Consider the following 115,343-nt stretch of genomic DNA (forward strand, 5'->3'; position numbering starts at 1 on the left):
AGTATAGTGACAGTCCACCAAATAGTTCAGGTATTCCGTCGTCAGCGATTTATCTGCCAGCGTAAAACCATGCTCCACGCATTTCGTATAGGGGTTATGCATCGACATCGTCAGCACGAGCGAAAAGAAAGGCTGTTCTGCCGTTGTTTCCACCTGTGATGCCATTTGGAATATTTGCTCGTCGTTCAAATCTTCGTAACCAGTCATATCCTTGTCATAGTCGAACTTCGAGTACATCTTTTCAATTCCATAACGCAAGTTCATCTTGTCCTGTTCCCAAAACGTCGGCGACGTGGGTACAATAACGTGCGAATGTTTTAGTCGGCCAGCATTTATCAAAGCTGCCGGCAAACCATAGAGCATCTTGTCCTTAACAATATTGACAGTTATCTCCGACTTCAGCGGCAACAGGCCCGTCATATAGATAAATTGCCCATCAGACGACTCGCCCATCTCAATATTAGGACACATATGTCCATTATAAAACACCATACTATCGCGTTTCAAGCTATTCAGGAAGGGTGTAATTTCCTTGCCATCCACTTTCAGGTCTGACGTTACCGACAGGTACGATTCAACAATAATGAATATCAAATTCTTGGTCCCCATGACAGTGGGTTTTGTCGTTCGTTGCCCATAGTCAGTAAATTCCTGTTCAATATCCGCCTTCTGACTTTCGTCCAACTCCCAATCCCTCTGTATAAAATCATCGTTACACACCAACGCACGCCTCAGGAAACCGCTGCGATACAGCATATTGTTGGGTGCCTGCGCATATTGCTGCTTGGTTGGCGAGAAACGAATAAAAGATGTTTTCAAGTCATGATCATGTAGCAAGTCCAACATCAGGATGGAGATCAAGACACCTGCCAGCATCGTACCCCACAACAATCCTATCGTCTTCAGCCACAGCCTCTTCAAGTCCTCCTTATTGTAGCGTTTATACAACCAACCGAAGAGGATAGCCCAAAGGATATAGAATAAGTCATGCCAACGAAAGCCTGTCAGTGTGCTATCTATTACGTCGCTGTCATTCAAGTTGCCCACCTGTAGAATTACCAGATTGGGCAGATAGTAGCCAAAAAAGCGCGAATAGAGCACGTTGCAGAAGGAGAGCAATGCCGTTAAAATGAATGTCATCAACAATGCCCTCTTTACCCTACCCCTCATCAGTAGCATACTCAGCAGGAAGAAGGACGTTGCATCAATCAGACACGAAAAAACATTGCTCATTATAGCATCCACCTTAAACGGATACTCATATTCCACCGTCAATACCATCTGTCCATGCATAGACAAGAGATTGACCACCGACAAACCAAACAACAATAAAAACTTCCTATTCCAGGTTACTTTTTGTAAATATGTTGACAACATATCAATCCGTTATAATCATTTTTTGATACCTTTACACAAACTGTGCTTTAATCCCGAACCAATAACAGGAACAGCAACACCAACAACCAGGTAGCCAATCCACCAACCTTGAGTATTATAAGGCCTCAATACCGGGAATTCTGCCAATTGCTCAATCGGGAGACCATAATAGGCAATTATGATCAAACTAACTATTTTGAAGGACAAGAAATGCCATGTCAATATTTCTATCGTCTTATTACCGATATTTGAAATAAAGCTAGAAAGACGGTGTGTTTTTCCAGTCAGATATTTGGAAACCATCATCACAACGATAGAGCCAGCTATTGCTGAGATAAAATAGGGAATGGTATGAGTCCATATCATATCTAGCATATCGCCACGCCAGTACACACTTCCCAACAGCAATAATAAAGCACAGCCAAGGAGAACAAGCCTACTGTACTTGTCAACGATTTCTTCTATCGAATATGACTTATAGAGGTAACCTGCCATCATACATGATACAGCAAAGAGCTCCTTCGGACCACAGTAGATATTGACAACAGGAATCCCCTTAAAATATAGCAAGACACTTAGCAGCAAGGTAACGACTCCTCCGATAATGGGAATTTTCAGTTTTAGTAGTCCATAGAAAATGAAAGAGGCAAAAAACATCGTATGCAAGAACCAGTAGCCGCCCAACAATTGTTCGTTACCACTGAGGCAAAAGAATATAAAGAATGTCTTTTTCAGATAATCAGACACACTATATAACTGAGAGACTTCTCCCTCGAAACCAAAAGTATCATTATAGATATTTAAATGAAAAAAGATGTTATGCAATAAAAGGAATATCAAGCTCCACTTAACAAATGGGACATATATTCTACTGACACGTTTTTGGGCATAATTCCTAAAATTCTCCAAATGACTCACTCTGAAACAATAGCCAGAGAGAAAGAAAAACAAAGGCATATGGAACATATAGATTACTGTATAGCCATAAACGGAAAAGAATGTATGTCCCAAAACCATCAACATAATGCCGATGCCTTTAGCAAAAGACACAGAATTATAAAATTGTATATTATTCATCGAATTTACATTATTATGCAAAGGTACGAAGTATTTCTGTACAATCTGTTGCACCCACGTTAATTATATTTAAATTCTTATCTGCAATGAGCATATTCTTTGCTGCAATAAAGAGAATTTTATACTTTTGCATAACTATGACTGTATCTATCATCATTGTCAATTACAATACGCTGCATGTTCTAAAACCGTGTCTGGATAGCATTATAGAACATACCATCGGTATCGATTACGAGATTATTGTCGTTGACAATGGTTCCACTGATGGCTCTATCGAGGTCTTATCTCAAGATAATCGCATAACCCTTATTCAAACAGGCGAAAATCTAGGTTTTGGCAAAGCCAACAACAAGGGACTAGAACAAGCGAAAGGAAAATATATCCTCTTTCTCAACTCTGACACACTGCTCAGAAACAATGCCATTAAGATATTCTATGATTTCGCCGAACAGTTTCAGGGCAAGCTTGGTGCATTAGGATGTATATTAGAAGACAGACAGGGAAATTGGATCCATTCCTATGGACAGTTTCCGAAAATGAAAGACGATTTCCAAAAATTCCTTTGGATTCCCATTCTAAAAGGATTGCATCTGTATAATTCTCCAGTTATTAAGTATCCCAAGCAATGGCTGATTGTTGACTACGTAACAGGTGCTGACCTATTTGTCCGTCGAGAGGTTTTGGATGAGTGTGGTGCTTTTCATCCAGCTTTTTTCATGTATTGCGAGGAGTCCGAGATGGAGCATCGATTCAATCTACATGACTACGATAATGTACTACTCAATGGCCCTAGAATCATCCACCTCGAAGGCGAAGGCGGCAAAGACGGAAAGAGTAGCAGATTTATACGAGATACCTATAGACAACAAAAAAGTGAATACATTTATTTCAAGCTTACAGAGCCTCGTTGGAAATACTTTCTCTATCGTACTATCCACCCGGTGTTAAGACTAACTGTATGGCTCAATCCTAATGTATCATTTGCAGACAAATGGAAATTCACTAAGCAATTATACGTTTCGATAAAACTTTAATAATATGAGCATTCTCATTGACGGTCGAATATGGTCCCTTTTCTCTGCTGGTGTTGGGACGTTCTTTACCTGTGCCATCATGGAATGGGCGAAGCAGAGAAAAAACGACATATTTTATATTATACTACCCAAAGGACTTGATACAAGATACGAGCTATCATCAATCCCAGACAATATAAAACTGCTTGATTATTCAAAGCAGTTTCCCAAAAGACTGCCGAACATCATCATTCTGCAACTATTAGTGCCCTACCTTTGTAGGAAACTACACATCAACATGTATTATTCACCAGTGCCTCACCTACCCTACTTCATTCCCTCAAAGGTAAAGACAATGGTGACCATTCATGATGTTGTCAATATTGAGATGGCTCAGACTATGTCATGGACTAACCGACTGGCTACCAGTATCTTTTTCGGACAAGCAATCAAAAAAGCGAACTTCCTATGGACCAACTCCTATTATACGAAATCAAAAGTGGAAGCATATTACCCCTCACGCCACTGCAAGGAGATATTTACAGGCGATGCTGCCGACAGGAATATATTTTTTCGCAGGACGCTGTCTGAAGACAAAAAGCTGCAAATAAAACAAGCATTCGGCATCAAGCATCCATTCATTCTATTTGTCGGCTCTCTGGAACCGAGAAAGAATCTTAAGTTCTTATTAAACATCATACCCAATCTCTACAAGGAGCATGGCATTCAATTGGTGGTGGTAGGCGGAAAAGGTTGGAAGAACACGGATCTTAAAGACATCATAGAATCACCGTCTTTTCCAAAAGAGTCAACCATTTTCTGTGGTTATGTTAGCAATGAAGACTTAGTTATGCTATATCATACTGCCGCTTGTTTTGTATCTTGTGCACTAATGGAAGGATTTGGAATGCCTCAATTGGAAGCTTTATTATGCGGATGCCCTGTTGTTACTGCTCATAACACGGCCATGATAGAAGTGGCCAAAGGGAAAGACGGTGCTGTTACAGTAGAAGGATACGACAAAGAAAAATGGATACATGCAATCGTAAAGATGCTACAAGAACGACCTAATGTCAATTTGCAGCAATTATCTGACTATCATTGGGGTAACATTATCGACAGATTAACTTCTTATCTTTCGCACACTACATCTCATACATAGGTTCAATTTCTACAAACTACTTAATACAAAAATAACACAATAAAAAAAACATTGTAACGTTATATCATTATAAAACAACTCAGCTGCACATGCAAAAAACCATACTCCATATTTCCAAATATTACCATCCCTATATTGGGGGCATCGAAACCTTGGTCAAGTCTATGGCCGAGGGGTTAACGGAATATCGTAATATTGTCATCTGCTTTGCCACTGACGGAAAAGATACCGTAGATATCATTAATGGTGTCACAGTATATCGTGTCAAAGTCAATTTCTCCATAATGAGTCAAGACGTAGCCATAGGGTATTACCGGACATTAAAGAAATTGATAGCAGAATACAAGCCGCAATATGCTCATGTCCACTGCCCTAACCCCTACGTCTACCCATTAGTGCTCAAAGCCATCCACCCTGATACAAAACTAATTCTGCATTGGCATTCGGATATTCTATCTAAAGGCATTGTTTATAGACTTGTCAAACCGTTCGAGAGTGCTATATTGAAACGTGCTGATCTCATCGTCACCACCAGTCCGAACTACATTCATCCATCAAGTCCCATCTATCAATACAAAGGAAAGACGAGCGTAGTTCAAAGCGGTATTGTATTGGACAATTTCAATTTAAAAGATGGGGATGAAAGACGCATAACTGAGATAAAAACACAATACGGGAACAAACCAATTGTGTTTCTCTTTGGCCGCCACATTCCTTATAAAGGCATCGACTGGTTAATGAAGATTGAAAAGCAGGTCAAAAGCGACTGTCAGTTTATCATTGCCGGTAGCGGTCCGCTAACCAAAGAGTTAATGAAAAAAAACACATCGTCCCGTATCACCTTTACAGGTAAACTAAGTACGGATGACCTACGCTGTTATATCCATGCAGCGGATATCTTTTCCTTCACCTCTAACACTAAAGCAGAAGCATTAGGATTGGCGTTGGCTGAAGCAATGTACTGCCGTTGTACCCCTATTGTTTTCCATCTAGAAGGTTCTGGTGTGAATTGGGTCTCCATCAAAGATCAAACAGGACTGGAAATACCTTTAGGCGACATTTCTGGTTATGCTAAGGCTATCGACAATCTATTAAATAACCATTCATTAAGAGAAAGACTTGCCGAGGCTGCGCATCAACGTGTCATAGATATGTTCACAGAGCAGAAATCTGTTAGCATCATGAAAGCCATTTACGAACAATTGTAAGAAGCGAAAGACTATGAGTCGGATTTATGTCAACGGACGATTTCTCACACGACCCATAACAGGAGTGGAGCGTTATGCATATATGATATGTAAAACGCTGGTAGAGATGGGCACAGATTTCACGATTATTTGTCCTAACTCTCCCCTTATGTCATGCTATGATGTCGGCAATCTTCCTATCGTTCATTACGGATTCGGCCGGTCTCATTTATGGGAGCAATTTGTACTACCCTTCTATTTCATCGGAAAGAAAGACTACTTCATGTTTTCTTTTACGGGATTAGGGAGTATTCTCCTCCGTAACAAGATAATGACTATACACGACCTTTCGTTCCTTGATAATCCCCAATGGTTTTCCAAAGGTTATTATTGGTGGTACAAACTGATGACCCCCTTGGCTGTCAGAACTTCAAAACATATCATCACGGTTAGTGAGTTCTCAAAAAAAGAGATTCTTCGTTTCTATCCTTTTATCAAGGAAGAGAACATCAGTATCGCCTATAATGCTGCTGATGAGAAGTTCTTTCACTTTCAGTTACAAGATAGCGTTCCCACCAAACCTTTTGCCCTGACCGTTTCATCTCTCGACCCTCGCAAGAACTTTGGCCGTCTTATTGAAGCATTCAAAGATATCAAGGGATGTTCTCTGTTTATAGTTGGTTCTCACAATCGAATTTTCACACAGGAAGGCAGTATGACTGCCATAAAAGACACCATCCATTTTCTTGGCAGGGTCTCTGATGAAGAATTAGTCCGACTTTATAATCAGGCAATCTGTTTCATTTTTCCTTCCTTATATGAGGGATTTGGTCTACCTGTCATTGAGGCTATGAAGTGCGGTTGTCCTGTACTCGTATCTGATATTCCCGTATTGAGAGAGGTCTGTGGAGAAGCTGCTATATATTTTAACCCACACCATATTGAAGATATAAGGAATACAATAGAGCAGTTTCTGAAAAAGAATGACACTCTTCGCCCCACCGTCATTGCAAAAGGATATGAAAATGCCAATAGATTTTCATGGGAGAAAACCGCAAAAAAAATCATTCTATTGGCTCAACATTATAAATAACGAACTATGATTATACGCAGTAAAGCACCATTAAGATTAGGACTTGCAGGAGGAGGATCAGATGTAGCCCCCTATTGTGATATCTATGGAGGTTTAGTACTCAATGCCACCATCAATCTCTATGCCTATTGTACCATAGAAGAGACAAATGACGCACAGATTACCATCCATTCCTTTGATGCAGATGTCCACAAGTCATATCCATTATCCAACTCATTAGAGATTGATGGACAAGCCAGCCTCATCAAGGGGGTATACAACAGGGTTTACCGTGATTTCCATCTACAACCGCAAGCATTCAAGATCACCACCTACAATGATGCACCAGCAGGCTCTGGATTAGGAACCTCATCAACTATGGTTGTTTGCATTCTAAAAGCTTTTGTGGAATGGAAAGGATTGCCGTTGGGTGATTATGAGATAGCCAAGTTGGCATACGAAATAGAACGGAAAGACCTAATGCTGAGTGGTGGGAAACAAGATCAATATGCCGCCTCCTTCGGAGGATTCAATTATATTGAGTTTATGAAGGATGATATCGCCATCGTCAATCCACTGAAAATCAAGCGTTGGATAATTGATGAGTTGGAAGCCTCCATGCTTCTTTACTTCACAGGACGCTCTCGTTCATCAGCTGCCATTATCGACGAACAGAAGAAAAACACTGAGGGAGGTAATAGCAATGCCATTGAAGCAATGCACCGTATCAAACAGAGTGCCATTGACACCAAGCTTGCTCTTTTGAAAGGTGATATTGATGCTTTTGCCGATATTCTGCGTGAGGCATGGGAAAACAAGAAGAAGATGGCAAACAACATTTCGAACCCCATCATTCAAGAAGCGATGGATGTTGCCCTTCAGGCTGGTGCCAAAGCAGGAAAGGTATCTGGAGCCGGTGGCGGTGGATTCATCATGTTCGTAGTAGAGCCTACGCGAAAGAAGGAAGTAGAACAGGCCCTATCAAAATTGGATGGATTTGTCATGCCTTTTAACTTCAGCGATGGTGGTGCACACGGCTGGAAGATTTACGATACAGACAATGTTAAAGCATTCTAAATATATATGGAGGAAAATATCAACAAACATATTGACAATCTGATAGACCGTTATCCAAAACTGATAGTCTGTCGCAATTCTATTCAAGAAGCTTACAACACCCTGAAGCAAGCCTACACAGATGGTCGCAAGCTATTGGTCTGTGGCAATGGGGGTTCAGCATCTGATAGCGAGCATATTGTTGGTGAATTGATGAAAGAGTTCAAGCTCAAGAGGGAAGTGTTCAAAGACCAAGCTGAAGCCCTGAGAACTATCGACCCTGAGTTGGGCGAAATTCTGGCTAAACACCTGCAGGGAGCGCTTCCTGCCATAGCTTTAACTGGTCATTCTTCGCTGACCACAGCATTTATGAACGATAGTAATCCTGAACTCATCTTTGCACAGCAAGTCAATGGCTATGGCAAACCCCACGATGTATTCTTAGGCATATCTACATCAGGAAATAGCCGTAACGTGCTCTTTGCTGCTGTAGCTGCAAAATCAAAAGGGTTACACGTTATCGGACTGACTGGCCAGCGTGACAGCAAGCTGAAAGAGCTGGCAGACATCTGCATCCAGGTGCCGGAGACTGAAACCTATAAAATACAGGAACTGCACCTTCCTGTCTATCATTGTCTCTGCTTAATGTTAGAAGAGCATTTCTTCGGTAAATAACAAATAAAGGAAGGAATTATGAAAGTCGTCATTATGGCCGGTGGCAAGGGAACGCGCATTGCTTCTATCAAAAGCGATGTGCCTAAGCCCATGATTGAAATTTGCGGAAAACCGATATTGCTATGGCAGATTGAGAATTTAAAAGCCTGTGGACTGACGGACATTACTTTGGTAACAGGTTATCTGGGCGAGGTCATTCGCAACTATTTCATGGATGGCAGCAATTTTGACGTTCATATCAGCTATTATGAGGAAGACCATCCGTTGGGAACAGCAGGAGCTTTATTCAAGCTGAATCTTCAGGACGACTTTTTGCTGATGTGCGGTGACGTCATTGTGGATGTAGATTTCAACCGTTTCATCCAATTTCATCACGAACATCATGCCTGGGCCAGTTTGATGTCTCATCCCAACGGACATCCTTACGACAGTTCATTGCTGGTGACAGAGATACTTCCTCCACAAGAAAAAGGCGGATTACCTATCGACACCCATCGGGTAATGAAATGGATGAATAAGGAAGATGAACGACTCTATTACAAGAACAGGGTGAATGCTGGCATTGAAATCATATCACCAGAACTGCTACATGAAACCATGAAGTCTTATATTCCTCGTCATCCTGAGACTCCAGACAAAATTGATTTGGATCGTGACGTACTGAAACCCAATATCGCATCAGGAAGAATCTTTGCTTATGATACCTCTGAGTATATCAAGGATATGGGAACACCAGACCGTTACCATGAGGCTGAAAAGGACATCCTTTCTGGAAAGGTGAAGGCCAGGAATCTCTCACAGAAACAAAAAGCCATATTCCTGGACAGGGATGGCACAATCAACAAATACGTTGGTTTCCTGACCAAACCAGAAGAGTTCGATTTACTACCAGGAGTTGCTGAAGCTATTAGGCAGATTAACCACTCTGGATATCTTTGCATCGTTGTCAGCAACCAACCTGTCATTGCACGTGGCGACTGTACCTTCGAGCAGTTGCAAGAAATTCACGACAAGATGGAGACGTTGCTTGGACAGGAGGGTGCTTTCGTTGACGCTATCTATTATTGTCCTCACCACCCCGACAAAGGTTTTGAGGGTGAACGCCCAGCATATAAAATTGACTGCAATTGTCGAAAGCCAAAGCCTGGTTTGCTACTACAAGCCGCCAAAGACTGGAACATCGACTTATCGCAATCGTATATGATTGGCGACAGTGAAAGGGATGTTGAGGCTGGGAATGCCGCTGGCTGTAAACAATCTTTTTTCATTAAGACAAATGAGCCAGATGCGTTACTCTCTATTGTCAACAAAATAATATGAGAAGGCTACATCTATTATTCCTGAATATAGTCATATTCTCCATTCTCCCAGTTCAGGCCAAGATACCCATCGTGGCCTATTATGGTATTCCTTTGGAATATTCTAACGCTAGTCGTTTCAAGGAATTCAAGGAGGCAGGATTTGATGTGTCAATCTGTTTCTACGACGATACGCCCGTTGACACCCTTCTCAGAATATTGGACGATGCCCAAGAGAGTGGCATCCAATTGTTGATTAGCAGCGGATGGATATCTGTTCAGCCCCATGTCGGGATTCCAAGACTCAAGAATCATCCAGCGCTCTACGGGTACTTTCTGCAAGACGAGCCTTGGCCAAAGGATATCCAGGAGACTATACGACGCTATCGGGCAATGGCGAAACAGGACACAAAAAAACCTACATACGTTAATCTATTGCCAGACTATGGTGATGGATTACCTAGAGAAATCCAGATGCCACCATACAAGCAATATCTCAAACAGGCATCAGCCATCGGACTGCCGTTTATCTCCTTTGATTTCTATCCTATTAGGGATTTTGGTATTCGCGAAACATGGTATTCTTGTTTGGAGGATGTTCGCCATGAAAGCCTACGTACGGGTAAGCCTTTCTGGGCTTTTGCCCTTTGCACGCCCCATTGTGACTACCCACAGCCCACAATAGAGTCACTACGGCTGCAAATATACTCCAATCTGGCATACGGTGCTCAAGCCATAGAATATTTCACCTACTGGACCCCCAAGCCTACGGATGAATGGAATTTCCACGATGCCCCCATTAGTATTGACGGACGTCGCACCAAGAACTATCCATTGGTAAAACGAATGAATCAGGAACTGCGTGGCCTGCTTCCCTTGTTTGACAAGGCAGAGATCCAAACAGTAAACCACATGGTGAAAATACCGGAGGGCACCACGAAATTAAAACGCATTCCGACAAACATCAAGAAACTGAAGATTACAGGTCGTCAAGGGGCCATCATCTCAACCTTCAAGAAAAACGGACATCTGTACATGGCAGTGGTCAACAAAGATTATCAAAGCGATATGGAACTCTATATTTCTGCCAAAAGAAATGTGACAATGCTGACTAAGCAACTGAAAGAGACCACAATCAGGACCAATTACAAGATAGGAGGCGGAGATATGCTCATATTTAAGCTGAAATAAAACACAAAAGGCATAGAATAAAATTTCCTGAATAGCATACAATAATAGCAAAAATTCTTAGTTATTATAATAAATAATAATGAAGAATTGTTTATGATCATATATATACTAAGCGCTTTTTTATTGAGTTTAATATGCGGGGTGGTTATTACACCTCTCATTCTTGATTTCTGTAAGCGCAAAAGGCTTTACGATATTCCGAATGAGCGTAAGGTACACAAGAACGCAACACCAAGACTGGGTGGCATTAGTTTCCTGCCCAGTATGTTGCTGGCATCTCTTGTTACCATTATAGCCTATAACCACAACATTCATGAACAGCAAGTACAAGTCAGTACATGGACATTAGGATTCTTTTTTAGCTTACTTCTGATTTATGGAGTTGGACTCATTGACGATCTAGTGGGGTTGGGCGCAAAGACAAAATTCACAGTTCAGATTGTGGCTGCAACGATATTACCTATATGCGGACTATACATTAACAACTTGTATGGTTTCTGTGGTATCCACGAGATTCCTTTTAGTATAGGAAGCGTGCTCACGGTTTTCGTCATCGTGTTTGTTAGCAATGCACTCAATCTGATAGACGGTATTGACGGACTTTCTGCAGGTATATCATTGATTGCGTTATTAGGGTTCCTTGTATGTTTTATACGTGAGGACATCATCGCATATTGCATTCTCATATCTGGACTGATTGGCATCTTGATTCCCTTCCTATATTATAATATACTGGGGAAAGCAGAGGATAACCGCAAGATATTCATGGGAGATTCGGGATCACTCACCTTAGGTTTCATCCTAGGCTTCCTGTTTGTGAAATTCACGATGGATAATCCCAATGTAAAGCACTTCAGACTGGAATCAATGATGCTGGCTTACTCTCTATTGATAGTCCCCTCATTCGACGTCGTGCGTGTTTCGCTGGTAAGACTATTCCACAAAGCCCATATTTTCCAGGCTGACAAGAATCATATCCATCATAAACTGATGCGCACAGGCATGAATCAGCATCAGGCATTAATTACAATATTAGCAATTACATTAGTATTCATCTTAATCAACTTAACTCTATGGTACCTGATAAAAATCAATATGAGTTGTGTAGTAATAATAGATATTGTTATATGGATGCTTCTACACTGGTGTATCAACAAAGCCATTACGAAGAAGAATTTACCTGTCTATATGCCAAATCAGGAGGTAGCATGAATAAGCGTTTGTTCGATATCGCACTCTCGTTGGTTGGACTCATTCTTGGTTCGCCATTGTTCCTCATTATATATATAGGTATAAAATGTAGCTGCAAGGGGTCTATCATTTTCAAGCAGGAACGTATTGGCTTGCATGGTAAGCCCTTTAATATCTATAAGTTCCGCACTATGGTTGTCAACAACGAGCAGAACGGCTTGCCAATGTTAGCTGAGCCAGACGACCAGCGCCTCACTAAGATAGGTAAGTTCCTAAGAGCTCATCATCTGGATGAACTGCCACAGTTATGGAATGTTCTGAAAGGTGACATGTCTTTCATTGGTTATCGCCCTGAACGTAAATACTTTATCGACCAGATTATGGAGCATGACCCCCGTTATGAACAGCTCTACTGCATGCGACCAGGCATCACCTCGTATGCCACGCTTTACAACGGCTATACAGACACCATGGAAAAAATGCTCAGAAGACTTGAATTGGATCTGTATTATATGGAGCACCAGTCCTGTATGCTAGATTTAAGCATCATCTATAAGACTTTTACAAAAATAGCATTTGGGAAAATATTCTAAACCATCTGCACAATGAATTACAAGCCAATATTACTACTTATCGGATGCTGCATATATCCTGCACTAGGACATGCGCAAGACTCTCTAAAAACAACTATCTCTTACGATATCACGTCAGAGGCAGCTGTCGGAACAGGCGACTTCACAGCCTATCAGTTAGCAACTAATCGCCATCACGTTTTGGGCACGCGCTCTAACACCGCCTACATACGCGGAGCCGTGCAGATTAGCCATGACCTGTCACGTGACTGGAAATTATCGGGCGGTATTGATGCCATTGGCTCTGTCCATGCCGACCATCAGGCATATCTGCAGCAATGCTATGCAAACCTGTCTTATCAGAAATTCTTCTTGGAGGTTGGAGAGCGAGAGCAGCACCAAGTTCTTCGCGATGAGGACTTATCTATCGGATCATTTATCAAGGGAACCAATGCCAAACCTATGGTTCAGGTTCATATCGGAACCGACGGTTTCTGGAGTGTTCCCTTCACGAAAGGAATACTGGAACTGAACTTTGACGGAGGATACGGCACTTACCTGGACGGTAACTATCGCGAAAGGAAATTTAATGAGGCACCTATTGTTAATGGACAAAACATCAACAGATGCTATGCCACAGATATATTATACCACCAGAAACATTTCTATTTCCGCCTTAATTTCAATGAACATCTATTCTTCATTGGAGGTATGGAACATATAGTACAGTTTGGCGGAACCACACACGCCTATAATAGGAATGGTGAATTTGTAACGAAAAAGAGTTCGACAAACCTAAAATCATTATTAGAGGTTGTACTGCCATTTGGTGATAGCAACTATGCAGAACACGATGCCATGGAAGACTGGATATTTGGCAACCACTTAGGTGAGATGACAGTACAACTGGGATGGAATATCAACAAGAATCATACCGTCCAGGCCTATCTGGATGATATATTCGAAGATGGTTCTGGAATGAGAAAAAGCAATGGAGCTGACGGAACATGGGGACTGCAATATAACAATAAGACCCCTGGCACACAGTATATCAGAGGGGCAGTGCTAGAATACTTTCAAAGTACCAACCAGTCGGGACCATTACATTGGGATCCCAATGACTACGCCGAACCTATACGGAGCCAGATAACAGACTATGTTGTTGGCAGCGACAACTATTATAATCACTTCACCTATAATAGTTATTCCGTCTATGGCATGACACCCGGCATTGCTTTGATAACCTCGCCTATTTACAATAAGGATGGCTACACAGCTTTTAAAGATAACCGTGTCAAAGCCTGGCACGTAGGTGTCAATGGCGAAATCAGCAATCATTTGAGCTATCTCGTAAAAGGTTCCTATCGTGAGGGATGGGGTACATACAGCAGACCTTTAGCAAACAAGCACCACTCTTTCGATGCGATGATCCAAGGCAAGTATCACAAAGGGCCTTGGCAGTTCAGCGCATCATATGCCTTTGACAAAGGAAACATCTATGGCGACAATTCTACGTTTGACATAAAAATTGGATATCATGGCAAGATTCTGTAAATACATCATCCTACTGTTTGCTTTAATCTGCCCTATCTGCTCTTGTCAGGAAGGCAGGGAGGCAGGCGACTTGCTTGGACAGTGGCGTCTAAAAGGATCAGACACACAATATGTCAGTTTCTCTGGTTCTGTAGCTCTCTTTAGAATGACTGACGATACAGAGATATATGCAAACTTCCAACACAATGGTGACAGTCTGTTCATACAATGCATCTCCATCAACGCATCTGCAGCCGACACTGCTATTATAGAAAACAGCTTTGGTTTCAAGCCCTTCAACGACATTCGTCTGAAAATCAACGCACTCAACGATGATGATTTAGTGCTCAGCAAAGATGGCCAGACCTGGAGTTTCTATAAGTATTGAAATGATCCACTACTTATCAAGCATAGGGATTTTCCTCTAACCATTTAGGGAAAATCCCTTTTTTTGTCCATATTTTCGCCTTATCTTTGCACCAAGAAAAAGAAATTGATTGTAGAACGATTAAAAAGATACGATTATGAAAAAGATGTTGTTTACCCTGGTTTCCATGCTGACGATAGCAGCAGCGGCAAACGCCATGTCATACGAGCAGGCTCGCAACGAGGCTCTATTCCTGACGGACAAGATGGCCTACGAACTGAATCTGAATGACGCGCAGTATGAGGCAGCCTACGAGATTAACCTCGACTACCTGATGGGGGTTACTTCATATGATAATGTATACGGTCCCTACTGGGAGCGACGCAACCTTGATCTGAGTTATATCCTCTATTCATGGCAGTGGGATTTGTTCCGTGCAGCCACTTATTTCTACCGTCCGCTTTATTGGGAGGCAGGTCACTGGCACTTCGGAGTTTACATTCACTACCCACGTCGTGACTACTTCTACTTCGGTCGTCCTCACTTCTATGCTACCTATCGCGGTGGACACAGCTGGCGCCATAATGGAGGCAGAAGCTGGTACGAAGGACGCCATAGCCATTATCGTCCAGTAACTCACCGGGATCATCACGTAGGAATGCGAAACAGTTGGGATCGCGGTGACTACCGAAACAACGGAGGACGCAGTTCAACACGTGTTACCGAGAGAAACGGCCGTACACCAGACGTAAATCGTAGAGTTGACGGGAACAGGAGTACGAATGACAATCGTGACCTGAACAACAATCGCAGTATCGATAACAACCGCGAATTCGGAGGCCATCGCAGCACTGGCGGTAACCGTGACCTCAATCGTACCAACACGACCATCGGCACCCGTGAGTCCGGCAATAGCAGAACAAGCGTTGGTAATCGTGACTTTGACCGCAGCAGATCAACCTCAGGCAGCAATCACAACATTGGCAGCAGTAGCAGCAACAGAAGTCATAGCAGCGGAAGCTTCAGTGGCAGCATGTCAAGAGGTTCATCTGATCGCGGCACCAGAGGTACCAGCAGCGGTAGCAGCCCCCGTGGAGGAAGAAGATAAATTAAGGTAAAAGGAAAAGTGAAGGATAATTGTTAAATGTCGAGGATTCGCACCTCGGCATTTTTCATTTTCTCTATCTCGTGCATTTCCTTTCCCCAGTACACAGATTGGATAGCCTTATTAATAATACCATGTCCCACTGCCAATACCTGAGACTCAGGATAATTCTTACGGATAAAATCAAGGAAACGCCCTGCCCTATCCTTCATTGCAGGGAGAGATTCTATATCATCAGGCCATGGTTTTATGTCTTTTAAATCCGGGATAAAACGCCCTGTAAAACTACCCCAGTCACGTTCCCGGAACAGGGGCGTGGTAACAACAGACAGTTGATGAGGCTCTGCCAGGATTTGTGCCGTCTGAATAGCTCGCCATAAATCACTGGCTACAATAGCATCAAAATGAACATCCGCCAACTGAAGACTTAAAGCCTCTGCCTGACGGATGCCTGTTGCATTCAGTTCGCCCGGCGTCTGTCCTTGCATAATCTGACGTTCATTATCGAACGTCTCGCCATGGCGAACAAGATATAACTTTGTCATACCCCTGGAACTACAATACCTTCAATATAAGTTTTCAGGATATGAATACCCGTACGGTTCTCGCCACCCCAGGGAATAATCAAATCAGCAAATTTCTTAGTGGGCTCGATAAACTGCTCGTGCATAGGTTTAAGCACCTTCTCGTAACGATCAAGCACCATCTCAACCGTACGGCCACGCTCAACGACGTCACGACGGATATTTCTAATCAGGCGTACGTCATTATCTGTATCGACAAAGATCTTCAAATCCATAGCATCACGCAGTTTCTTATTATGAAGAGCCATGATGCCCTCAATAATAATCACAGGTTTTGGTTCCACATGAATGGTTTCCTTCTGACGATTGCTCTCGATGTAGGAATACGTGGGTTGTTCCACAGCCTCTCCATTCTTCAGCTTTTTCACATGCTCCGTCAGCAGTTTCCAGTCGAAAGCATCAGGATGGTCGAAATTGATAGCCTTGCGTTCCTCTGGCGTCATACCCGTAGTATCGTTATAATACGAGTCAATAGGTACTACAGCCACACAATGAGGAGGCAGCGACTGGGCAATTTTTCTTACTACGGTGGTCTTGCCTGAACCTGTACCGCCTGCTATTCCGATAATTGTCATACCTGTTACTTTACTTCTTTTACGACATACACCACTGTGGGCAGGTGATCACTATAACCGTTGAGCCACACACCGCCGGCATGAGTACGTAGGGTATTTCCCTTATATTTGCCCTCTTTCTGGAACAGATAGTCACGACGGAAAATCTGGTGAGCAAAATATTTCAGGGTACGATAGTCTTTTTTCTTATTCTGGTCGAGTAATGACTGAGACAGGATAATCTGATCAAACAGGTTCCACTTTCCATCATACATCAGCGTACCTGTGCCATTGGCCAGAGTATCCCACCAAGGATTCCAAAGGCCGCCCTTCTCTACATCCTTCATCTTACGCTGTGCACCCAAGGACACTGCCATAGACTTATCCTGAGGATCATCATTCATATCGCCCATGATAATAATCTTGAAATCAGGATCAACACGAAGCAGGGAATCCTTCACCAAACGAATCTGTCGGCCACCCTCCTCACGATAGAAAGAACCTGCACCACGAGAAGGCAAGTGGTTGACAATAACTGCCACATGCTCACCAGCCAACTTACCACTCACCGTGAGGAATCCACGGGTATGGCGCATACTGTCTTCAGGCAAGATATAGGTATAGGGCATCAATGTCACGTTCTCAACAGAAAAAAGACGAGGATTGTAAATCATGGCACAGTCAACACCACGATAGTCAGGTCCCTCAACATGTACGAACTTGTAGCCACGCTTCTTCAAGGGTTCCTGATTACACAAGTCTTCCATACATTTGGCATTCTCAACCTCAGAGACACCAATGATGGCACAACCTATACCAGGCAACTTGTCTGTGCCGAGCTCTGCAAGCACACGGGCCATATTCTTCAGTTTATTAGAGTACTTCAGTCCCGTCCACTTATATTGTCCATCGGGCAAGAACTGATAGTCGTTATGACCTTCATCATGACACGTATCAAACAGATTCTCCAAATTATAGAATCCGATGCCATACAACGAGAACTTTTTCTCTTGAGCAAACGTGGTACCAGTTCCCATCAGGAAAAGCAGTGCCAATAAAAACATTGTCTTTTTCATATTCAGATCAGTCTAATTAGGCTTAATAAATAGTTCTTGTGTGCAAAGTTACAAAAAATTCTGATAAACAATACAATTTCACCACATATTTTGTAATTGAGAAAACTTTTTTATAAAATACTTTGTTGTTACATAATTTTAATGTATCTTTGCACACAACTATAATTAATTTAATCTTAAAAAAGTTCTATGAATAAAAAGCTGAAATTCGTGATGATGGCGCTTTGTGTCGCTCCCGTTGCAATGGCTCAGACAGAGATTGACTCTCTGGGCGTGCAGGACGAGCAAGCATTCACCTTCACGGAAGCACAGTTGGGCGAGGACGACGATATGTCGCAGAACGTGACTATCACAGGTTCAAACTCAAACATTTACGCCTCACAAGTAGGCTATCTGTTCAGCCCTATGCGCTTCCGCTACCGTGCTTTGAACCAAAAGTACAATGACATCTACATCAATGGTGTGCAGATGAATGACATGGAGACAGGTCAGTTCCGTTATTCTATCGTTGGTGGTCTGAACCAGCAGACACGTGGCGTGGAAAACTCACTGCCCTTCGAAGACAACAACTTCTCTATGAGTGGCATGGCCGGTTCTAACAACTACAACTTCCGTCCCTCTGCCTTTGCTACAGGGCACCGTTTCACGCTGTCAGGTGCTAACCGCAACTACACCCTTCGTGGCATGTACACCTACAACAGCGGCGTCAAGGAAAACGGCTGGGCTTACTCTGCCAACCTGACTTACCGTTGGGCAAACATGAGCACGTCTTATGTTGAAGGAACATTCTACAACGCACTGAGCTACTTCTTCGGCGCAGAGAAATTCATCAACGACCAGCACCACATTTCACTGGTAACTTGGGGCAACCCCACAGAGCGTGCCTCTCAGGGTGCAGCCACTGACGAAATGTATTGGTTGGCTAACAACCGTTTTTACAACCCTAACTGGGGTTTCCAGAACGGCAAGAAGCGCAACTCCCGTGTAGTTAATGATTTCGCTCCCACAGCCATGTTTACTTGGGACTGGCAGATCAACGACCAGATGAAATTGGTGACCACATTGACCGGACGCTATTCTATGTACAAGAGCACCAAGCTCAACTACAACAATTCAGACAACCCACACCCCAACTACTGGAAGAACCTGCCAAGTAGTTATTTCGACGTATGGGATGAGAGCGATGTCAACAACCGTACAGAGCAGTGTGCCAGCGACTGGCTGCGTGCCAAGAACCTGATGTCAGGTTACCAGCGCGACCGTCAGATTGACTTCGACAAGTTGTACCTGGCCAACCGCAACGCTGCCTTGCAGGGTGCAGACGCCATGTACTTCATTCAGGCTAAGCACAATGACAACCTGAATGTTGCCCTTGCATCAAACCTGAACTTTGACTTGAACAAAGACCAGCGTCTGAACATGGGATTCCAGCTGGCTACCAACAAGGGTATGCACTACCAGACAATGGACGACCTGCTGGGTGCCAGTGTTTATCACAACATCAACACCTACGCTATCGGCAACTATTCAGCACTGGATCCTGAGGTTCAGTATGACGCAAACCATCCTAATGCCGTTGTTCGCGAAGGCGACAGATTTGGCTACGACTACAATATCTTTGTCAACAAGGCCAACGTTTGGATGACCTATGCCGCTGACATTGCAGGCAACACCCACGCTTTCGTTAGCGGTCGCATTGGCGGTGTCGAGATGCAGCGTGAAGGCAAGATGCGCAACGGTATGTTCCTCAACAACTCTTACGGCAAGAGCAAGACTGCCCACTTCCTAGAAGGTGGCGGTAAGGCAGGCGCCGTTATCAATCTCGGACATGGTCACTCTATCAATGGTGGTGTCGGCGTAGAGGTTCGTGCTCCACAGGCACAGTCTGCCTTCGTTTCACCTGAGATGAACAATGACTTCGTGGTTGACCTGAAGAACGAGAAGAACTACTCTGCCGAGATTGGCTACCAGATGCAGAACTCATGGTTGAAAGCTAACATCATGGCATATGGTGCTATCGTTGAAGACGCTACTGAGTGGCAGAACTTCTACTTTGACGATATCAACTCATTCTCTTATGTTTCAATGACAGGCATCTCAAAAGAGTACTACGGCGTAGAATGGGGTCTGAACTTCAAGCTCACCGACGCTATCAACCTGAAGACGCTCGGTACTATCAGCGAGGCTCGCAACACTAACAATGCCCAGGTTTGGTACATGAGCAGCACAAAGGGTACCTTCAATGATGCTAACGACAACAAGCCAGAGGTAGTATATAATAAAAACATGCGCGAATCTGGTACTCCCCTCACAGCACTGAGTCTGGTTCTGAGCTACCACAAAGGCGGTTGGTTCATTGACCTGAACGGTAATTACTACGATCGTATTTACCTTGGCTACTCACCCTCTTACCGTTACTCTTCAACATTGGCAGCTCGCGAGAAGATTGAGCACAATGTGTACGATGCTAATGGCAACGTGATGGAGAGCGCCGTAGAACAGGCCAAGGGTCACGGTGGTTTCATGCTTGACGCCTCTATCGGCAAGAGCATCAACCTGAAGAGAGGTCGCTCTATGAGCATCAACCTGTCGGTTACTAACCTGCTGAACAACCAGAACATTGTAACTGGCGGTTACGAGCAGAGCCGTTCCGACTACACTGCTAGCGGAAACGTACGTGCCTATAAGTTCTCAAAGAACCCCATGAAGTTCTATGCTTACGGCATCAACGGTATGCTCAACATTGCATATAAGTTCTAATAGATAGTCACGATTTAAGCATTAAGAAAGTATGAAAAAGATACATTATTTATTATTAGCACTTGTATGCGGTGTGTTTACAGGATGTATGGACGGCGATTGGGACGAGCCTGCAGCCAAGGACACCATTTACGGTAATTCCGACATCAAGGAGGCTAATGTCATCACCGTCAAGGATCTGAAGACAAAATACAAGAACGAGATATCAACACTGGGTGTCTACAAGCAGATTGATGAAGACCTGCAGCTCAAGGTTGTAGTAACAGCCAATGATATCGAGGGAAATATGTACAATGAAATCTGCGTGCAGGATAAAACCGGTGGTATTTTCATCGGCATCTCTCAGGGCGGCATCTTTGGTTACCTCCCCGTGGGTACCGAGATTCTGATTGACCTGAAAGGACTCTGCATTGGTAACTACCGTCGCTCTGCTACAATTGGTACACCTTACACAAGTAAGGATGGCGAAGTTAGCGTCAGCCGTATGCCCCGTGCATTGTGGCAGCAGCACTTCACCTACACTGGCTATCGTGAGCACGTAACTCCAGAACTTTTTGCCGATGGTAGCACTCCTACCACTTGGGACTTGACGATGGATGCAGGCAAACTGGGTACCATCAAGAATGTCACCATTAAGCAGGCAGGTTACTTCAATTCTGAAGAAGGAGAAAACGGCACTTATCACGACGGTATCAAGTTTGTTCCTGGTGAATCAGCTTTTGTTATCCCAGGTTTCTCAACCTCTTGGTATTTCAATGAGCAGATCTCTGACACAAATGATGGTGTTGCTGTACAGATCTACACCAGCAGCTACGCAGATTTCGCAGCAATGAAGCTGCCTACTGGTAAAGTCAATGTTACTGGTGTCTTGAAGCACTATTGCAACAAGAAAGGCCAGCGCGACCAGTGGGAGCTCATCATGCGTTCGCTGAGCGACATTGAAGAAGTGAAGTAAAACCTATTTTGTTAACAGAAAAAAAGAATAAAACTATGAATAAGATTTTCAAATCAATGATGGCTATGACCATCGCAGCATTCACCTTCACTGCATGTGAAGATGTGCCCGAGCCATACAACAATCCGTATGACTCATTCAACTCAGGAGAAGAGGTTACCATCGACCCCGCAGGTAGTGGTACCGTTGAGGACCCATACAATGTGGCAGCCGCGTTGAAACTTATCAACGAACTTGGCGCAGACGTCAACTCTGACAAGATTTACGTAAAAGGATATATTTCTGACCTCGGCAAAGGAATTGACGCAACTTATCTGAATGCACAATTTACTATTGCTGATGACAAAAACGGAACCAACTCACTTTTGGTTTACCGTTCAAATTATCTGAACGATCAGAAGTTCACCTCTACAGACCAGCTCAAGGCAGGTGACGAAGTGATTATGTGTGGTTCAGTTGTAAATTACAAAGGAGATACTCCTGAGTTTACCACTGGCACATACATTTATTCACATAATGGAACCACAAGTGATAGCGGCAACACATCCGGTGACAATGGCGACGGTAAGGGTACTATCGATTCTCCATATAATGTAACAGCAGCTCTTGCAGCTGGCAGTGGCACTGGCGTGTTCGTGAAAGGATACATCGTTGGTAGTATTGATGGTAAGGCAACAACAGACGCTAAGTTTAGTGCAGAAACCGCTACTGTATCAAACATTCTGGTTGCTGCTTCTGCTGATGAGACCGACATTACCAAGTGTATGCCTGTACAACTGCCTACTGGCGATGTACGCAGCTCACTTAACCTCGTGGATAATGCAGGAAACTACAAAAAGGAAGTAACCCTCTACGGTAACATTGAAAAGTATTTCAGCGTGACTGGTATCAAGAGTGTGACTTACGCAATTCTTAATGGCACTGAGATTGGCACTAAGCCAGAAAGCGGAAACACCCCAAGCGGAGAAGCAAAGGGTAGCGGTACACAAGCTGACCCCTGGAATGTTGTTGCAGCCATCAACGCCATCAATTCAGGAGCACTGCCAGACGAGGCTTTCGTTAAGGGTATTATTGTTCAGCTGGACAAATTCAATAGCACTTATGGCTCTATCACATACTGGATTTCTGACAGCAAGGATGGTAGCACCAAATTGCAGGTATACAGCGGACTTAACCTTAACAAGGAGCAGTTTACTGCACTTGAAAATCTTGCCATAGGCGACGAAGTTGTCGTTGCAGGAAAACTGAAGGACTACAACGGAACACCTGAGTTCGACAAGAACAACTACCTTGTATCTCATAGCAATGGTAGCAATAGTGGTAACACAAATACCACAGGAACACTCGATAATCCTCTGACTGCATCTCAGGCATACGACGCCGTAGCAGCCATGGAAAAAGGAGTGACATCTGAAGCCGACTACTATGTTAAGGGAAAAATTTCCAGCATCAAATTCACTTTCAGTGCTCAGTATGGAACTGCTACCTTTAACATCTCTGACGATGGTGCTACGGGTGGCAAGGAGTTTATCGCATACAGCTGCTATTACTTCGGCAATCAACCCTGGGTTGAAGGCAACACACAGGTTCAAGTAGGCGACGAAGTAATTGTTTGCGGCAAGGTAGTGAACTACAATGGTAACACTCCCGAATTTGCCAGCAAGAAGAACTACTTAGTGAAGCTCAACTCTCAGACAGCTGCCAGCCGTCGCAAATAAGAGTTTCTCTATTTATCATACGGGCTGTATCCACAACGGATGCAGCCCGTTTATTTTTCCTTAACATAGAAAAAGAAGCCAAAAGTTTGCAGGAATCAAAAAAAGTTCGTACCTTTGCACCCTGATTGGCGCATTGTGCGCACAGAATTATTATTTATCATCAATTATACAAAAAGAAATGAAACAAGGAATTCATCCCGAAAACTATCGCCCCGTCGTGTTCAAGGACATGTCCAACGGCGATATGTTCCTTACGAAGTCTACTGCTAAGACTAACGACACTGTAGAGTTCGAAGGCGAAACTTACCCCGTGGTAAAAGTTGAAATCTCAAGCAGCTCTCACCCCTTCTACACTGGTAAGAGCAAGCTCGTCGACACCGCTGGTCGCGTCGATAAGTTCATGAGCCGCTACGGTAAGGCTTCGAAGAAGTAAGATATTTCTAGGAAATGACACTTACGCGAAGGTGCGTCCAGGGTAGTTGCATATGCCTTGTACGCACCTTCATTGACTAATCACAAAAACGAAAAGATGACGACTCTCAAGACCCTTAGTCTGAAACTAACCTTATTCCTATCGGTATGCCTGATAGCAACATCGTGTAGTGATGATGACGACTCCAAGGTTTACGACTTAACAAACAGCAACCAAAACGCCACAAACATTGTCAAGGAAGCATCTCGTTTGGAGATGCCTCACCTAAAGAATGGCTGTATCGTATTGGTTCATTCTACCACACACAAAGAAGGCGTGAACTTCATCGTTGAATGGGATGCAGACAAAAAAGCCCAGCGATGGACAGCCTATCGTATCCATAAAGGCCAGACGGGCTCTGCAGGATATGATGGCAGATTTGAAGAAGATCCAGACCTGCCCACATCTTACAGAGTTTCAGACACATATAGTTACTATAAAGGTTCTGGCTTTACTCGTGGACACATTTGTGCATCGGCTGACAGACAATATTCAAAGACTGCCAATCACCAGACGTTCTACTACACGAATATGCAGCCCCAGTATTACATGTTTAATGCTGGCAATGAAGACAAATACGACAGTCCTTGGTGCAGATTGGAAAGCAAAGTACGCAACTGGGGACGCAGTAGCGGATGCGACACATTATATATTGTAAAAGGTGGAACCATCGAAGAAGATATGCTACTAAAGAATAGTCGTTATCCACAAGGTAAGATTAAGGGACAACTACCTATTCCTAAGTATTTCTTCGTTGCTCTGCTGATGAAAACCAAGACCACCTATCAGGCCATTGGCTTCTGGCTTGAGCACGACAACATAGACCATTCAGGTGACGAGCTCAGCAAATATGCCATGAGCATAGATAACCTGGAGGCACTTACCGGCATTGACTTCTTCTGTAACCTGCCCGACGCCACAGAGAACGAGGTCGAGAAGTCGTTTGCCACAATCAAATGGGGACTATAAACAATCATTTAAATTAATACAACTCACAAAACAATGAAAACTGTTTATGATTTTACTGTCAAAGACAGAAAAGGCAAGGACGTTTCGCTGAAAGAGTACGCCAACGAAGTGCTGCTCATCGTAAACACTGCCACAAAGTGCGGTTTTACACCTCAGTATGAAGAACTGGAGAAACTGTACGAACAGTACCATAGTCAGGGCTTCGAGATCCTGGACTTTCCCTGCAACCAGTTTGGCCAGCAGGCTCCCGGAACCGACGAGAGCATTCACGAGTTCTGCAAGCTGAACTTCGGAACAGAATTTCCACGCTTTAAGAAAGTTAAAGTAAACGGCGACGATGCCGAACCACTGTATAAGTTCCTGCAAGAACAAAAGGGTTTTGCCGGTTGGGATATGACCCACCCCATTGCCCATATTCTCGACGATATGTTGTCAAAGGCAGATCCCAACTACAAAGAATCTGCCGACATCAAATGGAATTTCACTAAATTCCTTATCAACAAGAAAGGTCAGGTTATCGCCCGCTTCGAGCCAACTGAGAAAATTGAAAACATTGCCAAGCAGATTGAAGAACTGCTGAAATAATTCATAGTTCATAGTTATGAAGACGAAATGCTTGATTATTGGTAGCGGTCCTGCAGGCTATACAGCAGCAATCTATGCATCCAGAGCCAATCTGAATCCCATAGAATATAGCGGTATGCAGCCTGGCGGTCAGCTCACACAGACTACCGAGGTAGAGAATTTCCCTGGCTATCCCAACGGCGTGGATGGCAATCAGATGATGATGGACCTGCGCGAACAGGCAGAACGCTTTGGCACAGATATCCGTGATGGTGTAATCACAAAGGTTGATTTCTCTAAGGCTCCCTATAAAGCATGGGACGACTCTAACAACGAGATTGAAGCCGACACAGTGATTATCGCCACTGGAGCATCAGCCAAATACCTGGGACTCGACGATGAGCGCAAATACAACGGCATGGGTGTAAGCGCTTGCGCCACCTGCGACGGATTCTTCTATCGCAAGAAGACCGTAGCAGTAGTAGGTGGTGGCGACACCGCATGTGAAGACTCCCTCTATCTGAGCGGTCTATGCAAAAAAGTATACCTGATTGTACGCAAGAACTATCTGCGCGCTTCAAAAGTCATGCAGCAACGCGTTATGGAACGCGAGAACATTGAGATCCTGTTCGAGCATAACACTATCGGACTCTTTGGAGAAGACGGTGTAGAAGGTGCCCATCTGGTAAAGCGCAAGGGCGAGCCCGACGAACAATTTGTAGACATTGCCATTGACGGATTCTTCCTGGCTATCGGACACAAACCCAATACAGACATATTCAAGGAATGGCTTGAAACCGACGAGGTAGGCTACCTGAAAAAGATAGACGGTACACCCAAAACAAAGATTCCTGGAATATTCGTAGCAGGCGATTGCGCTGACCCCACCTATCGCCAGGCAATCAGTGCGGCAGGTACAGGTTGTCAGGCTGCAATAGAAGCAGAAAGATACTTATTAGCATAAAACGCAAAAAAGCCTCGTTTCACAACGAGGCTTTTTCATAACTAAATTAATCAACCATAAACCTTAACCATTAAAAATCTTTTTACGTTGCAAAGATAACAATTTCATTGGAAAGATAGGTTGAAGTTTTGTTAATTATAGTTTAAAAATTACTTTTTATCGATTTTTCCACCCAAATTAACGAAAAATAAACCTTAATAAGCACTTTTTGAAAAGAAAACTTGCACTTTTTGAAAAATATTCGTAATTTCGCTGTCGAAATTTAAACTTAAAACTACCAACCCATGAACAACGAAATTATTATGGTCATCATTATTATGACGATTCTACTAGTCGTCATCGGTTGGCTCGTATATAGAAGAAGTGTCAAGATACATCATCGGCTACAGATGAACGAGGTATTTACCAACATTTCCCATGAATTACTGACACCACTCACCGTGATTTCTGCATCCATAGAAAAATTACGCGCTCAGGAACCTCAACACACAAAGGACTATGCTTTGATGGAACTCAATATTGAACGTATGACGCGCCTGCTCCAGGAGATTCTTGAAACGAGCAAGTCGCAAGCGGGAGAGCTAAGACTTCGCGTATCACAAGGAGATGTCATAGCCTATATTCGTGAGACAGCCCTAAGCATTGAACCATTGATGTATAAAAAAGGACTTACTTTCGATATACAATGCAACCCACAGTCCATGATGGGATGGATTGATACCGACAAAGTAGACAAGATTATCTATAACCTCCTGTCAAACGCCGCAAAATTCACAAATGCCCAAGGCATTGTAACCCTCAAGGTATGGACCAACAAAGACTTCAATCAAGTCACCATTGAGGTGAGCGATAATGGAATCGGCATCCCAGCTAACAGGCTCAAACATCTGTTTCATCGCTTCTATGATGGCGATTACCGTTGGATGAGAGTCAACGGCACTGGTCTCGGACTGGCACTCACACGCGAGTTGGTCTTTCTGCACAATGGCACCATCCATTGCAAGAGCGAAGAAGGCAAGGGCACCACTTTCACAGTAACTCTTCCTATCGGCAAAGATGCATTTACGCCCTCACAGATTGACGAACAACACGACTTCGATCCTACCAAACCACGCAAAACCATTATCGATATTCGTGCACTGGAAGACATACCAGAGCAACTTGTGACACCTACTGCCTACGAAGAAAAAGAAGAATTCTATAATATCCTGCTCGTAGAGGACAACGAGGAACTGCTTATGCTGATGAAAACACTCATGAGCAGCAAATATAATATCCAAACAGCCACAAACGGTCAACAGGCTCTGGAGATTATAAAGACCCGGGATCTCGACATGATTATTTCTGACGTGACAATGCCAGAAATGGATGGTAACGAACTGACTCGACTCATCAAGAGTAATGAAGATATGCATCACTTGCCCGTCATCCTTATATCAGCTAAGACCAGTGATGAAGCACGCAAGGAATCAATGCTCATAGGTGCCGATGACTTTATCACCAAACCATTCCGTTTGGGCGACCTCGAACTACGTATCAACAACATTATCGAGAACCGCAAGCGAATTGTAGGAGAAAGAGCTGCTACTGAAGAGGAAAACAAAGACCGTCCACTTACCGCTGACGAGGAATTCATTCTGAAAGCCAAGGAATGCGTGATGAAACATCTGGACGACAGTGAATTCGACCGTGACACCTTTGCTGCAGAAATGGGAGCCTCAGGTTCTACGCTCTATAATAAACTTCGTGCACTGACGGGCATGAATATCAATAACTATATTCGCACCATACGCATGAACGAAGCCAAGCGATTAGCAGAGAGCCAACCCGATATCCGGGTGAGCGACCTCGCCTACATGGTGGGGTTCAAGGATCCCAAATACTTTGCCACCTGCTTCAAGAAGGACTTTGGCATTCAGCCGAGCGAGATAATAGCCAAAGCCCAAGAAAAGTCAGCAGCCCGTTGACCATCAGTAATTCGTATCCGAAATGGTATCCCCAAAGTATCTGTGCCATACTGTCGATAGCATAACAGAAGCATGGTGATATTACACAGACAACGGGCGTCCACCTATCGTTTACCAAGCGTTTTGTAAAGAGTCCAAAGACAAAGAGTCCCAACAAAGGACCATAAGTATACGATACGATCGTATAAATTGCATCTATCAGCGACTTATTGTTCAGCAAATGAAACACGATAATCATTACTGCAAACAACAAGCAAATTATCAAATGCGACCGTTTTCTGAGCTGCTCATCATGAGCCCTTCCCTTGATATCCACGCAATAGCTGGTCGTGAGCGATGTCAGCGCCGAGTCGGCACTGGAGAAGGAAGCCGACACGATGCCGAGCACAAAGAGGTAGGAGGTTATATGGAAGAAAGAAGAAGTATGCTCAACATATAGAGGAAGTAATTCATCTCCCTTTGCAGGTAACGCTACGTCCTGACTCTCAAAGAGCTGTGCCAGTAATACGCCCAATGTCAGGAAGAGCAGGTTTACAGGCACAAAGGCAACACCGTAGGAACACATATCCTTCTGCGCTTCACGCAATGACCGGCAAGTCAGGTTTTTCTGCATCATATCCTGATCCAGTCCAGTCATCACAACCACGATAAAAGCACCACTCAGGAACTGTTTCCAGAAATAGCGCGGGGATGTCCAGTCATCAAACTCAAACACTCTACTGCGTTCATCCGTGTATAACGCTCCCAACACATCAGTGAGCGAGAAATCCATCTGAAGCATCACCATATATATAATAAGGAGTAAGGCAACAAAAAGACACGATGTCTGAAACACGTCTGTAAACACAAGCGTACGCACCCCACCCTTTCGTGTATACAGCCAAATCAACAGTACAAGAACCAATACGCTCACCATAAAAGGCACGCCCAATGCTTCAAAGACGAACTGCTGCAATACCATGCATACCACATAGAATTTGATGGTCGCTCCCACCATCTTCGACAATAAAAAGAACCATGCGCCTGTTTGATAGGATTGCCGGCCAAGCCGTTGTCCCAGATACATATAGATAGACGTCAGATTCAATTTATAATAGACAGGCAACAGCACAAACGCCACAACGAGATAGCCTACGATAAAACCCAGGCACACTTGCAGATATGTCATCTGCGACGAGAGCACCATACCAGGAACACTGACAAACGTTACACCTGATATCGACGCCCCTACCATGCCAAAAGCCACCATGTACCATGGCGAACGACGCTCAGCCCGGAAAAAAGTCTGATTATCTGCACGTCTCTGAGTCAACCTGCTGATGAACATCAAAGCAGCAAAATAGATGCATATAATTACAATTATCCACATAACAGTCGGCAAAGTTACAAAATAATTGATAATTGTTAATTGATAATTGATAATTATTTTATAACTTTGCATCGCAAAATACTAAACCAATAATAAAAACGTATGAGCAAACAAAAGAAATTTATCCTTCAGGAAAGTGAGATTCCCACACAGTGGTATAACATCCAGGCCGACATGCCCAACAAGCCTCTGCCTCCTATCCATCCTGCTACCAAGCAGCCCCTTGGCGTTGACGACTTAGCACACATCTTCCCCCGTGAGTGCTGTGTGCAGGAACTCGATACCGAACATCGCTGGATAGATATTCCTGAAGACGTACTGGAGAAGTACAAGTATTACCGCTCTACCCCGCTGGTTCGTGCCTATGCACTTGAAGAGGCACTTGGCACACCCGCCCACATATATTTTAAGAATGAATCTACCAACCCTCTGGGTTCGCACAAAATCAATTCAGCCCTTCCCCAGTGCTACTACGCCAAGCAGGAAGGTACCACAAACGTTACCACAGAGACTGGTGCCGGTCAGTGGGGAGCAGCCTTAAGCTATGCCGCTAAGATCTACGGTTTGGATTGCGCTGTCTATCAGGTAAAGATTACCATGCAGCAGAAGCCATATCGCTCAAGCATCATGCGTACATTTGGTGCTGTTGTCGAGGGTTCACCCTCTATGTCAACCCGTGCTGGTAAGGATATCCTGACCAAGGATCCTACCCACAGCGGATCTTTGGGTACTGCTATCTCTGAAGCCGTGGAACTGGCAACAACAACTCCCAATTGCAAATATACACTCGGTTCTGTGCTCAATCATGTTGGTCTGCACCAGACCATCATCGGTTTGGAGGCCGAGAAGCAGATGCAGATGGCAGGAGAATATCCTGATATCGTGATTGGCTGCTTCGGTGGCGGTAGTAACTTCGGTGGTATCTCTTTCCCCTTTATGCGCCACAACCTGAGCGGTGAGCGTCACACAGAATTCATTGCCGCCGAGCCCGACAGCTGTCCTAAGTTGACCCGCGGTCAGTTCCGCTACGACTTTGGCGACGAGGCAGGCTACACACCTCTGCTCCCCATGTTCACACTGGGTCATAACTTCAAGCCAAGCAACATCCACGCTGGCGGTCTGCGCTATCATGGTGCCGGCATGATTATCTCGCAGTTGATTAAGGACGGTCTAATGCACGGTGTAGATATTCCTCAGCTCGAGACCTTCGAGGCAGGTATGCTCTTTGCCCGCACGGAGGGTATTATCCCTGCTCCCGAGAGCACTCATGCCATCGCCGCAACCATCCGCGAGGCCAAGAAGTGCATTGAGACCGGCGAAGAGAAGGTTATCCTGTTCAACCTCTCTGGTCACGGACTCATCGATATGCCCAGCTACGAGGCCTATATCAAGGGTGATTTGCAGAACTACACTGTAACCGACGAGATGATTGCCGAAAACCTGGCAGAACTTGACAACCAGAAATAAGACAACTGATATAAATAAAAGAAAGTTTCGTTCCAATTCTGAAACGAAACTTTTTTTTATTTTTTTACGAAGGGCAGTGAAGCCACTTGTTCGTACAACATATCCGCTAGCATCTCATTGCTATCATGTGTGCCGTTAATCGTGTCATAGAACCATCTCAGACCTACACGACCACGCCCGGTCTTCAGGATATGAACAAGACAGAGGTTCTGTAATCCGATACTCTCAGCCAGGATATCCAAATCTGTGATAGCCAGTTGCGACACAGCCAACTGATAAGCCTCCTCACCATTACTATCTATAAAGCGCTGCAAATCACCCAGGGTCTCTAATCCAAAGCCCTCGAGTATGGGCAGATACGGCATCAAAGACGCTGGAAATATCTCAGCCTGATTCACAGCTGCAATACGCTGGTTCAGCTTATTGAAAGGATGCATCTGCAGATAGCTACTAAAGGAATCAGTGCTTAGCAACACCTCATCCAACTTACCCGATTTCACCAAAGCCTGCACCTGTCGGCGGTAGTCAGTCATGGTGGTACGCAACCTGCTGAACTCATCATCTGCCAGTTCCAGCATACCTGCCAATCTACTGAACTGACGACGGTATTCCGGTGGCAGCTTCACAGCACCCTTGTATCCTATATCATGTTCAATCGCTGACCACACATGCTGTAAGGCTGTACGCATCTGAATCTCGAAAGGAGCACTCCCCTCTTTTAGTCGACAGATATAATGCAATGAGTTATAACCGAAACTCGTCAGTTCATGTGCCTTACGCTTATCAATAGAGTTGGACCAGTCTACATCATACAACTGCTGTACGATAGCAGCCACCTTGTCAACATCATCCGTATAGAAAGTGATGATGCGTAATCCCACCAAATCGGTGATATCCTCTAAAGACGCATATTTGTCGCCTTTACGCTCCAGTTTCCCAGCCAACGACTGTTCCGTCTTCACACGATATTCTATGGCACTCAGTTCCACAGACTGCTCATGCAACACCTGTCTCAACTGGTCGTAGACCGTTTTTGACAACTGTTCCAAAGCAGGCACCTGTTCCCTGAACTGTTGCAGGAGTGCCTCTCCGTGAGGATTCAGCTTAGGTATCATTTAAACTCAAACAGATTGGTAAAGCCTGTCATGGCAAATACCGTACGCAAATCATCATTGATACCAGTGATAAACACACGGCTACCCTTAGGTTTGGCATTCTTCAGTACGCCAAGCAGCAAACGCAAGCCACTTGAAGAGATATACTCCAGTTTATTACAATCGAACACGATGTTATGGCCTGTGCAATCATACAGAGGCTTCAGAGCCTGCTCAGTCTCTACTGCTGCTGCAGTGTCCAAACGTCCCTCAAACACAGCGACCAACTCGCCATCCTTCTCCAAAATTGTAGTTTTCATAATTTTAAGTCGTTTTATGATTATTCGAATTTATTTTCTATTTTATCTTCACGAGTGTCAGTCTGTTCTTACCATCTTTATATTCATAACTGACGGTATCCATCAACTGGCGCACCAGGAAGATACCCAGTCCACCAATAGGACGTTCCTCTGCCGATAGCGTCGTATCAGCGTCAGCCTCAGCTGTTGGATCAAATGGCGTGCCACCATCAATAATAACAAATCGCACACGATCACCCATCTCCTCTGCTTCAATGACTATATCACCCTGCACACCTTTTGGATAAGCATAGTTCATCACGTTGACCACAGCCTCTTCCATAGCCAGGTTCATCTGCATGGTAACTGAGGCATTAAAGCCTGCGGTCTCGCAGACCTCATCTATGAATGCAGCCAGCAGCGGCACATCCTGAATATCATTTCTTAGAGTTAAAGTCATATCGTCAGGTTTTATGGTTATCATTTACACATGTAGATTCAGTACGAAGCGCGTACCCTTGGTAAATGCGGGATCAATATCCAGATCGGCATTCATCTTCAAAGCCATCTGTTTACAGATAGGCAATCCAAGTCCGTCACCTTCAGTCAGGTCCTTTATCTCAAGGAAAGGCTTGAACACGTCTTCACGTTTCTCCTGAGGAATCACAGAACCCGTATTCGTAATCAGGAACTGATAGGTATGAGGACTGCGCTTTTTGAACTCCAATGTGATTTTTCCCTCTGCTGGCGTATATACTGCCGCATTTTTCAGCAAATGACGTAAGACATAAGTGATATACTCTTTGTGGAGTTTCACCTCCATCTTGGGCACCGTCATAGTCAGTGACACGTTATCCTTCACCTTTGGCTGTATCTCCTCTATCAGGCTCTCGCACAGAGGCTGTACCTGCGTATCCTGGAAATCATCCGTATCGGCCGACTTATTCTCAACGTCCGATAACGTCTGGATATGTTCTGAGAATCTCAGCAGTGCCTTCACCTCTGGTTTCGAATCATCCAGTTTATTCAGCGTAGGCTCCAGCTGCGATGAGATATTGCTGATAAACTTCGCCTTCAGGGCATTGCTCTCGTTAGCCAGTTCTATGGTTTTCTTCTGCTTACGGGTGGTCACCATATAGCGCATCAGCACCATAGCTCCCAATACCAGCACTACCGCCAGCACCACAGCCAGCACAATAAGTCCTGAGATGGTCAACTGACGTGCCGACAACGAATCGTCCTTATCAGCTATAATCTGCTCATTGTTAGCAATCACCTGTTTCAGGCTATCGCGTTCTGCTGCCGTCTTAATCGCTGTCACAGAGTCTTTCCATACCATATAACTGCTATATGCCTGATTCAGCATACCAGCGTTATTACTCTGACGTCCGCTGGCCAACAAAGTCTGATAAACCTTATCTACCTTGTCGTAATCACCTTCAGCGGTCAGTTTTGCAGCCATTTCCTTAAATACAGCATTACCCTGTGACGTCTGTCCGAAGGTATAGTAATAAATGGCCTTATGATAAAGCAGGTCGTTTTTCAGGCTCTCATCATTCGCCTGGTTCACGTTTGCCTCCATCGCAGCCAACTGTTCCTTCACACGATCACTCTTGCGCATCTTCATATACATCTGCATGCGCTCTTTAGAAGTCTGATAACGCAAGGCTGCCTTACTGCTGGCCATGCCATGACCTGCAGCAATAGACTGATCGACACGACGTAGCAAGTCAAAAGCCTCTTTCCAGAAATTTTCCTGATAATATAGCACCGTAGCTTTCACGCCACATGTCACACCATCCTCCATCTGACCTTTAGCCACATAACCTTCAAAAGCACGGATATACAAAGAACGGGCGCTGGCAACATGATGACTGGCAGCTTCAGCCTCTGCACGCTGATGCAGTTCGCTTTTCTCAGCCATCAGGCTCACACAACCAAAGAATACACTTATGAATAATACAAATAATCTTCTGTTTTCCATCCTTCAAATTTTTAGTCACGATAATTCACTTGCAAAAGTAACAATAAATTCCTTTTCAACCAAGAAAAACGACAAAAAAAGCAGAAAAAACGTAAAAAGGCAGCTGCATTTATTTGCAGCTGCCTTTCATCCTTCATTCAGACAAGTACGTGTCCGCTTATCCTATCTCAATCTGGCGGCTCAGTTTCACCTTTTCCTCCACCTGCTTTGGCAATTCTACCGTCAGCACGCCGTTTTCCACATGAGCCTTGATATCCTCTCGTTTCACATCGTCTGGCAACAACAGTGTCTGTTCAAACTTTGAATATGAAAACTCGCGGCGCAGATAGCGGGCACTCTTGTCTTCCTCCTTATTTTCGTTTTTCTTTTCCATCTTAACGATCAGGTTGCCCTCATCATTGATATGCACGTTGAAATCCTCTTTCTTCATACCCGGAGCAGCCAGTTCTACAACGTAGGCCTTGTCAGTCTCTTTTACGTTAATGGCCGGGGCTGTGCAGTTTGCACGCGGCATAAAGTCGGTATCAAAGAAATCATTGAATACTGTTGGAATCCAATTGTTTGTTCTCATCATTGGTGTCATAATTTTGTCCTCCTAATGTTTTTTTATTGGTTTTACAATGTTGTTTCTATTGTTTTGAGCATCTTGCTCGATTACAATAAGGCAACATCAATGCCAACGCAAAAAGTTAAGTCAAAATGACACATAACACAGACAAAATGTCGCACCAATTATTCTCCATCCAACGGCCAGCACTCGGAAGGCTGATGCATACGACGCATCTCCTCGTCGAAACGCTTCACCATCTCAGGGTATTCATCAGCCAGGTTATGCCGTTCCTCAGGATCATCCTTCAGGTTATAGAGCTCCAACGGTGCATTCTTCTTAATGGTAACGCATTTCCAGTCGCCCAGACGGGCTGCACGTTGTTTACCCGTGAACTCCCAATAGAGCATACGGTGGTCGGTATCTACGGGTTGTCCGTAGAAAAGCGGCAAGATATTGATGCCGTTGATTCCCTGAGGTAAACTATTTTCCGAACCCGTGAGGGCAGCCAACGTTGGCATCACATCAGGGAAATAAATGAGGTTCTGCAGTTTCTGTACAGGCACACGACCAGGCTGATTCACAATCATAGGCACACGGATACCACCCTCATAGAGTTGTCCCTTACGTCCATGAAAGCCTGCATTGCAATTAAGTTCTGCAATCGGAGCCTGTACGGCAGCACCATTGTCAGAGGCAAAGATCACAAGCGTGTTCTCACGTAACCCCTCCCGGTCAAGATAAGCCAGCAACCGTCCGATGGCACGATCCATATGAGTAATCAGCGAAGCATAGCGTTTGGTATTCATTGACCAGTCCTGCTGTCCGTCATACCATGAAGTCTCATCGATGATATAAGGTTCGTGAGGCGCATCATAAGCCAGATAAAGGAAAAACGGGCGTTCTTTGTTACGTCCGATGAAAGCAATCGCATCATCAGTAGAGATATCAGTATTATGACGCACATGAGCATCATGAGCATTCTCCTCGATGGTAGTCAGCGAATCTCCAACAAAGCGATAGTAGGGGTAATAATATGGAGAATTTGAGTGGACCGTAGAAATGGTCCAGCCATAGAACTCATCGAAACCCCTATGATTGGGCGAAGCCGTAGGGTCGTAACCATCAAGATGCCATTTATTCACCAAACAGGTACGATAGCCTGCCGTACCCAGGACGGTAGCAATGGTCGTATCTGAAGGCATCAGATTGGTACGACGGATATAGGTCGTATCACCATTCGCATTAATCTTCACACCCTGAATACCACCAACAGGACATTGGTTATCCCGGATACGGGTGTTACCAGTATGCTTGCCTGTCATCAGTGAACAGCGCGAAGGACTCGATATGCCACTACCTGCATAACACTGCGTAAAAGTAGTACCTGTCTCTGAAAGGCGGTCGATATTTGGCGTCTTCACATGCTTCGAACCAAAGCACGACAAATCACCATAGCCCATATCGTCGGCCAGGATAAAGATAATGTTCGGACGCTCGGGAGTTGCTTTCTGTGCCTCAGCCTCAGCAGCCGCCACAGCACCCGTCAAGGCCAGGAATAATCGATAGTTCATGGGCACATTCAAATTTGTTTCAATACTTTCACAGCCTCACCTACAGTAGGCACATCGGTAATCACCATAGAGCGTTTTCCATTTTGCTCACGCAGATTACAGCGACGCACATTCGTGGTGGCATAGGTTATGATACGTCCGAAAGCCTCACTCTGATAGAACGGACTGCGGGCATTACTTACGAAATAAAGGAACATACGTCCCTGTTTAAGCATAATCTTCTCACATCCCAGGGCCTTGCCGTACCGGCGCAAAGCAACCACATGCAGCAGTTCCTCTGCCTGTGGGGGCAAAGGACCGAAACGGTCTATGAGGCGTTTGCAATAAGCCTCAACCTCCTCATCATTACGTGTATTGTCCAGTTCACGATAGAGCAGCATACGTTCAGAGTCAGAAGGCACATACTGGTCGGGGAAATACATCTCAAGATCAGTCTCAAGGTTACAGTCGGAGACAAAAGGCCCATCTCCCGGCAGCCCCTCCCCAGTCCCCTCCCTGCGAGGGAGGGACGAAGGCAGTCCCTGCTCTTGAGCCTGACTTCCCCCTTCCATCTCTGAGAGGGGTTGGGGATTAGTCTGCTCCTCATTCCTCAATTCCACCATAGCCTCATTCAGAATCTTCTGATAGGTCTCATAACCCAAATCAGAGATAAAACCACTCTGTTCAGCACCCAGCAGGTTACCTGCGCCACGGATATCAAGGTCCTGCATGGCGATATTGATGCCACTGCCTAAGTCAGAGAAATTCTCCAGAGCTTCCAGTCGGCGACGACTATCTACAGGCAGAGCCGACAATGGCGGTGCCAACAAGTAGCAGAAAGCCTTACGATTTCCACGACCTACACGACCACGCATCTGGTGCAGGTCGCTAAGACCAAAGTACTGTGCACTATTGATAATAATAGTATTGGCATTGGGGATATCGATACCATTCTCCACGATGGTGGTAGACAGAAGCACATCGTAGTCGTAGTTAGAGAAGTCGAGAATAATCTTCTCCAGTTCCTCGGGTTTCATCTGACCATGACCGATGGCCACACGACAATCGGGGATATACTTATGAATCATCTCCTCAATATGCGTCAGGTCACTGATACGGTTATTCACGAAATAGACCTGTCCATTACGACTCATCTCAAAGTTGATGGCATCGGTGATAATCTCGGCAGAGAAAGTGTGTATCTCCGTCTGAATAGGATAACGATTAGGAGGAGGCGTCTGGATGACGCTGAGGTCACGGGCCCCGACAAGTGAGAACTGTAAGGTACGCGGAATTGGCGTAGCACTCATTGTGAGGGTATCCACATTCGTCTTCATCTGACGCAGTTTTTCCTTTGTGGACACGCCGAATTTCTGTTCCTCATCGATAATCAGAAGTCCCAGATCCTTGAACTTCACGCTCTTACTAATAAGTTTATGCGTACCGATAAGGATATCCACCTTACCCTCTTCCAGGTCTTTCAGCAGCGCGGTGGTCTGTTTCGCAGTACGAGCACGGGTAAGATAATCCACCCGGACAGGCATATCCTTCAGTCGGCCCTGGAAGGTACGGTAATGCTGATAGGCCAACACCGTGGTAGGCACCATCACAGCCACCTGTTTTCCATCAACAGCAGCCTTGAAGGCAGCACGTACGGCCACCTCAGTCTTACCAAAGCCCACATCGCCGCAAACCAGTCGGTCCATCGGCTTCTGCATCTCCATATCAGCCTTTACGTCCTGTGTAGCCTTGAGCTGGTCGGGGGTATCCTCGTAGAGGAACGAAGCCTCGAGTTCATGCTGTAAGTAGGTATCGTGACTGAAGGCGAATCCCTTCTGATGACGACGGGCTGCATAGAGTTTGATAAGGTCGCGGGCAATATCCTTGATATGTTTCTTGGTACGTTCCTTAAGACGTTCCCACTGACCAGTACCCAATGTCGACATGCGGGGCTGCTGACCATCTTCTTGCGACTTGTATTTCGATACCTTGTATAAAGAATGAATACTGACATAGATCGCATCACCACGCTGATAGATAATTTTAATCATCTCCTGAAAACCGCCGTTCTGCAAAGGCATTCTGACCAGTCCGCCGAATTTTCCGATACCATGGTCCACATGTACCACATAGTCACCAATCTCGAATTGCTGAATCTCTTTCAGTGTAAGTGCCACCTTACCACTACGGGCCTTGTCACTCTTAAGGTTATATTTATGGAAGCGGTCGAATATCTGGTGGTCGGTGAACAGGCACAGGCGTCCGTCAGCATCAACAAATCCCTCGTGCAGGGTCTTATCCACGGGAATAAACTCTACACCTTGTTTCATCTCTGCAAAGATATCTTTCAGACGTTCCTGCTGCTTGGCACTGTCAGCCAGGATATAGAGCTTGAAACCCTGCAGCAGATAGTCCTCCAAAGTCTGCGTCAACAGTTCAAAGTTCTTATGGAAAAGCGGTTGGGGCTTGATATTGAAGCGTATAACGGCAGAACTTTTCTCATCTTTCAACAGAATCTTGCGGAACGGCTCAGCATCCAGAGCGAACTGCGAGCCGGTAATAATCTGACTGTCACGCCGCATCTCTTTTTCAATCTGGCGCTGTTCCATCTCCGTTGCCTCTGCCATACGTTCCTGCATGGCCTGTTGCGAGAAGCCCTCCTGATAGGTGCGTTCTATGGACTCACGGACAAACTGCAGGTCTTTCGTAACCAGCAAAGTATCATCTGGAAGGAACTTCAAGATTGACTCTTTCTCCTCCTCAGCTGTCAGTTCTGGTACAATATCCACATGATCACATCGCTCTTTCGACAATTGGTTTTCTACCTCGAAGGTACGGATCGAGTCAATATCATCGCCAAAGAAATCGATACGGAAAGGGAACTCATGACTATACGAATAAACGTCAAGGATAGAACCACGCAGGGCAAACTGTCCCGGCTCATAGACATAGTCAACCTCACGGAAGCCGAACTCACGCAATGTCTTACAGATAACATCCACACTCATCGACTGATCCTGTTCCAGGGTCAACCGGCGGGCGTCCAACTGTTTTCGCGTCACCACCATCTCGGCAAGTGCCTCGGGATAAGTCACGATATACAACAGGTTATGATGCGTCGCCTGGGAGAGCACCTCCGTGCGAAGAATCTCGCTGGCAGGGTCTTTCTGACCGTATTTAATGGCACGCTTATAACTGGAAGGAAAGAAGAGTACTTGCTTGTCGCCCATCACCTGACAAAGGTCGTGATAGAAATAACCGGCCTCCTCGGCGTCCTGCATAACAAAAAGCAGGCGTGACTCTATCTTCAGCGACAGGGCACTAAAGGCCAACGGCGCGGAAGAAGCCAGGAGGCCATCAAGGGAAATCGACTTTAACGAAGATTTTCCTATGGCTTTTGACAAGGCTACCACCTGAGGATGATTGGCGTATAGTTTTTGTAGTTCCTGAATATTCATTTTCGATATTTTCTGCAAAATTAGGAAAAAAATTTGGGATTCTCGAATATTCTACGTATTTTTGCATCAAATCATCCTATGGTTACGAAGAAGAAAGAGGACATCAGACAGAATCTGAAAGCCAATCCGCGACTGAAGCGATGGATTGACTATCTGATAATGAACCAGCGTGACGCAAGACCACGATGGTACATCCGCCTGTTGGCTCCTCTCTATCAAGAACGTGGACGCGGTTCAAAAATATACTGGTCCGTACGGATGGACACCCCACCCTACAGACTTTTTTCACTTGGTCAGAACAGCGTGGTTGAGTCGTATTCATGCATCAACAACGCCGTAGGTGATGTCATCATTGGCGACCATACCCGTATAGGTATCCACAACACGATTATCGGTCCCGTGACTATTGGCAGTCACGTTAACCTGGCACAAGGTATCACGGTGACAGCACTGAACCATAATTTCAGTGACACGACAAGACGTATCGACGAGCAAGGCATCTCAACAAATCCTGTCACGATAGAGGATGATGTTTGGATTGGCGCCAACGCCGTTATCCTGCCAGGTGTCACGATAGGTCAACACGCAGTAGTTGCAGCAGGTGCCGTGGTAACGGCAGACGTTCCAACGAACACCGTTGTGGGTGGTGTTCCAGCAAGAATCATCAAGAAAATAAATACGGGAGACGACTAATCCTAGTCAAACAGACTGAGTGAGAGATCCTGTTTGGGCTTCTCTTCCTCAACTTCCTCCATTTCTATCTCTTCCTCACGAAATTCAAGCATCAGCTGACGGGCATCGGCATTATTCTGGGTATTCAGCCGGTAATAGCCACGACGGCCGGTACTTTCAATCAATGAGAGGGAAGATTTTGAATTTTTCAACAGGTATTGCTGCACAAACTGCTTTACCTCCTGAAGGTCGGGCTGGGAAAACAAAGTGCAGTTAAGGTTATACACATGTTTTGCCAGCAATGACACACTGATGCCACGCTCACCTACTTCTGACAATATATGCAATATCTGTTGTTCGTATGTCATTTTCACTAAAAAAGGTCGGTAATACAGTGCTTACCGACCTTTTCTTATTGTTTCGTTTGCCCGTCTCTTAGGCCAGAACAATCTTGTTGTCATCTGTGCTCAGGAGCTTACCCTCCTTGAACAACCAACCGAGACCGAGCAGAGTCTCTTCTTCTGTAATCTTTGCAGCCTTGGCAATCTCCTTTACATTGAGTGCCTTCTGCGCTGCTGCCAGAGCCTGATAAACATCTCCTGCCTTGAAACCAATGTTCTCAGCGTTAACAGCTGTAACTTCAGCCTTTACTGCGGCCTTCTTTGTTGCAGTTGCCTTCTTAGCTGCGGGAGCCTTAGCTTCCTTCGTTTCAGCAGCCTTCTTTGTAGTAGCTTTTTTTTCTGCCATAATAGTTATAAAATTAAGTCTTTGTGAATTTGATTTGTCAATTCGACAGCAAAATTAAGCCTTTTTGTTAAGAAAACTAACTAAAACACCGAAGTTTCTAGCAATATGTTAACTATTCTTGACTCAGGTCAACTTTAAGCTGAAGTTCCTCCAACTGTTTGGGGTCGAGTTCGCCTGGAGCATCAAGCATCACGTCGCGTCCGGAATTATTCTTCGGGAAGGCAATACAGTCACGAATACTATCGAGGCCAGCCATCAACGACACGAAGCGATCAAGACCGAAGGCCAGACCTGCATGAGGAGGTGCACCGTACTTAAAGGCATTAATGAGGAAGCCGAACTGAGCCATGGCACGCTCAGGCGTGAAGCCCAGAATCTGGAACATTTTCTCCTGCAGCTTGCCATCATGGATACGCAGTGAGCCACCGCCTACCTCTACGCCATTACATACGAAGTCGTAAGCCACGGCACGCACCTTGGCAGGATCGGTATCGAGCAAGGGGATATCATCGGGGTTAGGCATCGTAAACGGATGGTGGGTAGCCATCAGGCGCTGCTCCTCGTCACTCCACTCGAACAGGGGGAAGTCAACAATCCACAAGCACACAAACTTATCCTTGTCACGCAGCCCCAGACGATCACCCATCTCCAGACGCAGTGTGCAGAGCTGTACGCGAGTCTTGTTGGCATTATCGCCAGAGAGAATCAGCACGAGGTCGCCATCCTTGGCGCCCATAGCCTCTTTCACCTTCTGCCATACCTCAGGCTCATAGAACTTATCTATAGATGACTTCACAGTGCCATCAGCATTGAACTTCACATAAACCAAGCCCTTTGCACCTACCTGAGGACGCTTCACGAACTCAGTCAGTTGGTCGAGCTGCTTACGGGTATAATCAGCAGCACCAGGTACACAGATACCACCGATATAGTTAGCTTCGTTGAACACGGGGAAAGAACCTGTACCCTTCAGAACGTCCATCAACTCCACGAACTCCATACCGAAACGGAGGTCGGGCTTGTCAGAACCGAAACGACGCATTGCCTCATGCCAGGTCATGCGCTGCAGGGCAGGCAACTCGATGCCACGAATCTCCTTGAAGAGATGACGGGCCAAATCCTCGAAAATCTGAAGCACATCCTCCTGCTCTACGAAAGACATCTCACAGTCAATCTGCGTAAACTCAGGCTGACGGTCAGCACGTAAATCCTCATCACGGAAACACTTGGCAATCTGGAAATAACGGTCGAAGCCGGAAACCATCAGCAACTGCTTCAAGGTCTGAGGACTCTGAGGCAATGCATAGAACTGACCAGGATTCATACGACTGGGCACCACGAAGTCGCGGGCACCTTCAGGAGTAGAACCAATCAGGATAGGTGTCTCAACCTCAATGAAGTTCTGTGCATCAAGGAAGTTACGGATCAGGATGGTCATCTTGTGACGCAATTCCAAGTTCTTACGTACAGCAGAACGACGCAAGTCCAGATAGCGGTACTTCATGCGGATATCATCACCACCATCGGTCTGGTCTTCAATCGTAAACGGAGGTGTCAGGCTCTCGCTCAACACGTTCAACTCAGAAGCCAGTATCTCAATATCACCCGTAGGCATCTTGGGGTTCTTTGACTGACGCTCGCTCACGACACCAACCACCTGGATACAGAATTCACGACCCAGTTTATTGGCACGCTCACAAAGAGCTGCATCCTTTGACTCGTCAAACACCAACTGTGTGATTCCATAACGGTCGCGCAGGTCAACGAAGGTCATACCACCCATCTTACGTGTGCGCTGAACCCATCCGGCGAGCTTCACCTCATTGCCGGCATCGGTGAGTCTTAACTCACCACAAGTCTTAGTCCTATACATCTTATATATTATGTTTTTACTTTCGGGATGCAAAGGTACGAATAAGATAGCGAAATGCAAAAAGAAATTTGTTTTCTTTTCATAATTTATTTGTTTTTTCTCACACTTATTCGTATCTTTGCACCCAAAAACGAGACAAAAAGACTACAATGAAAAGACTATCTACAATGATGCTGGCTACCATTATGACACTGGGAGCCATGGCACAAACAACAGCCAACGACGTGCTGAGCGTAGCACGTAAGGCCAATGACTACTTCATGGCAAAGTATGCCGACCCGACATTGCCCACCAACGTCAAGAAGGTAAGACCGTCTAATCTGTGGACGCGTGCCGTCTATTACGAAGGACTCATGGCCTTGCAACAGATAGACCCACAGCAGCGTTACATAGACTATGCAATGACATGGGCCGATTTCCACAAATGGAGCCCCAGAAACGGCATGAATACATGTGATGCCGACGACCAATGCTGTGGACAGACCTACATAGAGCTGTTGCCCTACAGCAATAAGGACAAGGAAGAGCAGATAAGGAATATCCGCGAGAACCTTGACTACCAGATGCATACGGCCAACAAGAAGAATCAGAGTCTCTATGGCTGGTGGACATGGATTGACGCCATCCAGATGGCAATGCCACTGTATGTGCAGATGTATAAAGAGACCGGCTACAAGAAATACCTGGACCACGGTATGAAGATGTACCGCTGGAGCAGGAATGAATGTGGCGGTGGACTGTTTAATGTGAAAGACGGACTGTGGTGGCGTGATGCCGACTACGTACCTCCCTACAAGGAGCCCGACGACAAGGACTGCTACTGGAGCCGTGGTAACGGTTGGGTATATGCCGCGCTGGTGCGTTGCATGAACCTGCTGCCCGAGAAGTCAAAAGAATACAAAGAACTGAAGAAGGACTTTCTCCTGATGAGTGAGGGTCTGCGCAAATGTCAGCGTGAGGATGGTTTCTGGAATCCCAGTTTGGTATCAACCAACTACGAGATGCCTGAGACAAGTGGTACGGCCCTGTTCCTCTATGGCATGGCATGGGGCATTCAGAAAGGCTACCTGAAAGCAAAGGTCTATAGTCCTGTGTGCGACAAAGCCTGGACGGCTATGGTACGCGATGCAGTTCATCAGGACGGTTTCCTGGGCTGGATGCAGGGCACAGGCAAAGACCCCTCTGCCGGTCAGCCCCTGAGTTACACCAAGGTTCCCGACTTCGAGGATTACGGCACTGGCTGTTTCCTGTTGGGCGCTACGGAATATTTTAAACTATTACAGAAGAACAACGTCAAATAAATAACTAAAGACGATCGACTTATGAAAAAAGTATTGCTTATCACGATGATGCTCATTTGCGGAATGACTTTCGCAATGGCACAGAAGAAGGCTGAGATCAAGTTTGACAAGCTAACCCACAACTTCGGAAAATTCTCGGAGAAGGATCCTATCGTCACTTGCACCTTTGCCTTCCAGAACATCGGCGAGACGCCGTTAGTAATTAACCAAGCTATTGCTTCTTGCGGATGCACGGTGCCCGAATACACCAAGAAACCCATCCAGCCAGGTGAAAAGGGTGAGATTACAGTAACCTACAATGGCACAGGTAAGTTCCCCGGACACTTCAAGAAGTCTATCACCGTACGCACCAACGGCGTCACAGAAATGACCCGACTCTATATCGAAGGTGATATGGAAGAAGCGAAATAAAGGTAAAAAGTAAAAGTGAAAAGTAAAAAATTTGCTACCGCTGTCCTGAAAGCAGGCGCGCGGTAGCAAATTTTTCACTTTTAGTTTATCCCTATTCCCTTACTTAGCGTAAGCTACAGATCTTGTCTCGCGAATCACGGTAATCTTCACCTGACCGGGATAGGTCATCTCATTCTGAATCTTTGTAGCAATCTCGCCGCTCAGTGCCTCTGTCTCGGCATCATCCATCTTGTCTGCACCGACAATCACACGAAGCTCACGACCAGCCTGAATAGCGTAGGTCTTGGTAACGCCAGGATAGCTCATGGCAATAGCCTCAAGATCATTCAGACGCTTGATGTAAGCCTCTACGATCTCACGACGTGCACCAGGACGAGCACCACTGATAGCATCGCAAACCTGAACGATAGGAGCCAGCAGTGTCTGCATCTCCATCTCATCGTGGTGAGCACCAATAGCATTGCAGATATCGGGTTTCTCCTTGTATTTCTCGGCAATCTTAGCGCCATACAGTGCGTGAGGCATCTCACTCTCCTCATCGGGCACCTTACCAATATCGTGGAGCAAACCGGCACGCTTTGCCTTCTTGGGATTCAAGCCAAGCTCTGAAGCCATCACAGCACAGAGGTTTGCGGTCTCACGTGCATGCTGCAACAGGTTCTGTCCATAACTTGAGCGATACTTCATCTTACCGATGATACGTACCAGTTCAGGATGCAGGCCGTGGATACCCAAGTCGATAGCTGTACGCTTACCAGTCTCAATAATCTCGTTGTCAAGCTGTTTCTTAACCTTTGCCACAACCTCTTCAATACGAGCGGGGTGGATACGGCCATCGCTAACCAACTGATGGAGAGCCAGACGACATACCTCACGACGAACGGGGTCAAAACCACTGATAACGATAGCCTCAGGTGTATCGTCAACAACGATTTCTACACCACAGGCGGCCTCCAGTGCACGGATATTTCTACCCTCACGACCAATCACACGGCCTTTTACGTCATCATTATCAATATGGAATACAGATACACTGTTCTCAATGGCGGTTTCAGTAGCTACTCGCTGGATGGTCTGAATCACAATTTTCTTTGCCTGTGCATTCGCATTCAGCTTGGCCTCGTCCATAATCTCATTCACATAAGCTGCAGCATCGGTACGGGCCTCGTCCTTCATGGCCTCTACCAGGCGGTTCTTAGCTTCCTCTGCGCTCAGTCCAGAGAGTTCCTCCAGCTTCTCGCGCTCTTTCTGCTGCATCTTACCCAGTTCATCCTGCTTCAATGCCAATGCCTTTTTCTCATTGTCAATGCGCTGCTGCTGGTTGTCAAGATCGTTCTTACGACGTCCCAGCTCCTCCTGGCGTTGGTTCAGTGAAATCTCACGTTGTTTCAGGCGATTCTCACTCTGCTGGATGTGCTGGTTACGCTGCTGTACCTCTTTCTCGAGCTCACTCTTTTTGTTGAGGAACTTCTCCTTAACTTCCAACAGCTTTTTCTCTTTGATGACCTCAGCCTCCTTATTAGCCGAATCGACCATCGTGTTGTATTTTCCCTTGAGGACCTTAAGGAAAACAAAATATCCGCACAATCCTCCAATAATGAAGGTTGCTACGGCTATTAATACCACAAAAATTAAATCCACCATAGTTAATTATAATACATATATATTTAGATTGTTAATATTCTCTCTCCAAGCGAAAGCACATCATTACTTTTCACTTTTCAACGCTTCTTCAACTTCCGAAGTCAACTGAGCGAGAATATTATCATAAGGTGCTGTATCATTTTTGCCCAACTCCTTTTCATAGCGCAATGCAATCTCGATGAGTGTCATCAACGCGATAGTATGATCACTCTTGCGCCCTTTGTAAACCTGTGCATAGGCTCCATAGCGCTCGGTGATGAGTTTGGCTGCTGCACGATAGTACTCCTCGTCTTCACGATTATGAAGTACCATTGGAATGTCTTCGTCATAGACGTGCAACGTTATATTGAGTTTGTTTCCCTCTGCCATTTTCTTCTCGTCAGTTACTCGTTCTCGTCGCTCAATACGGCAATACATTTATTCACATCCCTAATCAACTTGGCAACACGCTCCTTAGCGCCATCCAAGTCACCATCAGTGATTTCCATCATGCGGGCCATCTTCAGCGACTGGTAGTCACGCTCCTGCTGAGCCAGTTTCTCCTCGAGCTGCTTGACACGCTGCTCTCCATCCTCAACCATTGCATAAAGGTCGGCATTTTCCTTCTTCAGTTCCTGGAACCGAAGAATCATCTGCCGCATGCGGGTTTGGAAGTTGGCTAAAACTTTTTCATTCTGGGCCATAACTACTCTTTTATCCCACAAAAGTAGACAAAATTAGTTAATTTGCCTACCATTTTGAAAGATATTTAATATTTATTAATTATTTAGCGTCAGTTTGAGGCTGCTTTTCCTTCTTTGCAAGCATCACTACACGATAAACGAAGTCGGTAGTCCATTTCTCAGAGAAACCGAGGCGCTTGTCGAGCTCACGTACAGAGACCACCGTTTTCAGTACGCTGGCATCCTTGTAGTCATTCTTCGTAAAGATGTCATGAACGGTCTTTTCCGTTGCAGTACGGATTGCACCCTTAAAGAAACTGGGAAGACGAAGCTTGAACTTCATCAGGTTACCAGACAGCATCATCACATCCTGTACATAAGTCTGGAACTGCAGCAGATAAGTCTGCACATCCTGAATCTTCTTACAGCGGTGACGGATACTCTGGTCAATCTCCTTAAAGAAGTCATCATCCATCTCATAGAGTTCCTTCAACATTTTCTTACAACGTGCCTTTTCACCAAGTCCAAGTTTTCCACCTTGTGTTGGTACACGCAAAGTCACTTTAAACACGCGCAAATCGGGCAGTGCATTCAGATTAGTGATACCAAGATCTGAGGCGATCACAGCCTGAAAATATACTCGGATAAGGGTCATAAAATCCTCCATGCCACCCACTTTTTGTTCGGTATCGGCCGACTTGCGACCGAAAAGATTTGAAAATATTCCCATAATTAAGTCTTAAATCGGCTGCAAAGTTACACTTTTTTATCGACAAAGTCGTATTTTTCCTAGCAAAAAGATGCTTATGAAGAAAAAAATGCTTACCTTTGCAGCCGTATAACGTTATATTTATGAAAGGAATTGTATTAGCAGGTGGAAGTGGAACACGCCTCTACCCCATCACAAAAGGCATCAGCAAACAACTGATTCCAATTTTTGACAAACCGATGATTTACTATCCCATATCAGCACTTATGCTAGCTGGGATACGCGATATTCTAATCATTTCGACACCGCACGACCTTCCCGGTTTCCGCCGGCTTCTTGGCGACGGCAGCGAGATTGGCGTACATTTCGAATATGCCGAGCAACCATCTCCCGACGGTTTGGCACAGGCTTTCATCATCGGTAAGGAGTTTATTGGAGACGACTGTGTCTGTCTTGTCCTCGGTGACAACATCTTCTATGGTTCAGGTTTCAGCGGTCTGCTTCGCCAGAGTGTTGAAAATGCAGAGAAGAACGGCCTCGCTACTGTCTTTGGCTACTATGTCAACGACCCCGAGCGCTATGGTGTTGCAGAATTCGACAAAGAAGGCAACTGCCTGAGCATTGAAGAGAAGCCTGAGCATCCTAAGTCAAACTACGCCGTTGTTGGTTTGTATTTCTACCCCAACAGCGTGGTTGATATTGCACAGAACATCAAGCCCAGCGCACGCGGAGAACTGGAAATCACCACAGTGAACCAGGAGTACCTGGCCCAGAAGAAACTGAAGGTACAGACACTGCAGCGCGGATTCGCATGGCTGGATACCGGTACACACGACTCCCTGGCTGAAGCCAGCACGTTTATCGAGGTCATCGAGAAGCGACAGGGACTGAAAGTTGCCTGTCTGGAAGAGATTGCCTACAAGCGCGGATGGATCAATAAGGAGCAGCTCAAGAAACTGGCCCAGCCTATGATAAAGAACGGCTATGGACAGTATTTGCTCCAATTGGCACAGAATTAAATATCAATAACCTAGTATACATATAATATAATCGGTAAAAGAAATGGAAGAAAATAAAACCATTGAATCACCTTTAGAAAACGGACTACAAGAAGAAGAGTCTTCATTTGACATTAAGACTATCTTTACCCTGCTGGTATTAAACTGGCAATGGTTTTTGGTGTCACTCATCATCTTTATTGCCGGCGCATACCTCTACCTGCGCTATCAGCCTGCTGTATATGAAGTATCCGCAAAAATGCTGATTAAGGATGAGACAAACAACCGACGCAGCAACGGCCAGATGCTGGCCAACATGCAAGACCTCGGTTTCATCACCAACTCAGCAGGTATCGACAATGAGATTGAGATTCTGAAATCACGCATTCTGGCCCTTGAAGTCGTCAAGGACCTCCACCTTTATGTAGAATACCGCACTGAAGGCCGTATTACTAACCCATTGGTATATAAGAACCAGCCTATCAACGTGGACATGCCGACTGACGATTTGGATGATCTTGACAACACATTGAAGAGAGCATTCAGCTTCCGTCTTATCAAAGAAGGCAAGACCTACAAGGTTCAGGGACTCAAGGAAGCCAAATTCGAAGGCTCGTTCAAGTCACTGCCCGCCAGCGTTGAGACACCTTACGGTACACTGACCTTTACAGAGAACCTGGAGTTGGAGCAGTTAAGCAAACGCGCCAAGAGAGCCATGAAGGGAGAAGCAAAAGAGGCTGAAGAAAAGACCACATCCTGGATTGTCACCGTGAGATCACCCAAGAGCATGGCTGCTTCATACGCCAAGATCATCAACATTGCGCCTACCTCCAAGCAGACCTCTATAGCACAGTTGACCATCAGAGACCAAAGCGCAGAGCGTGCCCTGGACTACCTGAAGCACCTGGCTGTTGTCTATAACCGTCAGGCCAATGCCGACAAGAACGAGATTGCCTACAAGACTGAGGAATTCATCAATTCCCGTCTTGAGAAGATTTCCGAGGAGTTGGGTACTACGGAAAGCAAACTGGAGGTCTACAAGCGCAACAACAATCTGGTGCAGATGAGACTGGATGCTACGCAGACCATGACACAGGTTAACCAGTATTATGGCGAACTGTCAAAGGCTAATACACAGATTATGATTCTGGACGATCTGAGCAAGTATGTCCAGAACCCCAACAACAAATACCAGATCATCCCCTCTAATGTTGGTATGGAGGATGCGGCATCCAATGCGCTTATCTCACAGTACAACAAGACCGTATTAGACCGCAACCATCTGCTGGCTTCTGCATCAGGGATTTCGCCAAAGGTAGAGCCCTTGACTAAATTACTGGATGAACTGGGTGAGAGTATCAAGGAAGCCCTCCGACAGGCACGTCGCACAGCCGACATTGCTCGTCAGGGCGTCGAGAAGCAATACAACGAATACCAGACGAAGATTGTCAATGCACCTGAGCAGGAGCGTATCCTGACCGAGATTGGCCGTCAGCAGGATGTGATGTCAGGCCTTTACCTGATGTTGCTCCAGAAGCGTGAGGAGAATTCTATCTCACTGGCTGCTACTGCAGACAAAGGCCGCCTTATCGACGAACCCGCTTTCGGTGGCAAGGTAAGTCCTAAGGATGCCATCATTCTTCTTGTTGCAATCGTATTAGGCTTGGCCCTTCCTCTGCTCATCACCTACCTGTTGCAGTTCCTGCGCTATAAGATTGAAGGTCATGAGGACGTGATGCGCCTGACAGACATTCCCATCGTGGCCGACGTGGCTATTGCCAATGAGGATGCAAAGACAGCTGCAGGTATCGTGGTACACGAGAACAAGAACAACCAGACCGACGAGATATTCCGTAGCATGCGTACGAATATCCAGTTCCTGATGAAGGAGAACGACAAGGCTATCCTGTTCACCTCGTCAACCTCTGGTGAGGGTAAGACCTTCAACGCAGCCAACCTGGCCGTCAGTTTCGCACTGCTCGGAAAGAAGACCATTCTGCTTGGTCTCGATATCCGTAAGCCAGCCCTGGGCCGCCTGTTTGACATCAAGGACCGTACCATCGGTATCACCTCACTGCTTGTGAAGGACAAGATTGACGAAGAAGACCTGAAGTCACAGATCAGATCATCAGGCGTCAATGCCAACCTTGACCTGTTGCTGGCTGGTCCTACGCCTCCAAACCCCACAGAGTTGCTGGCACGCGACAACATGAGACAGATCATGGATATGCTCCGCAAACAGTACGACTATATCATCCTCGATACCGCACCTGTTGGTCTGGTAACCGATACCTTCCAGATTGGCCATTATGCAGACGTCACCGTATACGTTTGCCGTGCCGACTACACACCAAAGTCAAGCTTCGGCATGATCAACACCCTGAAGAAGGAAGAGAAGTTGCCTAACATGTGCCTTGTCATCAACGGTATCGACATGTCAAAGAAGAAGTACGGCTACTACTACGGCTATGGTAAGTATGGTAAGTACGGACGCTATGCATACGGTTATGGCTATGGCCGCTACGGACGCTACGGCTACGGCAGTTCATACGGAAGCTATGGCAACTATGGCAACTACAACGAGAGCCATTACGGCAACAAGGACGATAACTCTATCAAGAAATAAGTAAGAAGTAAATATGATTATTGCTGTTGATTTTGACGGTACCATCGTCGAGCACAGATATCCTGAGATTGGCAAGGAGATTCCCTTTGCCATTGACACACTGAAGATGCTCATCAAGGACCACCACAGAGTCATTCTGTGGTCGGTTCGCGAGGGCAAGCTATTGGAAGACGCTGTTAACTGGTGTAAGGAGCGTGGCGTGGAGTTCTACGCCGTCAATCGCGACTACCCTGAGGAAAGCACAGAAAACAACCAGCATTTCTCACGTAAGCTGAAGGCCGACGTATGGATTGACGACCGCAATCTTGGCGGTCTCCCCGACTGGGGCACCATCTATCGTATGATATCCAGACACAAGACGTGGAACGATATTATCGACGAGGAGGTAAGCCATTACAGGATGGACGCCTACGAAGACAGGCACTCCAAGAAAAAGAAGAGCTGGTGGCCGTTCTAAACGGCCTCAGCGGTTTCTCTACCGCTTAAGACAGACAAGCCAATACACTTAGGAATAAAAAAAATAACCGTCGGCAATGCCGGCGGTTATCTTTTTTCTTGCTTCAAATGCAATTTACTTCACCTTTGCAACGATAGCCTTGAAAGCCTCGGGGTTGTTCAGGGCGAGGTCAGCGAGCACCTTACGGTTGATCTCGATACCAGCCTTTGACAGAGCACCCATCAGCTTAGAATAGCTCATACCCTCCAGGCGAGCGGCAGCGTTGATACGCTGGATCCACAGTGCGCGGAAGTTGCGCTTCTTATTACGACGATCGCGATAAGCGTAGGTCAGACCCTTCTCCCAGGTGTTCTTCGCTACTGTCCAAACATTCTTGCGGGCACCGAAGTAACCGCGAGTAAGTTTCAGGATTCTCTTACGTTTTGCACGTGATGCAACGTGATTTACTGATCTTGGCATAGTTTCTTTACTTTAAATGTTAGACAATAGGGTTAATTAGCGGAGACACAACAGGTCACGAACCTGCTTCATGTTGGTCTGATCAACGATTGTTGAACCTACCAAGTTACGCTTCTGTTTCTTGGTCTTCTTAGTCAGAATGTGACTGTGGTAAGCGTGATGTCTCTTAACCTTACCTGTACCAGTGAATGAGAATCTCTTCTTAGCACCGGAATTTGTCTTTACTTTTGGCATTGTTTTTTAATTTTAAAATTGTTATTAATAATCGGCAGCTACGCATATACCGGGCGCGCCACCCTTTCTTTCTAATTGATAATTGACAATTGAGAATGGATAATTAATCCTCTGTCTCTGTCAACTTCTTCAGCGCATCAGCACTGATTTTTGCGTTGGCAAACAGGCCTCCGTTTGCAGGAGCCTCTGCGTCAATCTCTGCAGCCTGCTGTCTCTGAGCCTCTTTCAGCTCAGCCTCAGCATTCTCACGGTCGCGAGCCTGCTGACTCTTCTTGGCTACGCCGGCTTTCTTAGGAGCCAGATAGAGGAACATCTTCTTTCCTTCGAGGCTTGGCATTGACTCTACCTTACCTACTTCCTCCAGATCGTTGGCAAAACGCAGCAACAGCACCTCACCTTGCTCCTTGAACAGGATGCTTCGGCCGCGGAAGAATACGTATGCTCGTACCTTATTACCTTCCTCGAGGAATTCCCTGGCGTGCTTCAGCTTAAACTGATAGTCATGCTCATCGGTCTGAGGTCCGAAACGGATTTCCTTCACCTCCACCTTCACCTGCTTGGCTTTCATCTCCTTAGCACGCTTCTTCTGTTGGTAGAGGAACTTAGAATAGTCAATGAGACGACACACAGGAGGATTAGCATTGGGCGAAATCTCAACAAGGTCTACACCCTGCTGACGTGCCATATCAAGCGCTTCTCTAGTAGGCATCACCGTGGATCCGCTCTCGCCTACTATGCGGACCTCTCGTACACGAATCTGTTCGTTGACGCGGTATTGGTTCTGTTTTTTGTCAGGTTTCATTAAGCTATTTTAAGCAAATCGGCTGCAAAGGTACACAAATTCAGCGAATTAGCAAAATATTTTCCCTTCTTTTTTCATTTTTCTAGTCATTCTTCCTCCCAACGCAACACAGAACCATTCCTTCGAGCCGGATCCGGACCTGCGAAGTCCATGCTGTAAGGACTGCCTGTTGTAGGACTTTTTCCCAGATATTTATGATTCGTCAGCGACAGAAGCATGAAGTCATGATCCAGGTAATCCTGCCACAGGAACATCTCTGCCTCCTTCGGATCGGTAGTGAAACGCACATCGCCGGGCAGACCGTCGCCATAGACCTTCACATAGCGTCCGTCAGCACACTGCAAGGCTACGCGACCCAGATTGCGGTCAATCACCTTAAACTTCGTCAAGTCGCTCTTATCGCCCGCATGGGTATCATACAGCATACCGTGTTTCAAGGCAATAGCCGGACGGTTGGTAGCCTTGTTGATGATACGGATGGTCTTGCCATAGGGAATATTCTTTGAGCGGTCGGCCATAGGCTCTTCCACGGTGAAGTTATCAAACTCGGCATAGCCACCCCTCTGTCCATTCACATTGAAAGAGAACAGTGCATGACGAGAGCCCTGGAACGTGATCAGCTGATAGGTCAGCGGCATCATGCGACCCAGCGTCTTAAACTCCTTGCCATCAGTAGAATAGGCATACTGCATCTGGTTGTTGTCATAGTCGCCGATGCAGCGAAGCCATATCTTACCGTCACGAGGAATGGCAGGCAGGATAATGTCGGGGGTAGAGGGAGAGTCTGAGGCTGTCTGGTCGAAGGCACGCAGCATGAGAGGCTGTCCCTGCTGCTTCATGACACCAATCCATGAGCAGGGGATATTGATATTACCCAGACCGGCCACGTCGCCATCCTTCATGCCCTTCACATAAAGCTCTACGGTAGCGATACTCTTAGGACCTATCACACGCTGTGTCAGCGTGTTGCGTGCCCACATCAGCTGTTCGGCAGGCTGCGACTGAATACGCAGTCGGCCACCCTTCAGGCTCCACATCTTGTCATCGGGATTATGGTTCCACTGCCACACGCGTCCCAACTGTTTTCCATTGAAGTTCTCATTCCTGTCATAGGGAGCACGGATAGGCTGAGCCTCCTCGCCGATACCATAGCATCCCTCCACAGTATCGGGCTTATACCATGTACGGGGAGCACGACCCAGATTACCCTTCAGACCAATCATAGGCCAGCCGTCTTCCCATGTTATCGGCATCAGACACACCGTACGACCGATAGAGTGGAAGTCCTGCATCAGCAGTGCCCACCACGAACCGTTCTTGGCCTGCACGATACCACCCTGATGGGCATTATCACAACCCGTGGCATCAGGACTGGCAGGACTCACGCCAAACTTCGTCCCGTCCTCACCGATACGGTATTTCGTACCACGGGGCACCACAGTACGGCCTACGCCACTGTAGCCATAAGTCTCATCGGCACTGATCACACGCGTCTCGTACGGTCCCCAGATACTCTTAGAGCGTGAGCAGAGCGTGCGCCCGTTGGGTGAATAGTCGGTAGATATCAGGTAATACATACCGTTTATCTTATACATGTGATGACCTTCACCCACGCCATTACCTTCAGGGATAATCACACGGTCAGAACCCTCCACGGGACCACTCATGTCAGGCTTCAGTTCCGTGCAGTGCACCTCACCATACTTATGAATGGCATAAATCTTGCCGTCATCATCGAAGAGCACACTGAGGTCATAGATATTACCCTGCATATTATGGTGCGTCCAGGGACCGCGGATATCCTTTGCCGTGTAGCACTGCAGCCCCTTGCCGTTGATGTTCGAGAACACATAGAACTGTCCGTTGGCATAACGGATAGCAGGTGCCCAGATACCCTGCCCGTAAATCTCCTGATGATTCTTCAGCGAGAACTTATCATCGGTGAAGTCAAAACGGTCGAAGCAGTAGCTCACGTTCTCCCAGTTCACCAAGTCCTTGGAGTGCAGGATAACCAGGCCCGGCACCGTATGCATGGTGGTACCAGCCAGATAGTAGTCATCACCCACACGGATGATATCCGGGTCAGAAAACTCATCATAAAACAAAGGATTCGTAAATGTGCCGTTGCCATTATCGGCTGTCCACGACTGTTGGGCATTCGCATTCAGAGCCATGCAAGCCATCAGGCAAACGCCCCATAATTTTGTCATTTTCATTCTTTTTTCGTTATTGATATAGTAATAATTCGTAATATTTGCGTGCAAAGTTACACTTTTTTTTCAAACAATCGGCAAAAAATTTTGCAGATTAAACAATTTCCCTTACTTTTGCAACGATATGGAGAAGCAGAAAGTCATTATCAGCGAGCAATTGGAACAGGTGCTCGCCACAGAAATAGCAGAATGTAAGGCAGACCGTATATTTATACTCACCGACGAGACCACCCATCGGCTTTGCCTGCCCGTGGTCCAGGATTACGAATGTATCAGGGGAGCCCAGGAAATAACGATTCCTGCCGGCGACACCAACAAGACCCTGGAGTCTGTGACCCACGTATGGAGCGAGCTCCAGCGTATGGGAGCCACCCGCCATTCACTGCTCATCAACCTGGGTGGTGGCATGGTGACCGACCTGGGTGCTTTTGCTGCCTCGACTTTCAAGCGCGGCATTTCCATTATCAATATCCCCACCACCCTGCTCTCCATGGTCGATGCCTCTGTTGGCGGCAAGACGGGCTTTAATTTCGGTGGACTGAAAAACGAGATTGGCGTATTCAATAATGCCAACTGCGTGATATTGGATACGGCATTCCTCAAGACCATGGACGAGGAGAATATCCTTTCCGGCTATGCCGAGATGCTGAAACACGGTCTTATCTCCACGGAAGAGCACTGGGCCGAACTGATGAATTTCGACATCGACAAGCCCGACCTCAAGGCTTTGGGGTTGCTAGTGGCAAAGAGCGTCAAGGTGAAAGAGCGCATCGTGATGGAAGACCCCACGGAGAAGGGTATCCGCAAAGCCCTGAACCTGGGCCATACCGTAGGCCATGCCTTCGAGTCACTGGCACTCCAGCGCCAGCCCGTACTCCACGGCTATGCCGTAGCATGGGGCCTGGTATGCGAACTGTACCTGAGCGTGGCCAAGACCGGTTTCCCTGTAGAGAAGATGCGCCAGATGACCCGTTTCATCTTCGAGCACTACGGACGCATGCCTATCACCTGCGATGACTACCCCACCCTGCTGGAACTGATGACCCACGACAAGAAGAACACCGGTCGTGACATCAATTTCACCTTGCTGGGCGGCATCGGTGACATCCGCATCAATCAGACAGCCACAAAAGAAGAGATTGAGGAAGCCCTGGACTTCTACCGCGAAGGCTAATCTTTAATGTTTAATCTTTAATGTTTAATGCATATCCCTCCGCCTCCTTGCGTGCCGGCTTTCCCGTCTCCGTCATCGGCAAGGCGTCAATATGCGCGTAGCTACGTGGTTGCCAGAATTTAGGCAGCACCTGCTGACAGATTTCCCTGACACGATCCATATCCGTTGATTCGGTGAGCAATACCACTTGTTCACCGAATTTCCTGTCAGGCCGTTTCGTAATCATAAACGGCGCCGGCAGATGTGGCTTCAGCATTCGCTCCACCTCCTCTGTCTGTATCTTGATACCGCCCGAACATATCACGTTATCCTTGCGTCCCAGGATACGGAAGCCCTTGTCCGACAGCTCCACGATATCGTTGGTCACCAGCGGACCGTCGTGCACGGCAGGCGCATCAATCACCAGGCAGCCCTCATCCGTCTGCGACAGACTGACGCCCTCGAAAGGTGTGTACCAGTCGCTGGCCTCAGCACCGTTCAATCGTCTCAGTGCAATATGCGACAGCGTCTCCGTCATCCCGTACGTGCTCCATACGTGGTTGGGGAAACCTGCCAGTTCCCTAGCCAGCGCATCGTCTACAGCACCGCCACCGATAATCAGGTGTTTCACGGCCATCAGCTTCTCCCGCTCCTCAGGCACCTGCAACGTGTTATACACCTGCATCGGCACCATCGCCGCAAAATCCACGGGTTCCGTCACCGCACTCAGCGGATGGCCACTGGGCGCAACAGAGAGGAGCCTCAGCCCCCAGGTCTGCGCCCTCACCACCATCATCTTACCGGCGATATAGTCGAGCGACATACACAGCAGTGCCGTATCCCCCTGTTTCAGTCCCAGGAACTGACATGTGATACGAGCCGAAGCCTCCATACGTCGTTTCTCCACATACATCGGCTTTGGCTTACCCGTCGACCCACTGGTATGTACCAGCACCGTTGGGCTCCCGCTGTGCCATTCGGCTAAGAATTCTTCGAGATCCATAGTTTATCCCCACGTATTTCCAATGGCATCGGTATATTATCCGTGAAGAGCTGACCAGTACCCAGCCCCTGCGGCATCTTGATATTCTCGCCATACACCTCACTGCAGAACTGTGCGATAGCGTTCAACCCGATGTTACTCTCCAGTGCCGACGTGATCCATGAGCCGATGCCCTCGTCCTTGGCTATCTCTATCCATTCCCTGCACCCCATCATACCGCCGTGAAGCGATGGCTTCAGGACAATATAGCGCGGTTTGATGATACGCAGCATCTGACGCTTCGCATCCGGGTCGCTGATACCTATCAGTTCCTCATCAAGGGCAATGGGAAGTGGCGACTCTCTGCAGAGCTCAGCCATCATCGCCCACTGCTTCTGCTTGATAGGCTGTTCGATGCTGTGGATGGCATATTGCGACAGCAGTTCCAGCTTATAGAGTGCCTCGTCAGGACGGAACCCGCCATTGGCATCCAGTCGCAGTTCCACCTCATGATACGAGAACCGCTCGCGGATACGCTTCACCAGATCCAGTTCCTGGTCAAAGTCGATAGCCCCCACTTTCAGTTTCACGCAACGGAAGCCCAGTTTCAGCTTCTCCTCCATGCGCTGCAACATCTCCTCGTGGTTTCCCATCCACACCAGTCCGTTGATCGTGATGCCCTGTTCACCGCGGGCAAAAGGGGTATCGAAGAGCACACCTCTGCCGTCTGCCTTTCTACTTCTTACTTCTTTCATCGCCGTTTCCAGTCCGAAGAGCATTGATGGATAGTCGCGCATCTCCTCATAGGGTATCTCGCCCGTCTGCTCCACCTGGTCACAGAAGCCCCTCAGCACCTTATTATATACTGCAGGCTCCATGGCGTCGCAACTCAAATCGAGCAGCGGTGCACACTCACCGCGTCCGATGGTTCTTCCATCGGAAATAGACACCAACCATATCCGTCGCTCCGTATATACCCCGCGACTGGTTCCTGCCGGCTGCTTGAAATGGAGCACCCGCTCCTCAATATCTATTTTCATGGTATCTTAGGATATTTATCGAAATCAGGTTTACGTTTCTCCAGGAACGCTTTGCCGCCCTCCTGTGCCTCGTCCAGGAAGTAATACAGCATGGTGCAGTCGCCAGCCAACTGCTGGATACCAGCCTGTCCGTCCAGCTCTGCATTCAGTCCGGCCTTAATCATTCGCAGGGCGATGGGCGAACGCTCCATCATCGTCTCGGCCCAACTAACGCACTCATCTTCAAGTTGTTCGATGGGTACCACCTTGTTCACCATACCCATCTCCTCGGCCTCCTTAGCCGAATACTGACGACACATGAACCAAATTTCGCGCGCCTTCTTCTGCCCCACGATACGAGCCAAGTAAGAAGAGCCGAATCCAGCATCAAACGAGCCCACCTTCGGACCCGTCTGTCCGAAGATAGCATTCTCCGACGCTATTGTCAGGTCGCACACCAGATGCAGCACATGACCACCACCGATGGCATAACCATTCACCATGGCGATTACAGGCTTGGGCAGTCTGCGAATCTGCATCTGCACATCCAGCACACTCAGGCGGGGCACACCCTCATCATCGATATAGCCACCACGACCCTTCACATGCATATCGCCACCACTGCAGAACGCGTGCTTCACGTCGCCCAGCGTCTTTCCCTCGGGCACCTCACTCATCGCACCCGTGAGCAACACCACGCGGATGCGCTGCAGCTCCCTGCACTGTGCGAACGCCTGACTCAGCTCCAGCGTTGTCTTTGGTGTAAACGCATTACGGTAGCGCGGACGGTTTATCGTAATCTTCGCAATGCCGTTATACTCTTCGAAGAGAATCTCCTCGAATTTCTTAATCTCTTTCCATTCTCTTTTTGCCATATCTCGTTTCGTTAGTTATTTGCATGCAAAGGTACGAATAAGCGAGCGAAATGCAAAAGGAATGCCAGCATTTCTTTTCATTTCCGAGCGCAAGTACCTTCTTGCGTCCCGTTGGTAGCAAGCGTCACCCGTTGGGATGCCGAGCGCGACGTCAGTCAAAGGTACGAATAAGCGAGCGAAATGCAAAAGGAAAACGAAAAAAAATACGGGTCACTTATTTTTTTTATTGTCTTGCGTTACAGTTGTTACAGATTACAGTTAAATCTCAACTACATACACCCCCAAAAATGGTCAAAAAAAATGTAAATACTATTTACTATTATATAATATATATATATTATATATAATAGTACCTTCAATTTAGCCAAATTTATAGCTTTAAAACCTAACTGTAATCTGTAACACTGTAACGCGCTTAGTCATGATAAGCACACATATAACCTTTTCTTGTTTTTTGACAAAGATTACTCTTCTATCTCATTTTTTATGAGTACCTTTGCATCGTCAATGAGGGATAAATATTGCGCCCTAACTAGCGAGAAAAATTTTCCTAGTGCACGAGGAAGTTTGGAAGCACGAAGGCACTCTAGAGCCCCGAAATTGACAAGGGTAAAAAGATTAAACATAATACGTGACCAGGCACGCCACAAAGATACAACTTATTTTTAAATCGACAACAAAAATTTGCGTAAATTACTCTTTTTCGTTATCTTTGCACCGAAATAACCAAAATACTATGCTTCAAATCCGCTGCAAGAACAATAATGTAACGAAGAGTTTCCCAGAAGGAACATCCCTGCTCGACGTCTATCAGGAGTTTGCTGATGAAATTAAACTGCCCTACCCCGTGGTGTCGGCAAAAGTGAATAATGCCTCACAGGGACTGAAATTCCGTCTGTACCAGAATCGTGACGTGGAGTTTCTGGATGCTCGCGAGGGCAGCGGACACCGCGTGTATGTGCGCTCGCTGAGTTTTGTGCTCTACAAAGCCACGCAGGACGTGTTTCCCGCCTCGAAACTATTCATTGAGCACTCGCTCTGCAGGGGCTACTACTGCAACTTCAAGAAGAAGGACGGCAGTGTGCTGACCGACGAGGACGTGGTGCAGATCAAGCAGCGGATGCAGGAAATCATCGACATGGACATGCCCTTCCGTCGCACGGAGGCCACCACCGAGGAGGCTATCCGCGTGTTCCAGGATCGCGGGTTCTCAGACAAGGTAAAGCTGCTGGAGACGAGCGGACAGATCTATTCAGACTACTACACGCTGGGCGATACGGTGGATTACTACTACGGTCCGCTGGTGCCCTCGGCCGGATACCTGAAGGTGTGGGACCTGGAGCGATATGAGGAGGGACTGCTGCTGCGCGTGCCCGACTGGAACAACCCCAACCAGGTGGCAGAGAAGGTGGCGCAGCCCAAGACCTTCGAGATGTTTGCCGAGAAGACCCGCTGGGACATCATCATGCGACTAAGCAATGCGGGCGATGTGAACAAGGCAATTATGCGCGGACATGCCTCTGAACTGATCCAGGTCAGCGAGGCCTTGCAGGAGAAGAAGATTGTACAAATTGCAGAGGAGATAGAACGAAGGTTCCATCGCGAGAAAGACCCTGTAAAACTAGTGCTGATCACGGGTCCGTCGTCGTCAGGAAAGACCACGTTCTGCAAGCGTCTGAGCGTACAACTGCTGGCCTGCGGACTGCGTCCTGTGTCGTTCTCGACCGACGATTATTTCGTGAACCGCGTAGACACACCAAAGTTACCCAATGGCGACTATGACTTCGACAATATCGAGACGGTGGAGTATTCACTGCTGGAGGACCACCTGCTGCGACTGATGCAGGGCGAGCGCGTGGAGATACCGGAGTATAACTTCGTGACGGGTAAGCGCGAGTGGAACGGTAAGAAGCTGAAGCTGTCGAATGACACGGTGCTGATCATCGAGGGCATCCACGCCCTGAACCCGCTGCTCACGAAGAAGATTCCCGACGCGCTGAAATACAAGATCTATATCTCGGCCCTGACGAGCATCTCGCTGGATGACCACAACTGGATTCCGGTGCGCGACAACCGACTGCTGCGCCGCATCATACGCGACTACAACAAGGGGGCGTTCACGGCTCAGGAGACGATAGCACAGTGGAAGAACGTGTGCGAGGCTGAGGACAAATGGATATTCCCCTTCCAGGAGAGTGCCGACGTGATGTTTAACTCGGCGCTGAACATTGAGTTTGCCGTGCTGCGCATCCATGCCGAACTGATTTTAGCTTCCGTACCAAAGAACTGTCCTGAATATGCCGAGGCCCACCGCCTGATGAAATTCATCCACTTCTTCCTGCCAGTGAGCGACAAGGAAATACCACCCACAAGTATCATGCGAGAGTTCGTGGGTGGGTCAAGCTTCAAATACTAGACAACATGTATTCTAACAAGGAGAACGTTAATATACTGACGAGTTTACTGGTGGCTCACGGCATACATCATGCTGTGGTATGTCCAGGCAGTAGGAATGCGGCTATCGTACACAACCTGAACGAGTGCCCCGATATCCAGTGCTATCCTGTGACGGATGAGCGCTCGGCAGGCTTCTATGCGCTGGGCATGACGCAGGCATTAAAGGAGCCCGTGGTGGTATGCGTCACCAGTGGCACGGCACTGCTCAACCTGGCACCTGCCGTAGCAGAAGCCTATTATCAGCATCAGCCAGTAGTGGTCATCAGTGCCGACCGTCCGCAGCAGTGGATAGACCAGCTCGACGGTCAGACCCTGCCTCAGCCTGATGCCTTGGGACGCTTCGTCAAGAAAGCCGTATCGCTGCCAGAACCTCACGACGAGGACACCCGCTGGTACTGCAACCGACTGGTTAACGAGGCACTGATAGAGAAACATGCACCCGTACATATCAACGTGCCCATTACGGAACCTCTGTTCCGGTTTGACACGCCAGCACTCCCCCAGGAGCGTAAGATAGACTTCACCCCTGCCGATGCCACGAATATCACGCTGACACACGTCTGCAGGATGTTCCTGCAGGCCAAGCGTCCCATGCTGATTGCCGGTCAGCCGATGAACCCGCTGATGGACGAGGCCGTGATGCAGATAGGTGACAACGAGGAGTACGTGCCCGACTTCGTGGTTTACGCGGGCGGCTCTATCGTGAGCAAACGTCTGAAGCATTTCCTGCGTAAGGCAAAGGAGACATGGGTGGTGAACCGCGAGGGCGAGGTGACGGATACGTTTATGAACCTGACGCACGTCGTCCAGGCAGACCCTGAGGTGGTAGCCGACCTGATTCGTTTCAACCTGGAAGAGATGCCCCACCCCTTCGTACAGAAATGGGAGGCACTGCTGACACAGATTCGTCAGCAGACAGAGGCCACCGAACCACCATACTCACAGGCGGCCGTCGTGAAATACTTTGAGCAACAGCGGGGAGGCAATATCGTGCATTATGCCAACAGCATGGCTATCCGACTGGCAAATACCTACGCCAAGACACGCGTCTATTGTAACCGTGGCGTGAATGGCATCGAGGGCTCACTGTCAACAGCGGCAGGTTTCTCTTGTGTCACGGATGGCAAGGTGTTCTGTGTAATAGGCGACCTGAGTTTCTTCTATGACCAGAATGCGCTGTGGAATCAGAACCTGCGAGGCAATCTGCGCATACTCCTGATGAACAATGGCAAGGGTGTCATCTTCAACATGCTGCCAGGGTTGGAACAGAGTCCTGCACGCGACAAATACGTGGCTGCGGAGCATCACGCCAACGCAGAAGGTATCTGCCAGCAGAACGCTGTCACCTATCGTCAGGCAAAGGATATGCAACAGATGCAGGAGGGCATCGACTGGCTCACCGCAACAGAGAGCGAACGCCCATTGCTACTGGAGGTCTTTTTGTAGGACGCCCTACTGTGTCTTTAAAACACGGCGCATCGTTTCCATCTTTGCCTCTGTCTCCATCCATTCCTGTTCCTCGACACTGTCCTTCAGCAGTCCACCGCCGGCATACAGACGATACTGTGTGTCAGTGACTTGCATGCAGCGCAGGGATACGTAGAGGTGGGTCTGAAGTCTGAGGGCTGAGGTCTGAGGACTGATGTCTGAGGGCTGATGTCTGAGGTTGAGAGGTCCCATGAAGCCACTATAATAGAGGCGGGGCGTATGCTCGTTACTGAGGATGAAGTCGTAGGCATCCTGCTTAGGCAGTCCGCAGACGGCGGGCGTTGGATGCAGCAGCTGGAGCACATCGCCCACACGCTCATTGTCAGACAAGGTGAAGGTGAAGTCGCTGCGCAGATGCACCAGGTTGGCCGCACGCACGGTGCGCGGTCCCTCCTCATGGATATCGTCGGCCACACGCTCCAGACAGTTCATCAAGTAGGTGGCCACATAGCGCTGCTCCTGGATATTCTTCGTGCTCCACGTCATGTGCTCGCCCTCGCCCAACAGGTCGTCGCCTTCCAGTTTCATGGTGCCGGCCAGCGCAATGGTGCGCCACTGGTTGCCGATTCCCTCCAGCAGGATCTCGGGCGTTGCCGTGAGCCACATGCCACTCCGGGGCGTACAGACCAGTGAGATAAACATACGGGGATACATCTCGCAAGCCCGCTGGAAAAGGGTCAGGGGCTGGGCATCCTCTTCGGCCTGCACCTCCGCACACCGGCTCAACACCAGCTTACTGAAACGTCCGTCGGACAGTCCGGCAAAGAAGCGGCGGAAGTCATCGGCGTAAGTATCACGATTAAGACTCGTCATTTCCCCACTGGAGAGAGGTCGCCCCACGGCCTGCGAGAGGCCGGCGCCCACGAAGACACACTCACGATACGAGGGAAACGTCTGGACGACGTCCGGACGGATGAGCACCAGGGGACAGCTGGGACTGATGGAAAAAGGAGCCACCACGAAACCTGTCTGCCCGTTGAGCGCTGCGATAGAAGGCAGTTCCAGGGGTTCGCCCTCCTTCTGTGCCACAAGCGTCACCTGCCCTTCATAAGGCAATCTATACAGAGCGAATCCCGTCATTTCTGCTTCATCACATAGTTAGTGACACGGACATTGGAAATCAGGTCGCCTGCCGTGTCCTTGATATCTACATTCCATACGTGGAGCGTGGTGCCCTGATGCAACAGACGGGCATAAGCCGTCACGGTGTCGCCCTCGACGACTGCCTTCACATGACTGCCACTGACCTCGATGCCCACGCAGGCGCACCCGGGACAGAGGGCCGACGAGCCGACACCGGCCACATTCTCGGCCAGTGCCAGCGAAGCACCACCACTCAGAAAACCAAAAGGCTGACGATTACGCTCATCAACCTTCATGCGTGCCATACACGTATCGCCCTCGGGTGTGGAGATAAACTCCATCCCGAGGGCGGTACTTAGATTTGGCTTTGAATCAATAATAGCTTTTATCTTATCTACGTTCATTCAATATACATTATACGAACAGCGAATATTCCTTCACGTCCCAAGCCAAGGCACTGGCACCCAGCACATCACGCTCGCCCTGATCCAGGTTCGAGGACAACAGTTTGACCTTGCCTCTGACATTATGGAACACATGCTCTTCAAACGAATCATTTACAGCATCCAGCAACCAATGACCAGCGTGAGAGATGCCACCCGCCAGGATGATACCCTCCGGATTCAGGATAGAGGCATAGTTGGCCAGACCGATACCCAGCTGATGGCCTGCACGGCGGTACACCTCCTGTGCCAGCACATCGCCCTCGTCGGCAAAAGCCGTGATATCTGCTGGCGTCATATCCCTTCTGTCGCGCATCAACGACGGACGGGGGTCGCTGTCCAGTATTTCCTGAGCCGTCTGCAAGATGCCCTTAGCACCTACATAAGCCTCCAGACAGCCATGATTGCCGCATCCGCAGAGGCGTCCGTTGTGCTCTATGCAGGAGTGGCCTATCTCGCCGGCAAAACCCTCGGAGCCCAGGTGCGCCTTACCCTTTGTGAAGATGCAGCTGCCTACACCATGGCCCAGATTGACCACAATGAAGTCCTTCATACCATGGGCACTGCCAAAGACATACTCGCCCAGAGCCCTTACATGGGCATCGTTGCCCAATGCCACTGCCAAGCCCAGACGGTCCTGCAGCATGGCAGCCAGAGGAATCTGTCCCTTCCAGGGCAGATTGGGGGCATTCTCAATGCATCCCGTCAGGAAATTGGCACTGGGGGAGCTGACTCCCACCGAACGGATGCACTCATAGCCACCGTTGTTCTCTATCATTTCTACGACCTTCTCACTCAGGTAAGTGACGAAATCGTTGACATTGACAAAATCGGTCGTTGCAAAGGTATCCTTGGCAATAATGTTACCTCTGACATCGACAATAGCATAAACCGTTTCATCTATGCTCAGTCCTATTCCCACCACCCGGGTTTTAACTGTACGCTGTATCATAGTTATTGGTTTTTGATGCGACAAAAATAGTAAAAAAAAACATAAAGCCAAAGGATTATCTGATTTTTTTTGCACATATCCGAAGAATTTCATAATTTTGCCGAAGAAAAGAATGATATTTAATCCATAATATATACAATTTCATATGAAAAAGATTTTTTTTGTAGCCGTAGCTGCCCTGACTCTGGGTCTGGCTTCGTGCAGTGAAAATGCGAAAACTGACAACACCGATGCTACCATCGAGGAACTGAAAGCACAGATTGAAGCCGGCGACTCAGCAGGTGTGCAGAACGCTCTTGAGGGTGCTCAGGCAAAGATTGCCGAACTGGCAGCAAATGACCCTGAAGCCGCAAAGACCTATGTGGCTCAAGTTCAGGAGTTTGTTAACGCAAACAAGGAGCAGATCCTGGCTATCGTCGGCGAGGATGCCGCTGCCCAGACACTGGTAAGCACACTGGTTGACGCTCCTGCAGAGGCTGTTATCAACGTGCTGACAGCCGGTCAGAGCGTGGTGGATACCGCAGAAAACCTGAAGGACTCTGTGGAGCAGGCTATCAACAACAAAGCCGAGGAGGTGAAGCAGGGTGCCGAGGATGCCGTGAAGGAAGCCGTGGACGCACAGGTTGACGCTGCCAAGAAGCAGGCTGCCAGCAAGGTGAACGAGGCTACCCAGAAGGCTAACGAGAAGGTGAACGAGGCTGCCGAGAAGACCAACAAGGAGATGAAGGACGCAGCCAACAAGGCTCTGAAATCTATCGGTCTTTAACCGGTTTACTGAAAGAATCGGGGCATTCGTTGAACGAATTAACCCCGATTCATCTTTTTTAACTATCTTTGCACCATCAAAAACACACTGAAGATGAAAGGAAGTACAAAGAAGCATAAGAAAGAACTACTAGTTTACCTGGCACTATGGCTCATCTTGTTTGTTGCGCCCCTGCTAAACACGTACATCGGATATGCCCACTCCGAGGACAATATGACGTTTCCCTGGAACGACCTGTGGCATATCTGGAGACAGTATTTCATTCTGTTTGCGGCCTTCCTGATTCATAATTTCCTGTTGGCACCGCTCATTATTTACCGTCATAAGCGTGCACTCTACTCTATCGGGCTCACCCTGTTGCTCTCGGCTTTTATCACCATATTATATATAGAAAAGCCCGACCTCAGGCACCGCCATCCGCGCATGCATCAGGAAGACAGGTTCCCTCATAGGGACATGCCGCCAGAGATGCCTTTCATGGAAGGTGACATGCACAGGCCTCATCCGGAGAAGATGCCAGAGATGCGCGGTCCGAAGCCGCCTGTCATGTTCAGGGACCACGATATCGTGACTGTCATCATCCTGCTACTGATGATTGGCATGAACCTGGGACTGAAGTATTATTTCCGTCATAAGCAGGACCGCGAACGACTGCGGAAGCTGGAGCGTCAGAATCTGGAACAGCAGTTGGAATACCTGAAATATCAGATCAACCCGCACTTCCTGATGAACACGCTCAATAATATCCATGCCCTGGTGGACATTGACCCGGAGCAGGCCAAGGAGACCATCGTGGAACTGTCGAAGATTATGCGCTTCGTGCTGTATGAGGGGTCTAAGCAGAAGGTGCCCCTGCGTCAGGAGCTTATCTTCCTGGATAATTATATCCAACTGATGCGGATGCGTGTGGCCGACAAGAAGGTGGATATCACCGTAGACATTCCTCAGGCGATTCCCGACCGTGAGATTCCGCCACTGATGATGATCACCTTCGTGGAGAATGCCTTCAAGCATGGCGTCAGCTATCAGCAGCATTCGTTCATCCATATCAATATCCAGATTATTGATAACCAGTTGCACTTTGTATGCAGCAACAGCAAGGTGCCGCAGGGGGAGGACCATCACGGAGGACTGGGTTTGCAGAACGCGAAGCGACGCCTGGAACTGATCTATGGCCGCACCTATCACCTGGATATCAGGGATGAAGAGAATACCTATACCGTCAACTTAACATTACCGCTATGATAAAAGTTCTGGCTATCGATGACGAGCCCCTGGCTCTGCAGCAATTAGTGACATATATAAATAAGGTGCCATTCCTGGAATTGGCAGGTCAGTGCCATAGTGCCCTGGAAGCTCAGAAACTGATGGAGGAGGAGATGGTGGATGCTATCTTCTGCGATATCAACATGCCCGACCTGAGCGGTATGGATTTCGTACGCCAGTTGGCTGCGCCCCCATTCATCGTCTTCACCACGGCCTACTCGGAATATGCCGTGGAAGGCTATAAGGTGAATGCCGTGGACTATCTGCTGAAGCCTTTCGGCATGAACGATTTTCTGCGGGCAGCCCTGAAGGTGCAGGAGCAGTACAACCTGCGTCATCAAGAGACGCCGCAGAAGCAGAGCAGTCCGGTACAGGCCGACGGTACCATCTTCGTGAAGACCGACTACCGCGTGGTGCGCATCGCCATCAGCGATATCCGTTATATAGAGGGCATGAGTGAATACCTGAAGATTCATCTGGAGGGTCAGAAGCCCATTATCACCCTGCTCAGTATGAAAAAGATGGAGGACTATCTGCCCCCCACCCTTTTCATGCGTATCCACCGCTCCTATATCGTGAATCTGCAGAAGATTCAGGAGGTCAACAAGAACCGCGTCATCCTGGATGCCGATACCTACCTGCCTATCGGTGACCTCTACAAGGACCGTTTCAACGAGTATCTGGAACAAAAGTTCCTAGGGAAATAACATTCCCCTACTCGTCCGGCACAGGCGTGAGTCGCATCTCTGCGATACGCAGGATCCTGTTGAATTGTCCTCTTCTTATTTCTGCATTTGTAACATGCGTCAGAATTTGAAAGCTCAATCCTACCGCCTTCACAGAAAAATTATCTACTACAACTGATGTTGTCTCTGTAGCAGGAACAGTAAAGTCTCCTTTTGCATTTTCAGCAGGAAGAACGATTCGAGTTATCTCATTTCCCAAGACAGTACTAACGTTCAATTTCATTGGGAGACGGGCAACGTCACTCTCATCTTCTGTTTCAGGCGCAAAGTTTAACTGAAGCTTATAGCGAACACCAGGCACCACCTCATCGTTTCTATAAGTAACACTGTAATTCATGGTAAATATGACAGGCTCGAAGCGAACATATTTTACGCCAGGAACGCCCCATTTCTCGTCAACATTCTCAATATAGTTAGGATTCGCAATATTAACGGAATCTTTAATAGTACTATCAAAACCTCTTGTTATCTCTGCCACATCAAACGGATCTATCACGATTTCGCGATTGGCAATCCACGTATAGAACTCATCCGGAATGCGATTGAGGCGATAGCCTGTACCATCATCAAATTTCTCGGTGGTGATATCAGCAGAAAGGTCATAGTTCTTACCTTCGTCCGTAGCTCGCCACAGATTCCATAATGGTTCCCACTGCTTCCAGGTAGGAACAGCAATCGTATCAGGAAGATGGGCAGCAGCAAAGGCAGCCAGAGCCTTATCCGTAGCACAAGGATAGGGATAATATGCAAAATCGGCCATAATGCGAGGCACACGGAAGCTGCGTTCTTCACCATAGAAAACTACCGTCTGTTCCTCGCCATTCACAAGAGCCTTACCTTCGGAAAAAGTACGATAATAATAGGTATGATCTATTTCCAAGGGGGTACGGATGAAGTTGGCGATGGTGTCACTCGATATAAAGTTCCTTCCATCAATATTCATACACATAGACTTTTTTATCTTACTGCCAATCCACATATAATGAGTATGTTCGTTTATCACATAAGACAGATCACCATAAGAAGAACGGTATTGTACACGGGCATCCGTGGCGTACTTTTTCTCCTGACAATTATCCAATGTCAGGCCTGGCGCCGTGCCAAAGAGGACACCATGATTGGCTTTGAAATTAGACGGCACGTTGTCTTCCCAGAACAGGCCTACAACATATTCTCCATCAATCTGACATACCTGGTTCACATTCCACTCGGCCACATAGTTATTCTCGTGTTTCGATGTATAATCAGGTGCGTACGTCTTCGCAGGAGCATAGTCAAAGAACTGGATAGAGGTGGCTCCCTTAACGCCATTCGAATAGCGTTTGGTTGTTCCATCCTTCATGTGCAAGGTGGTGACATCCTGAGCCACAGCACCGGCGAAACAGCCCATGAAAGCGATTATAAGAAGTATCGTCCTTGTTTTCATCATTTGTTTCCTCCTTATATTTATTCCTCAGGAATCTCCTGATTATCATACACGAACTTAGGCACAAACTCAAAGTAGTCGAACATAGCATCCGACGTGTTATCAGAAGCTTCAGTCAGGTTCACTATCCGCAAGTAATTGTCGCTTTTACCATCACTCTTTATACGACAAAGAGGGTATCTCACAGAACTGGCGTCATCAGAGAGACGATATTTGAATCCAAAAGTACACTCACGAGGGCCCCTCATACATTTGGACTGCGCAGAAAGCTCATCAATCGTTGCTTTCGACATATGGAGTGAGTCCATCACAATCTCTCCATTCAAATAAATTCTGGCAACACTATTCACATATTCCACATAGGTTCCCAATCTCACCTCCCATTCGCCTGCAGGCAATGGTGGCAACTTGATAGTCATATCGTAATCACCAATAGCAAATGCCGCATCACCCTGCCAATAACAATAGTACATACGGGCACGGGTGGCGACTAATCCTTGGCTATCTTTTGTTATGTCACCCTTGATATGCTCCATACAATCCCACTTATAAACATGATCCCAACCAATTCCGGGATCGTGATACTCATCCGGGCCACCGCCCATTGAATCATATGGATCGAAATCACCACATATCATGTCGACATCATTCATGATATCAGGTGAAAGGGTTTTGAAGTCCACACGCCACAACTCACTGCCCAAAACCTCCTCACGCGCTGTCTTGTCGTAAGCCAGGATATCGTCAATATAGAAATAATAGCCATTGAAGCATTTGTGATCTAAGCCTTGCTCTCCATCAGCAAGAATCATCACGCCGCGAACCAGCTTCCCATATTTATCAGGTCCGTCCTTTAGTCCTCTGCGATTAATAAACAGACCGCTATTATCACCCATTGGATAACTGCATTTCAAAGCAGCATGCGGCATCAGGGTTGCATACCAAGCAGACATATCTGCCATATCTGTATCCAGCCAAAAAGCATCGTATTTTTTACCATTACAAACCGTCAGAAACTTATTTGAACAACCATTCCCTAGGATATGGTATGACACAAAGCGATTCAACGAGTTACGTCGGTCCGTAGGATCACTAACAGAGACATCCTCTGGAAAAGCCTCATCATAGACTTGCTTAGCATAGGCCTTCAACTGTTCCAGATTATGGATACCTTTAGCTGCATACACGCTATCAGTCTCAACAAACACATTGAACATCCTGAAGCGGTATTCATTAAACCAAGCCTTTCTTCTAGGTGATGTATATTTTGAATCTGGTGCATATTTATATAAGCACAGTTCCTCATCACGATGGTAATTATCGTAATTCCAAACCTGAAGTGTGTCGGCCAGTCCCGTCAGTTGCAGGGCCTGACTGAATATTGTCGTCTTCGGATTATTGGCCAGGCAAGCAGGCAACAATAACTCCGAAAAACGGTCGTTCTCCTCATAGGTAATCTTATCGATATCGCTTGCCAATACAGGCAGTTCATCGTCCACAATGACAAATTGCGCTGAAGCCGACGTGCTGAGCGCAAAGGCGAAAATAGAAAGTAGCACGTTTTTCATGGCTTCATCAGTTTAAAGGTAAAACGCTGGTTCACACTTATCAGATAGACACCACGCGGCTGACGGCTCAGGTCTATCGTTGCCTCACCCTCATGGCGACTGATGGCAGCATCCACGCTTTTGCCGTCAAGACTGCATACCATGATGCGGTCTGTCTGTTGCAATCCGCAGATGCCGACAACACCCTTGCGAGTCAGGTCAAAGCGGATGCGGGAGTCGTCACCCTTCACTTCGTCAATGACTGTCAGGTCCGACTTATCCACTTTCAGGTAGTCCACCTGATCACGCTCAAAGTCAAGCGTCTGTTCACTGGCGTCAAGGCCGCGATAGGAAACGGTCATCACGCCTTTCTGATATTTGACCGTTGGATCCTGGGAAGGCAGGAAGAACTGCACCTTACTGCCGTCTTTCAGGAAGACAAACAAAGAAGACTTCTCTTCTGCCCTTACCCCTATTGCCATCAGGAACGACAGCAACAATGAGAGAACTATTCCTGTTTTCATATCCATGATGTTTGAAAAAACTATCTGTTTTAGGTTTATACTGTTCTATTTGGACGCAAATATAAACATCTTTTTCCAATAAAGCAAATAAATAACTATTTATTTGGCTATTTCAAAGGAAAAGCGTACTTTTGCACATTAAAAAAGTCTTACATCATAGATACTATGATCAGCAAAGAAACCCGCGAACAAATCATTGCACTTATCCGACAGGAAGTAGTGCCCGCTATCGGTTGTACCGAACCCATGTGTGTAGCCCTCTGTACAGCGAAAGCTACAGAGAAGCTGGGACAGAAACCCGAGAAAATCGTTGCTAAGCTCAGTGCCAACATCCTGAAGAATGCGATGGGTGTAGGTATCCCCGGCACAGGGATGATAGGTCTGCCTATCGCCATCGCCCTGGGTGCCCTTATCGGCAAGAGCGACTATCAGTTGGAGGTATTGAAAGACCTGACGCCAGAGGCTCTGGAAGCCGGCAAACAGTATATCAACGAGAAGCGTATCTGCATCCAGATGAAGCAGGGCATCACGGAGAAACTCTATGTGGAGGTGACGTGCTCTGCAGGTGAGAAGAGTGAGACGGCCATCATTGCCGGCACACATACGCACTTCGTGGAAAGTGAAAAGGTCGTAGCGGAGAGTCAGGAAGGTGCTGATGCAGGAAACGCCCTCCCACTGAACTTCCGTCTGGTCTATGATTTTGCGACGACGGCTCCGCTGGACGAGATTCGTTTTATCCTGGAGACACGCGACTATAACATGAATGCGGCACGCGAGGCCATCAAGGGCAACTACGGACATAACCTAGGAAAGACCATCGACCGTCCGCTGGCGAAGGGTATCTTCGGACATACCATCTTCTCACATATCATCTCCCGAACGGCAGCAGCCTGCGATGCCCGTATGGGAGGCGCCATGATTCCCGTGATGTCCAACTCTGGTTCCGGCAACCAGGGCATCTGTGCCACCAATCCCGTTTGCGTCTATGCCAAGGAGAATGAGAACACGGAAGAAGAGTTGATTCGTGCCCTCACCCTGAGTCATCTCACAGCTATCTATATCAAACAGTCACTGGGCACACTCTCGGCGCTGTGTGGGTGCGTGGTTGCCTCTATCGGCAGCAGTGTGGGTATCACCTACCTGATGGGCGGCGACTATGAGCGTTGCTGTCGCAGTGTGAAGAACATGATTGCCAATTTGACGGGTATGATTTGTGACGGCGCCAAACCCTCTTGTTCGCTGAAGATCACATCAGGAGTCAGCACCGCCATCCTCTCTGCCCTCCTGTCGATGGAAGGCAAATGCGTGACCAGTGAAGAAGGAATTGTGGATGACTGCGTAGACCGCAGCATCCACAATCTGACTGCCATTGGTGCCGATGGCATGGGTCCCACCGACGACCTGGTGCTTCGTATCATGACCACCAAGGGGTGCTCATAAATCCTATTTGATTTTTGGTTTCAACTCATCAGGCGAATCGTTTGTGAACATATCCACAGCGGGTGCCTGACGGGTGAAGAAGTGACTGATGGTTTCCGGCGTCAACGTTAGCGTGGGCTGGAAATCATCACTTTTCATATAGTCGAGGATTGCCTTGCGCATCTGTCGGGCCACCACACGATGTTCCAAATCATTACTAATATCCATTGTGGTCATCAACAGGCGACCTTTCAACACACGAGCCTCTATGAGCATGCCCAACTTACGAGATACGTGCCACGTGTCGATAGGTTGGATGGGCGACTGATAGTCCTTGGGCAGTTCCATCAAGTTCATCACCTGTGCCTTGTTCAACAGTTCCCACCAGTTCAGATTCGACCAATCGTCTGTAGGAAAGCCATATTTAAACAACGGATGCTGCTTCTCGATATACGCACCTGTGGTATGCGGCGGACGCATCTTAAACCACGACGTGTTCCAGAATACGGGCAGGTACGACTGTTTTACATCACTGCCCAGCGTCACGCGTCCGGCAGCCGTAAGCAGCACCGTGCCGCCCTTCTTCAGCACCTTCAGGGCCTGGGTATCCAGGGTGTCGGTCATATGTATTCCCTCCAGCTTCTCATCAGTCTTCTCCTCCGGATAGACCCAGAAGTCCCAGTGGTTCTTGATGACATTGCCGATTTTCACATGCAGCGTCATCTTGGTGGGCTGTTTGACAGAGTCGAGCGGGAACTCCACCACACCCATCTGATGATTCTTTCCTACCGGGATATTATTGGAGAGCATACGTCCGCCATGATACACACGCATCGTATCGTCGGTGATATAGAACGCGGCCTTCACACTCTCCAAATTGGCATAGAACGCATTATAGGCCTCGATGGGGACGCACAGTTCCTCCTGATTGGAATAGATGAACTTGGGGAAGCGGGCCAACAGGACCAGAGGATAGCAGAACTCGCGCCAGTCATTGCCCGTGGTGTAGCCTTTCTCACGCCAATGCACATTCAGCGGCCCTACAAGAGCCGTTCCCTGACCACTATAGTCGTTCAGTCCCAGCAACTGGAATCCTGCATAATCCTTTGTACGCAGGTTGCGCTCTATCTCGTACTTATAGCAGAGCGTCTGCAACTTTCCACTGGCCATCAGGAACTTCTCTGCCATCTGCTCCATACCATTGTCGCGCAACAAATCACGGAAAATCTCGAAGTTGCGCGCCTTATAGGCACCCGTGTACTGAGGAATCTCCTTGAAGTCAGGAAAAGCACACCACTGTCCCTGCTCGTGGGCAATGATGGGAGAATCATTAGGTGTCGTTCCTTTATAGTTTCGAGGATATTCTATACCACTGTAGTAGTCGTCATCGCTCGACGGGGCTTTTCTGTCCCAGTCCAGTCCACGGGCACCACCCTTTACGTGATACTCCGAACCGCCATCCCAGGCCCATCCGCCACCTACCGATGCACCGCAATACACCTTGGTAGAGTCGTACTCATGCATCTGTCTGACCCAGTCATTACAGTAGGTTACCCAGTCGCCGGCAGGTTCGTTGCCGGCAGCCATCATCACAAACGAGGGGTGATGACCGTACTCATCAACGATACGTTTTGACTCCTCCAACAGATACTTGTCTATCGCCTGACCACGGCGCAGCTTCACACCATGATTAGGCCACGACGGACCCTCGGGCTGCAGGTAGATACCCACACGGTCGGCAGCAGCAAAAGCTGCCTCGGGGGGACAGTAGCTATGGAAGCGTACGTGGTTGAGACCATACTCCTTGCACTTCTTGAAGATACGCATCCACTCGTCCTCATCGGTTGGGGGAAAACCTGTCTCTGGAAAACAGCAGTTCTCCACCGTGCCACGCAGAAAGAGCGGACGGTTATTGATATAGAGCTGACGCCCCTCTGCCTTTATCTCGCGCAAGCCGAACTGTGTTTCATAGACTGTCTCACCAGCTTCTACCGTCAGGCGATACAGATTAGGATGGAACTCATCCCAGAATTTCACATCGCGTCCTAATCCAAATTTAAACTTGATGTTACTACCCTCTGCAATGACTGTAGAGCCGCGCACCATCTTACCCACCTTTCCGTCGTTCATGTACTTGATATTGGCCGACACGTTATAGTCGTTGATGGGGAAGAAGCGCAGGCCGTCCACATGATTCTCCAACTGTACCTCCACGGTGACGGCACCCTCCTTGATATGAGGGGTCACACGCACGCGCTTGATATTCAACTTCTTCCACTGTGCCTGCAGTTCAATACGTCCAGTGATACCGTTCCAGTTGCCCTGGGTCTGGTCTGTCACCGAGTGCGAGTCCTGTCCCACACACACATTCTCGATACCATTATACACACGGATAGCTATCTCGTTGCGCTCACCCTTCTTGATGAATTTCGTCACATCATAGCGGTGAGGCACGGACAGCGACATCTGGTGGCCCACCTCACGTCCGTTGACAAAGACCGTGGTCTCAATATGCGGGCGCTCCAGGAAGAGCGTGATACGCTGGTCGCTCCATTCCTTGGGGATATACACATATTTCCTGTACCACACATTTCCCACATAGTGTTTCTCGGGTGTCAGGAAGAAGGGGAACTTCATCTGTCCCTTCCTTCTGTAGGGTTCCATATACGGGTTATAGAAATACGACGAGTCATAGAGCGAGCCCGTCCACTGCGTGTGGATATCCACCTCATGACCCTTGTCATTTGTGAGCAGCGAGCCAGGCAGCACCACGTAGTCATCGTAATGTGCGGAATCACCAAGGGCAAAGTCCCAGGGACCCTGCAAATCCATCACCATCTGAGCCTGCACACCTCCCATACCCAGCAGCATGGCGAGAGCAGAAAGAATCAGTCCTTTTCTCATTCAATCACCTGTCCTACTTGTTCTGCAATCTGCTGCATACCCTTCACGGATGGGTGTCCAGCCTTCTTAGCAATACCCTGCAATTCAATGCATTTCACACCATAGTGTTCACAGATAGTCTTTGACGACTCTGTCACATCAGCACTCAGTCCGTCGTTCAACAGGAAATAGATAGTCGACTTGCCATAGTGCTCTTTCATCCAGCCCAACATATATGCCATAGCAGGACGAAATGACCACAGGTCCTCCTTGGTGATATTCTCATACTTGAACTCACCGATAGGGGAATGTGCCCAACTGTCGTTCGTGGCACCGAAAATCAGGATGACATCAGGGTTCTCGCCCAGGTTGTCCATACGTTTGGTAAACGAGCGGTCGCTATAGTCATCCTTGTTGTAACCCGTGTTACAGATGGTAGAACCACTATAGGAATTATTCATTCCCAGTTTCCACCCCTTCTGCCTGGCGAGCAGTGTCCACCAGGTCTGCTCCACGCTGTTCACATCAGTCAGGTTGGGATTGTTCTGCTTGAAATACCATATGGCATTTCCCTCAGGGATAGCCCCTTCGAAAGTGGAATACGAGTCGCCCAACACAGCAACGGTCTTGGTCTGTGCGCCTACCGACAAGCAAATCATCAGTAGCAGCGCCGACAGTGAAATCAGTTTTTTCATATCCGTAAATATTTTACATGTTCATCAACGAGCGCAGGGTCTTTGCGCCAAAATGATTAATATCCTCACGCTCCACCTCCTTGAGATAGCGCTCTGCATGCGTCTTGTCGCCCAGGCCATAATAGCCCAGGGCAAGCATGTAGAGGCAATGGATGCGGTTTTGCTGGTCAAGGTCACCATCCCATATCAGCAGGTCGGGCAGCGACACAGCGAAATAGTCCATCGTGACGTGGTCGAAGAGGTGCTGCTTACCATAGTTCACCAGTTTATAGAACAGGCCGCGCGCCTTATCCTCCTGTCCCAGTTTGCGATAGCACAGGGCAGCATAGAATATCTTATCGGGCTTCGCATCATTATAATACATGGCAGCGGCCGGTTCGGTAGGACCTGCCGTACCCTCTTCGTAGCGCCCGAGGAAATAAAGGAAGTCATTGTCCTGTGCGCCATAGAGTTTACCTTCGCCAAGATGCGACGGGAACACCAGACACTCCTCCAACAACTTCGTAGCCTTCTCCTTTTCACCACGTACGAGCGCCTGTTTAGCGAGCTCTATTCTGCAAATCTGATACTGTCCGCTGACCTTGCCTTCACCACCTTCCCATGGGTGGAACTGATGGGCATCGAGTTTCTTCATCGCCTCCTCATGGCGTCCCAAGTGGTTCAGCAGGGTAATCTCCTCCAGTACAAGGTCATCGCGCTGAGCTATCAGCTGGGGATACTTTTGCAGGAATGCCAATCGTTCGGCATGAGGTTTCTGTATGCGCTTATAGAGCTGGTCCAACTCCATGAACACGCGGGCATCCGTCTCGTCCAGATGGAAGGCCTTCTCCATGTATGCCACCGCCTCGTCAGGCTTATGCTGCTTGTTGAAGCGGGCCAACGCCAGGTTACGCCATACGGTGGGGAACTCAGGATTGAGTTCTGCCGACAGTTCCCAGTTCTCTATGGCAAGGTCATACTGACGCTTGTCGTAGTAGAGGCATCCCAGATAGTAAGGCGCCTTGGCACCCTGCGGATTCTGCTGTTTTGCTCTTTCCAAGGCGACGACAGCCTCCAGTCGGTTGGGGAAACAATAGTCAGCAGGTTGTTTCTCCGCCTGCTCAAGGCTTCCCATATAATAATAGGTCATCGGACTCACGGCACCCTCTTCTTCCGCCAGTTTCCAGATGGCCAAAGCCTCATCATGCAGTCCGGCCTGTTCATAGTCCAATGCCAGTTCCTCGTAGTTCTCACTACTCTTGCGCATCAGCATCTTCAGCGTATCGTCGCCTGTAAGCAGGAACTTCTCATAACGACAGCCGTAGTTAAAGTGATCCAGCGCAAGACTGTCCTCAATCCATGCCAGAGCCTCCTCCTGACGACCCTGCAGACGAAGAACTGCAGCCTTCAAAGCACGTGCCTTGTGATTGCAACTATTGAAGATGAGAGAACGGTTCAACTCGTCGAGCGCATCATCATAACGCTGCCGGGACACACTGATACAAGCGGCTTCGAAGTAACCGGCATCAGCCCACGCCTTATTCCAGGTAGACTTCCAGAACAGGCCATAGGCCTCGTCTGCCCTACCCTGGTATTTCAATGTCAGGGCGAGGTTGAAAAGAGCCTCACCATCATAGGGATTCGGATTACGTTTCTGCCATATCTTCACAGCCCTGCGCAGACAGGTCTCTGCCTTGTCAAAACGACCGCGACGCAGATACCATAGTCCCGTCTGGTTCAGGCAACGCACATCATTGGGGTCCCTGCGCAGTGCCTCCTCATAATAGTCGAGGGCACTCCATGTGGCATGACGGTATTGCTCCAAGTGCAGACCCGTGAGATAAAGCTGGTCGTTGGTCTTTGTGTCCTGTGGCGACAGGGCTGCTTCCGCAGCATCGGGAATAGGACGGATATCATCGGGTTCTGCTTCCCAGATGAGAGATGACTGATGAGAGATATGATCAGCCTTAGTGATTGACAGTGTCAGATCGTTCAGCGAAACAGCGGGACACGCTACCGCCTGCTCAATGACAGCCTCGGGCGACAGCGTCAAAGTCTGGTCAAAATAGGTTTCTCCGCTCTTGTTCCGCAGCAGCACACGTGCCGTCTGCTCCGATGTGGCCAGCACCTTGAAACTGACGCCGCCCTCGGTCTTCTCGATATTCAGGACGAAATCCTTGTTGGCCTGCTTCACGATACCAATCTCACGATAAGGCATGAAATACTGCGTAAACTGTTTCTCCTCATAGGGCATCAGCCATGTGAAGTCGGGCTGGTTCTCCGTATAAACGCCAGCCATCAGCTCGATGTAGGGACGGAAACCTTTGTCCTCATACATGTCTGTAAGATTCCGATCCCACGCTCTTCCAAAGTCACCATTACCCCATGTCCACTGTTTCTTGCCTGGCGAGAAATGATGACTAGCCACATGGAGCATACCGCCCTTGGTATCGTTCTCATAGCCACCCTCGAAATCATATTTTGAGTTGACTGCCATATAACTCGTAGGCACGGGGATATTCTTATAGTTCGAGATGTCCACACCTGCCGAGTAATCCATCTTGTAATAGGTACCCGTAGCGATGGGGAAACTCGACACGGCACGCTTTCCGTGGTCAAACACCGCGTTGACATCGGGTGGGAAGACGCTCTGGTAGGCATCATTCACCTCCACGGCAGGGTTTGCCCACCAGAGGAAGGTCTGAGGCAATGACGTACGATTGCTGACGCGTCCCTGTATCTCCAGATAGGCGCAACCGGGACGGAGTGTGAAACCTGCCATACCTTTTTGGTGGAACATACGCTCCATCTCGTTCACCCATACCGTCACACTGCCATCTTCATTCTCCACAATATCGCAATCAACAGGCAGATAGGTTGACGGACGGTGGTGCTGAGGCCAGTTGAACTCGATACCACCACTGATCCAGGGACCTGTCAGTCCCACAAGGGCAGGTTTGATAACGTGATTGTAATACACAAAGTGGCGCTGCTTGATCTTGTCGTACGCCATCTGGATACGTCCACCCAGTTCGGGCATCACCATCACTTTGATATACTCATTCTCCAGGAACACCACCTTCCACTCGTGTGGTGTGGGCTCATTGGCTATCGACTCGATGACAGGATACGGATAAACCACGCCACTGGAACCCTGATAGACTCTTTTTTCCAGGAATATCGGGTTCTTCTCGGCCTTCCCTATTTCATAGGTAGGAATAGTAACAATTTCTCTCCAAGCTTTTATCATACTAATTCTTTTTCTAATTGTTCTAAAGTCTTTCCTTTCGTCTCAGGACAGCGTCGCCAGAGGAAGATAAAGGCGCACACACAGATGGCGCTATAGATCCAGAAGGTGCCACTGGAACCTAGGGCGGCGTTCATCGATGGGAACGAGAACGTCAAGGTGCAACAACCCACCCACAGGGCGAAGGTACAAACGGCCATAGCCACGCCACGAATCTGATTGGGAAAGATTTCTGCCAGCAGCGTCCACGTGACAGGTCCTAATGTCATGGCATAGACAGAGATAGCCGTCACCACGAGTACCACCATCATCACGCCTTTCACCTCCAGAAAATAGCAGGTTCCCAATGTCAGATAGATAAGTCCCAGTCCGCCTGCGCCAATCAGCATCAGCGTGCGACGTCCCCATTTCTCGATGGTATACAGGGCTACAAAGGTGAATACCACGTTGGCAATGCCTGTGATAACGATATCGATAAACATGCCATCGACATCATAGCCGGCTCCCACAAATATTTCCTGGGCATAATTGAAAATCACATTCGTGCCGCACCACTGTTGGAACACGGCGATGACGAGGCCTAGCAACAACACCTTACTATATTTGCTCTCCATGAGTTCCTTCAGTCCAGCCTTCTGTCCTGTATGCTGCGACATTGTCGCAGCCTTCATCTGTTGATACACAGGACTCTCCGGTATAAAGAAACTCATCACAAGGAACAAGCCTGCCGGCACGGTCTCGGCCCAGAACATCCAGCGCCAGCCCCACTCCAAATTCCATGCTGCGTTCTCAACTATAGAGGTATCGCGGGCCAACAGCATATTGACGATCTGCGCACCAAGGATACCAAGGACAATGGTCATCTGGTTCAGACTCACCATGCGTCCACGGATATGCGCCGGACTCACTTCGGCAATATACATGGGCGACAAGGCCGAAGCCACGCCAATACCCACGCCACCAATGAAGCGCGCTATATTAAACAAGGTGAAATCATCAAAAAGACCTGTGCCTATAGCAGAGACCGTGAACAGTACGGCTGCTGTGGTCAACAGTGGTTTGCGTCCGTACCTGTCGGCCAAGGCACCGGCTACCATGGCACCTATCAGACAGCCTACCAGGGCCGTTGACATCGCAACGCCTTGTAGCCACGTATTACCTGCTATTCCGAAAAATGATTCATAGAAAGGTTTTGCACCGCCTATCACTACCCAGTCATAGCCAAAGAGCAGACCGCCCATAGCCGACACAGAGCAGATGAAATAAACAAATGCCTTGTTGTTATTTAGCATATCCTGTATGGTTTTTAGTTTACAAGGTGCAAAGATAATAATTCTTTTCTAAAACCCCGAAACTAACATCAACATTTATCAAAAATCACATTTAATAATCGGATTACTAGCATACCAAAACAAAAAAAGGCTTCCGGAATTTCTTCGAGAGCCTTATGATAATAAGAGACAGGGTTCTGAAAAATCAGATACTCAGTTCCAGTTCCACAGGACAGTGATCGGAGCCCAGGATATCCGTATGTATCTTGGCATCGACGATTTGCGGCTGCAAACGGTTGGAAGCCACGAAATAGTCGATACGCCAGCCGGCATTCTTCTGACGGGCCTGGAAACGGTACGACCACCATGAGTAGGTGATCTGTTCCGGATACTTCCAACGGAAGGTATCGGTGAAACCAGAGGCCAGCAGGGTGCTGAACTTCTCACGTTCCTGATCCGTGAAACCGGCATTCATTCGGTTGGTCTTCGGATTCTTCAGGTCTATCTCCTCGTGAGCCACATTCAGGTCGCCACAAAGGATTACTGGTTTCTGCTCATCCAAGCGCATCAGGTAAGCACGGAAATCATCCTCCCACTGCATGCGGTAGTCCAGACGCTTCAAGCCATCCTGTGAGTTGGGCGTATAGCAGCACACCAGGAAGAACTTTTCCATCTCGAGTGTGATGACACGTCCTTCGTGATCGTGCTCATCGATACCAATACCATACGTCACATTGAGTGGTTGATGCCTGGTGAAGATAGCCGTTCCACTATACCCTTTCTTCTCGGCAGAGTTCCAGTATGACTTGTACCCATCAAAATGCAGGTCCAGTTGTCCAGGCTGCATCTTCGTCTCCTGCAGGCAGAAGAAATCAGCATCCAGCGCACGGAAAGCATCGCTGAAGCCCTTACCCTCGCAAGCGCGAAGACCGTTTACATTCCAAGATATCAGTTTCATGATAAAGAAAGTTGGGTTAGAAATAGATACCGAAGCTGAACTGATTCATCTTTGGACCATAGCCATCACGGAAGAATTTCATGGGGCAGTACCTGCAATAGATGGCGACATCGCCAGGTGTATGCACCATCAGCAGACCGTCAACGGTAACAGGACGCTGGTGGATAGAACCAGTCTCCACTTCATAGTCCTCGTCCTGGTAGGTAAACTCACGGGTTACATGAGCACCAGTATTGAAATTTACGATAGCACCTAAGGTAACACCCCAGTCCAACTCCTTATCGAAATAATGGGTATAGGTAACAGGTACCTGAAGACTGAATTCAGAAAGCGAGGTACGACGATCAGACTGAAGTACCTGATAATCCGTAAGGCCCATCACACCCGTGGTGAGGTCCTTTTCCCAATATGTGGCATCGTCCATGCGATAATAGCGCCAGTCAATACCAATACCCAGGCCCCATACATTCTTTTTGCCATAGGGCATCCACTCACCCAGCAGACCAAAGCCAAGGTCAAAAGAAGGCCACAGGTTGAACTTATATTCCGAGGGAGCTCCAAGCATGGTGTTGAAACCAAGGTACATATATGGATCAACATCCCACTTCTGGCTCTTCGACTTAATCATGACGTGCTTGTCCTTCCAGAAGTCATCGTCAGAATCCAGGTTCACCACATCAGCGACCTTTTCGATAACAACAGTATCGTTCGATAACTCAGCGGCATTAACAGCCATAGCGGGACACATCAAAAGAAGTGCAGCAAAAATAATCTGTTTCATTTTCATTGTGTTTAGGTTAAAAGAAAGCAGGTGCGACCCAAAGGTCACACCTGCCAACTATGTGTAATTAATTAGAATTTAGCCATTTTGATAGCAACCACAGCACATTCATCACCCTTGTTACCGAACTTGCCTCCTGCACGGTCCTTAGCCTGCTGCAGGTCGTTAGTGGTAAGCAGTCCGTAGATGACGGGAATATTGCTTGTTGCATTCAGGCGTGCGATACCTGCTGTGACACCTTCGCAGATATAATCGAAGTGAGGTGTCTCGCCACGAATCACACTTCCAAGGACGATGACGGCATCGTAGCCATCATTGAGAGTCATCTGGTGAGCACCGTAAATCAGTTCGAATGAACCTGGAACGGTCTTCACGTGGATATTCTCAGTCAGTGCGCCGTGCTTTTCGAGCGTAGCCACGCAACCTTCAAGCAGGGCTCCTGTAATCTCAGGGTTCCACTCAGCCACCACAATGCCGAAAATCATGTTCGAAGCATCGGGCACGGCGTTGAAGTCGTAGTCGCTCAGATTATGTAATGCGGTAGCCATTATTTTACGCGCTCAATATAAGCATCGATTTTACCATACTCCATAGAGTTCAGGTACTTAGCCTTGATCTGCTCGTAGAGCTTCAAGGCATCTTCCTTCTTACCCTGGCTCTCCAGAATCTCACCAGCCTTAATCAGGAACTGAGGAGAGAGAGTGTTGTTGTCAGCCTTGTCGGCAGCCTTCTTGAACAGCTCAACAGCCTCATCGAGCTCACCCAGAGAAGCCTTTACATCAGCCAGGGCACCAACAGCAGCAGGTGAAACCATGGCATCGTCAGCAGCATCGTAGTTCTCGAGATAAGAAGCAGCCTCCTGCATATTGCCCAGATGAGCATAGCAAAGACCAGCGTAGAGGTTAGCCAGATTACCTACCTTGCCACCCTCTTCTGCCAAAGCAACGAAACCCTCGTTAGCGCCATCGCCATTCAGAGCCTTCTGGAACATCACGGTATCGCCCTGAGCAATAGCATTGCTGAAATACTCCTGAGCCTTTGACATCTCTGTGCTGGCATTCTTGAACTGGTCAGCAGAATAGCTCTTATAGAAGAAGCCTGCGCTTACCAATACGATCAAAGCTACCACAGCGATGATAATCACATTTTTGTACTTGAGGATCAAAGCCTCATTCTGACTGTGCTCGTTTGCAGCAGGAGCACCATTTGAAAAATTTGTATCTGCCATTATAATATTTATTTTTAGATTCGCTATAAATTGCGGGCGCAAAATTACAGAAAAAGTTGCACATAATGAAATTTATTGCCGACTTTTTTGTTTTTAAGCCTTAAAAGCAGTAATTTTGCAGCAAAATTAGAATCCAAGGGATGATATTAGAGCACCTTTCAATCATCAATTATAAGAATATTCAGGAGGCAACACTGGAACTGTCGCCCAATATCAACTGCTTCATTGGTCACAACGGAGCGGGCAAGACAAACGTGCTGGATGCCGTGTATTTCCTGTCGTTCTGTCATTCGGCACAGACCACACAGGACTCTCTCGTGATACGTCACGACCAGGATTTCTTCATGCTGGAAGGGGAATATCAGACCTCAGACCTCAATCCTCAAAACTCAACCTTCACCATCCACTGTGGCATGAAGCGAGGTACGAAGAAGGTGTTCAGACGCGACAAGAAGGCCTACCAACGTCTTTCTGAGCACATCGGACTGATACCTATCGTACTCATATCACCTGCAGATATCCAGTTGATTGAGGGGAGCAGTGAGGAACGACGCCGACTGATGGATGTCGTCATCTCACAGTTGGACCATCCCTATCTGGAATCCCTGAACCGTTACAACAAAGCATTGCAGCAGCGTAACGCGATGTTGAAGATAGAAGACCGCGAGCCAGACCCGGAACTCCTGTCGCTATGGGAAGAACAGATGGCACGCGAGGGTGAGATAATCTATCAGAAACGTGCGGACTTCGTAGAACAGCTGATACCATTGTTTCAACAGTTCTATGAGACCATATCCGGTGGACACGAACAGGTGTCACTGAAATACACATCACATTGTCAGCGCGGTCCCTTGCTGGAGGTGATTCAGCGCGACCGCTTCAAGGACAGAGCCGTGGGCTATTCCCTGCACGGCATTCACCGTGACGACCTTGAGATTATGCTCGACGGACATCCCATGCGCCGTGAAGGCAGTCAGGGCCAGCAGAAGACGTTCGTGATTGCCCTGAAACTGGCACAGTTTGAGTTCCTGAAACGCACCAATGCACAGACCACGCCCCTACTCCTGCTTGATGACATCTTCGACAAGCTGGATGCACAGCGTGTAGAACAGATTATCCAGCTGGTGGCCAGCGACCAGTTCGGTCAGATATTCATTACCGACACCAATCGTGACCATATAGACCAAATCCTGTCGAAGAGCAGTTTTGACTATAAGCTCTACGAAGTAAACGACGGAGAGATACATGTTTAAGCGACGCGAGAAAGCCCTCAAGGACCTGATACTCCAGAATCTGAGGATGCAAGGTCTGGAGACGCCTCTGCTACAGAAGCGCCTGATTGAGGCGTGGCCTGTTGTGGCAGGAGAAGCCATAGCGCGCTACACCACCGATGTGAACATCTACAACCAGACGCTCTACGTCAAGCTGCGCATACCGGCCCTGCGTGCCGACCTGAGCATGCGCCGTCAGGAATATGTAAACCGATTAAACGAGTATGTCGGCAATCAAGTGATTACCGACATACGATTCTGTTAGGCCCTTGCCACTACCACGGATGATTTGTGGACGGCGCGATAGTCAAAACTCATAGCAACCTTCTTCGCTTTCGAACCTTTCAAGTCAGGTGCCTTTGGGAAAGCCTCACCTGCCTCAAAGACGCGTAACGCCTCACGGATAGCAGGGTCGTCCTCGTTGAGATACTGCAACCACGACTGTTCATCGAGGATGTTGTATATCACACGACTGTAGATATACTGTTCCAACAGGCGGCGCGACCTCTGAATCATCAGGTTACGACGCTTCAGACCGTGTTTCTCAGCATACTGTGCAAACTGCTCTACAAGATTCTGCTTCTTGATATACTTCAGTAGTGATGCCTCACTGTCATATTCCTTCAGCACAGCACGATGCTGGTCGGTATAGTCATAGCCAAACTGCAGGATAAGTCCCGACATAGAAGCCTCTTTGTAATAGGAAGTGAAGTCGCTGGTATCCTCTGGCACAAAGATATCAGGCGTGATACCACCACCGCCATAGACCACACGACCATTATTGGTGTGATACTCGGGACCTTCGTGCTTGATGCTGTCCTGCGAGAAGAACTCACCATGCTGATAGCGCAGCATCAGGTCTTCCTCGTAGTTCTTATCCATACCATTGGTATAAGGTTTCTGGATACAACGGCCTGAAGGCGTATAATAACGGGCTATGGTGAGACGCATCATCGAACCATCACCGAACTCCACAGGTTTCTGCACCAATCCCTTACCAAACGAACGGCGTCCAATGACCGTACCACGGTCATTATCCTGAATAGCACCCGCCAGGATCTCACTGGCAGAAGCCGAGCCCTCGTCAATCAGGATGACCAATGGCATCTGCTTGTAACTGCCACGTCCGTCACTGCGATACTCCTCACGGGGAGAACGGCGTCCCTCGGTATAGACAATCAGTTTATTCTTGGGCAGGAACTCATTAGCAATCTGAACAGCCGACTGCAGATAGCCGCCCGTATTGCCACGCAGGTCGATGGTGAGCTGTTGAAAGCCATCCATCGTCAACTGTGCCAGCGCCACCAAGAGTTCGTTATAGGTATTCTCGCCAAAATTCTTAATTTTCACATAACCCGTATTGTCATCAAGCATATAAGCCGCTGTGACACTCCTCATAGGAATCTCGCCACGCGTCACGGTGATATAACGTAAATCCTTCTCGCCATAGCGCAGGATACCCAGTTTCACCTTGGTATCCTTTGGTCCCTTGAGACGGTGCATGGCCTCATCATTGGTAAGCGACTTGCCAGTAAACACCGAGTCGTCTACCGTCACGATCTTATCGCCCGCCAACACGCCAGCCTGTTCTGCAGGTCCGTCGCTGATGACATTCTGCACACGCAGGGTGTCATTGCGGATTGTAAACTCAATACCTACGCCAGAGAAAGAGCCACGCAGGTCATCGTTGGCAATCTGCACATCCTTAGCAGAGAAATAGGTGGAATGCGGATCCAGTTCCGCCAATATCTGAGGCACAGCCTGCTCTACGAGGTCAGCCATATCGATAGTATCCACATACTGGTCATCAATAATGTAAAGCAGATTATTCAGTTTGTTACTGCCAGAATTGATGATACTCAGACGGTTGCCTGAGAAATGATTAGCATAGAATGTGCCGATGGCGATACCAATCACCACAGCCAGAGCCAACCAAAGGGGCGAAAATCTATTTTTTGTATTCATCGATTAATCCTTAAAACTCAAACCTCAAATTTCAAACATCAAACATCAAACCTCCAGATACACCACTTCAATACCTGCACGCTCCAGGAGTTCGATACCATCCGTAAGACGGTATTTCTCGCCATAGACCACACGTTTGATGCCCGCCTGGATAATCAGTTTGGCACATTCTATACAAGGCGAGGCCGTGATATAGATGGTTGAGCCATCACTATTGTTATTAGAGCGTGCCAGTTTGGTAATGGCGTTAGCCTCTGCATGGAGGACATAAGGCTTCGAGATATTGTTCTCGTCCTCACATACATTCTCAAACCCTGTAGGCGTACCGTTATAGCCGTCGCTGATAATCATCTTGTCCTTGACCACCAGCGCACCGACCTGACGGCGCTTGCAATACGAGTTCTCTGCCCAGATACGCGCCATACGCAGATAGCGCGAATCCAGCTTACTTTGTTTGTCGTTTGATTCCATTTCTCTTCAGTAATGCATCAATTGTTGGTTCACCTCCCCTGAATCGCTTGTAAAGCGTCATAGGATTCTCCGTACCTCCCTTAGAAAGTATCTCGTCACGGAAGCGCTGGGCCGTCTGCTGATTGAAGATACCTTCCTTCTTGAATACAGAGAAAGCATCAGCATCAAGTACCTCAGCCCACTTATAACTATAGTAACCGGCAGCATAGCCACCAGCCATGATATGCGAGAACTGTACCGTCATGCAGGTATCCATACGCTGCTTACCGATGATGGCCTTTTTCCACGCTTTCTTCTCGAATGGGATAATATCATCAGTAAAGGCATCCTTCTTCGTATAATAAGCCATATCCAGCAGGCCGAACGACACCTGACGCAAGCAGGCCGATGCTGCCATATAGTTACGGCTCTTCACGATACGGCGAATCAGTTCATCAGGCAAAGGCTCACCCGTTTCGTAATGGAAGGCGAAGGTGCGCAGGAACTCCTTTTCCACAGCGAAATTCTCCATGAACTGAGAAGGCAGTTCTACGAAGTCCCACCATACATTAGTTCCACTGAGACTCTCGAAGCGGGTGTTGGCAAACATGCCATGCAACGAGTGACCGAACTCATGCAGGAAAGTCTCCACCTCGCCCAACGTCAGCAGAGCAGGCTTTTCCTTTGTTGGCTTCGTGAAATTCATCACCACAGAGACATGAGGACGCACATTCTCACCCTTCTTGTCAATAAACTGTCCCTGATACTGGGTCATCCATGCCCCACCCTGCTTACCTTTACGCGGATGGAAGTCGGCATAGAACACTGCCAGGAAAGAACCGTCCTTGTCAAATACCTCATAGGCTTTCACATCAGGATGATACACAGGGATATCCTTGTTCTCCCTGAAGCTGATGCCATAGAGTTTATTAGCCAGTCCGAAGACACCGTCAATCACCTTGTCCAACTGGAAATAAGGACGCAGCATCTCGGCATCCAGATTATATTTCTTCAGCTGCAGCTTATGAGAATAGAAAGAGGTATCCCAAGGTTCCAGTTCGAAATCCACCTTGGCAGATTTCTTCAGTTCCTCCCTCTCCTTTTCTGCCGTAGGCTTATAGGCATCGATAAGGTCGTTCAGCAGTTTATAGACACTCTTCACGTTGCCAGCCATACGATTCTTCAGCACATAGTCGGCATAAGTCCTGAAACCCAGCAACTGCGCTATCTCACGACGCAGGTTGACGATGCGCTTGCAGATTTCCAGGTTGTTATTCTCGTTATCGTGGATACACTCTGTATTCTTCGCCATATACAACTGCTGACGCAGATCGCGCTGTGTGCTATAGGTCATGAACGGCGAATAGGAAGGGAAGTCGAGCGTAAAGATCCAACCCTCCTTCTCCTGTTGGCGAGCCTCTTCTGCTGCAGCATCAATAGCCGTCTGAGGCAGGCCGTCGAGCTGTTTCTCGTCCGTGATATGCAGTGTATAGGCCTTATTCTCCTTCAAGAGATTCTGCGAGAACTGGAGAGACAGCATACTTGCCTCTTCCGTGAGCTGGCGCAGTTTGTCCTTTCCCTCCTTATCGAGCAGTGCACCACTACGCACAAAACCATCGTAGCAGTTGTCGAGCAGCATTTTCTCCTCGGGTGTCAGTTTGCGATGATGACGATGCACATACTTGATGCGCTCAAACAAGCGTTCGTTCAGTCGCACATCATTCGCATGCTGCGTCAGGATAGGCTGCATCTTCTGAGCCAGCGCATCCATGTCATCATTCGTCTCTGCACTCAGCAGGTTGAAGAACACGGTCGACACGCGCTCCAACAAGTCATAATAGCCCTCAGTATCGTCGTCCTTATTAATAATGGTATTATCGAACGTGGGCTTGGCAGGATTATTAATCGTCTTCTCTATCTGTTCATTGTCACGACGGATACCCTCCATGAAGGCCTCTTCATAGTCCTCCAGGCGGATACGGTCGAAAGGCACAGCATCATGAGGTGTGCCATAAGGCTGGAAAAAAGGATTTATTCTCTTCTCTGTATTCTCGTTCATATATATTTCTTTGCTATTTATTCATTTTTCTCATCCACATCATATTCACGCTTCTGCGACTTAAACACGCGATGATGCAGGAAGTTGGAACCCTCCAGACAAATCAGTACCAATGCCGTGGCGGCAATGGCAACATCGTACATCTCGACACCTGCCGTCATACCAATGGCAGAGGTGACCCAAAGACCAGCGGCAGTAGTCAGTCCCTTGACCACATTCCGCTGGAAGATGATGGTACCAGCACCGATAAAACCGATACCGCTGACCACCTGTGCTGCCATACGAGCAGGATCACGCTGGATGATAACGCCTGGCTGTCCCTCGAAACCATCAAAGCCGTGCATGGAAAGCACCATAAACAACGCACTGCCCAAGCCAACAAGGAAATGGGTGCGGAAACCAGCCTCCTTGGAACGATACTCTCGTTCCAGTCCGATAGTGCCACCTAAGATAGCACCTACGAAGATTGTCAGAACATATTGCCAAGTCATACGCTTTGAGGTTTGAGATTTGAGGATTTACTTTGAGTATTTCTCTATCAGGCCTTCTGCCTGAGGGTCGCCCAGTTCACCGGCCTTCTGCAGGTTCTTCACGCCCTCTGTCTTCTGGCCCAGCAAGCACTGGGACAAGCCCAGGAACAGATAGCCATCGCTATGATCGGGTGCCAGTTGGATACAGGTCTTTGCCGTCTCAACAGCTTCGCTATAGAGTCCCACGCGAACCTGCAGCGATGCCTTCTCTGCATAGTAGAGGTCCGACTGTGGTGTCATACGGATAGCCTCGTTGATATCATCGAGTGCCTGCTGAAACAGACGTCCCTTCATCTCAGCCTGATATTTCATATAATAGAAATTTGAGGTGAGCTGCGTCTTCATCAGCGCCTCGTAGTCGTTGAGGTCGGTCACAGCCTCGCGATGACGATTCATATCCATCAGCAACTGTGCCCTGTGAAGCAGATAGGGTGCCGTCTCTTTCAAATAAGGACGAGAGAACTGTGCCATGCAACTGTCGAGCAAGGCCAACTGACCAACACTGTCCTTCAACTGTTCCTTACAAACAGAGGCAGCATAGAAGAGCTCTGGTGAGCGCAGGCTGGAAGTAAACAGTTCCTCATAGATAGCATAGGCATCATCATAGCGCTGCTGGGCATAGCGCACCACAGCCTGCTGCTGGCGATAGGTAGGCAACGGATTGATGCGATAAGCCTCGCCAGCCTCATCATAAGAGCCGTCAAACGACCAGGCATCATAAGCCTGTTCCGGCATATACAACAGTTTCTGAAGCATCAGACGAGAATAGGTATAATGCACCTCATCTGGTTTCTCTGCCACCTTCAGGGCCTTCTTCATATCACGCTCGGCATCAGCAAAACGACTGCCATTCACCAGTTGCTGTGCACGATAGGTATAACCGTCAGGGTGATTGGGGAACTGCAGGATAAAGTTCTCTATCAACTGACAATAAGCCAGCGAGTCGAGTGAAGCGCCACCAATATAGAGAGACAGTTGAGCCTGTCCTACATCCTGAGGCAATGCTTTCCTGATGCCCGTAGCACGCAACACAGGATCGTTGATACTGAGTCCGGTGGTCTTCAGGCTATCTGCGAAAAGGGCACTTACGGCATAGTTCAGCGTATCCTTCAATGAGGCAGGCTGCTGCATCAGGCCCAACACCTCACCTGTTTCGCTGAACAAAGGCGCTCCAACGGAATTCTCGGGCATCTGCAGAGCCACCGTGTAATAAGCATAGTTCTGATTGAAAGTCTCAGCCTTACGAACAGTACCCTGTGGCACTTTCTTCACCTGATTATAAGGCAGAAGCCATACTGAGGCATCAGCCGGTGCCTGTCCCTGCGCAACAGTCAGAGGCTGCGTCTTACCCGTTGTCACACGAAATTTCGCCACATCATAGGTCTCGTTGGCACCAAGGATGCAAGTCACCTCATACTCCTTGCCCGCTGCATCAATCACAACAGCACGCTGGGCGCCTTTGAAAGGAGCAAAACAACTGATAGCCTCACCATTCTTGCCTACATAGAAGCCATTAGCACTGCCTAAGAGCGTACCATCGGCCGTAAACGTCTTCAACGTAAAGACCGACTTCGTAGCCTTTTTCACCCATGAGGGCTGAGCCATTATCGTCACTGTCAGCATCAGCAGGCTGACAATCATATATAGTCGTTTCATAATTTCAAAAGTTCTTTTGCATTCTGGATAGCCGCCTCCGACACATCGCTGCCACTGAGCATCTGTGCAATCTCCCATACACGCTCCTCATCATTAAGCATCAGCATGTGCGTCGTAGTGCCCTGAGCGGTCTCGTCCTTGTAGACCTTATAGTGTGTAGAACCCAAGGCTGCAATCTGAGGCAGGTGGGTGATACTGATAACCTGACGGTCACAATGTCCCATCTCAGACATCATGCGCGCCATCTGTTCGGCAATCTTTCCACTCACGCCAGTATCTATCTCATCGAAGATGATGGTAGGCAACTTCACGGCACCACTGATCATCGCCTTCAGCGACAGCATCACACGTGCAATCTCACCACCCGATGCCACCTGAGATACAGGTTGCAGCGGTGTGGATGTGTTGGCACTGAAAAGGAACGACACCTTATCCTGTCCACAACGTCCCAACGGCTCCTGCTCCACAGCAATCTCGAAGCGCACATTAGGCATACCCAGAGGCACCAGTCGCTCGCGCATCTGTTTCTCAATAGCGCCAGCAGCAACACGTCGTTTCTCTGTGAGCAACTCGGCCTTTCTCTGTGCGTCTTTCAACGTTTCACTGACCTGTCGCTCAATCTCTGCCAGAGCCTCATCACTATTCTCTATATTCGAGAGCTTACGGCCAAGTTCCTCCTGAATAGCAAGCAACTGGTCAACACGCTCCACCTTGTATTTCTTTTGCAGCTCGTAGATTCTGTCCAGACGTGTATTCACCATATCCAGTTCCGCAGGATTAAAATCTACATCATCCATCTTTCCACTGACCTCGGCAGCAGCATCTTTCAGTTCAATGTAACAACTGTTCATGCGCTCTGCCAACTCAGCCACGTCAGGATAAACATGTTCGATACCCTGCAGGGCAGAAACAGCTTTCTTCAGATTGCTAACCACACCGCCTTCATCACCAGACAACGCCGACTCTGCCTCATAAAGGGCCGTCTTGATGTCCTCTGAATGCGACATCGTCTCGCTGCGCTGCTCCAGTTCTTCCTGTTCGCCATCCGACAGACGGGCATTGGTCAGTTCGTCATACTGAAACTGCATGAAGTCCACCTGCTGGCGTCCCTGTTCGATATCCTCACGCAGGCGCTGTTCCTCTTTCTTCAACTCCTGATAGCGCACATACGTCTGCTGATAGTCCGTCAGTTCCTTGGCATCATCAGCAATGATATCCACAACATTCAGTTGGAAGTCCTGCTTGTTGAGCAACAGGTTCTGATGCTGCGAGTGCACATCAACCAACTGCTCGCCCAGCTCCTTCAGCATAGAAAGGGCCACAGGCGTGTCGTTGATAAAAGCACGACTCTTGCCAGCCGACGTCAGTTCACGACGGATGATGGTATCCTCGGCATCAAACTCTATCTCGTTCTCGTCGAAGAAACGTTCCATCCCATAGCGCGACAAGTCGAAGTGGGCCTCGATGACACATTTATCCGTGCCCATCTTCACGCTCTTAGAGTCTGCACGCTGTCCCAGCAACAGGCCGATGGCGCCAAGGATGATACTCTTTCCGGCACCAGTCTCACCCGTTATCACCGAGAAACCGCTGCGAAACTCCATGTCGAGCGTATCAATCAGCGTAAAGTTCTTGATATATAGTTGCTTCAGCATAACTAATTCTTTATTTTTTCCCAGGTAGCGTTCTGTGAGGCATTGATACCAAACAGCACGTCATAGACACTCTCTTTCTCCTTCTGAGTGCCCTTTCCCTTATAGATATTTGCCAGTTCGTCCTTCTTGAAATCCGTCCAGATCTGTGGCAACAGGCTCAAGGGCTTATCCTCATGCGCCTTCTTCAGGTTGGTTTCCAAAGTCGTTGTCACATTCGTACGTCCGCGCTCCACATTCTGCGCCATCTCATCCAGTCCCTGACGATAATAGTCGTATTGCAACTGACGGAAAGGCTTCATCGCCTCGTCCAGGTAATCATTGATGATGGCAAAACGGTTACGGCTATCCTCAAATGATTTCCATCCTGCGAAGTCAAGGTTCTGCGCATTGTTCGTCAGGTTCATGCAGCGCTGCAGCACGTCCGTTCCTCCCATCGGTGAGAAACTGTCCAGGTCCAGGCCAATAATCAGATAGGCATAATAGGCAAAGAGTGCCACCAACTGGTTGTCGATGACCTCCTCGTTGAAATTGAGCTGGTCGTACTGCACAAACTCAAAATCGAAATGCTTATCATTATTATTATATAAGGTGGTGTTGTAGGACGAATTAAACACTGGCCGATTAGCCTGTACCAATGCCGTACAAGTAAAACGGTTACTGCCGGCGTCATACTTTGTCACAGTGATATTAAACGAGCACTGGATGCGCTCATTCTCCTGAAACTGGAGTGCCGTCCACTGCTGTTCGTTGACAAACTGCTCCAGCGTCTGCTGCAGGTTCTCAAACACCGTCTTGTCCGTTGTCTGCACCTGCTGATGATTGATATTGATTTTGGCTTGCAACTCCTGTGCATGAAGGTCAGAGCCCAACAGGACAAGAGCTATAAAGAACAGGAGTTGTTTCATATCTTACTGACGATTAATGTTTCTTACCAATTCATCTATGATATCTGCAGCCACTTCACGCTTAGGCTTCTTGTCATAGTCTGTCTGTCCGTCACGAGAAATGATGGATATCTGATTCTCATCACTTCTGAAGCAGGTTCCTTCGTTGCGCAAAGAATTCAGGACGATAAAATCCAGATTCTTCTTCTCTAACTTATGTTGGGCATTCTGCTCCTCGTCATTCGTCTCAAGGGCAAACCCCACGAGCACCTGTTTCTCTTTCTTCATCTGCCCCAGAGAGGCGGCGATATCAGGATTAGGCACCAGATGGATATCCATTGTCTGTCCCACGCGCTTGATTTTCTGTTCTGCTACCTCCGCAGGACGGAAGTCGGCCACAGCTGCACAAAGGATAGCTGCATCCGTATCAGGGAAGAGTTCCGTTGCGGCGTCATACATATCCTGACAACTCTCCACGCTGACGATTGAGACTTGAGATTTGAGTTTTGAGATGTTGCAACTGACAGGACCGGCAACGATTGTCACCTCAGCACCTCTGCGCGCGCACTCCTCTGCCAATGCAAAACCCATCTTGCCACTGGAGTAATTACCGATGAAACGAACAGGGTCTATCTTCTCGTAGGTAGGTCCTGCCGTAATCATGATGCGCTTACCCAGTAAGTCCTTCTTCTCAAAAAACAAATCCAGACAGTCAACGATTTTCTCGGGTTCCTCCATACGTCCCTTACCTTCCAGGCCAGAAGCCAGGAAGCCGCTCTGAGGTTCAATGATATGATTACCAAAACCCTTCAGGCGCTCCATGTTCTGCTGTGTCGTGGGATGCGCATACATATCCAGGTCCATTGCCGGTGCGATGAACACAGGTGCTTTCATTGACAGGTAGGTAGTGATAAGCATGTTATCGGCAATACCATTGGCCATCTTACCAAGGGTAGAAGCCGTACAGGGAGCTATCAGCATCGCATCAGCCCAGAGTCCCAGTGCCACATGTGAGTGCCATGTTCCATCGCGCTGTGAGAAGAAATCACTTATCACAGGCTTCTGTGTCAGTGCCGACAGCGTGATAGGTGTGATAAACTCCTTACCTGCAGGCGTGATAACCACCTGCACCTCTGCGCCACGCTTCACCAGTTCACGGATAATCAAGCATGACTTATAGGCTGCTATCGAGCCCGTTATTCCTAATACGATTTTCTTTCCCTTCAGCATATCATTGCGGTAGCCGCTCGAGCTCTGCTCGCTTTTACAAAGCTTTGCGACTAAAAGAAATTATTCACTATTCACTTTTCCCTCTACACTTAGTGCTGCGCCTCGCGCAGGCGGATGCGCGTCAGCACCTGTTTGGTGTTATAGGTAAAATCACCTCCCATAATCCAGGCATAATAGCCAGGATCCAGGCGAAGTACCTCGGCCACGGTCTTACCTTTGTGCTTACCGAAATTAAAATATTCCGTCATCACAGGCTGTCCGTCTTTATCCAGAATGGTATTACCTTTCGCATCCTTAGCCTCACCCCAAACGATACGGCCGGCAAAGTCTACATTATTATTGGTCTTCGAGAACTGTGCCAGACAATCCATATCATTGGCCAATACGCGTCCTTCAGGATCCTCACCCAGTTCACGCTGCTTCTCCTCCGTATAACGGTCCAGCTCACCCATCAGCACGCGATAGGTAGCCTCTGTATCCTGGTCAGCACGGTGAGCCTCGAAGTCATCCTCCATCTTACGTCCACAGTAGAACTTATAGGCAGAAGCGAGATTACGACGTTCCATCTTCTTAAAAATAGAACAGGCATCAATCAAGCGACATTTTGAAAAGTCAAAATCGATGCCAGCACGAAGGAACTCCTCTGCCAGCAAGGGAATATCAAAATGATTAGAGTTAAAACCGGCAAAGTCACAACCTGTGAACTTTTCTTCCAGTGTCTTTGCCAATTGTTTGAATGTAGGCTTATCCTTGACGTCCTCATTAGAGATACCCGTCAGCTGGGTAATAATAGGCAGGATATAACATTCGGGATTAACCAGATAGTCGCCGCGCTCTTCCTTTCCGTCGGGATAGACCTTAATGTAGGATATCTGAATAATTCGGTCTTTTACCAAATCAAGACCGGTCGTCTCCAAATCGAAGACGACCAGTGGCTTATTTAAGTTCAGTTTCATGAAATATCAAAAATTCAATTCCAAATTTCAAATCTCAAACCTCAAATTTCAAAGCTCAAACCTTAATCATTGATCAGCATAGGCATCATCAGCATGAGCACATCCTGGTTCTCAGGCTGCTCAGAAGGCAGAACCAATCCTGCGCGGCTGGGGTCAGCCAACTGGATATTTACCTGATCGCAATCAAAGTTGTTCAGAATCTCAATGAAAGAAGAGCCCTTGAAGCCTATGCTCATTGGTGTGCCGTTATAGTCGCACATCATCTTCTCCGTTGCAGTCTTTGAGAAGTCATAGTCCTCGGCATCAAGCTGCAGGGTTCCGTTCTCCACATGGAAGCGAATCAGGTTGCTTGAGTCATTTGAGAAAGGCTGCACACGACGCAGAGCTGACAGCAGGCCCAGACGGTCAACAGTCAACTGGTTGGGGTTGCTCTGAGGAATCACAGAGTTATAGTTGGGGAAGCGGCCCTCAATAAGACGGCAAATGATAACGCCTTCTTCGAAGTTAATCTCTGCATTACGCTCATCAAAACGGATCACCACATCACCACCCTGCTTGCCCAGCACATTTTTCAGCAACGTTGCAGGCTTCTTAGGCAGAATGAATGAAGCAGGCTGCTCACTGTGGATGTTCAGCACCTTATTACGCACCAACTTATGGCCATCACTGGCAACAATAGCCAGGTAATCAGAAGTCAGATCAAAGTAGATACCATTCATCACAGGGCGCAACTCATCCTGAGCTGTAGCAAAGAGAGAACGGTTGATATTCTCAGCCAGCACGCCGGTAGCGATATTGATTGTTGTAGCGCCATCGCCAATCTGCTGAGCCTGGGGGAACTCATCTGCATTCTCTACAGGCAGGGAGAACACACCATTCTGATAGCTGATCTTTGCGATGTTGCTATTCTGATCCACGTCGAAAGTGATGGGCTGTTCAGAAATACCCTTTACAGCCTCCAACAAATCATGATTACCTACACAGAAACGGCCATCACCGTCGTTCTCTGTCAGCTCAAGAGAAGTCTTCATCATCACCTCGCTGTCCGAAGCTGTCAGGTTCAAGCGTCCGCCAACAACCTCAAAAAGGAAGTCACCCAGGATAGGCAATGAGTTCTTACTATTAATTACTCTTGACAAAGCCACCAATCGGCTGCTCAGTGCTGTGCTAGATACAACGAATCTCATATGATTATTCTTTTTTTATTATTACTCGGTTTTGGAGTACAAAAATACAAAAAAAGCCTATTAATCACAAAATATTTGCGAAAAAATTACTTGTTTTCAAACTATTTTAGTAATTTCGCAAGCGATTTTGAAAAAAAACAAATAAAATAACAAATTATTGATATGGATTTAACAGGAAAAGTCATTGCCATCATGGAGGCAAGAAGCGGTGTTTCATCACGCACAGGAAACAATTGGATGACGCAGGAATACGTGATTGAGGTTCCTGGTCAGTACCCCCGCAAGATGCTATTCAATATCTTCGGTGAGGATCGCATTAAGCAGTTCAACATTCAGCCTGGTGAGGAGATTACCGTTCAGTTTGACATTGATGCTCGCGAATATAATGGCCGTTGGTTCAACGACATTCGTGCATATAATATTATTCGTGGTCAGGTAGCAGGTGCAGTACCTGCAGCTACTCCTTTCCCTCCACAGCAGGCTGCAGCTCCTAACGCTGCAACATCACCATTCCCTCCCGCACAGGAGCCCGCTGCCGGTGAAGGTGCTGCCGACGATCTGCCCTTCTAAGCAAGTAGCAAAACACCATAAAAGCATCTGTTCTGAAGCAGATGCTTTTTTAATGTCTCAATTTTAACTATATACAATAAGGTAAGAATGTAGTACACGCCATCAACCAATAGAGGTAAAAACACCACCAGAGGCACAAGAAAAAAAGAGACCAGTCTATGCGAACTGGCCTCTTTTTTAGCTTTTATTGTAGTGGAACTAACGGATAAACGATGTTCACAATCAGTATATTGGCAGCAAGGATAATGAGGTTCATCAGGAAACCGATGCGCATAAAATCGCTGAAACGGTAGCCACCAGGTCCATAGACCAGCATATGGGTTGGCGAGCCGATAGGTGTAGCGAAACTGGAGCTAACGCTGACCATCAGCGCGATGAGAAAAGGATAGGGTTCATAGCCTAGCTTATCGGCAGCCTCGTACATAATGGGGAAGAACATGGCACCTGCCGCCGTATTGGAGATAAACTCGGTGATGAAAGTGCCCACGAAACAGATGGCAGTCATGACGACAATAGGGTTGGAGCCGCAGACATCAAGGATACCGAAAGCAAGCCGCTCGGCTATGCCTGTCTTCTGGATAGCGACACCCAACACAACGGACCCAGCAAACACCATCAGTATTTCCCAGTTGATAGACTTCATCGCCTGGTCAACACTGCAGCACTTAAACAGGAGCATGGCAATGGCGGCTAGAAAGGCACACTGCAGCAAAGGGATAATATTGAGGGCAGAGAGCACTACCATCAGAATCATGATGGTGGTGGAGATAAGTGTCTTCCTACCGATATTAGGCACCTGGGGAGAATCAAAGAACTGTAACTGCGAGGAGAGACGATCCGTTTGGATGTTGACCTTAGGCGGACAATCGAGTAACAGTGTGTCGCCTGCCTGAAGCACCACATCACGAGGAGACTGATTGATGCGCTTGCCGCGACGAGCTACAGCCACCAGAAGCATATTGTTTTCTTTCTCAAAAGCACTATCGACTATCCGGGTGTTGATGAGGCTGCTGCCGAAGGTGATGTAGGCTGTACGCAACTGACGATGCTTGTCGACTTCATTAAACGTAAATACTGGATGGTCGGCACTGACAAATTTATGCGTGTCACGCAGGTCGAGTATTTCATCAATCTGTCCAGCATATATCAGACGGTCACCTCCCATAATAATCTCATCGGAAGAAGAGGGAGACACCACTTCGTCGAAATGTATAATCTCAATTAGTTTACCGCCTTTCACATTATCAATATTGGCTTCACAAACCGTTTTACCGATATGAGGGTTGTCCGAGGGTACTAACAGTTCCACAGTATAGTCGGTGGTTGACTCGAAGGCAGCCTCAGGTGCCTTGCGGTCTGGCAACAGCTTGCGCATGGCAATGATGGAGAGTACTCCGATAAAGAGACAAAACAAACCGGGAATGGTAGTAGCCAACACATTCATTGCAGTGCCGGTCTTATCGGCATAAAGACCAGAGATAATCAGGTTTGGCGGTGTACCTATCAACGTACACACACCACCCATGCCCGATGCATAGCTCAGTGGAATCAACAGCTTTGACGGAGAGACACCTAGCTTCTTCGACCACATTTTGACAATGCCCACGAAGAGAGCCACAACGGTAGTATTGCTGAGGAACGAACTGAGTGCTGCCACAGGAAGCATCAGCCGGATAACAGCCTTAGAGTAGCTCTTAGGCTGGCCTAACAGGTGCTTTACAATCCACTGTAGCACACCAGTATGAGTAAGTCCGGCCACCACAACAAAGAGCACACCAATGATTACCACTGATGTTGAGGAGAAACCGGAAAAAGCCTCCTTAGCATCGAGCACACCGGTGACAAAGAGAATGGAAATAGCTCCAAGAAATACCAAGTCAGCACGTAACTTGGTAAACAGAAGTACCGTAAACATTGATAGCACCGTGACTATCGTAATCCAAGCGTAGAGGTTAAAACCCCAAAAGACGATTGATTCCATAAGCTATTTTCTATTTTCATTTCTTTCCTATACTTGTTTCGTCAGCTTAAACACTTTGCAACCATCTGCAGCGTGCTCGTGACACGAGCGTACTGTAGATGGTACAAAGATAAAACAAACATTTCTAATTATAGCACTTTTTTGCAAAAAATGTTATTATCAAGTTCTTAAATTCTAAAAAACAAGCCATTTTGTAGTTTCAAGGAACCTTTCCTGAATATGTTACACGTCCAAATATCATAAAAAGATTTATGTTTTTAAAGTATTGTATTTACATATGTAATAAAAAGAGAACTGCCCATACGGACAGGTCCCTTTACATTATATCAGAATGATATTTACTCCTCAACAACTGCCTGCGCAGCGGCTAATATTTTTACTATCATACTGATTATTAGATACTTACATTTTGACTAATCAACATTTAAGCTGCATTTTTCGTGCATTCTGCACGTTTTTCTTGCAGAATGTGCTTACTTTTTAACATATTTAGACGATTTGACATCTCTTCTTGCCATTTTTTGTTTCAATTAAAAGAAAAACGAATAGACTCTTGCGGTGTAAGTTTAGGTTTAAGTTTAGATGTTCTTATATATAATAAGGTAAAGTAAACCCTAACCATAATGATTGAGTTTACCATTTTCAGTTTAGAGATTCATGTATATATCAATCATCTCTCAAGCCAGTAAAAAATTGCTGCTGCAAAGGTACAAAATCTTATTGAAATAAACGAGAATAGTATGAAGAAAACACGATTTGCGTATTCATTTTAACTTAAGTGCACAACGGGGTCGGTTCCGCTGTGCACTCGGCTGTGTAGAGACGTCACACTGTGGCGTCTCTACTGCTGTTAAGGGCTACTTCACAACTTTCTTTCCGTTCTCAATCAGCACTTTCCTTACAGCCGACTGAGCATTCTCCACTTGCATGCCGCCCAGTGTGTAGGTTCGGGCATGCTGGGGCTGACTGACCCGCATGATGCCTGTCGTGGTGGAAGAGATGTAGTCGTCGACACTCTTGGCAAAGTTGATGTCGAAGATTTCACAGGAGCCATCCTCATTCGAGGAGGTGAGGCCGAAGATGGTCATTCCCATGCACACATTGGGACGGTCGCCGGTGAAATTGTCGTAGAGACCGCTGGTTGACATGTTCCATGCCACCAGATCGCGCTCTTCGCCGTTGATGATCACCTTGTCCTGGAACGCAGGCACCACCTGCGAACCACGGTTGGTGCCGTTGAGCCACCACAGATACGATGCCCCCTGGGTGGTCTTCAGTCCTTTGCCGCACACGACGAGATACGTCTGGCTGGCCTCGATGTCGTAGTCGTGCTCCTGGTATTTCAGTGTCAGCGCGATGTTGTTGTCGCCCACGCTCCTGGCCATGATCACGTTGCGCTCCTCATCGTAGGTGATGTTGCTTGCCGGAATGCGCCAGGCATCGCCCGTGGTCCAGTCGCTGGCATGGAACTGATAGGCATTGGCCGAGACGTTGTAGCCGCTCACCAGTCGCAGATAGTACAGACCGGGGTTCAGCGTGCCAGCCGTGGCAGCGAGTCGCACGGTGAAGCGTGTCTTCACCTGTCCGTTCTCATCCTTCAGCAGGGCGTCGGGGATGGGATATTCGGCATTGTAGAAGCCGTTGACCGCCCCCTTCACCTGAGCCGGGATGACGATGTCGGCAATCTTCGTTCCGTCGACCATCAACGCGGCCTTGCGCCCATTGTCGGCTGTCGTGAAGCGGCACATCACAGCCAGTCCGTTGCTCTCCTGTCCGGGGTTGTAGAGCGTGTACTGCACATAGCCGCCCGCCTTGGCATCGCGATAGCTCTCGCCGTTGTAGTTGCCCGTGCTCGAATCCGACGAGTAGTTGTACTCATGTCCGGCCTCGCTCTGCTGTTCACCGGGTGCCACAAAGTCGATGGTGCGTGCCTGCAGTGCCTCGTTGGCCGCCTCGGTCTGTGCCATGTCGCTGTTGGCAAAGTTCTCAGCCGTCTGCTGATACCAGTAGCACATGTAGCGGTCGTGGTGAATCTGATAGAAGGGCTGCAAGCTGAGCGTGCTCCATGTGTAGGTATCCACCCCCTCGCGACTGGCATCGATGGCGAAGGTGAGCTTCGACAGGTCCTTTGCCTCAATGCGCTTCAGCACATCAGTACGACTGCCGATGAGCAGCGGGGCCGACAGCAGGTTCTTCGACGAGGCCATCGAGCCGGGCGCATGGTCCATGCGGCCCTCGCCGCCGTATTCGTTCTGCAGCTGTTCGCTGCCGTTGGTCGTGTTGGCGCCAAGCAGGATGGGACCATACCTGAAGGCCACATAGTCCGTGTAGTTGGGACATTCCGCGTAGCCCAGCTCCATGGGCAGCTCCACGTTGATCACGTCGCCCACGGCCCAGTTGCGCTGCAGTTTCACATAGCTGGCTTTCCCATAGGTTGTCTCTATGTCCGATTTCTCTCCGTTCACCGTCACCTCATATCCTTTTCCTGCCCATGCCGGGTGACGAAGGGCTATGGTGTACTGTCCGCTCTTGTTGATGGTAATCTTGGTGCGTGGCTCAAAGGGGAAGGCCGTCTCCTGAACAACGATGAAATCGGTGCTTTCCAGGCGCGAAGGAGTGAAGAGATTCACGTAGAGCGTCTTGTTGCCGTCGTGCGTGTAGATGAAATGGCCGTACTTGGAGTGGTTCTCCATGCCCGTACCCACACAGCACCACATGGCTTGATTCACCTGCGAGTAGATGCGGTAGCCCTGCGGACGGAGCGTGGTGAAGTAGACATAGCCGCCCGTGACGGGGTCTTGCGTGGAGAGGATGTGGTTCCACGTGGCATACTCGTAGAAGTCGGCATACTTGGCATCGGCGGTGCGGTCGCTCATCATCTCCGACATCTTCAGCATATTGTTCGTGTTGCACGATTCGGGACCGTCCAGCTGGTCTATGTAGCGGTTGGAGTTGCTGGCCGACAGGAAATGCTCGTTCACTGAGTTGCCGCCTATGCACACGGTGCGGTTCTCAGCCACGTCGGTCCAGAAGTTATCGGCAGCCGTCAGGTAGTTCGTCGCAGCATTGTCCATCTCTCCTATGCGCTCCATGCCTATATACTTAGGCACTTGCGTGTTGGCATGTCTGCCGTCGAGGAAGGTCTTGTTGAGTGTCTGCATGCCGTTGAGCATCGTCTTGTGGGTGAATTTCTTGGCAGCATCCAGATAATTGCTGTCGCCGAACAGCTGATAGGCATCGAGCATCGATTCGTTCATGCCGCCGTGCTCCGTGTTCAGCATGCTCTCCATGTCGGCATCGCTCACCTTGGCCACCACGTTCACGCTCCAGTCGGCCAACTTCTTGAACACATCCTTGGCCGTGGGGTTGTTGCCGTAGATGAACGCATCGCGAAGGCCGGCCAGAATCTTGTGCTCACAGTAGAATGGCACCCATCCGCCATGACTCGCAAGTGGCTCGGTGTTGCCCTGGTAGAGGGCGGTCCAGTCGCTGTTGATGGGCTGTCCGCCGATGAAGCCATACAGTCCCTGCGTGTGCTGGTCGAACTGGTCCTGACAGTCCTTCATCACGCCCACCATATAGTCCATGCGCTCCTTCAGCTGTGCTTTCACGTCGGCATCGTGGCAGGCAGCATAGGCCAGTGCCAGTGCCGACAGGTAGTGACCGCCCACGTGTCCGCTCAGGTCGAAGTTCGCATCGCCCCAGTTGACGAAGTTGGGGTGTTTCGTCAGCCATTGATAATAAGGACTGTTGCTGTCTTTGGTCGAGGCCAGTCCTGTCTGTCGCACGTAGGGCGTCAGCAGTCGGTCTGTGTCATATTTGAGCAGCGTCTTAAAGTTCAGCTCCATAGCCGTTTTCATCGGGCCGTCGAGCAACGTCACCTGTTCCAGGTCGAAATGTTTGGGATAGAGTTCGCTTTGTGCCAGCGAGGCGCTCGATGCGGCCAGGGCCAGTAAGGCAGTTAAAGTCAGTTTGCGCATTTTGGCAATTGTTTAGTTAATAAAATATACTTTTCGGCTACAAAGATAATGAAAGTTCTCGAAATGCGGCATGAACCATCTCGAATTCTAGATAAATTTTAGATTGAAGACTATAGATTTGGACTACAGACTTTAGACTATAGACTTTAGACGGTTTTTGAGATTAGGCTTAAATCATGCTGGATGTGACGAGGGACAGCCCCTGTCACCTTTTACCGAAAATGATGTTGAATAGCTGCTTTATCCAGATATTGGAGATGGCCCAGCTGCGCTACAAGACCTACGTCCGCAAAACGCAGGAGAACTGGGAGGAGTGAATCCTCTATCCTATCATAGTAAAGCGGCGCATCCGATTGGGTGCGCCGCTTAATATATAACAATGTGTGGCTCTAAGATTCCATGTTGGATTGTTACAGAATGAACTTGCAGAAACAAATTCAATTATTGCTTGGGCTTGACAGGCAAAGCTAATGGTAATGAGAAATTAAGTTTATGAGTCATAAGAGAGGTGTTCTGGCTCTCTTTGCTTCCTCCTGCATGGAATAATGAAAATACTTCTATAGCGCCTTTCCCACTTTGGGCAGATGCATCAGATACAGTAATTGCCAAGTCGAAATGTATTTCCCGAACCAAATGCGCAGTTCCGTCTTTAAAGGAATATGTATCATTTTTAGGAAAACCGCTTTCATTAGTTATGTTCTCTGTAGCAACAAATGAATGTTGATTACCGAGCTGCAGATTTGTTTCGTTTACACCTTCTGCAATTTGCGTCAGGGTTTCCTTAATAAAATCTTTTACATTCATAATTATACTCTATTTTACATGTTTAGAAAAAAATTAGGCGATACTTGTCATTACCTTATATGTCTATACTCGATAGTTGTTAAAAAGGTATTTTCTTGTACTTGTGTAACTTGCTCACTTGTTGACCATAATAGGTGCTTTTTATCGCCGTCACTCGTTCCAAGAACATTCACAAGCCAAACATCCTAATGGATGTATTAACGACCGCCAGGACTGACAATATCCTGTATATTATTACATTTGTTTCTCTAATTCGCAGAATTTCAGATAATCTACGTGCATCTGTTCAGTATTATATTCTTTCATTTCTTTTGAATCCGTGTTGAGGTGTTGCAAATTAAACGCTGCCATAATATCCCGCTGATGTGTGCGTCCGTCAGACAATGTGATATACCTTTCTTGTATACCATGTTTAATAAACTTTCTTGCAGTAAAGTCATATTGAGTAGCAGCGTTATAGCAATCAACTTTTATAAATCTTCCACCACGTCCTTCCACCTTATTCTTTAAAACGTTAATGAACATTGCAGGTGAATGATGTGTTATTGATCTTCTCCATCCTTTCCTACATTTTTGTGAACTTGTTATTGTATCTCCTTTCGTTTTTCCTTTCTTTTCTTTCCATTCGCTAATTGGATTATCCTCAACGACAAAGATGTTTCCAAGTTTTAGCAACTCGTTTGCCAACAATATGTGTTGAAGTTTTATCCTTGCAGCCTTTCTTCTATATAATTCTTTAAGTTCTATACTGAGTTTCATATAACGTATAGTATTTTTACATGGCTCATGTTCTTCCTTGGGCTTATATGCTCCATTCTTATCGAAATTATTTGGATTGTTTTCTTTGCGACTTCTATACATAGCACTACGAATGCTGTCAATCTTCTTTTGATCTTTTTCGCCATCTTTTGCAAGACGTTCTATTGAGACACGAGTATCTGAACAGATGGCTATATTTTGGGGGCCTACATCTATACCAACTCTTCCTTTGCCTAGTTCATGACCTTTACTTGGTACTTTACCCTCTACAGTCAGTTGCAAATAGTACTTTCGCTTGCCTCTAACAATCTGCTTGGCTATTTTCACTATACGGATATTCTTGAGACCTTCTTTCAAAGGTGTCAATTCATATTCTGTTTGGTTTTTATGAGTTACTATTGGCATCGTAATATATTTAGCCTGAGATTTACGTTTGCCATTTACGTTGATTGAGATATTCATTTTCTCAAAATCAAACGAGAAGCCAGAAGCATATCCACTTTTGACCCTGGCTCCCAAAGCATTTATCTGTCCTGGTCTTTTTTTGTTTATCTGATCACATTTTGAATCAAACATATATTTATCCCAAGCATTCCAAATCGTCATTCCAAGCAAAGCTGCCATTTCACCATTTATACCAAAATCAATGAATGTTCTATTACCATCAACAGAACGTTGATTTAGTTTTGCAACCCAATTAGCTATTCCATACTGAGTAAATGTCATTGGGCATGGATTTTGATTAAAGAAAGCTTGTTTCTCTTTAATCGACTTGCATTGCTTGAAAGTTTTCGTATTAGTAAGCCACAGATACTTACCCATAAGATGGGATATGGCATAGTTGTATATCTGACGTAACAATTCCAAACGCTGGTCTATAATATCAGCTTGCCACTTTTCCACTTTCAATGGATATGTAATCACATAGTTTGGTGTAGCTCTTTTTATTGCCATACTTCAATCGTTCTCATTTTATTGTTCATTATGGTGCAAAGTTACGCATAATATTTTGAACTACCAAATTCATTGCTTTATAGCAGGTTTAGCATGAGTTTTGCTAATAATAAGATATAACTTAACCTTTAGCAGATAAAACTGATATATAATAAGGTATGGTAAACCTAAACTCAGTTTATTGAAACAATCAATTGTTTTACACTAAATCCTTTTCTTTTTACTGAAGATGAGCAGATTTAGTCTCTCCCCTTCTCTTTCCACTTTCCTTTTAACTGAAAAAATGGTATCAGAGATAACAAAGTCACATTTTGAGATAACTGCGGATAATTCAAAAGGAAACTCATCGAAATACAAAAAAACTACAAATCGACGAGTTATCATTGTCATTTTCAATATGTCGAAGCACGTGCAGATGTAAAATACCACCTGCCTTCTTCCTTGGAAAGGTTGAAATGAAGCTGCAAACTCCAGATGTGACGTCTGCCTCCGAAAACAGCTACTGTTACACGACTGCGACCTGTCAGGGTGGCATGATTGCCGTTGACTTTGATTTCCATCTGCTCATGCTCGGCTGAATAATAATTCAGCGTACCTTCTGCAATAGCCCTGATGTACTCTTGCTTTGACTGGTGCATCCCCGTCATGTGGGTCAGCACGAAATCATCGGCATGGACACGGTTCAGCGTTGCCGTGTCTTTTGCCACCATCGCCGCATACATCTCACGGTAGAGGGCTTCTATCTGTACTTTGTCGGTCATCTTCTTACTTGATAAAGTTTGTTGCGATACGTCTGGATTCCTGCTCTGACAAACCGCCACACTCACGCTCAGCATGGATGGCACGGATAAGAAAAGCCATGTTGCGCCCCAGCACACGTATTATCTGCAATCCTTCTTCATCTTTCAAAACTTCCTCAGATGTGCTACCATACATGGCATTCCAATAGCGACTTGCGGCTACAGGCATCTCGCCATGCAGGAAATTTCTTTGCCCAAAAGCCTTGGGTCATTGCCCTCTATACACGCGATAGTTTGCTATTGGTGCCACCGTCAACGGATGGCGAGTAGCAATGCGATAGGGCAGACCTATCTGGCGGAATTCGTCGAGAAAGGCTTCGAGATATGTATCATCTGCAAACCGCTGCATTAGGCTGATACAGAACGTGCCGCCCACGGCACTCATCTCAATGGTGAGAGCATACGGCGTATAGGCCTCTGTGTACATCTCGCTGACGTATTGTTCGGCAGCACCCAGATTAGCCTTGCCGACGTAACTGACACAGGTTGTGGCTGCTGATGTTGCGACACTGTAGGCTTTGGCCATTGCCTGATGGCGCCCCTCAAGGGTAGGAATCTTTTCGAACATGTCTTGCGTATGCTGAGTTTGCCAGAAATTCTCAATGACGTTGTCATCGTTCGACTGTAGGGCCACCATGCCTCGGAATATGGTCTGCTGCGTTTCAATATCCATCCCTCGCATCTCGTCGTTCAGGGTCAGGCGGAGCGATGATGCCAGTGATTGGCAGGCCTGCGGACAGCCCAAGGCAGGGCGCTGGTTGATGGCCAGTGCCACCATCGGCACACCTTCCGTCAAGTCGGGATGCAGACGGGCAATGGCACGGACGAGCAGCAGCGAAATGAGCGTAGCGGGCGATGTGTCGCCTGAGGTCACATACCTCATCATCTCTTGCTCTTCAACAAGGATGTTGACAGTTTCCACGTCCTCACTTACCGCCACCTTTGACTGTGTGGTCAGATTGATGCAGCGCAGACGTTCCGGAAGGGGTAGCGGGTTCAGTTGGTCGGGCTTAGCCAGTGCGGCAGGGTCTTCCCATTCCTCTGAACTAATAGTGTCACCTGACACACGAATGTTCGCCATGCCCCTTTCCAGTGTCGCGTCATAGCGACGGCGGGAATATTCATAGAGCAAGGTGCGTAGGATGTTATAGGCTCCAGTGCCGTCAGTCAGGCAGTGGAAGAAATCGATAGCGATGCAGTCGCCCCAGCAGCAGAAGGCCAGCAGATGGTTGTTCGACTCCGGGCCAATCAGTCTCACTGGTTTTTCCCCTTCGCTGACTACCCACGGCTCGCTGTTGTCTTCATACACAAAATATTCCGTGCCTTCAGCATCTTTCCTCATGCCGAGCTTCACTTGATAGTATGGATACCGCAGGCGCGTTGATTCTACAGCCTGACGCAACAAGTCGCCGTCAACGACATCTCGCATCTTCATCGTCATTCGTACCGTCCAACTCATCTGTTCTCCTGCCCATGTCAGGTAGAATCTTTCTGAAAGCAGTTTTTTCTCTTTATTAAAGTTCATAACTGTGACTAAAATTTTTACTAATGTGTAGTTTTCAAATATTGCAAATCGCCATACCTGTAACTGGCTGTGCAGCCACCGTCGATGAGGAGGTCGGCACCACTGATGAAACGTCCACGTGAGGACATGAGAAACTCAGCCAAGTCGCCTACTTCGTCGGGTGTACCGGCACGACGGGCTGGCATGCCTTCAAGCGTCTATGCAGCCCGTTTCGCATTCTCCTCACTATAATCTGCCAACACGATGTGCTTACCAGCCGACACACGACGGATGATGGCTTGTCCGATGCTACCAGCACCCACTAATACTGATACTTGTTTCATTTGTAAATCCCGATTTATCTGTTTTTGTACTATTCTCTATTACCTGCAACGATATACGTATGAAGTTATTATTTGAAAAGAGTCCTTATATCCATAGAAAGGAACTCTTCAGCGCTTATACCACCGTCACCCACTATAAATGCAGATTTAGGGCGGAACTTATCTCTAAACTTATCAAGTCCTTTCGTATTCTTTTCTGCATTACTCTTTACCTCGATGGCAACGACTGTTCCCTTCTTGCGAAGAATAAAATCAACCTCGCCGGCAAGTTCACGCCAATAGAACACTTCAATACGATGAACAAAAGACTGACTGACAATCCAAGCACCTATCCCCGATTCAAAGATGCGCCCCCACTCCTTGCGATCCATAATAGCCTGATTGAACGTATGAGGATTATACGCCATCTTTAGAGCATTGTTATATACCTGAAATTTGGGAATACTGGCTCGACGTCGGGCTGTATCGATACTATACTTTTGAAGTCCGCACAGCATACCACTCTCATCAAGCAGATTAATATAACCTGCCAGAGTAACGGTGTTTCCTGCATCTTGTAAAGAGCCAAGCATTTTGTTAAGAGAAAGTATCTCGCCAGAGTAAGAAGCACCAAGTTCAAAAGTCTGACGAAGAAGGGCCGGCTTACTGATAGGTGTATTCATCAAGATATCCTTATTGATGGTCGCATCAATGATTGCCGACTGTATATACTGCTCCCAGCGGTCAGCCTCATTTATCAGGCCCGCAGCACCAGGATAACCTCCAAAGAAAAGATACTGGTCGAGTGTAAAGCCAAAACACTCTTTCATTTCAGGATAGCTCCAATGAGTCATGCGTATTTCTTCGAAGCGCCCACCTAACGACTCAGAAAGTCCTTTTTCTAAAAGCACACGACTACTTCCAAGCAGCAACACTTTTATGTTGCGATCGTGTAAGGTATCATCATCCCACTCCTTCTTTACGACCTCACTCCAATTAGATATCTTCTGAATTTCATCGATAACAAGAATCATACTATCAAGGCCTTTGCTCTCCTTCAGACTACGAACAGCAGCCCAACAGTTAGACACCCAAGCAGTATTTGATGCTGGCACATTATCGGCAGAGAACTGCTGATAAGGCAAATCCAAATCTTGAAGCACCTGCTTAACAACAGTAGATTTACCCACTTGACGCGGTCCCATAACAACCTGAATGAACTTTCTTGGCTCTTTTAGCCTACTTGTAATTATTTGATATTCAGACCTTTTGTACATAATTCAAATTTTACTCAGTGAAGTGAGTAATTTTACTCAGTGCAAAGATATAAATAAAAAGTAGTACCACCAAACATTTTACAAAAAAGATACAGTTTGTCTTGTTTTGTGACTTAAAAACAAGACAAATTCTAAGTACGGGACATAAGTAACAAAAAAAAGAGCGCAACTCTCGAATGGAATTGCGCTCAAAGTATAATATAGAGTTTTGCTTACTCTTCTACTGCTGCCTGCGCGGCGGCGAGGCGTGCGATGGGCACACGGAATGGAGAGCAAGATGCATAGTTCATGCCAATCTTAGCGCAGAACTTCACAGAGCTGGGCTCACCACCATGCTCACCACAGATACCGCAACGAAGCTCAGGACGAACCTCGCGACCTTCCTTAACAGCGAACTTGATGAGACGGCCAACACCCTCCTGGTCGAGAACCTGGAATGGGTCAACCTTCAGGATCTTCTTATCGAGGTATACAGGCAGGAACGAAGCGATATCGTCGCGGCTGTAACCGAAGGTCATCTGTGTCAAGTCGTTAGTACCGAATGAGAAGTACTGAGCCTCTGAAGCAATCAGATCAGCTGTCAGGGCAGCACGAGGAATCTCGATCATTGTACCGATCTCGAACTCAACCTCAACACCCTCAGCAGCGAATACCTCCTTAGCAGCGCTCTGGATAACTTCCTTCTGCTGCTTGAGCTCGTTGATAGTACCAATCAGAGGAACCATGATCTCAGGCATAGGATTCTTACCCTCCTTCTTCAGCTCACAAGCAGCACCCAGGATAGCCTTTGTCTGCATAGCAGTGATCTCAGGGAAGGTGATACCCAGACGGCAACCACGGTGACCCAGCATTGGGTTGTTCTCAGCCAGTGAGTCAACACGACGCTTGATATCCTCTACGCTAACACCCATTTCCTTAGCCATAGTCTCCTGACCAGCCAGATCGTGGGGAACGAACTCGTGGAGAGGGGGATCAAGCAGACGGATGTTCACGGGCAGACCGTCCATAGCCTCAAGGATACCCTTGAAGTCAGCCTTCTGGTAAGGCAGCAGCTTAGCCAGAGCTTTCTCACGTCCGGCAACGCTGTCGGCCAGAATCATCTCACGCATAGCAACAATCTTCTTGTCCTCGAAGAACATGTGCTCAGTACGTGTAAGACCGATACCCTTAGCACCGAACTCACGAGCGAGTTGAGCGTCACGAGGAGTATCAGCATTGGTACGAACCTGCAGCTTGGTGTATTTGTCGCAGAGGTCCATCAGCTCCTTGAAGTCACCAGACAACTCAGCAGCCTTGGTAGTAACCTCGCCAGCATAAACCTGACCAGTTGTACCGTTCAGAGAGATGAAGTCACCCTCCTTATATACTACACCGTCGATCTCGACAGTCTTGTCCTTATAGCTTACATTCAGGGCACCTACACCAGATACGCAGCACTTACCCATACCACGGGCAACCACAGCAGCGTGAGAGGTCATACCACCACGTGCAGTCAGGATACCCTCTGCAGAAGCCATACCAGCGAGGTCCTCAGGAGATGTCTCGATACGAACGAGGATGACCTTATGACCATCGTTGTGCCAGGTCTCAGCGTCGTCAGCGTGGAATACAATCTGACCGCAGGCAGCACCAGGAGAAGCAGGCAGACCCTGAGCGATAACCTTAGCCGAAGCCAAAGCCTTCTTATCGAATACGGGGTGCAACAGCTCATCGAGCTTCTGAGGCTCGCAGCGCAGGATGGCAGTCTTCTCGTCGATCATACCCTCGTGGAGCAAGTCGATAGCAATCTTCACCATAGCAGCACCTGTACGCTTACCGTTACGTGTCTGGAGGAACCAGAGCTTGCCCTCCTGTACGGTGAACTCCATATCCTGCATATCGTGATAGTGATGCTCCAGTTTATCCTGGATACCATTCAGTTCAGCATAGATCTCAGGCATTGCCTCCTCCATTGAAGGATACTTGGCTACGCGCTCCTCCTCAGAGATACCAGCGCGCTCAGCCCAACGCTGAGAACCAATCTTTGTGATCTGCTGTGGAGTACGGATACCAGCCACAACGTCCTCACCCTGTGCGTTCACCAGATACTCACCGTTGAACAGGTTCTCACCGTTAGCAGCGTCACGGCTGAAGCATACACCAGTAGCAGAGGTATCACCCATATTACCGAATACCATAGCCATTACTGATACGGCTGTACCCCACTCGTCGGGGATTCCTTCCATCTTACGATAGAGAATAGCACGCTCGTTCATCCAAGAGCGGAACACAGCGCAGATAGCACCCCACAACTGCTCGATAGGATCGTTGGGGAAGTCCTTACCAGTGCGCTCCTTGATGGCAGCCTTGAACAGCTTAACCAACTTCTTCAGGTCCTCAACAGAGAGATCCTTGTCCAGAACAACACCGCTCTCCTTCTTCACCTTCTCAATGATTTCCTCGAATGGGTCGATATCTGTCTTGTTAACGGGCTTCATCTCCAGCACCACGTCACCGTACATCTGTACGAAACGACGATAAGAGTCGTATACGAAGTGAGGATTATTTGTCTTAGCGGCCATACCCTCAGCCACCTCGTCGTTCAGACCCAGGTTCAGGATAGTATCCATCATACCAGGCATTGAAGCACGGGCACCAGAGCGTACAGAAACCAACAGAGGATTCTTAGCATCACCGAACTTGCAATTCATCAAGTTCTCAATATGTTTTACAGCTGCCATTACGTCATCGTTCAGCAACTCCATAATCTTCTGCTGTCCAACTTGATAATATTCATTACAGCAGTCAGTAGTAATTGTAAAACCAGGAGGAACAGGAACACCGATGTGGTTCATCTCAGCAAGGTTAGCGCCCTTACCGCCGAGTTCCTCACGCATCTTTGCATTACCTTCGGCCTTACCGTTGCCGAAGAGGTAAACTCTCTTTTGACTCATTAATTTGGATATTTAAGATTATTATATAAAGTTATTGTATTTCGAATTGTGCAAAGTTAGTAGAATTTTTGCACATTACCAAAGAAAACGGGCAAAAAATACAAAAAAAAATAATTATGCAGTGCGAATCGATTATTTTTTGTACCTTTGCATCGATTTCATTTTTATTTATATATAATATGGTAAAACACATTATTCTTTGGACACTAAACCCAGAATTGTCAGAAGAGGAGAAACAGACAGTAAAAGAAGGCATCAAAGCCGGACTTGAAGGCCTCGTAGGCAAGGTTCCCGGTTTGATTGACGTGAAAGTAAATATCAGCGGACGCCTGGCATCATCAAATGCCGACGTAATGCTCGACTCCACACTTGAGTCAGAAGAGGCACTG

The 115,343-nt window shown here is 47.5% G+C and carries 99 protein-coding genes and 2 pseudogenes (2 of these 101 running past the window's edge); 39 read left to right on the forward strand and 62 right to left on the reverse strand.

Annotation, left to right across the window (positions count from 1 at the left end; genetic code table 11):
* On the reverse strand, positions 1-1,377 hold the 5' portion of the coding sequence (locus L6466_RS10100) for an LTA synthase family protein (RefSeq protein ID WP_489146333.1). The gene continues 372 nt to the left of window position 1, outside the view; only the first 1,377 of its 1,749 coding nucleotides appear in the window; the start codon lies at positions 1,375-1,377; its stop codon lies beyond the left edge, outside the window.
* A gap of 15 nt (positions 1,378-1,392) precedes the next feature.
* On the reverse strand, positions 1,393-2,454 hold the full coding sequence (locus L6466_RS10105) for an acyltransferase family protein (protein ID WP_237803001.1): 1,062 nt from the start codon (positions 2,452-2,454) through the stop codon (positions 1,393-1,395).
* A 137-nt stretch (positions 2,455-2,591) separates the two neighbouring features.
* On the opposite strand from L6466_RS10105, the gene L6466_RS10110 reads away from it, so the two are divergent.
* From L6466_RS10110 to L6466_RS10170, 13 genes are all read left to right on the forward strand, one after another.
* The gene (locus tag L6466_RS10110) at positions 2,592-3,488 is read left to right on the forward strand and encodes a glycosyltransferase family 2 protein (protein ID WP_237803000.1); all 897 of its coding nucleotides are present in this window, start codon (positions 2,592-2,594) and stop codon (positions 3,486-3,488) included.
* Between the two features lie 4 nt (positions 3,489-3,492).
* Entirely contained in the window at positions 3,493-4,629 is a 1,137-nt protein-coding gene (locus L6466_RS10115; protein WP_237795518.1) for a glycosyltransferase family 4 protein, read from the forward strand.
* An 89-nt stretch (positions 4,630-4,718) separates the two neighbouring features.
* The gene (locus L6466_RS10120; protein WP_237795517.1) at positions 4,719-5,837 is read left to right on the forward strand and encodes a glycosyltransferase; all 1,119 of its coding nucleotides are present in this window, start codon (positions 4,719-4,721) and stop codon (positions 5,835-5,837) included.
* Positions 5,838-5,850: 13 nt separating this feature from the next.
* Positions 5,851-6,909, forward strand: a complete 1,059-nt coding sequence (locus L6466_RS10125) for a glycosyltransferase family 4 protein (protein ID WP_255779413.1) — start codon at positions 5,851-5,853, stop codon at positions 6,907-6,909.
* Between the two features lie 6 nt (positions 6,910-6,915).
* The gene (locus L6466_RS10130; protein ID WP_091816227.1) at positions 6,916-7,965 is read left to right on the forward strand and encodes a GHMP family kinase ATP-binding protein; all 1,050 of its coding nucleotides are present in this window, start codon (positions 6,916-6,918) and stop codon (positions 7,963-7,965) included.
* 6 nt (positions 7,966-7,971) lie between these two features.
* Entirely contained in the window at positions 7,972-8,619 is a 648-nt protein-coding gene (locus L6466_RS10135) for a D-sedoheptulose-7-phosphate isomerase (RefSeq protein ID WP_091816230.1), read from the forward strand.
* Between the two features lie 18 nt (positions 8,620-8,637).
* Positions 8,638-9,939: a D-glycero-beta-D-manno-heptose 1,7-bisphosphate 7-phosphatase gene (gene gmhB / locus L6466_RS10140; protein ID WP_237795515.1), complete on the forward strand. Its 1,302-nt coding sequence runs from the start codon at positions 8,638-8,640 to the stop codon at positions 9,937-9,939.
* Positions 9,936-11,108: an alpha-amylase family protein gene (locus L6466_RS10145; RefSeq protein WP_091816235.1), complete on the forward strand. Its 1,173-nt coding sequence runs from the start codon at positions 9,936-9,938 to the stop codon at positions 11,106-11,108. The genes gmhB and L6466_RS10145 overlap by 4 nt, the downstream gene beginning before the upstream one ends.
* Before the next feature lie 93 nt (positions 11,109-11,201).
* The gene (locus L6466_RS10150) at positions 11,202-12,320 is read left to right on the forward strand and encodes a glycosyltransferase family 4 protein (RefSeq protein WP_091816238.1); all 1,119 of its coding nucleotides are present in this window, start codon (positions 11,202-11,204) and stop codon (positions 12,318-12,320) included.
* Positions 12,317-12,892 (forward strand): sugar transferase, encoded by a 576-nt coding sequence (locus L6466_RS10155; RefSeq protein ID WP_237795508.1) that lies wholly within the window; start codon positions 12,317-12,319, stop codon positions 12,890-12,892. Before L6466_RS10150 ends, L6466_RS10155 begins: the two co-directional genes overlap by 4 nt.
* Before the next feature lie 12 nt (positions 12,893-12,904).
* Positions 12,905-14,425: a capsule assembly Wzi family protein gene (locus L6466_RS10160; RefSeq protein ID WP_143005663.1), complete on the forward strand. Its 1,521-nt coding sequence runs from the start codon at positions 12,905-12,907 to the stop codon at positions 14,423-14,425.
* On the forward strand, positions 14,409-14,792 hold the full coding sequence (locus tag L6466_RS10165) for a lipocalin-like domain-containing protein (RefSeq protein ID WP_143010110.1): 384 nt from the start codon (positions 14,409-14,411) through the stop codon (positions 14,790-14,792). Before L6466_RS10160 ends, L6466_RS10165 begins: the two co-directional genes overlap by 17 nt.
* Before the next feature lie 136 nt (positions 14,793-14,928).
* Complete coding sequence (locus tag L6466_RS10170) at positions 14,929-15,879, forward strand: hypothetical protein (RefSeq protein WP_237802995.1); 951 nt, start codon at positions 14,929-14,931, stop codon at positions 15,877-15,879.
* A gap of 32 nt (positions 15,880-15,911) precedes the next feature.
* Here the strand turns inward: L6466_RS10170 and L6466_RS10175 are convergent, their stop codons facing one another.
* The 3 genes from L6466_RS10175 to L6466_RS10185 are packed head-to-tail and all read right to left on the reverse strand — an operon-like array spanning position 15,912 to position 18,090.
* Positions 15,912-16,421: a histidine phosphatase family protein gene (locus L6466_RS10175; RefSeq protein WP_237812922.1), complete on the reverse strand. Its 510-nt coding sequence runs from the start codon at positions 16,419-16,421 to the stop codon at positions 15,912-15,914.
* Complete coding sequence (udk, locus tag L6466_RS10180) at positions 16,418-17,035, reverse strand: uridine kinase (protein WP_091816249.1); 618 nt, start codon at positions 17,033-17,035, stop codon at positions 16,418-16,420. The genes L6466_RS10175 and udk overlap by 4 nt, the downstream gene beginning before the upstream one ends.
* Before the next feature lie 5 nt (positions 17,036-17,040).
* Positions 17,041-18,090 (reverse strand): endonuclease/exonuclease/phosphatase family protein, encoded by a 1,050-nt coding sequence (locus L6466_RS10185; RefSeq protein WP_091851478.1) that lies wholly within the window; start codon positions 18,088-18,090, stop codon positions 17,041-17,043.
* A 189-nt stretch (positions 18,091-18,279) separates the two neighbouring features.
* Between L6466_RS10185 and L6466_RS10190 the strand changes: the two genes are divergently transcribed.
* The 8 genes from L6466_RS10190 to L6466_RS10225 all read left to right on the forward strand — a co-directional run bounded on the left by L6466_RS10190 (position 18,280) and on the right by L6466_RS10225 (position 28,459).
* On the forward strand, positions 18,280-20,850 hold the full coding sequence (locus tag L6466_RS10190) for a TonB-dependent receptor (protein ID WP_091851475.1): 2,571 nt from the start codon (positions 18,280-18,282) through the stop codon (positions 20,848-20,850).
* Between the two features lie 31 nt (positions 20,851-20,881).
* Positions 20,882-21,805 carry a DUF5689 domain-containing protein gene (locus L6466_RS10195; protein ID WP_091851473.1) on the forward strand — a complete coding sequence of 308 codons (924 nt, stop codon included), beginning with the start codon at positions 20,882-20,884 and terminating at the stop codon, positions 21,803-21,805.
* A 35-nt stretch (positions 21,806-21,840) separates the two neighbouring features.
* Entirely contained in the window at positions 21,841-23,523 is a 1,683-nt protein-coding gene (locus tag L6466_RS10200) for a DUF6359 domain-containing protein (RefSeq protein ID WP_237795503.1), read from the forward strand.
* A 178-nt stretch (positions 23,524-23,701) separates the two neighbouring features.
* Positions 23,702-23,956 (forward strand): type B 50S ribosomal protein L31, encoded by a 255-nt coding sequence (locus tag L6466_RS10205; RefSeq protein WP_091816260.1) that lies wholly within the window; start codon positions 23,702-23,704, stop codon positions 23,954-23,956.
* Positions 23,957-24,052: 96 nt separating this feature from the next.
* Complete coding sequence (locus L6466_RS10210) at positions 24,053-24,964, forward strand: DNA/RNA non-specific endonuclease (RefSeq protein WP_237795501.1); 912 nt, start codon at positions 24,053-24,055, stop codon at positions 24,962-24,964.
* Between the two features lie 33 nt (positions 24,965-24,997).
* Positions 24,998-25,549: a glutathione peroxidase gene (locus L6466_RS10215; RefSeq protein ID WP_091816265.1), complete on the forward strand. Its 552-nt coding sequence runs from the start codon at positions 24,998-25,000 to the stop codon at positions 25,547-25,549.
* Between the two features lie 16 nt (positions 25,550-25,565).
* On the forward strand, positions 25,566-26,492 hold the full coding sequence (trxB, locus tag L6466_RS10220) for a thioredoxin-disulfide reductase (protein WP_237795499.1): 927 nt from the start codon (positions 25,566-25,568) through the stop codon (positions 26,490-26,492).
* A gap of 284 nt (positions 26,493-26,776) precedes the next feature.
* A complete protein-coding gene (locus tag L6466_RS10225; RefSeq protein ID WP_091851463.1) occupies positions 26,777-28,459 on the forward strand; it encodes a hybrid sensor histidine kinase/response regulator transcription factor in 1,683 nt (560 codons plus the stop codon).
* Here L6466_RS10225 and L6466_RS10230 read toward each other — a convergent pair.
* Positions 28,389-29,828, reverse strand: a complete 1,440-nt coding sequence (locus tag L6466_RS10230) for a sodium:solute symporter (protein WP_237795497.1) — start codon at positions 29,826-29,828, stop codon at positions 28,389-28,391. The genes L6466_RS10225 and L6466_RS10230 overlap by 71 nt on opposite strands.
* Before the next feature lie 102 nt (positions 29,829-29,930).
* On the opposite strand from L6466_RS10230, the gene L6466_RS10235 reads away from it, so the two are divergent.
* Entirely contained in the window at positions 29,931-31,295 is a 1,365-nt protein-coding gene (locus L6466_RS10235) for a TrpB-like pyridoxal phosphate-dependent enzyme (RefSeq protein WP_091816274.1), read from the forward strand.
* Between the two features lie 56 nt (positions 31,296-31,351).
* Here L6466_RS10235 and L6466_RS10240 read toward each other — a convergent pair whose 3' ends face one another.
* The 7 genes from L6466_RS10240 to mfd all read right to left on the reverse strand — a co-directional run bounded on the left by L6466_RS10240 (position 31,352) and on the right by mfd (position 40,230).
* Entirely contained in the window at positions 31,352-32,410 is a 1,059-nt protein-coding gene (locus tag L6466_RS10240) for a GTP pyrophosphokinase (protein WP_091816277.1), read from the reverse strand.
* On the reverse strand, positions 32,407-32,709 hold the full coding sequence (locus L6466_RS10245; protein WP_091816281.1) for an STAS domain-containing protein: 303 nt from the start codon (positions 32,707-32,709) through the stop codon (positions 32,407-32,409). The genes L6466_RS10240 and L6466_RS10245 overlap by 4 nt, the downstream gene beginning before the upstream one ends.
* 37 nt (positions 32,710-32,746) lie before the next feature.
* Positions 32,747-33,148 carry an ATP-binding protein gene (locus tag L6466_RS10250; RefSeq protein WP_176944262.1) on the reverse strand — a complete coding sequence of 134 codons (402 nt, stop codon included), beginning with the start codon at positions 33,146-33,148 and terminating at the stop codon, positions 32,747-32,749.
* Positions 33,149-33,172: 24 nt separating this feature from the next.
* Complete coding sequence (locus tag L6466_RS10255) at positions 33,173-34,672, reverse strand: sensor histidine kinase (protein ID WP_237795496.1); 1,500 nt, start codon at positions 34,670-34,672, stop codon at positions 33,173-33,175.
* A 157-nt stretch (positions 34,673-34,829) separates the two neighbouring features.
* The gene (locus L6466_RS10260) at positions 34,830-35,255 is read right to left on the reverse strand and encodes an Hsp20/alpha crystallin family protein (RefSeq protein WP_091851455.1); all 426 of its coding nucleotides are present in this window, start codon (positions 35,253-35,255) and stop codon (positions 34,830-34,832) included.
* Between the two features lie 149 nt (positions 35,256-35,404).
* On the reverse strand, positions 35,405-36,793 hold the full coding sequence (locus tag L6466_RS10265) for a sulfatase-like hydrolase/transferase (RefSeq protein ID WP_237795488.1): 1,389 nt from the start codon (positions 36,791-36,793) through the stop codon (positions 35,405-35,407).
* 8 nt (positions 36,794-36,801) lie between these two features.
* The gene (gene mfd, locus L6466_RS10270; RefSeq protein WP_237795486.1) at positions 36,802-40,230 is read right to left on the reverse strand and encodes a transcription-repair coupling factor; all 3,429 of its coding nucleotides are present in this window, start codon (positions 40,228-40,230) and stop codon (positions 36,802-36,804) included.
* 78 nt (positions 40,231-40,308) lie between these two features.
* On the opposite strand from mfd, the gene L6466_RS10275 reads away from it, so the two are divergent.
* Positions 40,309-40,923: an acyltransferase gene (locus L6466_RS10275; RefSeq protein ID WP_237795484.1), complete on the forward strand. Its 615-nt coding sequence runs from the start codon at positions 40,309-40,311 to the stop codon at positions 40,921-40,923.
* Positions 40,924-40,925: 2 nt separating this feature from the next.
* Here L6466_RS10275 and L6466_RS10280 read toward each other — a convergent pair whose 3' ends face one another.
* The 3 genes from L6466_RS10280 to aspS form a co-directional block, all read right to left on the reverse strand.
* Positions 40,926-41,270 carry a hypothetical protein gene (locus tag L6466_RS10280; protein ID WP_091816298.1) on the reverse strand — a complete coding sequence of 115 codons (345 nt, stop codon included), beginning with the start codon at positions 41,268-41,270 and terminating at the stop codon, positions 40,926-40,928.
* Between the two features lie 67 nt (positions 41,271-41,337).
* Entirely contained in the window at positions 41,338-41,649 is a 312-nt protein-coding gene (locus L6466_RS10285) for a winged helix-turn-helix domain-containing protein (RefSeq protein ID WP_091816301.1), read from the reverse strand.
* 112 nt (positions 41,650-41,761) lie between these two features.
* Entirely contained in the window at positions 41,762-43,522 is a 1,761-nt protein-coding gene (gene aspS, locus L6466_RS10290; protein ID WP_237795482.1) for an aspartate--tRNA ligase, read from the reverse strand.
* A 149-nt stretch (positions 43,523-43,671) separates the two neighbouring features.
* On the opposite strand from aspS, the gene L6466_RS10295 reads away from it, so the two are divergent.
* Both L6466_RS10295 and L6466_RS10300 read left to right on the forward strand, forming a co-directional pair.
* A complete protein-coding gene (locus L6466_RS10295) occupies positions 43,672-44,823 on the forward strand; it encodes a glycoside hydrolase family 88/105 protein (protein WP_237795480.1) in 1,152 nt (383 codons plus the stop codon).
* A gap of 21 nt (positions 44,824-44,844) precedes the next feature.
* Positions 44,845-45,234: a DUF1573 domain-containing protein gene (locus L6466_RS10300; protein WP_091816308.1), complete on the forward strand. Its 390-nt coding sequence runs from the start codon at positions 44,845-44,847 to the stop codon at positions 45,232-45,234.
* Between the two features lie 99 nt (positions 45,235-45,333).
* Here the strand turns inward: L6466_RS10300 and rny are convergent, their stop codons facing one another.
* From rny to L6466_RS10320, 4 genes are all read right to left on the reverse strand, one after another.
* The gene (gene rny, locus L6466_RS10305) at positions 45,334-46,878 is read right to left on the reverse strand and encodes a ribonuclease Y (protein WP_091816312.1); all 1,545 of its coding nucleotides are present in this window, start codon (positions 46,876-46,878) and stop codon (positions 45,334-45,336) included.
* Between the two features lie 63 nt (positions 46,879-46,941).
* Positions 46,942-47,247 (reverse strand): cell division protein ZapA, encoded by a 306-nt coding sequence (locus L6466_RS10310; protein ID WP_091816316.1) that lies wholly within the window; start codon positions 47,245-47,247, stop codon positions 46,942-46,944.
* A gap of 14 nt (positions 47,248-47,261) precedes the next feature.
* Positions 47,262-47,561 (reverse strand): hypothetical protein, encoded by a 300-nt coding sequence (locus L6466_RS10315; protein ID WP_091816319.1) that lies wholly within the window; start codon positions 47,559-47,561, stop codon positions 47,262-47,264.
* Positions 47,562-47,640: 79 nt separating this feature from the next.
* On the reverse strand, positions 47,641-48,270 hold the full coding sequence (locus L6466_RS10320; RefSeq protein WP_237795478.1) for a DUF8491 family protein: 630 nt from the start codon (positions 48,268-48,270) through the stop codon (positions 47,641-47,643).
* Between the two features lie 122 nt (positions 48,271-48,392).
* On the opposite strand from L6466_RS10320, the gene rfbA reads away from it, so the two are divergent.
* Genes rfbA through L6466_RS10335 form a run of 3 tightly spaced genes read left to right on the forward strand, consistent with a single transcriptional unit; the run spans position 48,393 to position 52,330 of the window.
* Positions 48,393-49,268 carry a glucose-1-phosphate thymidylyltransferase RfbA gene (gene rfbA, locus L6466_RS10325; protein ID WP_237795476.1) on the forward strand — a complete coding sequence of 292 codons (876 nt, stop codon included), beginning with the start codon at positions 48,393-48,395 and terminating at the stop codon, positions 49,266-49,268.
* A 43-nt stretch (positions 49,269-49,311) separates the two neighbouring features.
* Positions 49,312-51,873, forward strand: a complete 2,562-nt coding sequence (locus L6466_RS10330; RefSeq protein WP_237795469.1) for a GumC family protein — start codon at positions 49,312-49,314, stop codon at positions 51,871-51,873.
* 13 nt (positions 51,874-51,886) lie between these two features.
* Positions 51,887-52,330 carry a BT0820 family HAD-type phosphatase gene (locus L6466_RS10335; RefSeq protein WP_091816330.1) on the forward strand — a complete coding sequence of 148 codons (444 nt, stop codon included), beginning with the start codon at positions 51,887-51,889 and terminating at the stop codon, positions 52,328-52,330.
* Positions 52,331-52,444: 114 nt separating this feature from the next.
* Here L6466_RS10335 and rplT read toward each other — a convergent pair whose 3' ends face one another.
* From rplT to L6466_RS10355, 4 genes are all read right to left on the reverse strand, one after another.
* Complete coding sequence (gene rplT, locus L6466_RS10340) at positions 52,445-52,789, reverse strand: 50S ribosomal protein L20 (protein ID WP_091816332.1); 345 nt, start codon at positions 52,787-52,789, stop codon at positions 52,445-52,447.
* 36 nt (positions 52,790-52,825) lie between these two features.
* Positions 52,826-53,023: a 50S ribosomal protein L35 gene (rpmI, locus tag L6466_RS10345; protein ID WP_091816336.1), complete on the reverse strand. Its 198-nt coding sequence runs from the start codon at positions 53,021-53,023 to the stop codon at positions 52,826-52,828.
* 103 nt (positions 53,024-53,126) lie between these two features.
* Positions 53,127-53,825, reverse strand: coding sequence for a translation initiation factor IF-3 (gene infC / locus L6466_RS10350; protein WP_237795462.1), 699 nt, complete (start codon positions 53,823-53,825; stop codon positions 53,127-53,129).
* A gap of 86 nt (positions 53,826-53,911) precedes the next feature.
* Positions 53,912-56,035, reverse strand: a complete 2,124-nt coding sequence (locus L6466_RS10355; protein WP_237813109.1) for a family 43 glycosylhydrolase — start codon at positions 56,033-56,035, stop codon at positions 53,912-53,914.
* Between the two features lie 127 nt (positions 56,036-56,162).
* Here L6466_RS10355 and aroB point away from each other — a divergent pair, with 127 nt between their 5' ends.
* Entirely contained in the window at positions 56,163-57,212 is a 1,050-nt protein-coding gene (gene aroB / locus L6466_RS10360; RefSeq protein WP_237812923.1) for a 3-dehydroquinate synthase, read from the forward strand.
* 10 nt (positions 57,213-57,222) lie between these two features.
* Here aroB and L6466_RS10365 read toward each other — a convergent pair whose 3' ends face one another.
* From L6466_RS10365 to menB, 3 genes are read right to left on the reverse strand one after another with little or no spacing between them, the layout of a single operon-like run.
* Entirely contained in the window at positions 57,223-58,194 is a 972-nt protein-coding gene (locus tag L6466_RS10365) for an AMP-binding protein (RefSeq protein ID WP_237812924.1), read from the reverse strand.
* The gene (locus L6466_RS10370; RefSeq protein WP_237812925.1) at positions 58,173-59,213 is read right to left on the reverse strand and encodes an o-succinylbenzoate synthase; all 1,041 of its coding nucleotides are present in this window, start codon (positions 59,211-59,213) and stop codon (positions 58,173-58,175) included. Before L6466_RS10370 ends, L6466_RS10365 begins: the two co-directional genes overlap by 22 nt.
* Positions 59,210-60,067 (reverse strand): 1,4-dihydroxy-2-naphthoyl-CoA synthase, encoded by an 858-nt coding sequence (gene menB, locus L6466_RS10375; protein ID WP_237812926.1) that lies wholly within the window; start codon positions 60,065-60,067, stop codon positions 59,210-59,212. Before menB ends, L6466_RS10370 begins: the two co-directional genes overlap by 4 nt.
* A 736-nt stretch (positions 60,068-60,803) precedes the next feature.
* On the opposite strand from menB, the gene L6466_RS10380 reads away from it, so the two are divergent.
* Together L6466_RS10380 and menD are read left to right on the forward strand one after the other, a co-directional pair.
* On the forward strand, positions 60,804-62,483 hold the full coding sequence (locus L6466_RS10380; protein ID WP_237812928.1) for a nucleoside kinase: 1,680 nt from the start codon (positions 60,804-60,806) through the stop codon (positions 62,481-62,483).
* A 5-nt stretch (positions 62,484-62,488) separates the two neighbouring features.
* Complete coding sequence (gene menD / locus L6466_RS10385) at positions 62,489-63,970, forward strand: 2-succinyl-5-enolpyruvyl-6-hydroxy-3-cyclohexene-1-carboxylate synthase (RefSeq protein WP_237812930.1); 1,482 nt, start codon at positions 62,489-62,491, stop codon at positions 63,968-63,970.
* 6 nt (positions 63,971-63,976) lie between these two features.
* On the opposite strand, the gene L6466_RS10390 is transcribed toward menD, so the two are convergent.
* The 3 genes from L6466_RS10390 to L6466_RS10400 are packed head-to-tail and all read right to left on the reverse strand — an operon-like array spanning position 63,977 to position 66,490.
* On the reverse strand, positions 63,977-65,092 hold the full coding sequence (locus tag L6466_RS10390; RefSeq protein WP_237812932.1) for a chorismate-binding protein: 1,116 nt from the start codon (positions 65,090-65,092) through the stop codon (positions 63,977-63,979).
* On the reverse strand, positions 65,089-65,499 hold the full coding sequence (locus tag L6466_RS10395; protein ID WP_091814805.1) for a PaaI family thioesterase: 411 nt from the start codon (positions 65,497-65,499) through the stop codon (positions 65,089-65,091). The genes L6466_RS10390 and L6466_RS10395 overlap by 4 nt, the downstream gene beginning before the upstream one ends.
* Before the next feature lie 10 nt (positions 65,500-65,509).
* Entirely contained in the window at positions 65,510-66,490 is a 981-nt protein-coding gene (locus tag L6466_RS10400) for an ROK family protein (RefSeq protein WP_091814808.1), read from the reverse strand.
* Positions 66,491-66,635: 145 nt separating this feature from the next.
* On the opposite strand from L6466_RS10400, the gene L6466_RS10405 reads away from it, so the two are divergent.
* The 3 genes from L6466_RS10405 (at position 66,636) to L6466_RS10415 (ending at position 69,229) form a co-directional block, all read left to right on the forward strand.
* A complete protein-coding gene (locus L6466_RS10405; protein WP_237795414.1) occupies positions 66,636-67,256 on the forward strand; it encodes a hypothetical protein in 621 nt (206 codons plus the stop codon).
* Between the two features lie 93 nt (positions 67,257-67,349).
* Positions 67,350-68,501, forward strand: a complete 1,152-nt coding sequence (locus L6466_RS10410; RefSeq protein ID WP_237812933.1) for a sensor histidine kinase — start codon at positions 67,350-67,352, stop codon at positions 68,499-68,501.
* Positions 68,498-69,229 (forward strand): LytR/AlgR family response regulator transcription factor, encoded by a 732-nt coding sequence (locus L6466_RS10415; RefSeq protein ID WP_237812934.1) that lies wholly within the window; start codon positions 68,498-68,500, stop codon positions 69,227-69,229. Before L6466_RS10410 ends, L6466_RS10415 begins: the two co-directional genes overlap by 4 nt.
* Positions 69,230-69,236: 7 nt before the next feature.
* Here the strand turns inward: L6466_RS10415 and L6466_RS10420 are convergent, their stop codons facing one another.
* Genes L6466_RS10420 through L6466_RS10430 form a run of 3 tightly spaced genes read right to left on the reverse strand, consistent with a single transcriptional unit; the run spans position 69,237 to position 72,765 of the window.
* Positions 69,237-70,697 (reverse strand): hypothetical protein, encoded by a 1,461-nt coding sequence (locus tag L6466_RS10420; RefSeq protein ID WP_237812935.1) that lies wholly within the window; start codon positions 70,695-70,697, stop codon positions 69,237-69,239.
* Positions 70,698-70,714: 17 nt separating this feature from the next.
* Entirely contained in the window at positions 70,715-72,262 is a 1,548-nt protein-coding gene (locus L6466_RS10425) for a hypothetical protein (protein ID WP_237812936.1), read from the reverse strand.
* Positions 72,259-72,765: a hypothetical protein gene (locus L6466_RS10430; protein ID WP_237812937.1), complete on the reverse strand. Its 507-nt coding sequence runs from the start codon at positions 72,763-72,765 to the stop codon at positions 72,259-72,261. The genes L6466_RS10425 and L6466_RS10430 overlap by 4 nt, the downstream gene beginning before the upstream one ends.
* A gap of 165 nt (positions 72,766-72,930) precedes the next feature.
* Between L6466_RS10430 and L6466_RS10435 the strand changes: the two genes are divergently transcribed.
* On the forward strand, positions 72,931-74,205 hold the full coding sequence (locus L6466_RS10435; protein WP_237795394.1) for an L-cysteine desulfidase family protein: 1,275 nt from the start codon (positions 72,931-72,933) through the stop codon (positions 74,203-74,205).
* Positions 74,206-74,208: 3 nt separating this feature from the next.
* On the opposite strand, the gene L6466_RS10440 is transcribed toward L6466_RS10435, so the two are convergent.
* The 8 genes from L6466_RS10440 to L6466_RS10475 all read right to left on the reverse strand — a co-directional run bounded on the left by L6466_RS10440 (position 74,209) and on the right by L6466_RS10475 (position 85,226).
* Entirely contained in the window at positions 74,209-77,088 is a 2,880-nt protein-coding gene (locus tag L6466_RS10440; RefSeq protein WP_237812938.1) for a DUF8487 domain-containing protein, read from the reverse strand.
* A complete protein-coding gene (locus tag L6466_RS10445) occupies positions 77,085-77,762 on the reverse strand; it encodes an SGNH/GDSL hydrolase family protein (RefSeq protein ID WP_237802955.1) in 678 nt (225 codons plus the stop codon). Before L6466_RS10445 ends, L6466_RS10440 begins: the two co-directional genes overlap by 4 nt.
* Positions 77,763-77,775: 13 nt before the next feature.
* Positions 77,776-80,991 carry a DUF5107 domain-containing protein gene (locus L6466_RS10450; protein WP_237802954.1) on the reverse strand — a complete coding sequence of 1,072 codons (3,216 nt, stop codon included), beginning with the start codon at positions 80,989-80,991 and terminating at the stop codon, positions 77,776-77,778.
* Positions 80,988-82,280 (reverse strand): sugar porter family MFS transporter, encoded by a 1,293-nt coding sequence (locus tag L6466_RS10455; RefSeq protein ID WP_091814827.1) that lies wholly within the window; start codon positions 82,278-82,280, stop codon positions 80,988-80,990. The genes L6466_RS10450 and L6466_RS10455 overlap by 4 nt, the downstream gene beginning before the upstream one ends.
* Before the next feature lie 184 nt (positions 82,281-82,464).
* Positions 82,465-83,217 carry an exodeoxyribonuclease III gene (locus L6466_RS10460; protein WP_237802953.1) on the reverse strand — a complete coding sequence of 251 codons (753 nt, stop codon included), beginning with the start codon at positions 83,215-83,217 and terminating at the stop codon, positions 82,465-82,467.
* A 16-nt stretch (positions 83,218-83,233) separates the two neighbouring features.
* On the reverse strand, positions 83,234-83,998 hold the full coding sequence (locus tag L6466_RS10465) for a hypothetical protein (protein ID WP_237802952.1): 765 nt from the start codon (positions 83,996-83,998) through the stop codon (positions 83,234-83,236).
* Between the two features lie 71 nt (positions 83,999-84,069).
* Complete coding sequence (gene ribH / locus L6466_RS10470; RefSeq protein ID WP_091851389.1) at positions 84,070-84,546, reverse strand: 6,7-dimethyl-8-ribityllumazine synthase; 477 nt, start codon at positions 84,544-84,546, stop codon at positions 84,070-84,072.
* Complete coding sequence (locus L6466_RS10475; RefSeq protein ID WP_091814839.1) at positions 84,546-85,226, reverse strand: tetratricopeptide repeat protein; 681 nt, start codon at positions 85,224-85,226, stop codon at positions 84,546-84,548. Before L6466_RS10475 ends, ribH begins: the two co-directional genes overlap by 1 nt.
* Before the next feature lie 140 nt (positions 85,227-85,366).
* Here L6466_RS10475 and recF point away from each other — a divergent pair, with 140 nt between their 5' ends.
* Both recF and L6466_RS10485 read left to right on the forward strand, forming a co-directional pair.
* Positions 85,367-86,479, forward strand: coding sequence for a DNA replication/repair protein RecF (recF, locus tag L6466_RS10480; RefSeq protein WP_091814842.1), 1,113 nt, complete (start codon positions 85,367-85,369; stop codon positions 86,477-86,479).
* On the forward strand, positions 86,472-86,762 hold the full coding sequence (locus L6466_RS10485) for a DciA family protein (protein WP_091814845.1): 291 nt from the start codon (positions 86,472-86,474) through the stop codon (positions 86,760-86,762). Before recF ends, L6466_RS10485 begins: the two co-directional genes overlap by 8 nt.
* Here L6466_RS10485 and L6466_RS10490 read toward each other — a convergent pair.
* From L6466_RS10490 to dnaN, 10 genes and pseudogenes are all read right to left on the reverse strand, one after another.
* Entirely contained in the window at positions 86,759-88,462 is a 1,704-nt protein-coding gene (locus tag L6466_RS10490; protein WP_091814847.1) for a S41 family peptidase, read from the reverse strand. The genes L6466_RS10485 and L6466_RS10490 overlap by 4 nt on opposite strands.
* Before the next feature lie 45 nt (positions 88,463-88,507).
* The gene (locus tag L6466_RS10495) at positions 88,508-88,933 is read right to left on the reverse strand and encodes a deoxycytidylate deaminase (protein ID WP_237802951.1); all 426 of its coding nucleotides are present in this window, start codon (positions 88,931-88,933) and stop codon (positions 88,508-88,510) included.
* On the reverse strand, positions 88,908-90,971 hold the full coding sequence (locus L6466_RS10500; RefSeq protein ID WP_091851382.1) for a M3 family metallopeptidase: 2,064 nt from the start codon (positions 90,969-90,971) through the stop codon (positions 88,908-88,910). Before L6466_RS10500 ends, L6466_RS10495 begins: the two co-directional genes overlap by 26 nt.
* Positions 90,972-91,048: 77 nt before the next feature.
* A pseudogene (locus L6466_RS10505) lies at positions 91,049-91,462 on the reverse strand (MgtC/SapB family protein); the annotation flags it as partial.
* 27 nt (positions 91,463-91,489) lie between these two features.
* On the reverse strand, positions 91,490-93,157 hold the full coding sequence (locus L6466_RS10510; RefSeq protein ID WP_237802950.1) for a serine protease: 1,668 nt from the start codon (positions 93,155-93,157) through the stop codon (positions 91,490-91,492).
* Complete coding sequence (recN, locus tag L6466_RS10515) at positions 93,154-94,812, reverse strand: DNA repair protein RecN (protein WP_237802948.1); 1,659 nt, start codon at positions 94,810-94,812, stop codon at positions 93,154-93,156. The genes L6466_RS10510 and recN overlap by 4 nt, the downstream gene beginning before the upstream one ends.
* A gap of 2 nt (positions 94,813-94,814) precedes the next feature.
* Positions 94,815-95,717 carry a type IX secretion system protein PorD gene (gene porD / locus L6466_RS10520; protein ID WP_237795358.1) on the reverse strand — a complete coding sequence of 301 codons (903 nt, stop codon included), beginning with the start codon at positions 95,715-95,717 and terminating at the stop codon, positions 94,815-94,817.
* A gap of 3 nt (positions 95,718-95,720) precedes the next feature.
* Positions 95,721-96,926: a bifunctional phosphopantothenoylcysteine decarboxylase/phosphopantothenate--cysteine ligase CoaBC gene (gene coaBC / locus L6466_RS10525; protein ID WP_237802947.1), complete on the reverse strand. Its 1,206-nt coding sequence runs from the start codon at positions 96,924-96,926 to the stop codon at positions 95,721-95,723.
* Between the two features lie 89 nt (positions 96,927-97,015).
* Positions 97,016-97,882, reverse strand: a complete 867-nt coding sequence (locus L6466_RS10530) for a 3'-5' exonuclease (RefSeq protein ID WP_091814871.1) — start codon at positions 97,880-97,882, stop codon at positions 97,016-97,018.
* A gap of 62 nt (positions 97,883-97,944) precedes the next feature.
* Positions 97,945-99,069: a DNA polymerase III subunit beta gene (gene dnaN / locus L6466_RS10535; RefSeq protein WP_091814875.1), complete on the reverse strand. Its 1,125-nt coding sequence runs from the start codon at positions 99,067-99,069 to the stop codon at positions 97,945-97,947.
* A gap of 162 nt (positions 99,070-99,231) precedes the next feature.
* Here dnaN and L6466_RS10540 point away from each other — a divergent pair, with 162 nt between their 5' ends.
* Positions 99,232-99,639 (forward strand): DUF3127 domain-containing protein, encoded by a 408-nt coding sequence (locus L6466_RS10540; protein WP_091814877.1) that lies wholly within the window; start codon positions 99,232-99,234, stop codon positions 99,637-99,639.
* 184 nt (positions 99,640-99,823) lie between these two features.
* Here the strand turns inward: L6466_RS10540 and L6466_RS10545 are convergent, their stop codons facing one another.
* From L6466_RS10545 to ppdK, 11 genes and pseudogenes are all read right to left on the reverse strand, one after another.
* Positions 99,824-101,554: an SLC13 family permease gene (locus L6466_RS10545; RefSeq protein WP_237795356.1), complete on the reverse strand. Its 1,731-nt coding sequence runs from the start codon at positions 101,552-101,554 to the stop codon at positions 99,824-99,826.
* Positions 101,555-102,477: 923 nt separating this feature from the next.
* Positions 102,478-105,600, reverse strand: a complete 3,123-nt coding sequence (locus tag L6466_RS10550) for a glycoside hydrolase family 127 protein (RefSeq protein ID WP_237802945.1) — start codon at positions 105,598-105,600, stop codon at positions 102,478-102,480.
* 441 nt (positions 105,601-106,041) lie between these two features.
* Positions 106,042-106,404 (reverse strand): hypothetical protein, encoded by a 363-nt coding sequence (locus L6466_RS10555; protein ID WP_237802942.1) that lies wholly within the window; start codon positions 106,402-106,404, stop codon positions 106,042-106,044.
* A gap of 234 nt (positions 106,405-106,638) precedes the next feature.
* Positions 106,639-108,117 (reverse strand): hypothetical protein, encoded by a 1,479-nt coding sequence (locus L6466_RS10560; protein ID WP_237802940.1) that lies wholly within the window; start codon positions 108,115-108,117, stop codon positions 106,639-106,641.
* Between the two features lie 392 nt (positions 108,118-108,509).
* Positions 108,510-108,878: a nuclear transport factor 2 family protein gene (locus L6466_RS10565; protein WP_237802938.1), complete on the reverse strand. Its 369-nt coding sequence runs from the start codon at positions 108,876-108,878 to the stop codon at positions 108,510-108,512.
* A 4-nt stretch (positions 108,879-108,882) separates the two neighbouring features.
* Positions 108,883-109,086 (reverse strand): flavodoxin family protein, encoded by a 204-nt coding sequence (locus L6466_RS10570; protein WP_237802936.1) that lies wholly within the window; start codon positions 109,084-109,086, stop codon positions 108,883-108,885.
* Between the two features lie 39 nt (positions 109,087-109,125).
* Positions 109,126-110,442, reverse strand: a complete 1,317-nt coding sequence (locus tag L6466_RS10575) for a hypothetical protein (protein ID WP_237795352.1) — start codon at positions 110,440-110,442, stop codon at positions 109,126-109,128.
* Positions 110,443-110,462: 20 nt separating this feature from the next.
* Positions 110,463-110,624: pseudogene (locus tag L6466_RS10580) on the reverse strand (SDR family oxidoreductase); the annotation flags it as partial.
* A 15-nt stretch (positions 110,625-110,639) separates the two neighbouring features.
* Positions 110,640-110,765 carry a hypothetical protein gene (locus tag L6466_RS14250; RefSeq protein ID WP_255779411.1) on the reverse strand — a complete coding sequence of 42 codons (126 nt, stop codon included), beginning with the start codon at positions 110,763-110,765 and terminating at the stop codon, positions 110,640-110,642.
* 68 nt (positions 110,766-110,833) lie between these two features.
* Positions 110,834-112,021: an ATP-binding protein gene (locus tag L6466_RS10585; protein WP_237795343.1), complete on the reverse strand. Its 1,188-nt coding sequence runs from the start codon at positions 112,019-112,021 to the stop codon at positions 110,834-110,836.
* A gap of 212 nt (positions 112,022-112,233) precedes the next feature.
* A complete protein-coding gene (gene ppdK, locus L6466_RS10590) occupies positions 112,234-114,954 on the reverse strand; it encodes a pyruvate, phosphate dikinase (protein WP_091814889.1) in 2,721 nt (906 codons plus the stop codon).
* Between the two features lie 179 nt (positions 114,955-115,133).
* Between ppdK and L6466_RS10595 the strand changes: the two genes are divergently transcribed.
* Positions 115,134-115,343: the 5' portion of a Dabb family protein gene (locus tag L6466_RS10595; protein WP_091814892.1), read on the forward strand. The gene runs 96 nt beyond the window's last position; the window shows 210 of its 306 coding nt (coding positions 1-210); it begins with the start codon at positions 115,134-115,136; its stop codon lies off the right edge, out of view.

It is taken from the genome of Prevotella communis, from assembly GCF_022024175.1.
Taxonomy (GTDB): domain Bacteria; phylum Bacteroidota; class Bacteroidia; order Bacteroidales; family Bacteroidaceae; genus Prevotella; species Prevotella communis.

Bases quoted from the DNA above. Each gene is read 5' to 3' on its own strand.
- L6466_RS10225 (WP_091851463.1), top strand. From the start codon at position 26,777: ATGAACAACGAAATTATTATGGTCATCATTATTATGACGATTCTACTA.
- L6466_RS10280 (WP_091816298.1), bottom strand. From the start codon at position 41,270: ATGACATACGAACAACAGATATTGCATATATTGTCAGAAGTAGGTGAG.
- rpmI (WP_091816336.1), bottom strand. From the start codon at position 53,023: ATGCCAAAAGTAAAGACAAATTCCGGTGCTAAGAAGAGATTCTCATTC.
- L6466_RS10330 (WP_237795469.1), top strand. From the start codon at position 49,312: ATGGAAGAAAATAAAACCATTGAATCACCTTTAGAAAACGGACTACAA.
- L6466_RS10560 (WP_237802940.1), bottom strand. From the start codon at position 108,117: ATGGCAATAAAAAGAGCTACACCAAACTATGTGATTACATATCCATTG.
- L6466_RS10465 (WP_237802952.1), bottom strand. From the start codon at position 83,998: ATGAAACAGATTATTTTTGCTGCACTTCTTTTGATGTGTCCCGCTATG.
- L6466_RS10570 (WP_237802936.1), bottom strand. From the start codon at position 109,086: ATGCCTGTAGCCGCAAGTCGCTATTGGAATGCCATGTATGGTAGCACA.
- infC (WP_237795462.1), bottom strand. From the start codon at position 53,825: ATGAAACCTGACAAAAAACAGAACCAATACCGCGTCAACGAACAGATT.
- aroB (WP_237812923.1), top strand. From the start codon at position 56,163: ATGGAGAAGCAGAAAGTCATTATCAGCGAGCAATTGGAACAGGTGCTC.
- L6466_RS10435 (WP_237795394.1), top strand. From the start codon at position 72,931: ATGATCAGCAAAGAAACCCGCGAACAAATCATTGCACTTATCCGACAG.
- porD (WP_237795358.1), bottom strand. From the start codon at position 95,717: ATGAAACAACTCCTGTTCTTTATAGCTCTTGTCCTGTTGGGCTCTGAC.
- L6466_RS10405 (WP_237795414.1), top strand. From the start codon at position 66,636: ATGAAAAAGATTTTTTTTGTAGCCGTAGCTGCCCTGACTCTGGGTCTG.
- mfd (WP_237795486.1), bottom strand. From the start codon at position 40,230: ATGAATATTCAGGAACTACAAAAACTATACGCCAATCATCCTCAGGTG.
- coaBC (WP_237802947.1), bottom strand. From the start codon at position 96,926: ATGCTGAAGGGAAAGAAAATCGTATTAGGAATAACGGGCTCGATAGCA.
- L6466_RS10445 (WP_237802955.1), bottom strand. From the start codon at position 77,762: ATGAAAAAACTGATTTCACTGTCGGCGCTGCTACTGATGATTTGCTTG.
- L6466_RS10155 (WP_237795508.1), top strand. From the start codon at position 12,317: ATGAATAAGCGTTTGTTCGATATCGCACTCTCGTTGGTTGGACTCATT.
- L6466_RS10300 (WP_091816308.1), top strand. From the start codon at position 44,845: ATGAAAAAAGTATTGCTTATCACGATGATGCTCATTTGCGGAATGACT.
- L6466_RS10135 (WP_091816230.1), top strand. From the start codon at position 7,972: ATGGAGGAAAATATCAACAAACATATTGACAATCTGATAGACCGTTAT.
- L6466_RS10105 (WP_237803001.1), bottom strand. From the start codon at position 2,454: ATGAATAATATACAATTTTATAATTCTGTGTCTTTTGCTAAAGGCATC.
- L6466_RS10260 (WP_091851455.1), bottom strand. From the start codon at position 35,255: ATGACACCAATGATGAGAACAAACAATTGGATTCCAACAGTATTCAAT.
- L6466_RS10160 (WP_143005663.1), top strand. From the start codon at position 12,905: ATGAATTACAAGCCAATATTACTACTTATCGGATGCTGCATATATCCT.
- L6466_RS10185 (WP_091851478.1), bottom strand. From the start codon at position 18,090: ATGAAAAAGACAATGTTTTTATTGGCACTGCTTTTCCTGATGGGAACT.
- L6466_RS10415 (WP_237812934.1), top strand. From the start codon at position 68,498: ATGATAAAAGTTCTGGCTATCGATGACGAGCCCCTGGCTCTGCAGCAA.
- L6466_RS10295 (WP_237795480.1), top strand. From the start codon at position 43,672: ATGAAAAGACTATCTACAATGATGCTGGCTACCATTATGACACTGGGA.
- L6466_RS10205 (WP_091816260.1), top strand. From the start codon at position 23,702: ATGAAACAAGGAATTCATCCCGAAAACTATCGCCCCGTCGTGTTCAAG.
- rplT (WP_091816332.1), bottom strand. From the start codon at position 52,789: ATGCCAAGATCAGTAAATCACGTTGCATCACGTGCAAAACGTAAGAGA.
- udk (WP_091816249.1), bottom strand. From the start codon at position 17,035: ATGACAATTATCGGAATAGCAGGCGGTACAGGTTCAGGCAAGACCACC.
- L6466_RS10320 (WP_237795478.1), bottom strand. From the start codon at position 48,270: ATGGGAATATTTTCAAATCTTTTCGGTCGCAAGTCGGCCGATACCGAA.
- L6466_RS10310 (WP_091816316.1), bottom strand. From the start codon at position 47,247: ATGGCAGAGGGAAACAAACTCAATATAACGTTGCACGTCTATGACGAA.
- ribH (WP_091851389.1), bottom strand. From the start codon at position 84,546: ATGGCTACCGCATTACATAATCTGAGCGACTACGACTTCAACGCCGTG.
- L6466_RS10575 (WP_237795352.1), bottom strand. From the start codon at position 110,442: ATGAACTTTAATAAAGAGAAAAAACTGCTTTCAGAAAGATTCTACCTG.
- L6466_RS10380 (WP_237812928.1), top strand. From the start codon at position 60,804: ATGCTTCAAATCCGCTGCAAGAACAATAATGTAACGAAGAGTTTCCCA.
- L6466_RS10275 (WP_237795484.1), top strand. From the start codon at position 40,309: ATGGTTACGAAGAAGAAAGAGGACATCAGACAGAATCTGAAAGCCAAT.
- L6466_RS10200 (WP_237795503.1), top strand. From the start codon at position 21,841: ATGAATAAGATTTTCAAATCAATGATGGCTATGACCATCGCAGCATTC.
- L6466_RS10545 (WP_237795356.1), bottom strand. From the start codon at position 101,554: ATGTTTACGGTACTTCTGTTTACCAAGTTACGTGCTGACTTGGTATTT.
- L6466_RS10315 (WP_091816319.1), bottom strand. From the start codon at position 47,561: ATGGCCCAGAATGAAAAAGTTTTAGCCAACTTCCAAACCCGCATGCGG.
- rfbA (WP_237795476.1), top strand. From the start codon at position 48,393: ATGAAAGGAATTGTATTAGCAGGTGGAAGTGGAACACGCCTCTACCCC.
- L6466_RS10125 (WP_255779413.1), top strand. From the start codon at position 5,851: ATGAGTCGGATTTATGTCAACGGACGATTTCTCACACGACCCATAACA.
- L6466_RS10430 (WP_237812937.1), bottom strand. From the start codon at position 72,765: ATGAAAACAGGAATAGTTCTCTCATTGTTGCTGTCGTTCCTGATGGCA.
- L6466_RS10335 (WP_091816330.1), top strand. From the start codon at position 51,887: ATGATTATTGCTGTTGATTTTGACGGTACCATCGTCGAGCACAGATAT.
- L6466_RS10115 (WP_237795518.1), top strand. From the start codon at position 3,493: ATGAGCATTCTCATTGACGGTCGAATATGGTCCCTTTTCTCTGCTGGT.
- L6466_RS10425 (WP_237812936.1), bottom strand. From the start codon at position 72,262: ATGAAAAACGTGCTACTTTCTATTTTCGCCTTTGCGCTCAGCACGTCG.
- L6466_RS10190 (WP_091851475.1), top strand. From the start codon at position 18,280: ATGAATAAAAAGCTGAAATTCGTGATGATGGCGCTTTGTGTCGCTCCC.
- L6466_RS10395 (WP_091814805.1), bottom strand. From the start codon at position 65,499: ATGAACGTAGATAAGATAAAAGCTATTATTGATTCAAAGCCAAATCTA.
- L6466_RS10110 (WP_237803000.1), top strand. From the start codon at position 2,592: ATGACTGTATCTATCATCATTGTCAATTACAATACGCTGCATGTTCTA.
- gmhB (WP_237795515.1), top strand. From the start codon at position 8,638: ATGAAAGTCGTCATTATGGCCGGTGGCAAGGGAACGCGCATTGCTTCT.
- L6466_RS10120 (WP_237795517.1), top strand. From the start codon at position 4,719: ATGCAAAAAACCATACTCCATATTTCCAAATATTACCATCCCTATATT.
- L6466_RS10555 (WP_237802942.1), bottom strand. From the start codon at position 106,404: ATGAATGTAAAAGATTTTATTAAGGAAACCCTGACGCAAATTGCAGAA.
- L6466_RS10485 (WP_091814845.1), top strand. From the start codon at position 86,472: ATGTTTAAGCGACGCGAGAAAGCCCTCAAGGACCTGATACTCCAGAAT.
- L6466_RS10390 (WP_237812932.1), bottom strand. From the start codon at position 65,092: ATGACGGGATTCGCTCTGTATAGATTGCCTTATGAAGGGCAGGTGACG.
- L6466_RS10495 (WP_237802951.1), bottom strand. From the start codon at position 88,933: ATGGAATCAAACGACAAACAAAGTAAGCTGGATTCGCGCTATCTGCGT.
- menB (WP_237812926.1), bottom strand. From the start codon at position 60,067: ATGGCAAAAAGAGAATGGAAAGAGATTAAGAAATTCGAGGAGATTCTC.
- L6466_RS10230 (WP_237795497.1), bottom strand. From the start codon at position 29,828: ATGTGGATAATTGTAATTATATGCATCTATTTTGCTGCTTTGATGTTC.
- L6466_RS10460 (WP_237802953.1), bottom strand. From the start codon at position 83,217: ATGAAACTGATATCTTGGAATGTAAACGGTCTTCGCGCTTGCGAGGGT.
- L6466_RS10455 (WP_091814827.1), bottom strand. From the start codon at position 82,280: ATGCTAAATAACAACAAGGCATTTGTTTATTTCATCTGCTCTGTGTCG.
- L6466_RS10145 (WP_091816235.1), top strand. From the start codon at position 9,936: ATGAGAAGGCTACATCTATTATTCCTGAATATAGTCATATTCTCCATT.
- L6466_RS10510 (WP_237802950.1), bottom strand. From the start codon at position 93,157: ATGAAACGACTATATATGATTGTCAGCCTGCTGATGCTGACAGTGACG.
- L6466_RS10250 (WP_176944262.1), bottom strand. From the start codon at position 33,148: ATGACTTTAACTCTAAGAAATGATATTCAGGATGTGCCGCTGCTGGCT.
- L6466_RS10530 (WP_091814871.1), bottom strand. From the start codon at position 97,882: ATGAAACTGAACTTAAATAAGCCACTGGTCGTCTTCGATTTGGAGACG.
- L6466_RS10440 (WP_237812938.1), bottom strand. From the start codon at position 77,088: ATGAGAAAAGGACTGATTCTTTCTGCTCTCGCCATGCTGCTGGGTATG.
- L6466_RS10370 (WP_237812925.1), bottom strand. From the start codon at position 59,213: ATGAAAATAGATATTGAGGAGCGGGTGCTCCATTTCAAGCAGCCGGCA.
- rny (WP_091816312.1), bottom strand. From the start codon at position 46,878: ATGGTGGATTTAATTTTTGTGGTATTAATAGCCGTAGCAACCTTCATT.
- L6466_RS10240 (WP_091816277.1), bottom strand. From the start codon at position 32,410: ATGATACCTAAGCTGAATCCTCACGGAGAGGCACTCCTGCAACAGTTC.
- L6466_RS10255 (WP_237795496.1), bottom strand. From the start codon at position 34,672: ATGGAAAACAGAAGATTATTTGTATTATTCATAAGTGTATTCTTTGGT.
- recN (WP_237802948.1), bottom strand. From the start codon at position 94,812: ATGCTGAAGCAACTATATATCAAGAACTTTACGCTGATTGATACGCTC.
- recF (WP_091814842.1), top strand. From the start codon at position 85,367: ATGATATTAGAGCACCTTTCAATCATCAATTATAAGAATATTCAGGAG.
- L6466_RS10175 (WP_237812922.1), bottom strand. From the start codon at position 16,421: ATGACAAAGTTATATCTTGTTCGCCATGGCGAGACGTTCGATAATGAA.
- L6466_RS10150 (WP_091816238.1), top strand. From the start codon at position 11,202: ATGATCATATATATACTAAGCGCTTTTTTATTGAGTTTAATATGCGGG.
- L6466_RS10490 (WP_091814847.1), bottom strand. From the start codon at position 88,462: ATGAATACAAAAAATAGATTTTCGCCCCTTTGGTTGGCTCTGGCTGTG.
- L6466_RS10540 (WP_091814877.1), top strand. From the start codon at position 99,232: ATGGATTTAACAGGAAAAGTCATTGCCATCATGGAGGCAAGAAGCGGT.
- L6466_RS10585 (WP_237795343.1), bottom strand. From the start codon at position 112,021: ATGTACAAAAGGTCTGAATATCAAATAATTACAAGTAGGCTAAAAGAG.
- L6466_RS14250 (WP_255779411.1), bottom strand. From the start codon at position 110,765: ATGAAACAAGTATCAGTATTAGTGGGTGCTGGTAGCATCGGACAAGCC.
- L6466_RS10215 (WP_091816265.1), top strand. From the start codon at position 24,998: ATGAAAACTGTTTATGATTTTACTGTCAAAGACAGAAAAGGCAAGGAC.
- L6466_RS10500 (WP_091851382.1), bottom strand. From the start codon at position 90,971: ATGAACGAGAATACAGAGAAGAGAATAAATCCTTTTTTCCAGCCTTAT.
- L6466_RS10210 (WP_237795501.1), top strand. From the start codon at position 24,053: ATGACGACTCTCAAGACCCTTAGTCTGAAACTAACCTTATTCCTATCG.
- aspS (WP_237795482.1), bottom strand. From the start codon at position 43,522: ATGTATAGGACTAAGACTTGTGGTGAGTTAAGACTCACCGATGCCGGC.
- L6466_RS10265 (WP_237795488.1), bottom strand. From the start codon at position 36,793: ATGAACTATCGATTATTCCTGGCCTTGACGGGTGCTGTGGCGGCTGCT.
- L6466_RS10170 (WP_237802995.1), top strand. From the start codon at position 14,929: ATGAAAAAGATGTTGTTTACCCTGGTTTCCATGCTGACGATAGCAGCA.
- L6466_RS10235 (WP_091816274.1), top strand. From the start codon at position 29,931: ATGAGCAAACAAAAGAAATTTATCCTTCAGGAAAGTGAGATTCCCACA.
- L6466_RS10550 (WP_237802945.1), bottom strand. From the start codon at position 105,600: ATGCGCAAACTGACTTTAACTGCCTTACTGGCCCTGGCCGCATCGAGC.
- L6466_RS10410 (WP_237812933.1), top strand. From the start codon at position 67,350: ATGAAAGGAAGTACAAAGAAGCATAAGAAAGAACTACTAGTTTACCTG.
- L6466_RS10400 (WP_091814808.1), bottom strand. From the start codon at position 66,490: ATGATACAGCGTACAGTTAAAACCCGGGTGGTGGGAATAGGACTGAGC.
- L6466_RS10245 (WP_091816281.1), bottom strand. From the start codon at position 32,709: ATGAAAACTACAATTTTGGAGAAGGATGGCGAGTTGGTCGCTGTGTTT.
- L6466_RS10475 (WP_091814839.1), bottom strand. From the start codon at position 85,226: ATGGCAGATACAAATTTTTCAAATGGTGCTCCTGCTGCAAACGAGCAC.
- L6466_RS10450 (WP_237802954.1), bottom strand. From the start codon at position 80,991: ATGATAAAAGCTTGGAGAGAAATTGTTACTATTCCTACCTATGAAATA.
- L6466_RS10565 (WP_237802938.1), bottom strand. From the start codon at position 108,878: ATGACCGACAAAGTACAGATAGAAGCCCTCTACCGTGAGATGTATGCG.
- L6466_RS10195 (WP_091851473.1), top strand. From the start codon at position 20,882: ATGAAAAAGATACATTATTTATTATTAGCACTTGTATGCGGTGTGTTT.
- L6466_RS10285 (WP_091816301.1), bottom strand. From the start codon at position 41,649: ATGGCAGAAAAAAAAGCTACTACAAAGAAGGCTGCTGAAACGAAGGAA.
- trxB (WP_237795499.1), top strand. From the start codon at position 25,566: ATGAAGACGAAATGCTTGATTATTGGTAGCGGTCCTGCAGGCTATACA.
- dnaN (WP_091814875.1), bottom strand. From the start codon at position 99,069: ATGAGATTCGTTGTATCTAGCACAGCACTGAGCAGCCGATTGGTGGCT.
- ppdK (WP_091814889.1), bottom strand. From the start codon at position 114,954: ATGAGTCAAAAGAGAGTTTACCTCTTCGGCAACGGTAAGGCCGAAGGT.
- L6466_RS10355 (WP_237813109.1), bottom strand. From the start codon at position 56,035: ATGACAAAATTATGGGGCGTTTGCCTGATGGCTTGCATGGCTCTGAAT.
- L6466_RS10420 (WP_237812935.1), bottom strand. From the start codon at position 70,697: ATGATGAAAACAAGGACGATACTTCTTATAATCGCTTTCATGGGCTGT.
- L6466_RS10130 (WP_091816227.1), top strand. From the start codon at position 6,916: ATGATTATACGCAGTAAAGCACCATTAAGATTAGGACTTGCAGGAGGA.
- L6466_RS10165 (WP_143010110.1), top strand. From the start codon at position 14,409: ATGGCAAGATTCTGTAAATACATCATCCTACTGTTTGCTTTAATCTGC.
- L6466_RS10365 (WP_237812924.1), bottom strand. From the start codon at position 58,194: ATGGATCTCGAAGAATTCTTAGCCGAATGGCACAGCGGGAGCCCAACG.
- menD (WP_237812930.1), top strand. From the start codon at position 62,489: ATGTATTCTAACAAGGAGAACGTTAATATACTGACGAGTTTACTGGTG.